Genomic DNA, 91,768 nt, shown 5'->3' with positions numbered 1-91,768 from the left:
CCGAGGACTTGACTACCAAGCTGCTACGCGTCCACTGTGCAACTCTGAACAAACGATCACCCACAGGTTGGGTTGGTTGACATGTTCATAGAGTTACGGCGGTCATGGCGGAGGGGAAACGCCCGGTCACATTCCGAACCCGGAAGCTAAGCCCTCCAGCGCCGATGGTACTGCACTCGGGAGGGTGTGGGAGAGTAGGACACCGCCGGACAATCTTCCAGTCGAGGGCCGCCCCAGCAGGGGCGGCCCTCGACTGCGTTAGCGTTCTCGGCGGAAACGCCATCAGGAAGGATGTACCTGTGAGCTCAGGACCCCAGGGCGGGGACCGCCCCCGTCGTTACGAGGATCGCGCCGACCGTGGCCAGGGGCGTGGTGACGCCGGCCGCGACGGCCGTCGCGATGACCGTCCCTCGTACCGGGGTGGCCGCGACGACCGCCCGGGCGGCTTCCGCGGTGGTGACCGTGACAGTGGCGCCCGTGGTGGCGACCGTCGCGAGGGTGGCTTCCGTGGTGGTGACCGCCGTGAAGGTGGCTTCCGTGGTGGTGACCGCCGCGAGGGCGGCTTCCGCAGTGGCGATCGCGAGGGCGGCTTCCGCGGTGGCGACCGTCGTGAAGGCGGGTTCGGCGGTGGTGAGCGTCGCGAGGGCGGTTTCCGTGGTGGAGACCGTGAGGGTGGCTTCCGGAGCGGAAGCCGTCCGGGCGGCGACCGTCGCGAAGGCGGGTTCCGGGGCGGCGACCGTGATGGCGGCTTCCGCGGCAGCGACCGTGACAGTGGCGCCCGTGGCGGCGACCGCCGTGAGGGTGGCTTCCGTGGTGGTGACCGCCGTGAGGGTGGCTTCCGCAGTGGCGATCGCGAGGGCGGCTTCCGCGGTGGCGACCGCCGTGAAGGTGGTGCCCGTGACGGCGGCTACCGGGGCGGTGAGCGTCGCGAGGGCGGCACCCGCGACGGCGGCTACCGCGGCGGTGACCGTCGTGAGGGTGGCTTCGCCGGCGGTGGCCGTCGGGAAGGCGGTTTCCGCGGTGGTGACCGTCGTGAAGGCGGCTTCCGGGGCGGCGACCGTGACGGCGGCTTCCGTGGCGGAGAGCGTCGTGAGGGTGGCTTCGCCGGCGGTGACCGTCGGGAAGGCGGTTTCCGCGGTGGTGAGCGTCGTGAGGGTGGCTTCCGCGGTGGCGACCGCGAGGGCGGCTTCCGCGGCGGTGACCGTCGTGAGGGTGGCTTCCGGAGCGGTGACCGTGAGGGTGGTTTCCGCGGCGGTGAGCGCCGTGAGGGTGGCTTCCGGAGCGGTGACCGTGACGGCGGTTTCCGCGGCGGTGAGCGCCGTGAGGGTGGCTTCCGTGGTGGGGACCGTGAGGGTGGTTTCCGGGGCGGCGAGCGTCGTGAAGGCGGCTTCCGCGGTGGTGAGCGTCGTGAGGGCGGTTTCCGTGGTGGAGACCGTGAGGGTGGCTTCCGTGGTGGTGACCGTCGTGAGGGCGGCGACCGCCGTGAGGGCGGCTTCCGTGGCGGGGACCGTCGCGAAGGCGGCGACCGCCGTGAGGGTGGTTTCCGCGGTGGCGACCGTCGCGAAGGCGGCTATCAGGGTGGCGACCGTCGGGAGAGCTACGCCGGCGGCGAGCGCCGCGAGGGCGGCTTCCGCGGCGGCGAGCGCCGTGAGGGTGGCTTCCGCCGCGACGACCGTCGTGACGACCGTCGGCCGGGCGGCTTCCGGGGCGAGCGGGACGGTGAGCGCCGTGGCTACGGTGACCGGCCGGGCGGCGACGACCGCCGTGGCAACTTCGGTCCGCAGCGGGAGCGCCGGGACGAGCGCGGCGAAGGGCGTACCGGTGAGGCGCCGGAGTTGCCGGACGAGGTCGTCGCGAGCGACCTCGACTCGGCTGTCCGGGCGGAACTGCTCTCCCTCGCCAAGCCGGTTGCGGAGACGGTTGCCCGGCACCTGGTCGCGACCGGGCTGCTGATCGACGAGGACCCGACGCTGGCGCTGGCGCACGCCATGGCGGCCCGCCGGCTCGCGTCGCGGATCGCCGCCGTGCGGGAGGCCGTCGGACTGGCCGCGTACCACGCCGGTGAGTGGCAGACGGCCATTGCCGAGCTGCGGACGTACCACCGGATGAGCGGTCTGCAGAGCCACCTGGCCGTGCTGGCCGACTGCGAGCGGGCGCTGGGCCGGCCGGAGCGGGCGATCGACCTGTTCCGCGGCGCCGACCGGGACAAGCTCGACCAGGCCGTCGCGATCGAACTGCTCATCGTGGCCGCCGGCGCGCGCGGCGACCTCGGGCAGAAGGACGCGGCCGTGGCGATGCTTCAGGTCCGCGAACTGACCGGCGACTCGACCGAGCCGTGGGCGGCGCGACTGCGTTACGCGTACGCGGACGCGCTGCTGGCGGTGGACCGGCGCGAGGAGGCGCGGGAGTGGTTCTCCCGGGCCGCCGACGTGGACTCCGAGGGGGAGACCGACGCCGCCGAGCGGCTGCTGGAGCTGGACGGCGTGGTCATCGAGGGCGACGACGAGCCCGAGGACGACGCGGACACGTCCGAGGCGTCGGCCGACGACGACGATGACGACGACGACGATGACGACGACGATGACGACGACGACGACGACGATGACGATGACGATGACGACGATGATGACGATGATGACGATGACGACGACCGTGAGGACGACGCGCGGCTTAGCGACGACGTCGTGTCGGGCACCGGCGGCGACGCGGCACGGGCCGGCTACCGGGACCGTGACGCGGGCGACCTGACCGACGACGAGCTGACCGACGCCGAGGCCGGCTCGCTCGCCACCGGCGCCCCGACCGCCGTCACGACGTCCGCGGACACCGCCACGCCGGGCAGCACCGTCGCGGCTGCGGACGCCACCGACGTCACCCCGGCCGACAAGGCCGACGCCGACCGGCCCGCACCGGGCGACGCCGCGTCCGGCGAGGGCGAGGCGGCGGAGCGCCGGTGACCGGGTACGGCGGGGACACCGCTACCGGCGCGGACCAGGGGCGACCCGTCCGCGCCGGAGCGGCCGGCCGGCTGGTCGACGCGTACTCGCTTGTCGTCTTCGACCTGGACGGCGTCATCTACCTGATCGACCGGCCCATCCCGGGCGCGGTCGAGGCGGTCGGCCGGCTGCACGCCGAGGGGCGCGCCGTCGCGTACGCGACGAACAACGCCTCCCGGCGCTCCAGCGAGGTCGCCGACCTGCTCACCGGCATGGGCGTTCCGGCGCAGCCGGCGGAGGTGCTCACCTCCGCGGCGGCCACCGCCGAGCTGCTCCGGGACCGGCTGCCCGAGGGGGCGCCGGTGCTCGTGGTCGGCGCGGAGGCGCTGCGGGCCGAGCTGCGCGCGGTCGGCCTGCGGCCGGTGTCCACCGTCGACGAGGAGCCCGCCGCCGTGGCCCAGGGCTACGGTCCGCAGGTCGGCTGGTCGGACCTGGCCGAGGCGTCCCTGGCGGTACGCGCGGGCGCGCCCTGGTACGCCACGAACACCGACCGCACCCTGCCCAGCCCGCGCGGCCCGCTGCCGGGCAACGGCTCGCTGGTCGCGGTGCTGCGTACCGCGCTGGGCCGCGACCCCGACGTGGTGGTGGGCAAGCCGGAGCCGGCGCTGTTCACCACCGCCGCGCGCCGGGCCGGGGCCGGGCGCACGCTCGTGGTGGGGGACCGGCTGGACACCGACATCGAGGGCGCCCGCCGGGCCGGGCTGGACAGCCTGCTGGTGCTCACCGGGGTCAGCGACGCCGCCGAGCTGCTGGCGGCGTCCGAGGAGCGCCGCCCCGCGTACGTCTCGTTCGACCTGGCGGGGCTCTTCGACCCGGACGCGGTGGTGGCGGTGCCGGGCCGGGCGACCGCCGGCGGCTGGTCGGTGGCGGAAGCCGGCGCGGACCTCGTGCTCGACGGCGCGGGACCGCCGCTGGAGGCGCTCGCCGCGCTCTGCGCGGTGGCCTGGTCGGCGTCGGCCGGGCCGCGCGTGCGGGCGCAGTCCCCGGCGGCGGCGGAGGCGCTCGCCGCGTTCGGCCTCGACGGCTGAGCGGCGAAGCACCCCGACGGCGGCGCGGTCGCGGTGGACCGGCTAGAGCAGCTTGCGGAGCTTCATCAGGTCGAACGGGTTCGCCTTGATCGAGACCCGCCGGGACGCGACCGCCGACATCACGTCGAGGCGGCCGTTCACCAGCGCGACCAGGTCGTCACTGCCGGTGCTCAGCGCGATCTTCGCCTTCGGGTCGTCGCCGTCGGCTAGGTCGACCAGCCGCCCGCCCTCCAGCCGCCCGTGGAACGCGGTGCCGAGATCGGTGATCCGGCAGGCCAGCGTGCGGTCCAGGTCGATGCGTCCCTGCGCCTCGGCGTTGCGGTCCAGCCGCGCGGCCAGGTCCTGCAACGCCTGCCGGCACTCGTCCACGCTGGCCACATCGTCTCCTCACCACGAACCACGCCGTTTCCCGGCACCGTACCGCAATGGGGCGTCCGGGGTGCCCGGTAGCGTGGCACCTGCACACCTCGCCCCGCGGAAGGACTCAGGCATGCAGGACGCGTGGCGCGCCTACCTCGAGCTGGCCATGGGCCTGACGGAGGCGCCCCGGAAGAAGGCACAGGACGCGGTCATGCGCGTCGTCGGTCAGGGTGGCGCGACCGCCGCCCAGATCCAGACGCTCGCCGAGGAGCTGGTGGCCACCGGCCTGGCGAACCGGGAGTCGCTGACCAAGCTGGTCCGCTTCGAGGTGGACCGGGCGCTGGGCGCGGTCGGGCTGGCCACCGCCGACGAGGTCGCCGAGCTGACCCGCCGGGTGCACGACCTGGAGCGGCAGCTGCGCGAGGCGCGCGGCAACCTCGGGCCCGGCGAGACGCCGCCCGCCGGATCGTCCGAGCCCGCCGCCGCACCGGCCGGGACCGCCACCGCGCCGTCCGGCGCGACCGTGCCGCCGACCGCCGAGTCCGCGGCGACGGCGCCGACGAAGGCGGTGGCGAAGAAGACGGTGGCCAAGAAGGCGATCGCGAAGAAGCCGCCCGCCACCATGGCCCGTACCCCCGCCGACGGCTCGCCCGCCGCGCCCGCCCGGCCGGCGAGGAAGGCCACCGGCCGCCGGGCGGCCGGCTCGTGACCGCGCCGCGGCCCGGTCCGCCGCCGGGCCCGCGGCCCGGACCACCCCCGGGGGTACGCCCCGCGCCGGCCGAGGAGGTCGGCGAGGCGCGGCATCCGGCGGTGGACGCCGCGGTGCTCGGCATGGCCAACGCCGAGGCGCTCGCCCCGGCCGACCAGATCGCCCAGTACGAGGCGGCGTACGAGACGCTGCGCGAGACCCTCGCCACCATCGACCAGGCCTGAGCAGAGGCGGAGACACACCTGATGGCTCGTCGTACCAGGCTGGACGCCGAACTGGTCCGGCGCGGGCTGGCCCGCTCCCGGGAACAGGCCGCCGCGCTAGTGGAGGCCGGTCGCGTCCAGCTGCGCGGAGTGCGGGCACGCAAGCCCGCGGCGATGGTCGACCCGGCCGATCCGCTGCTGGTGACCGGAGAGGACCCGGCCGACGAGTACGTCTCCCGGGGCGGCCACAAGCTGGCCGGCGCGCTCGCCGCGTTCGCCCCCGGCGGGCTGACCGTCACCGGCCGGCGCTGCCTGGACGCGGGCGCGTCGACTGGCGGGTTCACCGACGTGCTGCTGCGCGGCGGCGCGGCCGAGGTGGTCGCCGTGGACGTCGGCTACGGGCAGCTCGCCTGGTCGCTGCGCACCGACGAGCGGGTGCGGGTGTTCGAGCGTACGAACGTGCGTACGCTCACGCCGGAGGCGATCGGCGGCCCGGTCGACCTGACGGTGGCCGACCTGTCGTTCATCTCGCTGCGTCTGGTGCTTCCCGCGCTGGCCGCGTGCACCGGCCCCGGCGGCGACCTGGCGCTGATGGTCAAGCCGCAGTTCGAGGTCGGCAAGGAGCGCGTCGGCGCCGGCGGCGTGGTCCGCGATCCGGCGCTGCGCGCCGAGGCGGTGCTCGACGTGGCCGCGGCGGCCGCCGGGCTCGGCCTGGGCCTGGCCGGAGTGGCGGCCAGCCCGCTGCCCGGGCCGAGCGGCAACGTCGAGTTCTTCGTATGGTTGCGCGGGGACGCGCCCGCCGCGGACCCGGAGCGGGTCCGCGCGGTAGTGGCCGCCGGCCCGCAGGGCGCCGCCACCACGGCGGCCACGACCGAGGAGGTGTCCGGGTGAGCCGCACCGCGCTGCTGGTGACGCACACCGGCCGTCGACGCAGCACCGAGCACGCCCGGGCGGTGGCCGCCGACCTGATCGCCGCCGGTTTCGAGGTGCGGGTGGTGGCCGAGGAGGCCGACGACCTGGACCTGCCCGGTGTGGTGCCGGTGACCGGCCCGGAGGCGGCCGAGGGCGCCGAGATCGTCTTCGCGCTGGGCGGGGACGGCACGTTCCTGCGCGCGGCCGAGCTGGCCCGTCCGACGAAGGTCCCGTTGCTGGGCATCAACCTGGGCAAGGTCGGCTTCCTCGCCGAGGCGGAGATCGACGACCTGGACACCGCGGTACGTGACGTGGTCGAGCGTAACTACAGCGTGGACGAACGGCTCACGCTGGACGTCACCGCCGAGTTCGAGGGCGGGCCGACCATCGAGTCGTGGGCGCTGAACGAGATCAGCGTGGAGAAGGGCGAGCGCGCCCAGATGCTGGAGCTGCTCGTCGACGTGGACGGCCGGCCGCTGTCCCGGTACGGCTGCGACGGCGTGATCTGCGCGACCCCGACCGGCTCCACCGCGTACGCGTTCTCCGGCGGCGGGCCGGTGGTCTGGCCCGAGGTGGAGGCGCTGCTGCTGGTGCCGATCAGCGCGCACGCGCTGTTCAGCCGCCCGCTGGTGACCGCGCCGACGTCGACGTTCGTCATCACCGTCGACCCGTTCACCACCCTCGCGGTGCTCTGCTGCGACGGCCGGCGTGTCTACGACCTGCCGCCGGGCGCCCGGGTCACGGTGCGCCGGGGCACGTTGCCGGTGCGCATCGTGCGGTTGCGGGCGCGTCCGTTCACCGACCGGCTGGTGGCCAAGTTCGACCTGCCCGTCCAGGGCTGGCGGGGCAACCGTCGCTGACCGACGGATCAGCGGAAACCTCCGTTCGGACCACCGGTCCGGGCCGCCGCGCACGTTACGGTGGGCGTACGGGCCGCGATGAGGTGAGTCCGGGTGCGGCGGTGAGGCCCGCCGCTTCCGGATGCGTGGCCCGGATGTCGCGGGCTCGGCCAGGGGGTGGTCGGGGCCGCGACGGTCGGGACGCCGGAGTGTCGTAGCCGGCCGCGGCGGGCGGACCGGCGCGCCGCGCCCGATCGGGTGTCGACCCCGGTCGGGCGGACAGGTCGTGCAGCCGCCGCCGGAGGAAGCGGCGGTGCGCGAGCTGGGCGACGCGATCTCCGGCGTCCCGGCCCTCTACCGCGCTGCGCTCGTGTCCACCTGGCGACATGTCGCCGGTGCGGCGGCATCAGGTCGGCCGGCCGCCGTGCACCAGTGGGCAGGTCGCGGTGCGACCGTCCACCACGGCCGGTCGGCGGCCCAGCCGCTGCGCGAACTCACCGGCCCGGGCCGTGTCCGCCCGTACCGGGCTGCGGTGGAGCTCCTCCTCGTCCGGGGTCGGGTGCCCGCGGCTTGACCTGCCGGCTGGTCAACTGTCACACGGCGGGGCTACTGTCGGGTGCTGTGCTGGAAGAGCTGCGCATCACCGGACTGGGCGTCATCGAGGACACCACGCTGCCGCTGGCCGCGGGGATGAACGTCATCACCGGCGAGACCGGCGCCGGCAAGACCATGGTGGTGACCGGCCTCGGCCTGCTCTTCGGCGGCCGCGCCGACGCCGGCCGGGTGCGCGCCCAGCCGGGCCGCGCCGTGGTGGAGGGCCGGCTGCGCCTCGGTGGGCGGGTGGCCGAGTCGGTGCACGCCCGCATCGTCGACGCCGGTGGCGAGCCCGACGAGGACGGCTCGCTGCTGCTCAGCCGCACCGTGACCATCGAGGGGCGTTCCCGCGCGCACCTGGGCGGGCGGGCCATGCCGGTGTCCACGCTCGGTGAGGTCGGCGAGCAGGTGCTGGCCGTGCACGGCCAGTCCGACCAGCTGCGGCTGCTGCGCCCGGCCGAGCAGCGCGCCTCGCTCGACCGGTTCGCCGGGCCGGAGCACGAGAAGCTGCTCGACGCGCTGCGCGAGACGTACGCCCGGTGGCGCACGGTCGTCGACGACCTGGCCGACCGGCGGCGCAACGCGCGCGAACGCAACCAGGAGGCCGACCTGCTGCGGCTGGGCCTGGACGAGATCACCCGGGTCGATCCGCAGCCGGGGGAGGACGACGAGCTGAAGGCGGAGGCGCAGCGGCTGGAGCACGCCGAGGGGCTGCGTACCGCCGCGCAGGTGGCGCAGCAGTGCGTGGCCGGCGGCGTCGAGGCGGCCGACGACACGCCGGACGCGGCGGCGCTGCTGGGCACCGCGCGGCGCACGCTGGAGGCGCAGGCCGGCACCGACCCGGCGCTGGGCGAGCTGGCGGCCCGGCTGGAGGAGGCCGCCACGCTGGTCACCGACGTGGCCGCGGAGCTGTCCACCTACCTGGCCGCGCTGGACGCCGACCCGGCCCGCCTGCAGACCGTCTACGAGCGGCGGGCCGCGTTGCGCGGGCTCACCCGCAAGTACGCCGACGACGTCGACGGCGTGGTGGCGTGGGCCGAGCGGGCCCGCACGCGGCTGTCCGATCTGGACACCTCCGACGAGCTGCTGGACGAGCTGGACCGCGAGGCCACCCGGCTCGCCGGTGAGGTGGCCGACCTCGCCGGCCGGGTGTCGGCGTCCCGGCGGGAGGCCGCGGTCCGCTTCGCCGAGGAGGTCACCGTCGAGCTGGCCGGGCTGGCCATGCCGCACGCCCGGATCGAGGTGGCGGTGCTGCCGCGTCCGGCGGGCCGGTCCGAGCCGAGCCTGCCGGTCAACGGCGTCGAGACCGGCGTCGGCGCGGACGGCGCCGACGAGGTGGAGCTGCGGCTGCTGGCCCACCCGGGCGCGCCGGCGCTGCCGTTGCAGAAGGGCGCCTCCGGCGGCGAGCTGTCCCGGGTGATGCTCGCCATCGAGGTGGTCTTCGCCGGTTCCGGCGGCCCGCCCACGCTGGTGTTCGACGAGGTCGACGCGGGTGTCGGCGGTCAGGCCGCGGTGGAGATCGGCCGCCGGCTGGCCCGGCTGGCCCGCAGTCATCAGGTGCTCGTGGTCACCCACCTGCCGCAGGTCGCCGCGTTCGCCGACCGGCACCTGGTGGTGGCCAAGGACACCGGGGGAGCGGTCACCACGAGCGGGGTGCGCGTGGTGGAGGACACCGAGCGCGCCCGGGAACTGGCCCGGATGCTCGCCGGTTTGCCGGACTCGGATCTGGGTATCGCCCATGCCGAGGAGCTCCTGGCCGTGGCGGCCAAGGAAAGGCGTCCGTGATACCCCGATTGTGAGCGCAAGCACACCGGCGCGGGTTCCGGTGTGCTTCCCTGGGTAGGCGGCCCTGCTCAGGCATGTCGCGACAGCAAAACCTGCCTCACATGCCAGGATGGTCACGATGCGTCTACCCATACTGCGCCGGAGCCGGAACCCGGAGCCGGGCTCCATCGTCGGCACCGCGCGCCTCGACCGCCGGACGAAACGGCTGGTCGGGCGGCTGCGCCCCGGCGACATCGCGGTCATCGACCACGTCGACCTGGACCGGGTGGCGGCCGACTCGCTCGTCGCGGTGGGTGTGGCGGCGGTGCTCAACGCCAAGCCGTCGGTCTCCGGCCGCTATCCCAACCTCGGCCCGGAGGTGCTGATCTCGGCCGGCATCCCGCTGCTGGACGATCTCGGCGAGAGCGTCTTCGAGCAGGTCCGCGAGGGTGACCGGGTCCGCATCGAGGGCAACACCGTGTTCGTCGGCGAGGAGCCGGTCGCGCACGGCACGTTGCAGGACGCCGAGACCGTGGCCAAGTCGATGGCCGACGCCCGGGAGGGCCTGTCGGTGCAGTTGGAGGCGTTCGCCGCCAACACGATGGACTACCTGCGGCAGGAACGTGACCTGCTGCTCGACGGCGTCGGCGTGCCGGAGATCCAGACCCAGGTCCAGGGCCGGCACTGCCTGATCGTGGTGCGCGGCTACGACTACAAGGCCGACCTGGACGTGCTGCGCCCGTACATCCGGGAGTTCAAGCCGGTGCTGATCGGCGTCGACGGCGGGGCCGACGCGCTGGTCGAGGCGGGCTACACCCCGGACATGATCATCGGGGACATGGACTCGGTCACCGACGACGTGCTGCGCTGCGGCGCCGAGGTGATCGTGCACGCCTACCCGGACGGGCGGGCGCCCGGCCTGGCCCGGGTCAACGGGCTCGGCGTACCGGCGATCACGTTCCCGGCGGCGGCCACCAGCGAGGATCTCGCCATGCTGCTGGCCGACGAGAAGGGCGCGTCGCTGCTGGTGGCCGTCGGCACCCACGCCACCCTGGTGGAGTTCCTGGACAAGGGGCGCGGCGGCATGGCGTCGACGTTCCTGACCCGGCTGAAGGTGGGCGGCAAGCTGGTCGACGCCAAGGGCGTCAGCCGGCTCTACCGGCAGAGCATCTCCGGTTCGTCGCTGCTGCTGCTGGTCCTGTCGGCGGTGGCCGCGATGGCCTCCGCGGTGGCGGTCTCCACCGTCGGGAAGGCGTATTTGGGCGTGGTCTCCGAATGGTGGGACAATTTCGTGTTCCAGCTCGGCCAGCTCTTCTAGCTCCCCCGACGATCAAGAGGCTGCAAGCGTGATCAACTTTCGCTACCACGTGGTGTCCCTGACCGCGGTGTTCCTGGCGCTGGCGATCGGCCTGGTGGTCGGCACGGCCGCCCTCAACGGGCCGGTCGCCGACTCGCTCCGGGAGAACGTCAACGGCCTGCGCAAGGACAACTCGCTGATGCGCCAGTCGGTCAACAGCATGCAGAAGCAGCTGGAGACCGAGGAGGACTTCGCCGCCGAGGTGGCCCAGCTCGTCCTGCCCGGCAAGCTGACCGGCCGTCGGGTGCTGGTGCTCACCCTGCCCAGCGGCCGCGACCAGGCCGAGGGCGTGGTGAAGATGCTGCAGACCGCCGGCGCGGACGTCACCGGCCGCATCGACGTGCAGGACAAGTTCGTCAACCCGGACAGCAACAACAACCTGCTGGAACTGGCGGTCACCGCCCGGCCGAACACGTCCCCCGCCATCAACCTGCCCGGCAACGGGCACGGCGTGGAGACCTCGAGCGCGCTGCTGGCGAACGTCCTGGTCGACCGTCCCGCGGGCACCCCGGCGGCCAGCGAGACCGACCGGCGCACGGTGCTGGAGCAGTACGCCACCGCCGGCTACCTCACCCCGGCGGACAAGATCTCCACCGCCGCCGAGGCGGTCGTGATGGTCACCGGCCAGCCGTACGTGGACAAGGACTCGGCCAAGAAGGACGAGTCGGTGGTGAAGATCGCCGTGGAGTTCGACCGGGCCGGCGCGCTGGTGGTCGCCGGCATGGGCTCGACCGGCGGGAACCTGGTCTCCGTGGTCCGCGGCGACCCGGTGCTGTCGCAGACCATCTCCACCGTCGACAACGCCAACACCGTGCAGGGCCAGCTGGCCACCAGCCTCGCCCTGGCGCAGCAGCTCACCGAGAAGAAGACCGGCCAGTACGGCGTGGGCGACAACGCCGCCTCCCGGGTGCCTACACTGCCCCGGTGACCGCTCGGGCCGCCCGGTCCGTGCCGCGTCGCGTTCGAAGTCCGGATCGAGGAGGTCCCGTGAGACTGGGTCGGCTGCTCGCCGTGGGCGCGGGGGTGCTGGCCGCCCGCTACACGCTGCGCCAGACGCGCACGTCGCCGGGCGGGCCGGCGCTGGAGCGCACCAACTACCGGGGCCGCACGGTGACCCTGGCCGCCGGTCCGGCCCTCGCCGTGGGCGCGGCGACCGGCGGCGCGCTGGGCGCCGGCAGCGCACCGGCCGGCGCCGCCGCGCTCGTCGCCGGACTCGGTGCGGGCGCGGTCGGCCTCTACGACGACGTGGTCGGCGCACGCCCCGAGCAGAAGGCCGCCAAGGGCTTCGCCGGGCACCTCGCCGCGCTGCGCGAGGGCCAGGTCACCGCCGGGCTGGTGAAGGTCGCCGGGGTCGGCGTGGCCGGGCTCGCCGCCGCGGCGCTGCTCGCCGCCGACCGGCGGGTCGCCGCGCACCCGCGCCGCCGGCGCGCCGGGGCGGTCGGCCGCGGGCTCGACGTGCTGCTCGGCGCCGGCGTGGTGGCCGGCACCGCCAACCTGGTAAACCTGCTCGACCTGCGGCCCGGCCGGGCGCTGAAGTCCGGCATGCTGCTCGGCGCGCCGCTGACCACCGGCCCGCACGGCGGCATCGCGGCGGGCGCGGTGGGCGCGTCGGCCGCGCTGGTCGGGGACGACCTGGGCGAACGGGTGATGGTCGGGGACAGCGGCGCGAACGCGCTCGGTGCGCTGCTGGGCGTGAGCCTGGCCGCGCGTACCGGGCCGCTGGGCCGCGCCGGCGTGCTGGCCGTGCTCGCCGCGCTCACCGCCGCCAGCGAGAAGGTCAGCTTCACCCAGGTCATCGCGTCCACGCCGGGGCTGCGGCACCTCGACGAACTGGGCCGGCTGCCCGACTGACGTGACGAAACCGGCACCTCTCGCCGCCGCCGGCCGCGTCGCCGGGGCGGCCGCCCTCATCGCCGTGCTCACCGTGGTCAGCCGGCTCGCCGGCTTCGGCCGCACCGCCGTGTTCACCTGGACGCTGTCCACCAGCGACCTCGGTGGCGCCTACCTGGTGGCCAACTACGTCCCGAACTTCATCTTCGAGATCGTCGCGGGCGGGGCGCTGGCCAGTCTCGTCGTACCGTTGCTGGCCGGCGCGGTCGAGGCCGGTGACCGGCGTGCGGTGGCCGCCACCACCGGCGCGCTGCTGACCTGGACGCTGACGCTGCTGGTGCCGCTGGCGGTGCTGGTGGCGATCTTCGCCGACCCGCTGCCGGGCCTGATCGGAGACGGTCTCAGCGAGGCGCAGCAGGCGTCCGGGGCCCGGATGCTGCGCGTCTTCGCGCCGCAGCTGCCGCTCTACGGCGTGGGCATCGTGCTCACCGGGGTGCTCCAGGCGCACCGCCGGTTCGCCTGGCCGGTGATCGCGCCGCTGCTGTCGAGCATCAGCGTGATCGGCGTCTACCTCGCCTTCACCGCGACCGAGGGGCGGCTGGCCACGATCGGCGAGGCCGGGCGCGGCGGCGAGCTGCTGCTGTCCGCCGGCACCACACTCGGCGTGGTGGTGCTCTCGCTGTCGCTGCTGATCCCGCTGCGCCGGCTGAAGCTCCGGATCCGGCCGGGCTACCGGTTCCCGGCCGACGCCCGGGCCCGGGTCGGCGGCCTGGCCGTCGCCGGGGTGGTCACCGTCGCCGCCCAGCAGATCGCCCTGGTGGTAGCGCTCAACCAGGTCACCTACGGCCGGACCGCCGACGTCGGCGTCTACAACCTCGCCCAGACCGTCTACTTCCTGCCCTGGGCGGTGCTGGCGGTGCCGCTGGCGGTGGCCGCGTATCCGACGCTCGTCGCGGCCCGGGCCACCGGCGACGAGCGCGCCTACCGGGACACGCTCGCCCCGGCGGTACGCGGCGTGGTGCTGTTCAGCCTGCTCGGCGCCGCCGCGCTCGTCGGCACCGCGATCCCGGTCGGGCACTTCTTCTTCGCCGACCCGCTGGACGCGCGTACCGCCGCGGCCGGGATCGCCGGGTTCGCGCCCGGCCTGCTCGGCTACGGCCTGTTCGCGGTCCTCACCCGCGCCCTGTACGCCCGCGGCGAGACCCGCGCGGCCACCGTCGCGACCGCGCTCGGATGGCTCAGCGTGCCCGCGTTCGCCCTCCTGTTCGCCCAGGCGCTGCCGCTGGCCGACCGGGTCCTCGCGGTGACGCTGGCGACGTCGGCCGGCATGGTGCTGCTCGGCGCGCTGCTGATCGTCGCGGTCCGGCGTGCCGCCGGCGGCGAGGCGCTCGCCGGGATCGGCCGGGCCGGCGCCGCCGGACTGCTCGCCGCAGTGGTCGCCGGAGCGGGCGGGGCGGCCGTCGCGGCGGGACTCGCCGGGCTCGGTGACGGCACCCCGACGACACCGCAGGCCCTCGCGCAGGGCATGCTGTCCGGGGTCGTGGTCGGTGTCCTGTTCCTCGCCGTCGCCTGGCTGACCGACGCCCGCGACCTGCGGCCGCTGCTCGCGACCGTGACCCGCCGGCTGCGCCGGCGACGCCCGGCCGGCGGGGACGACGGCCCGCCGGCGCAGCAGCACCCCGGCGAGCGGGGCGACGGAAAGGAGACCGTTTCCTCATGACGGACGCCTCGCCCGCACCGCGCTGGCCCGGGTCGGTGGCCCTCGTGCTCGCCTCCAGCACCGGCGGGGTCGGGCAGCACGTGCGCTCGATCGCCGGGGGACTCACCGAGGCCGGAGCGTCGGTGCTGGTGTGCGGACCGGCCGCCACCGAGGAGCAGTTCGGCTTCACCGGCGTCGGCGCCCGGTTCACCCCGGTGGAGATCCCGGCCAGCCCCACGCCGGGCGACGCGCGCGCGGTCACCGCGCTGCGCCGGGCGCTCGCGGACACACCCGTCGACGTGGTGCACGCGCACGGGCTGCGCGCCGGCCTGGTCGCGGCGCTCGCCCGCCCCACCGCGCCGCTCGTCGTCACCTGGCACAACGCGGTCCTCGCGAAAGGGCTGCGCGGCGCGGCGTCCCGGCTGGTCGAGCGGATCGTCGCCCGGTCCGTGCGGGTCGCGCTGGGCGCCTCCGCCGACCTGGTCGACCGCGCCGCCGCGCTGGGCGCCGCCGACGCGCGCCTGGCCCCGGTCGCCGCGCCCACGCTGCCGCCGCCGGGCCGCCGCCGCGCCGCCGTCCGCGCCGAGTTCGGCGTCACCGCCGACCGCCCGCTGATCCTCTCGGTGGGCCGGCTGCACCCGCAGAAACGGTACGACGTGCTCATCGACGCCGCCGCCCGCTGGCGCACCCGTATCCCCGCCCCGGTCGTGGTGATCGCCGGCAGCGGACCCGCGTATCTGCCGCTGGCCGCCCGGATCTCGGCCGCCCGCGCGCCGGTGACGCTGCTCGGGCACCGCACCGACGTGGCGGACCTGCTGGCCGGCGCCGACCTCGCCGTGGTGACCAGCGACTGGGAGGCCCGGCAGCTGTTCGCCCAGGAGGCGCTGCGGGCCGGCGTACCGCTCGTCGCGACCGCCGTCGGCGGGCTGCCGGAGCTCGTCGGCGACGGGGCCGTGCTGGTGCCGCCCGGGGACGTGGACGCCGTCGACGCGGCGGTGCGCGACCTGCTCGACGACCCCGTACGCCGGGCCGAGGTGGGCCGGCGCGGCCTGGCCCGGGCCGCGACCTGGCCCACCGAGGCGGACACCGTGGCCGCGCTCGCCGACCTCTACGCCGAGCTGACACCGCAGCACTCCGCCGGGAACCGCTGATGCTGCGCCGACTGACCCCGGTCCTGCTCACCCTGGTCGTGGTGGCGCTGGGCATCACCGCGCTGGCCGCCCGGCCGGACCGCGGCGCGGACCGGCCCGGCGCCGACTTCGTGGTCCTCGTCGGCGCGGCCGGCCTGCGCTGGGACGACGTCGACCCGGAGAACACGCCGACGCTGTGGCGGATGGCCGAGCAGGGCGCGATCGGCTCCCTGTCGGTGCGGTCCGCGCACCGGCCCACCTGCCCCGTCGACGGCTGGCTCACCCTCGGCGCCGGGAACTTCGCCGCCTGGCCGGGCGCCCGTCCGGGCGGTGGCTGCCCGGCGGCCGGCGTGACTGTGGAACGGCCCGACGGCATCGGCGCGAACCTGCCCGACCCGCCCCGCGTCGGGGCGCAGCACCCGGTCCAGCTCGCCTGGGGCGCCAAGCCCGGCGCGCTGGCCGAGTCGGTGCGCTGCTCGGTGGCGGTGGGGCCGGGCGCCGCCGGGGCCGCCGCCCGTCCGTACGGCCGGGTCGACAGGTACGCGCCCACGCTGCCCGAGAACCCGGCGGAACTGCTCGGCTCCTGCGTGCTGAGCATCGTCGACGCCGGCACCGTCGACGACGACGACCCGGCCGTACGGGCCGCCCAGGCGCGGCAGGCCGACGCCCGGCTGGCCCGGGTCCTCGCCGCCCGGCCGCCGCGCTCACTGGTGCTGGTCGCGGGCGTCTCCGACACCGACAACCCGGCGCGGCTGCACGTCGCGATCGCCGACGGCCCCGGCTGGACGGGCGGCTGGCTGACCTCGCCGAGCACCGCCCGATCCGGCTACCTGCAACTGGTCGACCTGGCCCCGACCGTGCTCGCCGTACTCGACCGGCCGGCCCCGGAACGGGCCTTCGTCGGCCGTCCCGCGGTCACCGCCGACGACCGGCCCGACGACCTGCGGGCCGCGATCGAGGCGTCGGCCGACGCGGACCGGGAGGCCGCCGCCCAGCGGCGCGTCGCCGGCTGGTTCTTCACCCTGCTAGCCGCCGCCCAGCTGGCCCTCGCGGTGGCGGTGCTGCCGCTGCTACGCCGGGCCCGCCGCCTCGCCGGCCCGCACGGACCGGAACCGGTGTCCCGGCGCGTCGTCGCCGTGGTGGAGCTGCTGCTCATCGCCGCCGCGCTGGCCGTGCCCGCGGCGCTGCTGGCCGACGCCGTGCCCTGGTGGCGCGGCAGCCACGCCGGCGTCTGGTACGCCTCGGTGACCGCGCTGCTCGTCGTCGGCGGCACCGCCCTGGTCCGGTTCAGCCCCGGGCACGAGCGCACGCTCGGCCCGCTCGGCGCGGTCGCCGGGCTGGCCACGCTCGTGGTCGGCGTGGACGTGCTCACCGGCTCCCGGCTGCAGCTCAACGGCGTGGTCGGGTACTCCGCGCTGGAGGGTGGCCGGTACGCCGGGCTCGGCACCGTCGGGCTGGGCGTGTTCGTCGCCGGATCACTGCTGTGCGGCGGCTGGCTCGCCCAGCGGTTCCGCAAGGGCTGGCGGCCGATGGTGATGGTGGCCGTCGGCGGACTGGCAGTGGTGATCGTGGGCAGCCCGTACCTGGGCGCCGACTCGATCGGCGCGATCGCGCTCACCGCCGGCGTCAGCGTCGCCGCCGCCATCTGCACCGGCGGCTGGCTCACCGTGAGCCGACTGGCCTGGGCCACCATGGCCGCGCTCGCGGTCACCATCGGCTTCGCCCTGGTCGACCTGGGCCGTCCCGCCGACGAGCGGGGAAGCCTGGGCCGGTTCCTGGCCGCGCTCGGCGACGGCACCGGGGGGCTCACCGTGCACCGCTCCGGCGACTCCAACATCCAGACGCTGGTGAACAGCCCGCTCACCGTGCTGGCCCTGGCCGGGGCGGCGCTGGTCTGGCTGGCGCTGCTGCAGCCGTGGGGCGGCCTGATGCGGCTGTTCGGCATCTACCCGGCGATCCGGGCCGCGATGGCCGGCACCGGCGTGGCCGTCGGGCTGGGCGGCGTGCTGGGCGGCTCGGCGCTGGACGTGGCCGGCGCGGCGGCGGCGCTCGTGGTGCCCATGGCGGCGCTGTCGGCGCTGCGGGTGCTCGACCACTCCACCGACCGTACGCTGCCCGACAGCGGCCGCCCTGGCGGCGAGACGGACGCGGTACCACCGGGCGGCCCGGACAGCCCTTCCCGAGGCGGCCCCGCTGCCGGCGGCCCGCCTGACGGTGCTCCGTCGGCCGGTGACGGTGCTGGCGACGGTGCTGGTGATGGTGGGTCGGCGGGCGACGGTCCGGCCGGTGACGGTGTGGGCGATCCGGGGGAGGCCGGGGAGCCGGCCGGACCGGGTCGGCAGGGCCCGGCCGGCACGGAAACGCCGAACGCATCGCCCGGCGCCGGGGCGCGGGTCCCCGCACAGCCGACCCCGGCCTCCTCGGAGGTCCCCGCCGGCTGATCCGGCCCGCGCTGCCCCGCGGGCGTGCCGCCCCCCGCGCGCGCCCTCGCCAGATCGGGGAGGTGGCGGGGTCAAGGCCCTGTGGAAGGCACCACATCGGCGGGGTGGTGTCGATCAAGGGCCCGGACGGGCACGGAAGAGGGCCGGGGGAGGGCCGGCACGGGCCTCACGTGCGCCGACAGCGGGTGCGACGCCGGCTCACGGTCCGGATGGTGTTACCGTGGAATCCCGTGGATCGCGTGATCACTTGTCTGATCGGCACGGCGGTTCGCACGACCGCTACGGACGACACGGGAGCAGGCCTTGGCCCCTACAGCACGGACGACCAGGCACATTTTCGTCACCGGGGGCGTCGCCTCCTCGCTGGGTAAGGGCCTCACCGCCTCCAGCCTCGGCAGTCTGCTGACCGCGCGCGGACTGCGCGTGGTGATGCAGAAGCTCGACCCGTACCTGAACGTCGACCCCGGGACGATGAACCCGTTCCAGCACGGCGAGGTCTTCGTCACCGAGGACGGCGCCGAGACCGACCTCGACGTCGGGCACTACGAGCGGTTCCTCGACCGGGACCTCTCCGGCAAGGCGAACGTCACCACCGGCCAGATCTACTCGGCGGTGATCGCCAAGGAGCGGCGCGGGGAGTACCTCGGCGACACGGTGCAGGTCATCCCGCACATCACCAACGAGATCAAGGCCCGCATCCGCGGCATGGCCGACCCGGACGCCGACGGCCAGGTGCCCGACGTGGTGATCACCGAGGTCGGCGGCACCGTCGGCGACATCGAGTCGCTGCCGTTCCTGGAGTCGATCCGGCAGATCCGCCACGACCTGGGCCGGGACAACTGCTTCTACCTGCACGTGTCGCTGGTGCCGTACCTGGCGCCGTCGGGCGAGCTGAAGACCAAGCCGACCCAGCACTCGGTGGCGCAGCTGCGCAGCATCGGCATCCAGCCCGACGCGCTGGTGCTGCGCTGCGACCGGGAGATCCCGGACAAGGTCAAGGAGAAGCTGTCGCTGTACTGCGACGTCGACCGGGAGGCGGTCACCGCCGCCCCGGACGCGCCGAGCATCTACGACATCCCGAAGGTGCTGCACCGGGAGGGCCTCGACGCGTACGTGGTGCGCCGGCTCGGCCTGTCGTTCCGCGACGTCGACTGGACCCGCTGGGACGACCTGCTGGAGCGGGTGCACCAGCCGCGGCACACGATCACCGTCGCGCTCGTCGGCAAGTACGTCGACCTGCCCGACGCGTACCTGTCGGTGAGCGAGGCGATCCGGGCGGCCGGGTTCGGCCACCGCGCCCGGGTGAAGCTCAAGTGGGTGCCCAGCGACGACTGCGTGACAGCGGCCGGCGCGGCCGCCGCCCTGTCCGGCGTCGACGGCATCGTCATCCCCGGCGGCTTCGGCGTACGCGGCATCGAGGGCAAGGTCGGCACCGCCCGGTACGCGCGGGAGAACGGCATCCCGCTGCTCGGCCTCTGCCTCGGCCTGCAGTGCATGACCATCGAGGTGGCCCGCCACCTGGCCAACCTCGACGGGGCGAACTCCCTGGAGTTCGACGAGGAGGCCGTGCACCCGGTCATCGCCACCATGGCCGACCAGGAGGACATCGTGGCCGGCCGCGGCGACCTGGGCGGCACCATGCGGCTCGGGGCGTACCCGGCGAAGCTCGCCGAGGGGTCGATCGTCGCCGAGGCGTACGGCAGCACCGAGGTCAGCGAGCGGCACCGCCACCGGTACGAGGTGAACAACGCCTACCGGGACCAGCTCACCAAGGCGGGGCTGACGATCTCCGGCACCTCGCCGGACGGGCGGCTCGTGGAGTTCGTCGAGCTGGACCGCAACCTGCACCCGTTCTTCGTGGCCACCCAGGCGCACCCGGAGCTGAAGAGCCGCCCCACCCGCCCGCACCCGCTGTTCGCCGCGTTCGTCGGCGCCGCCGTGGCGTACTCGCAGGCCGACCAGCTGCCGGTGGACCTGGACGGCGCGGCGAAGAAGGCCGGCCGCGGCGGCGGCGCCAAGGCCCAGGCCAAGTGAGCGGCGTCGAGCACCGGTACGAGGTGACCGCGCGCCGCCAGATCTGGTCCGGCCGGATCTTCTCGGTGGTCAGCGACGACGTCACCATGCCCGGTGGCGGCGAGGCGACCCGGGACTACGTGCGGCACGTCGGCGCGGTCGCCGTGGTGGCGCTCGACGACGCCGGTCAGGTGGTGCTGATCCGCCAGTACCGGCACCCGGTCGGCCGGCACCTGTGGGAGCTGCCCGCCGGGCTGATGGACGTCGGCGGCGAGGACCTGGCCGCCGCGGCGCTGCGGGAGCTGGCCGAGGAGGCCGACCTGACCGCGGCGCGCGTGGACGTGCTCGTGGACCTGCACAGCTCGCCCGGCTTCTCCGACGAGGTGGTCCGGGTGTTCCTGGCCCGCGAGCTGGCCGAGGTACCGGCGGAGCAGCGGCACGACCGGCACGACGAGGAGGCCGACCTCCAGGTGGTCCGCGTGGACCTGGACGAGGCGGTGCGGATGGTGCTGGCCGGTGAGATCACCAACGCGTCCTGCGTGGCCGGGCTGCTCGCCGCGGCCCGCGCCCGGGAGACCGGCTTCACCGAGCTGCGCCGGCCGGAGGCGCCGCTGCCGCGCTGATCGGGAACCGACGACGAAGGGGCCGCGCGGCGCTCTGCGCCGGGCGGCCCCTTTCCGTTGCGGTGGTCAGTCGCGCAGCGGGCGGCCCTGCCCGTCGACACCGCCGTTGACGAGGATCAGGATGCCGTCGACGAGGCCCCAGATCGCGCCGATGCCGCACGTCACGAGCGTGACGATGAGCTGGATGACACCGGTCTTGGTGTCGCCCATGTAGAACCGGCCGATGCCGAAGCCGCCGAGGAGGATCTGGAGCACACCCGCGACGACCTTGCTCTTGTCCGAGACGCCCTGCGGGTACTGCTGGTAAGGAGTGGTCATGAGCGGACACAATAGTGATCGACTCGCGTCCTGTCGGCCCCGGCACCCCGGTCGTGGAAGGATATTTGCCGAACTCTGTCCTGTCGGCTGATGACGTCTCCACCGGCCAGCCTGGCCCATGCCTGACACACCGTCAGCACCAGCGGGCACCGGATGTCACAGTGTCGCCGTCCGTGGGCTTCCCACGGCTCTAGACTGCCGCCGGCGGGACCGGTGTACCGCGCCGGCAACGGAGCCGGCGCGGCGCCGCGCAGTCGGGGGTGAGCAGCCCCGGAGGAAGGTGTCTGCATCGTGAAGGTCGGAATCCCCCGCGAGGTCAAGAACCACGAGTACCGGGTGGCGATCACGCCCGCGGGCGTCAACGAGTTCACCCGCCACGGCCACGAGGTCTTCGTCGAGGCCGGCGCCGGCGTCGGCTCCAGCATCACCGACGACGAGTTCGCCGCCGCCGGCGCGAAGATCCTGGCCACCGCCGACGAGGTGTGGGACACCGCCGAGCTGGTCCTCAAGGTGAAGGAGCCGATCGCCGAGGAGTACCACCGGATGCGCGAGGGACAGGTGCTCTTTACGTACCTGCACCTGGCCGCCTCCCGCGAGTGCACCGACGCGCTGGTCGACCGCAAGGTCACCGGCATCGCGTACGAGACGGTCGAGCTGCCCGACCGGTCGCTGCCGCTGCTCGCCCCGATGTCCGAGGTGGCCGGCCGGCTCGCCCCCCAGGTGGGCGCCTTCTACATGATGCGCACCGGCGGCGGGCGGGGCGTGCTGCCCGGCGGCGTCTCCGGCGTGTACGCCGCCAAGACCGTGGTCATCGGCGCGGGCGTGTCCGGCCTCAACGCCGCCGCCATCGCGCTGGGCCTGCAGTCCGAGGTGCTGCTGCTGGACAAGAACGTGGCCCGGCTGCGCTCCGCCGACGCCATCTACCGGGGCCACCTGCAGACCGTCGCCTCAAACGCGTACGAGATCGAGCGGGCAGTGCTCGACGCGGACCTGGTCATCGGCGCGGTGCTGGTGCCCGGCGCGAAGGCCCCGAAGCTCATCTCCAACGAGCTGGTCTCCCGGATGAAGCCGGGCAGCGTGCTCGTCGACATCGCCATCGACCAGGGTGGCTGCTTCGAGGACTCGCGCCCGACCACGCACGCCGACCCGGTCTACAAGGTCCACGACTCGATCTTCTACTGCGTGGCGAACATGCCCGGCGCGGTGCCGAACACCAGCACCTACGCGCTGACCAACGTCACCCTGCCGTACGCCCTGGAACTGGCCAACCAGGGCTGGCAGGCCGCGCTGCGCAACGACCCGGCGCTGGCGCTGGGCCTGAACACCCACGCCGGCAAGGTCGTCTACGGCCCGGTCGCCGAGGCGCACGGCATGGACGTGCTGCCGCTGGACGAGGTGCTGAGCTGACCGACGCCGCCGTGCGCGCGGCCGGCGCGGAACCCGCGCCGGCCCTGCGCCGCGCGGTCCGGACGTACCTGGACCACCTCACCGTCGAGCGCGGGCTGTCCGCGAACACGCTCGCCTCGTACCGCCGGGACCTGGACCGCTACCTCGCCACCCTGGCCGCCGCCGGGGTGGACGACCTGGCCGCCGCCGGGCCCGCGCAGGTCGAGGCCCACCTGGCCCGGCTGCGCGCCGGCGACGACGACCACCCGCCGCTCGCCGTCTCCTCCGCCGCCCGCGCCGCCAGCGCGGTACGCGGCCTGCACCGCTTCGCGCTGCGCGAAGGGCTCACCGGCGCCGACCCCAGCCGCGACGTCCGCCCGCCCGCGCCGCCGCGCCGCCTGCCCCGGGCGCTGCCCGTCGACGCGGTCCTGCGGCTGCTGGAGGCCGCCGGCCCGGCCGACGGCACCGGCGACGCCGCCGCCCGCGCGCTGCGCGACCGGGCGCTGCTGGAATTCCTGTACGGCACCGGCGCGCGCATCTCCGAGGCGGTCGGCGCCGCCGTCGACGACCTCGACCTGGACGCCGGAACCGTGCTGCTGCGCGGCAAGGGCGGCCGGACCCGGCTGGTCCCGGTCGGCGGGTACGCGGCCGACGCGCTGCGCGCCTGGCTGGTCCGGGGCCGCCCGGCGCTGCTCGCGGCCGGACGCGGCACCCACGCGGTGTTCGTCAACGCCCGCGGCGGCCCGCTCACCCGGCAGGGCGCCTGGGCCGTGCTGCGCGCCGCCGCCGCCCGGGCCGGCCTGCCGGTCGACGGCCCCGACGCGGTCTCCCCGCACACGCTGCGCCACTCGTACGCCACGCACCTGCTCGACGGCGGCGCGGACGTGCGCGTGGTGCAGGAACTGCTCGGCCACGCGTCGGTGACCACCACCCAGGTCTACACACTGGTCACCGTGGAACGACTGCGCGAGGTGTACGCGACAGCGCATCCGCGCGCCCGCTGAGCGCCGACGTGGCCGGCCCTGGCCGACGGGCCGCCGACACGCCGACCCGCTACCGAACGCGCTGCTGGCCGGTGGCGTACAGTCGGCATCGGCGCGGGCCTCCAGGTGCGACGGACCGGGGGTGCGCAGCGGCGCCGCGAGGGACGTCGGACGGCTCCGACGCCGGGTGGTCGTCGGGAGGGGGCAACGAGGACATGGCAGGAAACGGTGACCGTGCCGAGACCTGGACGTCGGAGCTCCGTGAGCAGCAGGCGACGCTCGGCGCCGATCTCGGCCCCGCCGACCCGGCCGCGTACACCATGCGCAAGCCGATCCCCGAACCCATGCCGACCGACCGGCACGGCCCGGCGCGGATCATCGCGATGGCCAACCAGAAGGGCGGCGTCGGCAAGACCACGACGACCATCAACCTGGGCGCGGCCCTGGCCGAGTACGGCCGCAAGGTGCTGCTCGTCGACTTCGACCCGCAGGGCGCCCTCTCCGTCGGGCTGGGCGTCAACCCGCACAACCTGGACCTGTCGGTCTACAACCTGCTGATGCAGGACGACGTCACCGCCGAGGACGTCCTGATCAAGACCGACGTGGCCGGGCTGCACCTGCTGCCCGCCAACATCGACCTCTCCGCCGCCGAGATCCAGCTCGTCAACGAGGTCGCCCGGGAGATGGCCCTGGCGCGGGTGCTGCGCACCATCCGCAAAGAGTACGACTTCATCCTGATCGACTGCCAGCCCTCACTGGGCCTGCTGGCGATCAACGCGCTCACCGTCGCGCACGGCGTGCTCATCCCGCTGGAGTGCGAGTTCTTCAGCCTGCGCGGTGTCGCGCTGCTGCTGGACACCATCGACAAGGTGCGCGAGCGGCTCAACTTCGACCTGGAGCTCGAAGGCATCCTCGCCACCATGTACGACAGCCGCACCACCCACTGCCGCCAGGTGCTGCAGCGGGTGGTCGAGGCGTTCGGCGACAAGGTCTACCAGACCGTCATCACCAAGACGGTGAAGTTCCCCGAGTCCACCGTGGCCGGCGCCCCGATCACCACCCTCGACCCGGCCTCCTCCGGCGCGCGCAACTACCGGCAGCTGGCCCGGGAGGTCATCGCCGCCCAGGCGGACCGGTAGGGCGCACGCCGGCCGCCCGCCGCGTCGTCTACGGTTTCCCGGTGACCGCACCGCCCCTCGACCCGCCACACGGCGCCGGCGACCCCGCCGTAGCCGCGGAGCTGGCCGCCGAGGTCGACGGTGTGGTGCCGGCCGACGCGGGCACCGGCGAGCAGACCAGTGGCTTCACCGTCCGGCTGGACAACTTCACCGGCCCGTTCGACCTGCTGCTCCAGCTGATCAGCAAGCACAAGCTGGACGTCACCGAGGTCGCGCTGCACAAGGTCACCGACGAGTTCATCGCGTACCTGCGGGCGATGGGCGACCAGTGGGACCTGGACGAGACCAGCGAGTTCCTGCTCGTCGCCGCCACCCTGCTCGACCTGAAGGCGGCCCGGCTGCTGCCCTCCGCCGAGGTGGAGGACGAGGAGGACCTGGCGCTGCTGGAGGCGCGGGACCTGCTGTTCGCGCGGCTGCTGCAGTACAAGGCGTACAAGGAGGCCGCCGCGCACATCGCCGAGCTGGAGGCGGTCGGCGGACGGCGCTACCCGAGGGCGGTCACGCTCGAACCCCGGTACGCCGAGGCGCTGCCCGACCTGGTGCTCGGCATCGGTCCCGAGCGGCTGCGCAAGCTCGCGGTCAAGGCGATGAGCCCGAAACCGGTGCCCGAGGTGTCCATCGCGCACGTGCACATGGTCCGGGTCAGCGTCCGCGAACACGCCGGCATCATCGCCGACCGGCTGCGCCGCGCCGGGATCGCCACGTTCTCGCTGCTCTGCGCCGACTGTGAGATGACGCTCGAGGTGGTGGCCCGGTTCCTGGCGCTGCTGGAGCTGTACCGGCAGGGTCTCGTGGCGTTCGTGCAGGAGCAGGCGCTGGAGGAGCTGACCGTCCGCTGGACCGGCCCGGTCGACGGCGAGGCCGAGCTGACAGTCGACGAGTACGCCGGCAGCCCCGAACCCACGACCACGTCCGTCCCCGCCGCACCGGCCGACGCCGCGGCTGCTCCGGCCGACGTCGGCGCCGGGGTGAGCGACGCCGCCGTGCCGGGCGACGTCGCCGCAGATGCCGCATCCGACGCCGCAGTGCCCAGCGAGACGGCGGACGAACACGCACCGACGCAGGAGTGAACGGATGAGCGACCAGGAACGCCGCGACTCCCTGGCCGACCAGGCCGCCGCATGGGTGCCCCCGTGGGAGCGTCCCGCCCCGCCCCGGCCAGCCCCGGACGATTCCGACGCACCGGCCGAGCACCCGGACCCCGACATCCCGGACACCACCGATTCCCGGGAAGCAGATCTCGACGCGACACCGGATTCCTCGGCGGATCTTGGAAGCGAAGGGCCCTCAGAGGGGCCCATTCCTTCCAAGATCGCCACGGTTCAGGGGGATCTTGGTACGGGGACGCCCCTCGGAGGGCGGGACCGTACCAAAATCTCGGGAGAGGCCGGGACGGACGACGCCGGGGGAGACGTCGGCCTGCCCGCGCGGGACGCGGCGCCGGGGGCGGGTGGGGGAGCGGGTGCTGAGGGCGTACCCGCCAAGCGGGGACGGCGGCGGGCCGCGCCGGAACCGGTGCCCGCGCCGGTCCTGGACGACGCGGAGCTGCGCGGCGCCCTGGAGGCGATCCTGCTCGTGGTGGACCAGCCGGTCAGCGAGCTGGTCCTGGCCGAGGTCCTGGAGCAGTCCCCGGAACGGGTCGGCGCGATGCTCGACGAGATCGCCGCCGGATACACCGCCGCCGGGCACGGGTTCGACCTGCGCCGGGCGGCGGGTGGCTGGCGTCTCTACACCCGGCCGGAATACGCCACCTACGTCGAGCGGTTCGTACTGGACGGGCAGTCCGTGCGGCTGACCCAGGCCGCGCTGGAGACCCTCGCCGTGGTCGCCTACCGGCAGCCGGTGACCCGTTCGCGCATCTCGGCCATCCGGGGTGTCAACTGCGACGGGGTGCTCCGTACCCTGGTGGGTCGCGGCCTGGTCGAGGAGTGCGGCACCGAAGCGGACAGCGGCGCCTACCTCTACCGGACCACCACCATGTTCCTGGAGAAGCTGGGGCTGAACTCGGTGGACGACCTGCCGCCGCTGGCCCCGTTCCTTCCCGACGACGTAGAAGAGCTTGCCGATGCGACGCGATGACCGTGCCCCGAAGCCCGACGCCCCCGTGTACGAGGGCGCCGAGCGCCTGCAGAAGGTGCTCGCCGCCGCGGGGGTGGGTTCCCGGCGCGCCTGTGAAGACCTGATCTTCCGGCGCCGGGTCACCGTGAACGGGCGGGTGGCGCAGCTCGGCGACAAGGCCGACCCGGCCCGCGACGTGATCGTCGTCGACGGGGAGCGGCTCCAGGCCGACGTCCGCCTGGTCTACGTGGCGATGAACAAGCCGCGCGGCGTGGTCACCACCATGGCTGACGAGAAGGGCCGCACCGAGCTGGCCGACTTCATCGGCGCGCGGCTGGAGCAGCGGGTCTACCACGTCGGGCGACTGGACGCCGACAGCGAGGGCCTGCTCCTGCTCACCAACGACGGCACCCTCGCGCACAAGCTCATGCACCCGTCGTACGAGGTGCTCAAGACCTACCTCGCCGAGGTGGCCGGGCCGATCCCGCGCAACCTGGGCAAGCGCCTCGCCGCCGGCGTCGAGCTGGAGGACGGGCCGGTGAAGGTCGACGGGTTCAAGCTGGTCGACACGCTCGGCAAAACCGCCCAGGTGGAGCTGACCCTGCACGAGGGGCGCAAACACATCGTCCGGCGCCTGATGGCCGAGGTGGGACACCCGGTGTCCCGCCTGATCCGTACCTCGATCGGTCCGATCAAGCTCGGCGACCTGCGCACCGGGCGGCTGCGGCGGCTGACGAACGCGGAGGTCGCCGCCCTGTTCAAGGCCGTGGGTGACTGACCCGCCGATCGGGGTACGGCTGCCGGTAGGCTTCGACGCGGTCCGCGGGCCGGCGCGTGCCGTCCGGCGGGACGCCCGCGCGGCGCGGGCATGATTGACGACAGAACCATCCGCTCAACGGCGCCCGGGAATCCGGGCGACCCGCGAGGTACGGGCTGAGGAGGACAACGGTGGAGGAGAACGTACCGGCCGGGCGATGTGTGGTCGCTGTGGACGGGCCGTCCGGTTCGGGGAAGTCCACCGTGTCGCGGCGACTCGCCGCGGGCCTCGGCGCCCGCTACCTCGACACCGGCGCCATGTACCGGGCGCTGACCTGGGCAGTCCTGCGCTCCGGCGTGGAACTCACCGACACCGAGTCGGTGGCCAAGGTCGCCGCCGAGGCCGACCTGCGCATCGGCACCGACCCCCAGGGGTACGCCGTGACAGTCGACGGCACCGACGTGTCCACCGCCATCCGCGGCGCCGAGGTGACCGCCGCCGTGTCCGCGGTGGCCGCCGTCGCCGCCGTACGCGAGCTGCTGGTGGACCGGCAGCGGCGGGTGATCGCCGACGCGGGCCGGATCGTGGTCGAAGGCCGGGACATCGGCTCGGTGGTCGCGCCGGACGCGGACCTGAAGGTGTACCTGACCGCCTCCGAGGCGGCGCGCGCGAAGCGGCGCAGCGCCGAGGACGCCGCCGACGTCGCGGCGACCGCCGCGGACCTGGCCCGCCGGGACCGCCTCGACTCGACCCGCAAGGTCAACCCGCTGCAGCAGGCCCCCGACGCGGTGGTGCTGGACACCACCGAGCTGGGCATCGACGAGGTAGTGGCCCGCCTGCGCGAGATGCTCACGGAGCGGGGTGCCGCGTGAGCCAGGATTTCGAAGGCTGGGTGGAGCTGCGCGAGCCGGAGGTCGACTCCGGTGAGCCGGCCGGCCCGCAGCCCGTGGTGGCCGTGGTCGGCCGCCCCAACGTGGGCAAGTCCACGCTCGTCAACCGCATCATCGGCCGCCGGCAGGCCGTCGTGGAGGACATCCCCGGCGTGACCCGGGACCGCGTGCCCTACGACGCGCAGTGGAACGGCCGGGCGTTCACGGTGGTGGACACCGGCGGCTGGGAGCCCGACGCCAAGGACCGGGCCGCGGCCATCGCCGCCCAGGCCGAGACCGCGGTGGCGACCGCCGACGTGGTGCTGTTCGTGGTGGACGCCATGGTCGGCGCCACCGACGTGGACGAGGCCGCGGTGAAGATGCTGCGCCGCAGCGCCAAGCCGGTGATCCTCATCGCCAACAAGGCCGACAACACCACCATCGAGATGGAGGCGACCTCGCTGTGGTCGCTCGGCCTCGGTGAGCCGTTCCCGATCTCGGCGCTGCACGGCCGCGGCTCCGGCGACCTGCTCGACGCCATCCTCGACGCGCTGCCCGAGGCGCCCGCGATCGTGGAGAACCGGCCGCGCGGCCCACGCCGGGTGGCGCTGGTCGGCCGCCCCAACGTCGGCAAGTCCAGCCTGCTCAACCGCTTCTCCGGCGAGGAGCGGGCGGTGGTCGACTCGGTCGCCGGCACCACAGTGGACCCGGTCGACAGCCTGGTCGAGATCGGCGGCGAGACCTGGCAGCTGGTCGACACCGCCGGTCTGCGCAAGCGCGTCGGCAAGGCCAGCGGCACCGAGTACTACGCCAGCCTGCGTACCGCCTCGGCGATCGAGGCGGCCGAGGTCGCCGTGGTGCTGATCGACTCCAGCGAGGTGATCAGCGAGCAGGACCAGCGGATCCTCACCATGGTCGTCGAGTCCGGCCGGGCGCTGGTCATCGCGTTCAACAAGTGGGACCTGGTCGACGGCGACCGCCGCTACTACCTGGACAAGGAGATCGACCGCGAGCTGCGGCGCATCCCCTGGGCGATCCGGCTGAACCTGTCCGCCAAGACCGGCCGCGCCGTCGACAAGCTCGCACCCGCGCTGCGCAAGGCCCTCGCGAGCTGGGAGACGCGCATCCCGACCGCGCAGCTCAACCAGTGGCTCACCGCGCTGGTCCAGGCCACCCCGCACCCGGTACGCGGCGGACGCGCCCCGCGCATCCTGTTCGCGACCCAGGCCGGGGCGGCGCCGCCGCGCTTCGTGCTGTTCACCACCGGCCCGCTCGACGCAGGGTATCAGCGCTTCGTCGAGCGCAAGCTCCGCGAGGAGTTCGGCTTCGAGGGCAGCCCGATCGAGATCTCGGTACGCCCGCGCAAGAAGCTCGGCCCCGGCGGCCGGGGCAAGGCCCACGGCTGACGCGCTCTCTACTTGCCGCTCTTGGTGTTGTCGCGCCACACCCTCCTAGGATGCTCTAGGGGGTGTGGCGCGCGGCGCGGGAGGGGCCTCTGCGCACGGTGCGAAGATCCTGCGCTAAGCTGTACCGGCTGCCGCAGGGGAGACCCGGCGGGGGCATCGGGACGTGGCGCAGCTTGGTAGCGCACTTGACTGGGGGTCAAGGGGTCGTCGGTTCGAATCCGGCCGTCCCGACAGCGAGAGGGCTTCCGCAGGTTAACGACTTGCGGAAGCCCTCAGCTTATTGTTTTGGCTCGATGCGGCGGCGGGTCAGGCGCTGCTGGAACCCTTAACTCGGGTGGTTTAGCGAGCCGGTCTTGGTTGCCTCCGCTGTGAATCGCCTGGCAGGCGTACTGCACTGGCCTCGTTATGGCCGTCGCTGGACCGCTTAACGGTGGACGATTTTCGGCCAAACGGGATGCGAGCTTCCCGCTCACAGATTGGCATGCCTGGGGCGTGCGCAGGTAGAGGCAACGACCTTGTCGGGGTCAAGGGCTGAGCAGCGCGTCGGCCGCCGCGTGCGTTCGGTGGCGCAGTGGTTAGCGGTCGCCGCTGGCGTGGACGGACTGCTACGGGCGCGCGTCAAGCTGGAGGAGCGGTGGGGCACCGGCTCGTGGCGTCAGGGACCTATGGACGCGGACGGGCTCGAAGCCGGCTTCGGGTCCTCCCTGGCCGGTCGACGCTGACGAGCAGGAAGATCACCGCGCCCAATGCGACTACGGGCATCGCCGCGATAGTGATCATGCGTGCCCGACGAGGGCCTTGCGGATCTGCCAGACGTGGATGAACTTCAGCAGCCGCCGCTGCGACTGTCGGGAGGGGGCCTCGTTGGCGTGGGCGTCCCACAGGGCTTGCTCAAGCACCGTCCGGTTGGTCGGATCCGTCTCCCGGCTGAAAAGGGTCACGATCTCAGCTGCTGCGGATGCGTGTGTGGTGATGCCCGCCCGCAGCCCGGCGGCGGTGTTTCCAGATGGCCCGAAGAAGGCGTCCGGTCGGTGGCGATCCGGGACCGGAGCTTGTCCAGCTCTGGGTCGCCTAGCATGGCCAGCGTGGTGATTGGCGGAGTGAGCGATCGGCGGTGAACCAGATGCCGATGCCGACGCCTGCCAGTGCCACGACCAGGGCGAGGAATGCCCACCATGCGTCGCTGAGGGTGGTGACCTTCCCGATCGCGGTGAACGGTCCAGCGCCGAGCAGGAGCGAGCCAACCGCTGCTGTGGCGGCAGTCCGCATGTCCGGCACCGCGTTCAACGGCGACGGTCCGGACGCCACGTTCGCCAGTTCGTTCCTGGCGGGGGAGGCGGACACGACGGATCGCCGGCTACATGACGAGGCACTAGCTCCGCCGGCTACGACAGGCGCTGCCGGCACCAAACCATTCGGTGCCGGCACGGACCGTACGGCCGCAGGCGGCGCAGCCGCTTGTCTCACGAGGGCAGCGGTGCGCCCGCCGGCGATGGCGATACCTCCTCGGGGCCCTGATAGTGCAGCACGATCCCAGTACCGACGGGCATGCGCCGGGCGCGCAGCACCCCGTGCCGCTGCGGCACGAGGCGAACCGACGCCTCGCCCAGCAGGTCGAAACCCGTCGACCAGATGTCGATCTTTCCTGGGTCCGCGTCGGTCACCCGTAGCCACGTTTCGGGATCCGGTGCCGCCGCGTGCCAGACGACGTCGGGGACGACCACAGTCTGCCGGCGCCACCGGTGTGCGCGGCGGGTCCGTGTGGGGTTCGCAAACGCCTCCCACGCCGACCGCGACTCGGGTGTCGGCCACTGCGGGCTCAGCGCGTGGGCGAGGTCGAGGTTGTCGATCCAGTGATGCATGCCGGCCACCGTGTCGAAGGAGGCGCCAGTGCTGGTCACCGCCGATATGGCGGCGAGGCGATAGTCGAATCCGGAGCGGATGAGGACCGAGGCCGGCAAATGAAAGGTGCCCGTCTCGATCGCGGTGACCGCAGTGCCCAGCAGGGCGGTGGCGTCGGCGTTGTCCTGGGCGGTCTCATAGACGCGGGCTGCCTCCATCCCCCAGACCAGCCGGTAGATGACGTCGGCTTCGATGAACTGCGCGATCTGGACCCGGTCACCCGGCACCTCGCTGAGGGCCAGTCCGTGAACCCAGTGCCGGAGCACCGTGTCGCGGTTGTCGACCGGGTTCTCCGGTCCGAACGCCGGCACTGCGAACACGACGTCGGCGATCTGGGTGATCAGGTCGCCGGCTTGCTCGTGGTCGTCGCCGAGGAGTGCCGTTTCAGCCTGGCCGGCCAACGCGACGATATGCCCCGAGACCTGCGCGAGCTCGGATCCTGCTTGCGCGCCCAGTCCGGCCAGATACCAGCCTCGGCGCTGCGAGGCCGTCGACGTGCGCCACAGGTGCCGGGTCCGGCTGAAGACGACTTCGCGCAGGACGGCCTGGGCGGTGTCGTCATAGCGGCGCAGCTGACGCTCGAACAATGAGTCACGCAGCGCATCGGTGAGGAACTGCGTCGCCGCGTCCGTGACGAGGTCCTGGTCGCCGTCACCGACGATGCTCAGGATGCCGATGTCGAGCAGCGCCAGGTTCGACCGCCAGCCCGCCGCCGCGGCGGCCTGCTCGTCAGCGGTGCCGGCGGACAGCACGGGCAGCGACCAGTCCAGGCCGCCGGTGAGGTAGGCGAGCACCGGTTCGACGGAGGCCAGCCCGTAGGCGGTGACCAGCTGCCGGACCAAGGCGACACCGACGCCGATGAGCCCGGACTGCAGCGGCCGGCCACCGTCGCCCTGGGTCAGCCCGAGCCATTCCTGGCGCCGCCAGGCACCGGTCTTGAAAATCGGGTAGAGGACGAGACCTTCGGTGTCGACGAATGCCCGGCCGGCCCGTCCGATCACGTTGGCGAACTCGGATCCTTTGAGCAGCTCCCCGCTGCGGTGCAGACTGTGAAAGAGCACGGCCGAGGCGGACAGGTTCAGCCCTTGGGCCAGTGTCGGCGAGGCGATGGTGACCTTCAAACTGCCGCGTTGCAGGAGCCGTTCCACCTCGCGCCGGAACGGCCCCGGCAGCGCTCCGTGATGGATGGCCACGCCGAGCTCAAGACAGCGCAGGATGGGATGGTCGGGGCCGAACCACTCGGCGCCGACGGTTAGCGCGTCGCTGAGATCGACGCCGTCCGGCAGCACGGACGGGATCAGACCACGACCGTACAGATCGATGATCTTTGGGGCGTAAGGTTCGACCCAGTTGCGCTGCGGGCAGAAGACCAGGACGGTCTGGCCTTCCTCGACCAGCCGCCATCCCGTGGCGATGATGTGCTCACCCTGGTCGGCAGGGAACAGCTTGCGGCGCGGTGGGCGCGGTTTCTTGGCCTCGAAGTAGCGAGGGATGAACGACTGTTCCGGGCCGAGAGTGATCGTCAACCTGGCGTGGTCGCCGCGCCACTCGACGAGCCCGAACCGCTGCCCGGTCGGGCGCCAGCCTTCGCGATGCAGGCCGTCCGGCTCATCGTCGGTGATCCAGGCGACGAAGTCGTCGAGGTCGTTGCCGGAGGGAAACACCGCCGAGAGGCACAGGATGCGCCGGGTCGCGGCGTCGGCGCGGCGCAGCAGGCGCTGGATCTGGGCCTCGTAGCGGACCTCGCGCTCGGAGGCGCCGATCATGTGTCCCTCATCCAGCACGATCAGGCCGACGTCGTCGAGCACGGACGGGTCGGATCGCAGCGCGAAGTCCAGCTTCTCCGGGGTGGCGACGACGACCTCACCGGAGCGCAGGGTGTCCTCATCGACGTCGCTGGTGCCCATGCTGCCGTACAGCGATGAGACCCGGATGCCCAGCGGGGCGAAGGTCCGGGTCAGAACGTGCTCGGTCTGCGCGGACAGGGCACGTAACGGGGTGACGTACACCGTCCGGCGGCCTTGGGCGAGGCACGCCAGGATCGCCAGTTCGGCGATGCGGGTCTTGCCGGCGCTGGTCGGTAGCGCGACGACGAGATCCCGCGAGTCCTGGAAGATCCGGTGGACGACATGCAACTGCGACGGCCACAGGTCAATCTCGGCGCGTTCGCGGGCCAGCAGCGACGCGACGAAGGTCTCCCGAAGCTCGCGCCACCGGCCGGCACGGTCAGCGGCGGCTCCGAGCGGCGGGGGCTGCGGAATCGTCGTCTGCAGGCTGGTGTCGAACAGCTCGCCGAGCAGGTGCCGGGTCAGGCGGTACACCCACCACGGCCCGGGCGCGCTGACGTCCGAAGACGCCTGTTCCCCGAGCTGCAGGTCTTGCAGCGCGGCGTCGAGCAGGGCGCGGCTGCCAATCTCGATGGCGAACAGGGCGGCCGAAACCGCGGAGAGGTAGTTCTCGCTGAGCAGCAGCACGACGGGCCCGACCTGATCAGCTGCGTTTTCCAGGTCGTTCAGGACATCCGGGTCGTCCGGGTCGACGTCGGGTGCGGTGAAGGCGGACAGCATGGCCTCGTCGGAGACCTCAGGTGACGACCGCAGCCGGCGGGTCCGCTGGTCGATAGCGGACAAGTCGCGCATGAGCAAGTCCGCGAGGGTGTGCTCCATCGGCGTGAGCCGGCCCGACGCGCGGCTCGCGTGAATCAGCGAGTACGCGCGGGCGGCGTAGCCGGCGAGGTGGCTGGCCGCCCCGGCGACGAGGTTATGAAACACCAGCTCGGGTCCTGGGGCTGCGTTGCGGGTGGCAGCCTCGATGGCGTACGAGCTCTGGATGAACCCTTCCCGGGTGAGGGTCAGCTGTCCCGTCGTGTCGTCCTCGGCCGCCTCCAGCAAGCCAAGGCTGGTCGACAGCAAAGCGTATCCGTAGTTGAGCAGGTCGGCGTCGAGGAAGGCGCTGAACGTAGGTGCGCCCGCAGGCAGGACCCCTTCGCGGCGGATCATTGATTGGGCCTGCCCGCGGGCCAGGAGCCGGCCGCGGAAGCCGGCGTCAGTGGCCATCGTCAGCAGCTGTGCCAGGCGCTGCGCCTCACGCGCCATCGGTGACCACCAGCTCGTAGGCGTCGGTGATGAACTTCTTGTGGCCGTGTACCCGCAGCGTGATGGTTAGCTGCGCGACAGCGCCGGTGTACGCCTGCAAGTCAGCGGTCACGTGCTTGCCGGGGTCGTTGCTAGTGAACAGGAACATCAGGTGGCTGACCCGGTTGGCACGGACCTCGTCGAGCAGCTGCAGCATCAGCACGGCTTCGCCGACCTCGGCATCGGCTGTCGACAGCAGCCGCTCGGCGAACTGGGTGAGCGAATGTGCCGAGGGCATCTCCATTTCCCGCGCCAGACCGTTGCGGGCCTCCGTGACGGTGTCTTTGGCGAGGGTGACGCGGCTCTTGGCCTCCGCCTTGATGATCACCGCCTTGCCCGCCGTGTCGAGCTTCGCGCCCAGCACGTCGTCGCCGCGCATCGCCCACTGCTGATGGTCGCGTTGGATGAGCCGGCTCGGTCCGACCACCCATCCGTGCTCTTCGTGCAGGTACGCCGTCGCAAGGATCTCACCCATGTCCCCGGACCGTGCAGATGCCTTGGTCGGCAGCTTGTTGCTGAGGAACTTGGCCACCCCGTCCTTGCCAAGCCGGTGGGCGATGAGGGCGAGGGACCCGGAGTCGGCGTACGCGCCGGGCAGCGCGGCGGCAAGGGTAGCGATGCCAGTGGCGTCGTCGAATGACTCGATGACGCCAGCGTGGTGGCTGCCGATGGACACGAGTGCACCGAGGGTGCACCAGTTCCGGAAGTCAACGGTGTCCAACCGCGCACGTGTCCTTCCGTGGGCAAGATTTTCGGTGGAGGAACTGTACCGAGTCAGGAACCAGGATGCCGGACAGCGCGGCGAGCACCGCCGCGAGCTGGGTCCCTGTCCACGGTGCTTCCCACCGATGAGCCCGGCTGTGGGTACCTCCTCCCGCACCGATTCGGTCGAGACAGGCGGAGGGCCATCGCGGGATGACTCCACCGGCTCTGTCGGTCGAAAACGTGCCGACGGCGCGGATTGCGCTGCGCAGCGGGATTACCGGACGACCGTTACGGTCGGGAGCCGGACCGGCGTGAGCGGGACTGACGGGTGGGGACCGGCACGTGGCTCGGCCGGGACACGATGACGACGTCGGTGATGTTAGGCCGTTCCAATAGGGCACGGCGGGTGGTGCCGTACTCCTGGACGGAACCGGACTCGTCGTAGATGAACACGGCCAGCTTGCGGTAGGGGCCGTTGCCGGTCAGGTAGGCGACGTAGTCAATGAAGATCTGCTGCTCGAACTCCTTGAAGTCGCTGGCCTTCCGGGCGTACTTGACCTCGATCAGCAGGCCGAGCGACGGGATGCCGAAGTCGGCCCGGTACGTGCTGTGCCCGATCTTACGGAGGGTCTCCTCGTCGACGAGGTCGGGGAAGACCGGCCGCAGCATCATCCAGAGGATGTCCTGTACCTCGCGTTCGGAGGTGATCTGCCATCGGATGGGCCGCTCGCCGGCGGTGTCGTAGCGCCAGTGGCGCATCGCGTCCTCGAACCGGCTCAGCAGCACGCCCACGTGGTTGAGGCTGAGCAGCTGATCGTCGATGCTACTGGTGACGATGCGAGTGGCGGCCTCGATCAACAGCGCCGACCGCCACGCGGCGACCGGGCGCGGCCCGCCGAGCAGGATCGCGTTGATCAGACGGGAATGCAGCAGGCGCAGCTGGTCGGGGCCACCGGCAGCGGGGCGGGGCGGCAGGGTCAGGACCCAGTGCAGCGCGGCCAGCTCTACCGGGTCGTCGATGCCGTCCAGGGCCGGCCGGGCCGCCGGGTCCAGGTCGAGCAGATGGCGAGCGTACTCCTGAAACAGCTGGAGCAGCAGGGTCGGCGGGCGTAGCCGGGCGTCCTGCAGCACTGTTCTCAGCCAGGTGCGGACCTGGGATGCCTCGGCCGCCACGGCGTTGGCCGCCAGGGCTAGGCCGACGAGCTGGCCGGGGTCGTTGATGAAGGTCACCCCATCGCTCTGGAAGGGGCTGCGGCGCATCACTTCGGCCATGCCGTCGATCAGCAGCTCCTGGGCCGCCGGGCTCTGCTCGCCCGGGAACGCAGTCAGGCCGTAGCCGAGCACGGCCAGACCCGCGGCTTGGATGAATCGGTGCGTGTTATCGCGCAGCCACGCCGGCGTCAGCGGATCGACGTTCCAGCGGAATCCGAGGTGACGCCCGCCCAGCAGGTGATGGGCGAGCAGTCCGTCGAGGTTGCCGGGCAGGTTGGCCCGCAGCAGCGGCTCCTGCAGGGCCCGGAGCTGATCGCCGAGCAGGGAGCCCACCGGCACAAGCGCGCCGGGGTCCGGGGCGGTCACAGGAACCACCGGCTGCCGCGCAGGCGGGTGACGATCGCGTCAGCGTTCCAGTTCTTCACGTGCCGCAACTGGCCGAGCAGCTCGGCGATCAGATCGGAGTATTGGATGGTCACCGGCAGCCGCGAGGGGTACATCGTGCGCCATGACATGCTGGTGAACCGGTAGGCCTGCCGGGCGAGGTACTCGATGTCGGTGAACGTCGACTCGGCGTGCAGCTTGAGCAGCAGCGGCTTGGGGATCGCGTGGGTGGCGCTCTTGAGATCGTAGGGGCCACCGACGGCCAGCAGCATCTCGCGCCGTCCGATCGCGACGGCGTGCCCGCGCTCCGGGACGAACCGGCCCTTAACCGCGCCGCCATGGGTGGCGATGCCGGCGCTCGCCCGGTCGAACATCACCAGCTCGTGGTCGTTGCTGACGTGGACGAACGCGAACTCGACCGACGCGTAGTCGCGGGTGAGCCGTTCCACCAACTGCTTGACCGCGATCGCCTCGACATCCTTGAGCGGCTTGAACACGTGGAAGATCAGGCGCAGGCCGTCGCCGCGCTGCCAGGCGTTGCGGTTCTTGATGTCCTCGATGCACTCGGTGAGCGAGCGCAGCAGCTCTCGCGGGTAGTCGGCGTAGTCGGCCTCTCGGGAGGCGTTCGACAGCAGGTAGGTGCCGTCGGCGGAGAAAACGGTGGTGATACCCACGACCCGTTCCGGCTCGGTGAGCCGGCTGGCCTTGACGTGGGCGCTGCCGATTCCGATAACCAGCTCCTGCGCCAGGGCGCGGGGCGCGGCGATCACGAACGGGATCCCGCCCAGCTTGGCGTAGCAGGCCAGCGCGATGCTGTTGAGCGGGACGGCGAGCTTCGGCAGCCGCACCGTCTCGATCTTGACCTCCTGGACCGGCACGCCGTGCCCCATGAACGTGGACTTCGCCACCAGGTACGGACTGTCGTCGCCGGCCAGGTGGGTCTGCGCCTCGCTGGTGATCACGATGGCCAGGTCGACGGCGCCGGCCTGCAGCGCCGCCCGGCAGGCGTGCCGGTAGGCGTCGGCGTCTAGCGGACCGCCATCGAAAGGGTGCACCGAGACGTCGCAGCTGGCCAGGTGGTACTTGCGGATGAACCCCTGGCTGAACGGGTTCTGCCCCGGTACGCCGTGCAGCAGCTGGTTGATGAAGTTCTCGACGACGCCCTTGTGCTCGCGCGGTGTGATCACCGCGATCCGGGGTCGTTTGTTCGCGAAGAACTCGACGTCGAACGGTCCATTCGTGGTCAGGCCACGCTCGAGCTTGTAGTCGGTTTTGTCGCCGGCCTGGTCGAACCGGAACGTCGGCGACTGGTACCGCGCACTTTGTACCGAGCGTCCGTTGCTCGAACCGACCGGCTGCTCGATGGTGGCGGCCAGCCCGTTGGCCAGCAGCAGCGGCCCGTGCTTACCGAGCCGGGTGGCGATGTCGATCGTCTTCTCGTAGCGGCCAAAGGCGCCTAGCAACTCGAAGGCCGCCTGGTCGAGTTCCCGCTGGATGCGGGCGCCGTCGGTGCCGGCCAGCGTGCGCAGGACGTCCTGGAAGGTCTCCAGCCTGCCCTCCAGCCACGCCTGGCTCGCGTCCACGGTGTCTGCACCGGGAGCGTCGCGCAGGATCAGGTCGCTGCCGTGCACCCGCTCCACTGCCCCGGCCGCGCGCCGGTACGCCCACGGATCCATGTCCGGCTCCGTGACCATCGTGCCGGGATTGGCGAGCACGTACTGACCGAGTACACCGACCCCCAGCTCGAGCAGCTCCGCGACGGTCAGGTCGATCTCGCGGCGGGTCTTGACGCCGACGATCACACCCGGCCGGTCGGATGGGCCCATCGTCCGGGCATCCAAGATGAACTGGGGGTAGACGTGCAACCGGCCGAGCGCCTGCGGGCGGTGCTCACCCACGAGCGGCTCGAGCAGATCCTTACCGGCGAACCGGGACACGAAGGTGACCGGCTGCCGTTTGCGCAGCTGGTACCCCCAGCCGCGGACCGCACGCAGCAGCGCCTGCTCCGCCAGCCGCATCGTCAGCGGCTTGTGCTCCCGCAGGTGATAGGTCGTCGGGGTGCCGTACGGGTCAGCGCCGTCAACGATCGGAATGCACTTGATCGAGTCCCGGATCCTGGTGACGACGTGACTGTCGACAAGCTTGACGCGCAGTGCGGACAACTGCTCGGGGGAGGTATAGGGCACCTCGCCGCCGTCGAACGTGGCCGCGGTGAAAGTGACGGGTAGGAAGTTGAATGCCAGCTGTGGCGGGCCGGGCCGCGGATTCAAGAGCAACACCTCGTCGAAGGACAGGGCCGTGGGGTGTGCCGTCGACCGCCGCGCCGACGACTACCCATCGTCGCATCGAGGTACGACAAAAACGCCGCGGTGCCGGCGGCAGGAACCGGCCGCCAGCGTCCCGGGCGACGATTCGAGTCGCCCGTGCCTTGGGCGCTGCCGACTCGGATCAGATCAGCACGCTGCTGCGCGCCCAGTGTGTGACTTCCGCGGACGACTCGGCCGGTGGCACGCCCGCGGCTCCGAGCTGCCAGCTGGCCCACAACGCAAACCGGCCGGCGACCTCACTGTCCGCCGAGGAAACCATCAGACCGTCACCGCCCGGGGCGTCGAAGACCACAGAGCCGGAGAAGTGACCGGAGAACGCACCGTCGAAGGTGATCGTCAGCTCGTCGTTCGCACGGCGGAAGTCGACCTCGTCGATGGTCAGGTCGAGGTCGTCGCACTGCGGTTCTTCGGCGTTCACCGGACCGTTCGGCAGATCCACGCTCTCGATGGAACCACGGGCCTGCTCGGCGACCGCGCCAACCAAAGTGTGCACCCCGCTGCGCAGGGCGTCGGCCAGTGGGCACCCGATGATCTCGGCCAGCACCGTCATGGCACTGCGACCCCGCTGGTTGAGGGTCAGCGCGACCGGGACCGCAAAGGACTCCAGCTCGACGTGCAGGTGGTCAGCGGTGAAGAAGTCGACGCCGGCCGGGTCGGTGAGGGCCAGTTTCTGCACGATCGCTGGCGCATGGCGCAGGAACGCGGTCCGGGCCGAGCTGTCGTGCAGGCTGTCGGCGTTGACGCGGCGCAGGTAGCTGCCAATCCGGTTGCCGGCAGCGAAGCCGCGGACTGCGTCGTCCACCCGGGGCTCGAGCTTGCGGGCCTTGTCCAGGTGCATGCCGAGGATCAGCGTGATCGTCGGGGCGTGGTGTTGCTCTTCTTACGGTTGCAGTCGCCGCAGATCGGGGCGAGGTTCGCCGGCCGGTCGAGGTCGAACCTGGGCGGCAGTCCGTAGCGGTGCAGCACGGTGGCGCGGTTGGCGGGGGTCAGGTTCCGTGCGATTAGGTGGTCGATCTGGACGTCGGTGAAATCTTTGGGTGTTCCGCAGGCGTAGCACCGGTAGTCCCACAGCCGGTGCAGCACGTCGCGCAGCACCGTGTTGTCGGCGTTCGGCTGATACCGCACCGGGGCGGTGCCCAGGGTCACCGGGAGCTGCCGGACAGGTAATGCGCTAAGGCGAGTAGCAGCGCGACGGTGTCGGTAAGGATGGCGGTGGGCACGTTGGGGCTGCCGGCGACGGCGAGCGGCCCGGCCACCGCGCCGACCGCCGCGGCGGCGAGGACGAAGACGGCCAGCCACAGCGGCCGGAACGACGATGTGGGTGCCGTCGAGGTCATTCGGCGGGGCCTTTCAATGCGGCGCTGCGTTGCGCCGGTCGGACAGGACGGTGAGTAGCTGGGTGTAACGCCTCGACGCTGTCGGCGCGGGCGTCGGCCGCCGCGGCGCCGATCCGGGCTTCGCCGAGCAGGGTGCTAAGGTCGGTGTTCTTCGTACAAAGGGCCGCGATTACCGTCTCCAGACCGCGTTCGCGGGCGGAGGCTTCCTGCTGATACGCGGTCAGATCGGCCAGCCTACCCCAGCTCAGCGTCTTTGCCTCACCGTCGGCGTCGTGCAGCCGCAACGGCCAGGACGTCCGCTGATGCGGTGCTCGGCGCCCCAGGCATGAGGCGGGGGAGTGGTGCGATGACTCCTTTACTCGGCTGGTTTACACTTCACGCGACCTGGGAGAACGTGCCTGAGCACGCCGCTGGACCACCGGACTACTGGGGGTCAAGGGGTCGTCGGTTCGAATCCGGCCGTCCCGACAGCACGAAAAGAGGCCGTCAACCGGGGTGAGAACCCTGGTCTACGGCCTCTAATTCGTATCGGGGCAGTGGGGATTTCCTGATTTAGACGGCGCGTAGCAGGGGACCACCTGGGGACCGGCGGGCCTTCAAATGAGCGCTGAGCGCCGTTCCCGCGTCGGTGATCGACTGCCGGTCGGGGTGTAGGTACCGCTGGGTGGTGGTCAGCGACCCGTGTCCGGCGATCTTCCGTAGGACGTGCACCGGTACGCCTGCATCGGCCATCCAGGTAAGGCCGGTGTGCCGTAGGTCGTGCCGGCGTAGGTGCTCGTATCCGAGCGTGGTGACCACCTCATCCCAATGCGTCGCGTCGCGCAGCACGGCGGTACTGATCCGGCCACCGCGCGGCCCGGTGAACAGCCGGGAATCGGGCTTGGTCGCGGCGTCCAGGCGGTGGGCCACGATCGGTCGTACCTCTTCGATCAGCGGCACCGTGCGTGCGCGTTTCCCCTTGGTGCCCTTGTCGATCAGACCACCGGGACCGGGCGTGGTTTGGCGGCGTACCGTCCACATCCACGTTTCTCGGTCGATGTCCTCGGCCCGGACGCCGGAAACCTCGCCGATCCGGGCGGCGGTACAGGCGGCGAATATCACCACGTCGGCCCATCCGGTGAAGTGATTCGCGGAGCGGTCGACCAGTGCAGCGGCAAGAGTGGTCAGCGTTTCCCAATCGGGCAGTGCCAGTGAGCGAGGATCGTCCAGCTCGTCGGCGGCCCGCTGGTACTCGCGCTGCCAACCGGTCACCTGGGCGGGATTCCGCTGGATGATGCCGTCCCGTACCGCCTGTTCCATCACCCGGACCAGCACGGCGAGACTGTTCTTCACCGTCGATCGGCTGTACTCGTCGGCGATCCACGAGTGCACCGCCCGATCCACCGCGCCATTGGTAATCATCCGAACGGGAATGTGACCGAGCGTCGGTACCACCCGCTTGCGCCAACCCGCCAAGTACGGATCAAGGGTCTTGCGCCCCAAGCCGGGCTGGTACGCCGTCGCTCGTCACCTCTGGAATGAACCCGACAGGAGCCGGTGCCCGGAGAGCAGGCTAGCCCAGTGTTGCTCATCACCCTGAAGGGAACGCAACGCGATATTGACGTTCAGCCCGCCGTCCATGGGCACGGCGGTCGCCATCATCCCTGGAGGGGTCGCATGGAATCCGCTTCGTTGATCGCAGGCGCTCGATTCGAGGCGCTCACCAGGCCTCAGCGATCGCAGCGCGACAAGCGTCGAGGACGCCGTCGATGCGTTCCCGCAACCAGACCGGAAGTGAGATCAAGATCAACCCGCTAGTCGATACGGTGTTCCTGAGTTGGGTGGTGCGCCGGCCGTCAACGGCCGCCATGAGACCTTCGTGGAGGAGAACTTCGCGGGCAGCGTAGGCGTCACCGGAGCCGACCGTTCTGGCAACCACTTCCGAAGCAAGCTGCGGCAAGATTCGCTGATCCGCTCCGGTCGATGCGTCAATGAGCGTCAATCCCAGCCGAGTTTCGAAGACAGCTAGGCCCTGCGCCGGCCGTAGGCCGAGGTAGCCCTCCAACGCGAGGTCTAGGTGCGTACGCGAGGGCCTGTCGCACAGGTGGGCCAAGCATGCGGTGATCACCTCCTCCCACGGCTCACCCCGAGCGGTTCCGGCCACCAGTGCCCGGGCCGACTCCAGATCACCCGCCCTGACATGAGCAATGACCGCCACCTGACGTCCGTCGAGCATCCGCTGGCCGATGCCACGATGCCGCTCAAGATGCGCGTACGCCTCTCTCCACCGGCCCGCGCCAGCCAGCGCACGGGCGCCCTCCGCCACGAGCACGCTCCACAGCCACTGCCTTACTTCGTGGTGGTCGTCCTCGCCGCGAGTCAGCCGGCTCGCCGGCAGGGCCTGGCCGTCGATCACCGCATCCCTCCGTGATGACACCGCCTCGAAGAGGCCAGTGAGGAGGTGAAGAGCAGCGTCGCCGTCGCGGTCGCGAATGTGCAGCCGGGCGAGATTGACCAAGGGCTCCAGCGCACACCGCGCCGCCCGCGCGTCTAGAGGAACAGCCTGCAGGTACGCGGCGGCGTGCTCGTGGCACCACCGGCGGGCCAGCTCCGGCTGGCCGCAGTCCGACGCGAGCAGAGCAGCCTGGTTGTAGACGGCCGACGCCGCGACTCGGTCGTGCTCTCGCGCGGCGCGTTCGGCCAGGGTGCACAAATTGTCGACGCGCTCAACCAGCGGCCCAGCGATGGGCCGTGGCCGCGCGACCAGCGGGAAGCGCCGCAGCACCGCGCTGTCCGGCTGCACGGTCACTGCCAGATGACGGTGAGCGGGTGGTGCGGCCGCGGAAGAACGAAGCGTCCGGCCGAGGGGTCCGCCTCGGCGGGAGCGTCGGGGATCTCGAAGCGCACGGTGCGGGAGCGGTAGGTGGCGTCCCAGATGCGGATTTCTTCGCTGACCTGCTGTGCGAGGTCCGCTCCGTGGGGTCCGTGGCCGATGACGCCGACCTCGTACAACTTGGTGCCGTCGGGTCTGGTCGGGGTGGGCCTGATGGTGAGGTAGACGAGGTCGGCGCCGCGGGTGGTGGCCATCGCGCCCCAGGGGAACATCGGGGTGACGGCGCCGCGTTCGATGGCTGCGGGTTGGACGTTCATGCGCATGATGGCGTTGTCGAGCCGGCAGGCCAGCCAGAGGTCCATCCACTCGTACGGCACCATCGGTGGGAAGAACACGTCTGTCCAGATCTTGCGCCGCTCGGTGTCCAGCACGCCGGCCAGTGCCGCGGTGTCGACGTCCTGTTCCTTGTGCACCTGCAGGATCACGTCCTGCTCCGGTGTGATCGGCACGAGTCGGCGGGCGTCATCGCCGATGCCGCGCAGCGGCATGAAGACGGCCAGTTCGCTGCCCTGGTCGCGCCATCCGCCGTCGTGCCGCTCGAAGATGATCGAGCGGGAGGCGGCGCCACGCAGGCGCAGCGGTACGACGAGTCGCCCGTGCGGGGCGAGCTGCTCCAGCCAGGCAGTAGGGGTTTCGTAGGCGCCGACTGTGGCGATGATCCGGTCGTAGGGTGCGCCGTCGGGGCAGCCGAGCGCTCCGTCGCCGAGGATGACGTCCACGTTCGTGACGCCCGCGGTGGCAAGGTGTTTGCGGGCCCCGTCGACGAGGTCCTCGTCGACATCGAGGGTGACGACGCGTCCGTTGTCGCCGGTGAGGGCGGCGAGCAGGGCGGCGTTGTAGCCGGTGCCGGCGCCGGCTTCCATGACCCGGTGGCCGGGTCGTACGTCGAGTTGTTCGAGCATCATCGCCACGATCCGTGGCTGTGAGGCGGCGCTGATGGAGGCGCCTCGGCCGTCGGTCTTGGTGTAGACGGGAGCGTCGGCGTAGGCCTGTTCCAGTGGTACGCCGGGTAGGAACAGGTGCCGCGGGGTGGTGCGGATGGCGGCCTCGACGCCGGGCGTGCGGATGATGTTCTCGGCGCGCAGTGCGTCGGTGAGCGCGGCGCGCAGGTCGGCGGGGTCGCTGGTCACTCGATCGACGCTAGTGCTCGTGGGCGTGGGTTCTGCGATCGACACGGTGCTCCTCGTGGTGTGGTGGAAGACGTTGCGGACCGCGAGCGCGGCGAGGGTGGACTGGTCCTGAACGGACAGGCCAGATCGGTTGGCGTGGAAGATGACGTGGTGTGCGATGACGGCGCGTAGCCCCCGTCGGAGGCGGCCGTGCCGGGCGAGGTCGGCGAGCGCCTGGCCGGCGGTTGCGAAGGCGTCGAGCCATGGGCCGAGGCCCACGAGTGGTCCGCCTGTCTTCGCGAGGCTGTGGGCGTCGACGGTCATGAGCCGATTGATCGCTCGGGCCAGTTCGGCGGCCCGCTCTGGCACTGCGAGGCCGGGGGAGGGCCGGAGGTCGGCGACCTTCGCCCAGGTGTCGCCCTGCTCGTACCAGTCCAGACCGGCGGCGCGCATCAGGACGCTGCACAGCAGCACGGCGAGCTCGCGCCGTCCCAGCGTGGTGGCGGGAGGCAGGTCGAGTAGCAGGTGCCGGCTGTCCTGATGAAACAGCTCGTGGGCTACCTGCATGCCGGCCGACCCGCCGAAGGCCAGGGTCTCCGGTTCGTAGACGCCTCGGGTCCAGTTGGTGATTCGGTCCTGGCCCGCGAGTGTCTCCAGCAGGTCCTCGACGCGGTGGGAGGTCGGGTCGTCGGCAAGGTAGCGCCACCGCCAGGTGGGGTACTTCCGGACGTACCACCACCCGTGCAGCACGCTCTCGTCCTGCGCGGCGGCCAGCGCCGGGGCCAGGACGGAGGCGGCGACGTCCTCGGCTGCGGTGGGGTCGGGGAACTCGACGGTGTACTGCCGCCAGGCGGGCGTTGGCATTCGACGTCCTCACGTCAGGGGATGAGCGATGGGGGCGGTGAGCAGGCAGGCGTCCCAGGAGCTGGTGTGCGCGCCCGCGCTGCTGCAGCTGAGGGCCGCCAGCGCGACGCCGGCGGCGCCTTCGAGCAGGCCAGGGCTCGCGGCGACCAGGGCAGCTGCGGCACGTCGAGGCCCGGCACCGTCCGGGTCGAGCGCGCCGAGAAGCCGAGGGACCAGCACGCCGAGGGTCCCGGCGGTGTCGGGCAGGGCGTCGGCGGCCATCCGGTGCGCGATGTGGGCCAGGCCGGCGTGGCCGTGGCAGAGCGACGGGTCGGTGGTCGCCGCGAGCTGGCACGGGTCAGCGAGAGCGCGTACGAGTGTGCCTTCGGCCGTGGCGCGGCGGACGTGATCGTTCAGGGCCAGGGCGGCGAGTTGCTGGGCGCGCGCCAGGCCGGCGGTGCCGTAGCACCAGGACGGCCGCTGCACGCGGTGGACCTCGGCGCGGTCCGCCCGGAGTTGCGGTCTGGTGATCCAGTACGGCCAGAGCGGACCGGCCGTGGAATCGTGGCACCATCGGCCGAGCCAGGTGCAGATCGTTGCGATGGCAGCGGTCTGACCGTCGACGACAATGCCGTGCAGGGCCGCGAGCGCCAGTAGCGCCAAGGGTCCGGCGATGCCGTGGGCCGTGCCGTTGTTGCCGTGTCCGCCGGGGAAGCGGGAGTCGGCGCGGCCGGAGGGCCCGCTGCCGGTCCACCAGCCTGGTAACACCTCGCTGCCGGCGCGGAGTGGCTGCGTCAGCCGGACCAGATATCCGAGCACCATGGCCAGCGCCTCACTGTCGGGTGCTCGGCGGAGCAGGTAGGCGCCGATCCCGGCGAGCCCTCGGATGGCGTCGAACTCCGCGAGCGCCGGTAGTTCCCCATCGTCGATGCGGGCGTGCGCGGCGGCCACGCGGCGCCGGGCGTCCGCGGCTATCGCCCGGTCGAGGTCGTCGAGCGCGCGGGCGTAGGCGCCGGGCCGGTGGGTGGCGGCGCAGGCGAGGACGTGGGCGAGCGCGGGTGCGCCGTGGAAGGGGTGGCTGTCGGGGCCCGCCGTTACCGGTCGGCTGGTAGCGGCGGTGAGCCAGCGGTGGGCGCGTTGCCAGGGTCTTAGCCCTGCCGCTGCCAGCTCGACGTGCAGCAGGGCGATGCCGGGTACGCCGAGGGCGAGTGACTGCTGCCACCAGGGTTGCCGGATCGGCAGCCGTGGGTCGTCGGGATGGGCGAGCAGATCGGCGACTGCGACAGCGAGGTCGTGGCTCTCGTACGTAAGGGTCATGGCCGGCTCCGGGCGAAGTAGGCCAGGGCGGCGGCGCGGGCGAGGTAGCGGCACCGGTCCTCGTCGTCGAAGTCGATGCCGACCGCGCGGATGTAGTGGGCGTGCATGAGGGAGCCGAGGACGTCGTCGCTGTTGATGCCGTCGGTGTGCGGTCCGGGTAGGTGGGTCCGGTAGACGGCGAGGGCGATGTCGCGGTTCTTCCAGGCGTCGACGACGGCGGTGCCGCCGGGGACAGCGCGCAGTGCGGCCCAGTCGTCGCCGGGGTGGGCGAGTCGTACGGCTTCGTGGAACAGCGGCCGCTCGACCGGCTGCGGCGCGGTCGGGGGTACGTGGTCGATGAGCCAGCGCATGCCGGCGTCGACGTTGCCGGTGTAGGCGACGGCGATAGCGGCGATCTGCGCGGCGACGAGTGCCTGTCGGCGCGGGCGGACGGGCTGGCGTAGCTGCGTGAGGACGGCGTGGGAGTCGGCGATGAAGACCGCCTCCGCGGCCTGCATGGCCGCACCGGATCCCCACCGCCCGGTCTCGGGGTAGGAGGTGGCGTACTGGATCTCCCGCAGCAGGCCACGTCGGCGTAGATCGTCGGCCCATGCGCTGACACGTCCGGCGGCCGGTCCGAATTCCGACGGGTCGGGCAGGGCGATGCGGAGGCGGAGATGCTGGTCCGGGTCGCGGAACCGGAGGAACCACCAGTCCGGCGGCACCTCCCACTCGGTGAGCAGTCGGGGCAGGTGCTCGGCGAGGAGGAGGTCTTGTCGGCGGATGTCTCCGTAGAGTTTCGCGAGCAGCAGCGGGGAGGTGGCGGGGCTCAGGCACTGGTCTCGTCCAATGACGCGGGCCTGGGTCGGTGTGGGCAAGGGCGGCCAGGGTGGTCGCTCGGTGGCGTGAAGCGTCAGGATGACCTCGTGCGGGCGGCCGCCGGACCAGCCGAGGTCCTGTGGGGTGGGTGCTTCCACGAGGACCGCTCGCGGTGCGGTGAGCAGGTGGGTGCGCAGCAGGACGCGGTGCGCGGACTCGTCAAGGTCCAGCGGCAGGCGCCGGTCGGCTTCGACCAGCTGCACCAGGCGGGGCAGGCTCCGGCGGGCCCGCCACTGGTCGAGGGCGTCGTCCCAGGCGTACCAGGGCTGCCGCCGGTCGGGCAGCTCGGTAGCTTCCAGCCGCCAGGTGGCGGGGGCGAGGATCGCGCGCCCGTAGCGGATGCGGGGAAGGAACGGCAGCTTGGCCCGGGCGGCGGCGCCCCAGTCGAAAGCGGTGACCTGGGCGCACTGGGCGCGGCCGAGTTCGATGAGGAACCGTGCCAGTGGTGGGGTGTGGGTGCGCAGGTTGAGCGCGTGCATGCCGACGGCTTCGAAGCGGTGGCCCTGGTCGGGTGCGGCGAGATACATGCGTCGGCCGTCGCAGCCCACCGCCAGGTCGTCGACGGTGAGTACCGACCGGTTCGGGCGCCGGTGCTCGGCCAGGCTGATGACAGTGGGCAGGATCTGCATGGCGCGGGTGACGTGGGTGGTCGCGGGATCCAGCGGCGGGAACGACATCTGGGCGGGCACCGTGCCGTGATCGGCGGTGGGCAGGTCGGTCAAGCCGGCGGCCAGCTTCGCCGCGTCGACCGCCCGCAACACGCTGAGGAACCGGCCGGTGAGTCCCCCGGCGCCCCGCGACACGGAGGTGACCTCAACGGTGAACCTGCCGCGCGCCAGGGCGGCTTCGCCGGCGGCGTGCACGCGGACGCTCGTCTCCAGGTGTGCCGGCAGCCGCAGCCGTGGCGGCCCCAGCTCCAGTTCTGCGATCAGCTCCTCGTCGAGCAGCACCTCGTCCGCGCCGTCCAGGGCGGCGCGCTGGGCGAGGGCGAGGAGCAGCTCGTCGCGGCGGGACAGGGGTGATCGAGGCTCGTCTGCTGGGGTGCCGGGGTATCCGTCGGGGAAGCCGATGCCGCTGTCCGGGTCGACGACGTCGCGTACCGGCACCAGCGAGCCGATCCCGTACCGTTCGTAGAAGCGCTGGTGGTAGGCGCGCCACGCCGCGGTGCCGTAGGGGTGGGCGCTGAGCCGGGTCAACGCCAGGGCGGCGCGTTCCACCTCCCGCGCCACCTGGTCCGGCAGCGTGACCGACGCGTCCAGCCGGAGATCCACCGCGAGAGGCTCGTGGACGGAGATGCCGAGGTCGCGCATCCGGGAGGTCACCTGGGCGCGGGCCTCGCGGCCGTCTGCGCCGTGGGCGGTGCGGTGGCGTCGTAGCGCGGTGTGGATGTCGCGCAGGGCGCGGACCAGGTCGGCGACCGCCGCGATGCTGCCGGCATCGACGTCGTCGAGCTGGAGCAGCAGGTACGCCAGGGCGTCGGGTTCCGTGCCGGGCGCGTGCAGGCTGGTGATCAGTGCGCCGCGGGTGATGAGCTCGGCGAGCATCCCCTCAACGGTCGTCGTTGCGGCGTGCGGGAACGCGGTACGCAGCTGCGCGGACAGTGCTTCCACCCGGATCGGGGCGTGGGCGGCGGTGATCGCGGCGCGGACCGGCGCGGTGTACCGCAGCGACACCTCCACGGCCGTCGTGCCCTGCGGTCGGGCGTGCGGCTGGTAGGGCAGGACGAGCCGGTCGTCGCGTACCGTCATGGTGTTGTTCGCGACCACCGGGAGCCGGGCGACCAGGTCCGGGCATCGTTCCAGGTGGCTGATCACGTCGGCGAGCCACGCGGCGCCCGCCCGGGCGACGGCCTGGTGTGCGGTGCCCCATCGGGTGGGCGAGCGTGATCCGAACACGGCGGGTGCCACCCCGGCGAGGAGACCGAACGGGGTCGGCCGGCCGCGTAGGCGCTGCGTGTATCGGGCGACGGCCTGGATCACCCGCCGGGTCTCCCGGACGGTGAGGGCCTCGCCGGCGCACAGCCTGGCGACCTGCGCGGCGAGTACCGGGCTGGCGTGACTAATCGCGTCCACGATGGTCTCGTTCGTCCACACCTGCCGCAGCCATGCCACCCAGCCGGGGACGAGGGCGTCGCGTGGTTCGGTCAGGTCCGGCCACGGCGGCAGGTCGATGTCGGGGTGGGCGGCCGCGCGGACGAGCGCGGCCCCGGTCGACCGGTATGCCGGAGAGCCTGTGGGAGAGCGCACGCTGCACCTCGGGCGGATGTCGGTCGGGGTGCCGGCCGGCGCGGAGAATGGGGGCGTGTTGCCGCGCCGGCCGGCCTTTCGGGGGAGGGTTCGTCGGTCAGGCGACGTTTGTGGTGCAGGCGGTGCAGGTGCTGCCGCAGCCGTCGTCGGTCAGGTTGACCAGGCCGGCGACGTCCGCCACCTCCAGCAGGCTGACGTCCAGGTCGAAGTCCCCGCCGTCGGTGGCCGTGGTCTGCTCCGCGGTGCTGGTGGACATGTCTTCCTCCCATCTCGAGATCTCCCCGGGCCGCGGTGACCCGAGGTGGTGCCGGGTGGCCGCGTCCCGGTGACGCGTCACCCCTACCGCCCGATGCGGACGGAGCTTGAAGCGGCAGTCGGCTGGGTTCGCCGACGTGGTCGTTGCTCGGTGTCGGGAAACGCCGCCGTGCCGGCGGCTCCGGCCGGCCCGCGCCACATCCGCCAGATCGTGGGTCCGCTGATGGGCAGGATCAGCGGCGGTCCAGCCCGGTAGCCGAGCCGCAGGTACAGCCTGCGGTTGCGCATGTTGCTGGCCTCCAGGTAGGCGGGCAGCCCCAGCGCGTCGAGCCGGCGGTGGTAGCTGTCGAGCAGGGCGGTTCCGACGCCGGAGCTCTGTTGGTCGGGGCTGACCGCCACGTACGCGAGGTAGTGGTGCGGTTCGCGGGGGTGGAACACGTCGAACATGGCCTCGAGGAGGGTGAACTTCGGCGCGTACGGTCCGGTGGCGGCTTCCACCGCCGCCTGGTGCTCCGGCGGCGCCGCGGGTGGAGGTACGGGCCGGGCGTACCAGATCGCGACGGCGGACCGGTCGGTGGTGGTGTCGACGTGGCCGTGGGCGAGACCGTGACGCAGGACGAGGGTGAAGTACCGGCGGTAGACGGCGCGACGGTCGTCATGGTCGGGGACCAGCCAGTCGGCGACCGGCCCGTCGAAGAACGCGTCGACGAGTACGGAGACCAAGGGGTCGATGTCGGCGGGAGTGGCGCGACGGATGCTCACGCCGGTGCTGGGGACGGTCATGGTGAGCTCCTTGTTCAGACCGGCAGGCGGAAGCTGTCGGTGCGGCGCAGGGGCGCGGTGGCGCTGTCGGCGCCGAGTCCGATGGCGTCATAGACCTGCGGTCGCGTTGCGCGCAGGACCAACGCCCAGGCGGTGCCGGCGAGGGCGGCGATGGCGTAGGTGGCCGGGAAGAGCCAGCGCAGCGGTGAGTGCGCGTCGACGCCGAGGAGGATGTCGAACTCCCGTAGCGTGGCGGCGAGGAACCCGGTCAGCGTGAGCGTGGCGAGCAGCGGCGCGACGACCGCCGGCCACCAGCCTTCGCCGTGGGCGATGCGGGCGAAGAAGCCGATCACGGCGGCGGAGGTGACGGTCATCAGGATCAGGACGCCGAGGCCACCGGTCACCGTGACCCAGAAGAACAGGTGCACGATCGGGTCCGCGCCGGCAGTGGCGTAGGCGATGAGGACGATCACCGCGAGGACGCTCTGCAGGATCGAGCCGACCTTCGGGGCGCCGGTGCGGCGGCTGGTCCGGCCCAGTACGCCGGGCAGGACCCGCTCCCGGCCGAGAGCGAACAGGTACCGGGCCACGGTGTGGTGGAAGCTCAGCAGCGCGGCGAACAAACTGGTGATGAACAGGACGCGCCCGACGGTCACGATGCTGGACCCGAGGTGCGGTGAGACGAGGTTGAAGATGAGGTCGGTGCCGTCGGTGCGGGCCGCATCGACGATCCTGTCCGGGCCGGTGGCGACGGACATCGCCCAGGCGGACAGGCCGTAGAGCAGGCCGGTGGCGGCCACCGCGATGTAGGTGGCCCGCGCGACCGTCCGGCGCGGGTCACGGGTCTCCTCGGAGAACACCACAGTGCCCTCGAAGCCGACGAAACCCGTGATGGCCGTGACCAGTGCGGCGCCGATACCCGCGGTGAGGATGTGCGACGGGGCGAGGGTGTCGAAGGTGACCGTCCCGCCGGTGGGGTGCCTGACCATCACCGCGTCGAAGACCAGCGCGACCGCGCACTCGGCGACGAGCATGACCGCCAGGACCTTGCCGTTGAGGTCGATGCGCAGCACGCCGAGCACGGCGACTACGGCCCACCCGATCAGCGCCGGCATCCACCAGGTGACGTGCATGCCGTACTGGTCGCGCAGGAACGTCGCGAGGACCGCGCCGAACCCGCCGTACAGGCCGATCTGCATCGCGTTGTACGCCACCAGCGCGACCATCGCCGCGCCGACACCGGCCGGACGGCCGAGCCCTCGGGTGACGTAGGTGTAGAACGCGCCGGCGTTGACGATCCGCCGGGACATGGCCACGAACCCGACCGAGAACAGCGCCAGCACGGCGGCGACGACAAGGTACGCCACCGGAATACCCGCCACGCCGGTGACCGCGTAGCCGGTGGTCGCACCGCCGGCGACCACCGTCAGCGGCGCGGCGGCGGCGATCACGAAGAACACCACCGAGGGGATCCCGAGCCGGCCGCGCGCCAGAACCTCGGAAACAGTGTCAGTAGTCGAATGCGACATCAGGTCTCTTTCACGAAGAGTGGATGGGGTGTTGCCGTCAGGAGGTGCGGTGGCTCAGGACCGCGCCGCCGACGACGCTGCCGAGATCAGCGAGTAGATCCCGCAACGGCGGCCACGACTGCTCGACCAACCGCCGCAGATGCGAGCGCACCGCCAGCGAGGCGCCGTCGAGCAGCGTCGTGTCCAGCTGGGTGTGCAGCGCCAGGCCGGCCAGGGCGAGGTCCACGCCGTTCAGGCTCCGGCCGTTGCGCAGATGCTGCGACAGCCGCGCCCACGACCAGGCCGCGGTGTTGATGTCGGTCGGCACGTACAGGGTGCGTTGCCGCCAGAACGGGCCCGCCTGCTGCGGTCGCACCAGACCCGACTGCCACATCCGCTGAGCGACCTGCTCGTAGGCGGACGAGCCGAGGAAGGCCAGCCACACCCGGGTCGCGGTGTGCTGCTGCTCGGCCGCGATCCGGTCCAGGACCAGGTGCTGGAGCCAATCCTGCGGCGGCCGGATGTCCTTGACGCGCACGTGCCCGCGCTCGAACGTGATCCGCCCGCCGTAGTAGAGCTCGACGAGCAGCCCAGCGGCCAGGCCGTGCGCCAGCGCCGAGTCGAACAGCCGAGGGCGACCCGTCCGGTCGTCGTGGCACATGAAGAAGAACTCATCCGCGATCCGGTTGGTCCGCTCGGAGGCGGCGCCGGCGGGCACCGGACGGGGGACCGGGACAGGCTCGGAACGGACATACGAGGCGGCGTGCTCGTCAGCTGCGCCGAGGGCTGGATTCACCGCGGCCGGCCTTCCTGAATCGTGTCGTCTACGGGGTCGAGAAGCTGGAGCTGTACGAGGAGGCGACGGCCACCGGGATGACGGGACAGCTCCTCCAGCGCCCACTCGTTCTGGCGACATACGCCGTCGTGGCACTGAAAGCAGGCTCCGCCCTCCTTGTGGGCGAGCACGGTCCGGCGAGCCGCGTCGAAGCGGTCGACGGGACGGTCGCTCTCCTCGGCGCCGGTCACGGGGCGGGGTCGCGGCAGGGCAGCGAGACGGCGGAGGCGCGCAGCGCGGACCGAAGCAGGCGCCTGCTGCTGCATTCGTGGTCCGGCTCGTCGCGAAGCCGGGCGAGCATCGCCGTGCTGGCGATGCCGAAAGGCGCGAAAGACTGATGATCCTGCCCGGAGACGAACCATTTGATACGCGTCATCCCGTCACGTCCTCGTGGGATGCGCGGCCGGGCCTCTCCCGGCTCCGGCCACGCACCCCGGTTGATGGGTGCAGGGACCATTCGCGCGCCGGAGAGGCGCCGGTCCTGCACTTGCTGGTGCCTGACCAGCCAACGAAAGGTGGACCGGTGTCGGGAACGGTCGGGATTGGATCTACGACACTGCGTTGACATGCTCGGTCTACTGATCAGGAGGGTCCTACTCCTGGAAGTCGACCGCGCCTGCGGCGAGACGCTTCAGGGCTGGCTGCCGTGCCGACCGGCACGTTGAGCGACGGAAAGAATGTCGGAGGATTGTCGGAATCCGCCGACCCCCTTACCGACAACCCCAGTGACGGGATCCCCTGAAATCCGTCACGATCCGACCAGCAACGCGCACGCTGCTCGTCGTCATCCGGGACGAGGGCGCGGGAACATCAAGGGCCATTCGCTGGCAGCCGGAGCGCATACGCTACCGGCAGGCTGTTGAGTGCCAGCTCGACTGAGGAGCAGCGTTGCTTGCTGCCGACATTCGCAACCGCCGAGGAGAAGGGTGCCAGGTGCCGATGGGCGACGCCGACGGTTGGCGGACGCTCGGCGTCCGGCTAGCGCAGCTTCGACGCGCGGCCGGCTACAACCAGCACTCCTTCGCACCCCTGACTGGCTACGCCCGCAGCACGATCGCGAACGTCGAGACCGGTCGGCAGAGGGCGCCGCGTGAGTTCTGGCAGCGCTGCGACGAGCTCCTCGGGGCAGCCGGCTCACTGCTCAGCCTTTATGACCAGGCGATGCGCCAACAGCAGGCTCCGCCCCCCATGCCTGAGGAAGCGGAGCTCGAAGCCGTCGACACGCATGCTGCGCCCACCGCGGTGGCAAGAACGTCGACGAGTCCTGTTGACCCCGCCATCGTGCCGCACTGGATGAGCATGCTCCGCATCCTCGCCGCTTCCCACGACGCGTTCGGCCCACGTCGGCTCCACGACGTCGTTCGGGGTGAGCTGAACATCATCCGAAGGCATCGCGCCGGCGCAGCCGGGCAAACCCTGCGGGAGCTGCTGCGGGTCGAGTCGCGGTGGGCGGAGTTCGCCAGCTGGACCGCCGACAACCTCGGCGACAGCCAGGATGCAGCGTACTGGTTGCGGCAGTCACTATCGATGGCCCGAGAAGCGGCTGACGGCAGGATGGCGACCTACGTCCTCATGCGGCAGGCGCAGCGCGCTGTCGAGAGAGGGGACAGCGCCCAAGCTATCGCCCTCGCCGAGTTCGCCGATGCCAGGAAGGAGTCGACAGCCCGTGATCGGGCGCTGTGCGCTGTCCGAACAGCCCAGGCCGCCGCGCTCGCTGGACAACGAGCGCGCTGCCAAACCGCGCTGCAGAAGGCGCATTCACTGGTAGGAGCTGCCGACGGTCTCGACGACCCAGACACCATCGGCCTGCACTGCACCCGCACCTACGTGCTGGCGTACGAAGGGCAATGTCATCTGATACTGGGCCAGGCGAAGCAGTCCATCGCTGTTCTTGAAGCTGTGCTGGGGGCCTGGCCATCCGCGTACCGGCAGGACGAAGCGCTCGCCCGCGCCTGGCTCGCAACCGGCTACGCGAACCTCGGTCGAGTGGATGAAGCTGCTGACCAGGGCGAGCAGGCGCTCACTATCGCACTCGATGCCGGATCTATCCGTCTGATTAAGGCGCTGAGTCGTGTGGAGCACGAGCTCAGGTCTCGACGAGTGACGGATGAGTCGCAGCGTTTCCGCGACCGACTTGCCCTTGCGGATCAAGTAGTCGGCAGAATGGGCCAGTGAACCTATGGACCACAGCAACGACCACGGAGGCCGGCCGCCACGCCGCATCAGTAGCCGTTCTGCCAGTCGGCAGCTTTGAGCAGCATGGTTCCCACCTCCCGCTGGCCACGGATACGATCGTCGCCAGCGCGATCGCCGCAGCCGTGGCTGATCGCTACGATCTGCTGCTGCTCCCACCGATCACGATCTCCTGCTCACACGAGCACGCCGCCTGGCCCGGAACGGTGAGCATCTCCGCACGCACCCTAGACGCGATCATCACCGATGTGAGGGAGTCGCTTCAGCGCTCGGGCGTGGACCGCCTCGTGATCGTGAACGGGCACGGCGGGAACTACGTGCTCTCGAACATCGTGCAGCAGGCCAACGTCACCGGACCTCAGCTCGCGCTATTTCCGAATCGGACAGCCTGGGAGACTGCATGCCAGGATGCTGGCATCGTGAGCACCCTGCATGACGACATGCACGCCGGGGAGATTGAGACCTCGATTCTGCTTCACGTGGCGCCGGAGACCGTGCGCGACGGCTACGAGCTAAGCGATCACGTCGCCGAGCATCCGCACCTGCTCACGCTTGGAATGGGCGCTTACACCGAGTCCGGGGTGATCGGACGTCCCTCACTCGCAGCGAGTGGCAAGGGGCAGCGGATCGTAGAAAGCCTGAGCGCTAGCTTCCGGAACACATTGGACTTGTTGGTGTCGTAATACCTGCGTGTGGAGGAACAGAACTCGACGAGGTGACCGATTCAGCCCCGCGTGCGCGGGGACCGTCACTCCGGGCGCTGCCACCGGTCGCTGCTGTTCGGACCACCCCCGCGTGCGCGGGAAGCAGGCCAGGGCGTTGCCCTGCCACATGAGAATGTCGGGATCACCCCCGCGTGCGCGGGGAGCAGGGACCGAAAGACCGGTCGGACACGGTAGTTGACGGATCACCCCCGCGTGCGCGGGAAGCAGGCGGCCCGGTCGTCCGCGCGCATCCGCGCGATGGGATCACCCCCGCGTGCGCGGGGAGCAGGTAAGACCGCCGGGCCGGCTCTGGTGGGCATGTGGATCACCCCCGCGTGCGCGGGGAGCAGGGGCCGGGCAGAGCCGGTACGGCCGAACGTCGAAGGATCACCCCCGCGTGCGCGGGGAGCAGAACTTCTTGGCCCGGCCGGCTTTGCTCAGCAGGGGATCACCCCCGCCTGCGCGGGGAGCAGCGAGCGGGATGCGCTGCTGCAGTGTCGCTCACAGGATCACCCCCGCGTGTGCGGGGAGCAGCTCGGCAACCTCGGCCCGTCCCGCCGCCAACAGGGAACACCCCCGCGTGCGCGGGGAGCAGAGCACCGCGTACCCGGAGCGGGTGGTCTCCTTCGGATCACCCCCGCGTGCGCGGGGAGCAGGCGCCGCTGCACTTCATCCGCGGCGGCAAGCGGGGATCACCCCCGCGTGCGCGGGGAGCAGACGGTGCTCGGGCTCGTCAAGTGGGAGTCGGAGGGATCACCCCTCGCGTGCGCAGGGAGCAGCCGCACCGTGGGCTGGGCGACGGGCCCGGACTGGGATCACCCCCGCGTGCGCGGGGAGCAGGCGATCGATCTGCCCTGGACGTCGGCGCGCCACGGATCACCCCCGCGTGCGCGGGGAGCAGGCCTTGCCCTCCCGAAGGGCGCGCTCTGCCAAGGGATCACCCCCGCGTGCGCGGGGAGCAGGGCGCGCTGTCCACGGTGTACGTGCCGGACACGGGATCACCCCCGCGTGCGCGGGGAGCAGCCGTCCGCGCCCGCCCCGTTCACCTGGTCAGGGGATCACCCCCGCGTGCGCGGGGAGCAGGGGCCGACAACGTGGGCTGCTCCGACGGGGTGCGGATCACCCCCGCGTGCGCGGGGAGCAGGAGCCCGGTGGGCGCGGCCGGTTGCGCCGGCGCGGATCACCCCCGCGTGCGCGGGGAGCAGGTTGCCGTCTTCGGGTTGGGGCGGTGCCAAGAGGGATCACTCCCGCGTGCGCGGGGAGCAGCCGCCCAGCAGGGTCAGCACCTTCGCCACGGCCGGATCACCCCCGCGTGCGCGGGGAGCAGGCCACCGAGCCGATGCACAAGAAGATCCACGCCGGATCACCCCCGCGTGCGCGGGGAGCAGAGCGGCGAGCCCGGCTGCGGCGCGCCCGGGCCCGGATCACCCCCGCGTGCGCGGGGAGCAGGTCGCGCAGCATCTCGGCCCACGGCCGCAGGAGGGATCACCCCCGCGTGCGCGGGGAGCAGCTCTTCGCCGGAGCGGCGCAGCGTCGCGCCGAGGGATCACCCCCGCGTGCGCGGGGAGCAGTCCACGACGGCTACCTCCCGCTCGCCGATGAGCGGATCACCCCCGCGTGCGCGGGGAGCAGCGATCTGTTCGGCCTCGACGTTGTGCGGCGGGGGGATCACCCCCGCGTGCGCGGGGAGCAGGCTCTTGTCCTGATCCAGCTTGAGTTTGCCGATGGATCACCCCCGCGTGCGCGGGGAGCAGTTCCTCGACACGCTCACCGAGTACAGCGTCCAGGGATCACCCCCGCGTGCGCGGGGAGCAGGTGGTGGACGTGAACGTAAACGGCGCCACGATCGGATCACCCCCGCGTGCGCGGGGAGCAGGACTCCCGAGCTAGGAGGAGGTGGCTTTGTTGGGGATCACCCCCGCGTGCGCGGGGAGCAGGCATCCATGAGCGCACGATCGCCCATGCTGCCCGGATCACCCCCGCGTGCGCGGGGAGCAGGTCGCGGTCGGGTTGAACCAGTCCGTCGACCGGGGATCACCCCCGCGTGCGCGGGGAGCAGTACGCCTCCGTGACGGCTGCCTCCGTGCCCGGCGGATCACCCCCGCGTGCGCGGGGAGCAGCCTGCCCTCAGCGTATGCCCTGCCGGGGCGTGTGGATCACCCCCGCGTGCGCGGGGAGCAGGACTGCGGCGGCGAGGTTACCGGCCCGGAAAGCGGATCACCCCCGCGTGCGCGGGGAGCAGCCCATGTCCCAGACCTCACGCGGGATCGACGCCGGATCACCCCCGCGTGCGCGGGGAGCAGAGGGGTACGCGCGTGCGACCGCTGCCCTAGCGGGGATCACCCCGCGTGCGCGGGGAGCAGGGCCGGCTCGCGTGGGTGCGGCTGCGGCGACGGGGATCACCCCCGCGTGCGCGGGGAGCAGGCGCGCGCGCCGGGGTGCAGGGGCTGATCTCGGGGATCACCCCCGCGTGCGCGGGGAGCAGACTAATTGACCTGCGGCGCTAAAGATCGACTTCGCCGATTTCATTCACTAGGGCCTGCAAGATCATCCTTTCGGTGCCGGCTGACCATAGGAGGTCGGTGCTCCCAATAGCGTAGTTGGTTTAGGTCAACGCAGGACGAGCGGCGGACACGACGGCCGGCGGTAACAGTGGGGCATGCTCAGATGCTGGCGCCCTGGTAGGGGCTGCCGATTAGCCAAGGGGGCGATGTGACGTGTGGAGCCGTCGCGCCAGCGCGCCGGACTCTGGACACGTCCGAATACGGCAGCTGCCGGCGCAGCGGTTCGCCGTGATTCCCTAGAGCGCAGCCCGCTGTCTGTGGGCAGGCCTACTCGATGTCGGGGAGTTCGAGGTTCCCGCCGAAGAGGTTGTCGCCCACTTCTCGCGCGAGTGCCGCTCCGGCCTTCGCAGTCTCTTCGAGGGCCGTACGGAAGTCGACGAGCTTTCGGAATGCCTCGCCGTATGCCTGCTGCTGGGCCAAAGGAAGCACCGGGATGGCCAGGCGCTTCACGTCGATGCGTACCGAGCCGGTGGAGGCTCGGCCGGCGACCCGCACGTTGTCTGTAAGGGACAGAACACCCGCGATGAACCAGGGGTCGAATCGGGTGTTGTCGACGCGTACGAGCTGAACCCCTGGGCCCAGTGCCGCGCCGATCTGCTCTGTCGTGGCGACCCGTGCATGCACCTTCGTGCCGATGGCTGGCATGAGTATGTCGCCGGCGTGAACCAGTGGCGATGCGTCGTCGGCGTCACGGCTTGTTGATCCACTTGCAGGGCTTCCGCTGACGATGTCGGCGGCGGTGAGCACCGAGGAGGTGACGGCGCTGCGACTGGCTTGTCGGCGGCTGGTCGCGCGGAACACGGAGATACTGCCCGAGCGGATCAGATCGGCAATGTCGGCGTGCGGCGCAGCGCGTAATGGTGCGACCTGCGTCCCTCGTACCGGGGGCAGGTGGTCTCGCAGTTCACCCAGCAGCCGTTCGAAGCCTTCGATCCGGCGGATGATCTCGTTTGGATCGGTCGGCAGCGTGCTGGCGCGTGGCAGGTAACGCTGGGGTGTCAGGTCGACTTGATCGTCAAGCGTTTCGATGACGGGTACGGTGCGGCACACCCCCGGTTCGTCAACCTGCTCACCCGACAGGTACGCATGCCAGGCCGGTCCACGATGTTGAGGAGGGTGCGTTCGGGCAGCGCGGCTGTGGTGTCGACGACCAGAAGACCGCCGGTTGGTGGCAGATGCGCATCGGGTTGCATGAGGACCCAGATGTGCAGGCCGATGGCGGTCGGCGGCATGAGGCCGGCTGGTAGGGCGACAACGGCGCGAAGAGCCCCGCGGCGGATGAGCTCGGCACGGACGCGGCGCCCGGCGGGACGCGACGCAGCGGCAGGTGGCATGAGTACGACGGCGGTGCCACCAGGTGAGAGGTGGGCCAATGCGTGCTGGACCCAGGCTAGTTCGGGCTCGGTGCGCGGAGAAAACCCTTGGCCTGGTGACTCCTCTTGCGGCTCGTAGGCCACGCCAGTTGCCCATCACGCACACCGGCACGGAGTGCACCATAGCTCGCCAGGCGTAAGCGTCGTGGTGGTGTATCGCGTGAGCACCCTGCGTATGCGAGGAGAGTTCAGGCTCTAATCGCACGCCCACGTACCGGACCCGAGTAGCCACTGCGCGTGGCATGACGAGCCGTCCTTCTTCCAGAACTGGTGGTCCAGGTCGCCTCCCACATCACTCAGTCAAGCGGCTCGTCCGGGGGCTAAGCTGATCAGCCCGCACCCGTATGCCTTACCGTGGCCGATGCCTTGTTGGACAGCGGCTCGGAAGCTGTCAGCGTCGGTGACCACGAGGTGTCCTTCGAAGCGCACTGGGGCGAGGGTGATCGGGCCTTTCTCACCGGGCCGGCGTTGCCCCGTGGCCGTAAGACACGGCGAGGGGGACACGTCGGGGTGACCACTCTGGGTGGCCGGCACCACAAAGCCATGTTGGCTGCCCTTTCGGATCAGCCACTCGATCTGTTCTTCGGGCTTGTGGCGGGCGATCCTCATGCCACGCTGACGCTTGCCGCCCTCGGGCAGAGGCCGGTCGCGATCTTCAGGGCGTGCGACAGTACGGGTGGGGTTGCCGACGAGGCGGAAAGCGAAGGTGCGCCCGGGTCTGATGGCCTCGAGCAGTGGCTGCAGGCTGCGGACTTCGGCCGCCTGGGTGAGGTAGTCGGCTGGGAGTCGGCTCCAGTCGGGCTTGGAGCTGCTTTGCACGTACTGCACGAAACCGCGGTGGACGCTGTCGAGCCGCCAGAGTACGGACTGTGACCGCCGCGCGGGAATGTCGTTGGGCAGGTCTGGGTACCCGGACATCACCGTTCGGTGCATCTGCCGAAGGTCGGCGTGGTCGCGCCGGAAGTCGCGCGAGTAGACATTGATCGTGAGTTTGCTCAGGTACACGTGGATTCCTTCACGGAGATCATGTCATCCGTCAGTGGGACTGAGCCGGTGCGGACAGTTCGGGCGCCGTACCGCCGGTCCTCTGGTTTGAACGAGAGCGGGACGTCTAGCCGTACGTCGGCCCCCGGCTCGCGTGGGTCGCATTCGACCACCGTGCGTAGCGGAGTCCTGCCGGCGCGCTGGCGCTCCGCTACGCGGACCTCGGAACGATCCTCGAGCCACGGATGGGTGGCCAGCACGGCTTCCATGGGTTGTGGGGTCAGACCGATCCCGCTGCGGAACTGCTGGTCGTTGCCGTTGCGCATCAGTGGTCGGGCGGGCGGAAACGCACGGCGGCCCAGAAAGAGCGGCCAGACCGGCGCCCGTAGCGCCGCCTCGATCCGGTCGAGCGGTGCGTCCCCATCGCCCTCAAGCACCACCAGGAATACCGCGTCAGCAAGGTAATAGCGGTGGCTGAGCGCTGTCCGGTGCCCGCCGCCAGTGGTCGTGGGCACGTTCAGGGTGACGTGGTAGTCGCGCTCAAGGATGCCTTCGCGGTCTACTCTCGTGCCCATCCGTAGCTGGCTGAGTTCGGCAACGGCATCGGTGTCGTCGCGGGAGACCCCGAGGGCGGCCGCGACCAAGCCGATGACCCCAGACTTGCTGGGTTCTCGACCGGTGTCGCGGATGCTGCCCCGAGATTTGGAACCCCAGGATTGCATCGGAGCGTCGAGACATAGCGCGAGGGAGCGGATGGTCATGCCGTCAGGCCTTCGTGGCGGCCAGGACCCGCGACACTAGTTCGTGCCGGCTTGGTGCGATCTCGCCCTCCGTGAGACCGTCCAGCTCGGCGGTGACGGAGGCGGCGACGACTGCGCGGAGCCCGTCCTCGCCGTAGAAGCGGCGTATGCGGTTGAAGTGACCGAGCAGGGCGCGGGTGGAGGCGACCATGAGGTCATTGTCGGCGACGGGCTTGAGGAAGGCGTTCGCCAGGTTCCAGGCGCCGGAGTCACGAACTACGACTAGGAGCGTTTCGGGCGGCGTCAGGGCGGCGGTGGAGTTCTGCTTGCCGCTGGGTACCGCGTCGATGAACGCGTTCAACCACGCTCGGGTGGCGCGCGCCATCAGGTCGGTGTCTCCGCGGAGATTCTGGCTGAGCTGGTCGAGATGCAGGTTGGCGTACCGGTAGTAGCAGGCGGCGTTGAAGTCGACCGTGCCGATCATGTCGGCACCGGACTCGCCGGAGGGCTGGAGGTCGTCTACGGCTGTGAAGTAGTCGTACTCGTTGACCACCGCGTGGGTGGAGATGGCATGCGCGACCTGAGACGCCGCATTGACGTTGAAGTCTTTGTTGTCGGCGATCATGCGGCCGAAGAGCGCCACGTCGACGACACGGCTGGCATCGAGGATGCGTGCTGCCGCATCTAGTGTGGCTTTGTCGGGCTTGACCTTGCTCTTCTTCTCTTCAGTCGCCTCATCCTTTGTGGCGTCCCCCTTCTTCTTCTCTGCCGCTTTGGCTCGGGTGGCCGCATCGATGGCCAGGCGGTCCCAGTCACGCTCGCAGTAGTCGGCGAGAAGATCCACAGCGTCGCTGCCAACGAAGAGCAAGTATTCAGTGAGGCTGGACCGGCGTTTGTCGAGCCCCAGACCGAGGGCCAACAGCGCCGAGGAGGCGACGCCGACGGCATCCTCAAGATCGCGGCCGCGTTCTTCGAGCAGGGCGGCGGTCTTGGTCACAAGCCGCTTTGTGCGGATCCCGGTCTCGCTGGCCTCGAGCCCGTGACGCTGAAAGAGCAGCCGTGCGGAGCGTTTCAGTGACTGGCTCGAAATCCGGCCCCGCAATTGGCCGCCGAAGGTGGCGGTCTTGGGCTGGCCGACATCGTCGCGGTTAAGGTTGCTGACCGGGAAGGACTGCAGCAAGTGCAACTCGATGATCACTGGTTCTCCTGGTTAGGCGTCGACTGGCTCCGCAGCGGCATCTGCGGTCGGGTCTGATTCGATGGGCAGAGTTTGGTCGGGCTTCGGCCTCCGCTTTGGCCGGTGGTAATCCCGCGCCCAGCTCAGCCGGATGCGGTGGGCCTCTTCACGGGATTGCCGCATCTCGGCCAAGTCGGTTAGCAGGCGAAGGTAGTCGATGGCCACTTCGGCCGAGCGGAGGAGCTGGATGGCCTGTCGCAGGTAGTGCGGCATCGCCGCCACATCGACTGACAGCAGCTGAGTGAAGCGACGCGCGGCTGAGGGACGCTCCTCGACGAGTTCCTGCATCGCAGTACCAAGGCTTCGTCCTCGGACGGTGTCGGCGTGCGGATGCAGGGCGAACAGCCCTGCGACCAGGAGCCAGAGATCTTGTTCGCGGATCGGCGGCTCGTGCGGGAAGACCACGTCGTAGGCTTCGGCCTCTTGCTGCTGACCGGCGAAAGAACGACGGAGCCGCGCCAGTTTCTGGCGAGCTTCTCCTGATCGCCGGGGGTTCGCCGAAGTTATGGCGTAGTGCAACCCGTAGAGGTCCCGGACGAAGGCCTGCCGCCGTTGCGCAACGGTCAGGTTGGGGTCCATGTGTTGTCTCCTAGTCAACGAGGCCGGCGAGGTATCCGCGATAGGTCCTGATTTCGGCATCGAGCTGGTCGGCGAATCGCCCGTAGCATTCGCCGGCGACCTCGAGGTTGCGGCCCTGCCGCGGTGAGCCTTCGGCCCATCGGACTGCAGCCTGACTTGCGATCCGGCGCACGGCGCTGGCCCAGGATTGAGTGGCTCGGGCCAGACTGGTGCCCGTCTCAAGTGCGAGAGCGATCGCTTCGAGGAAGGTGTCGAAGGGCCGGGACAGCCCCGGCCAGTATGCGAGGTCCAGGCTGGATGAGGCTGCGGCGCGGAACTGAGCCCGATGGTCGCGCTCCATCTGGGTCAACGCGCTTCCCACGAGATTGGCCAGCTCGATGCTCCGACCGATCACCGGCCCGGCGACCTCGAACTCTGCACGTAGCAGGGCGACCGGTGCCGACACGGTCTCCTCCAGCGCCTGCTGGATGACCGAGCCCTTGCTGTCGAGTTGCTGACCGAAGACTCGAAGGGTATAGACGGCATCTGGCGCGAGGTATCCCCGCGTCGCCATGCCCGCGACATGGTCGAGAGTTTGCGGTCGCTGCCAGTGCCGCTCCTCGCCACCGATCGGAGCCAGCAGAAGCTCCTGGCTGAACCGCCACACACCCCGGTGCTCCTGAAGTCGCACCGGGTACCAGGGGCCATACGTCGGCGTGCTTGCTCTGCCCTTCGCGCCGCGTCCCTGACTCGTTCGAACCCGTCTGTGAGCAGCCATCCATTCGTTGTCTTGCGGGTCGCCGACGAGCCGGGTACCCGGCGTGATGACGACCCTGTCCACCAACGCTCTCCCGCTAATTTGGCGAGGCACCAGCCAGACTCGCCGACTGGGCCAGGTCAGCAGGTCGGTCCACCCCTGAGGGGGGCGCTTGTCTGGCTCGGGTCGGGCCGGATCGGCTTCCCATACGGGTCGGTCGCCGGCGCCGGTGTTGCGCGGCATCTCCTCGTCCGGCAGGTAGGGCAGAAGGTTGAGCAGTAAGGTCTCCTTGAGGTTGCTGCCCTCCACCAGGACCATGCCCACGCCGTTGGCCGGTGCAGCCTGCGATGATTTGTCTTTGGCGTACGGCGTCTTCATCCCGCCCGGGTCGTACGCCTGAAGGGTGACCAGCCAACGTGCCGCCTCGGCGGGCGAAAGACGTACCTCGTCGGCAGCGGTCGTGTGATCGAACAACGTGGTGTTGTTTCCGACGGCCAGATGTGGCACCAGCTTCGCCGCGCTGGAGGACGTCACCTGGGCAACAGCAGGACACTGGAAGAACGGGCGCTCACTGTCGAACAACTCGAACCAACGAGCCTGGAAGCGGGGTTCCTCATCTCCTCGTGCTTCGGTGGGATCAGGCAGTTGCTCGGCTTGCCACAGGTCGCCCCAGTCATCCTCGCTGGCCGGCCCGTATATGCGGTGCATCAGGGCCAAGACCAGCCGGTGCAGCGCGGCCGTCATCGGTGGCGTGTGTCCGAGGATCCGCCGGATCAGATGGGCCTTCGTCAACAGGGTGACCAGGTCCACCTCGTCGGGACGTCTGTCGGCCGCACCCGTGCTGTCCAGCCAGACGACCGGAAGCCACGGCTCCTCGGCCAGGTTGAAACGCATGCTTCATCCGTCCTGATCTTGATCGATGTCGCCACCGGCCGCCGGGTCGACAACTCGAAGGCCGGTAGCGGTGGAGTAACGCACCGACAGGCCAGCAGCGACCCCGTGTCCGTCCCGAACTACCACTGGTCGCGAACCGGCCAACCAGGCCGATGCCGCAAAAAGCGGGGGCGTCGGGATCGCGCGGAGGCGATCCCGGATGAACTGGGAGCATCCTTCTCCCGGGGCCAGTCGCACCGTCGCATCCATGAGCTCGGCTAGGAGCTCGGCTCCCGGTGGCCCCTCGGCGTTCAGATTTACAGGAATGGTCCCCGTTGCCGGGAGTGTGTGACCGTCGACGGCACGCAGCACCACGATGTCGACCCAATCGTCAATGGGGTGGCTGCCCGCGAACTCATCCATCACGTCGACCGCGCCCGTCCGGTTTCCGGGTCTGACCCGTGTACCGCGGATGTCTTGTCAGGTCCAAGAGAGCACCAGGCTTGGTTGGTGGTGGTAGGTAGAGCGCCGTCGCAAGCTTTCGCTCGGCTTCTCTGGCCGCATCGAGCTTGCCCTGTGCCACATGCCATCGCGCTTTCCAGGTCGGTGGGAAGGAGATGCTGTCGGGATCTGAGTACACGGCGTTGACGAGGCTGGGCACATCATCGGGCATACGTAGGCGCCGCTGCTCGCGGAGCAGCGCCCAGGTACGTAGGAGGATCATGTCCTGGTAGATGGAGCGCGTATAGCTGGGCCAGTCCGGCCCGGAAGCCTTTTCGGTCACCCCGGTCACAACAAGTACGGGTCGGGCTAGCGGGTCGGTCGGCCTGAAGCGATGTAGTCGCCCAGCCCGCTGGATCAGGCTGTCGACCGGGGCGAGGTCGGTAGCCATCGAATCAAAGTCGAGGTCCAAGCTTTGCTCGAGGACTTGGGTGCCAACGACGATGTATCCCGAGCGAGAGGCTCGCTGTCCGCCCCTGCCGGCGATCTGACGCAGCTCCAGCTCGACATCGGCGCGTGCTGCTGCCGCGAGCTGGCCCGTCAACGAGACGACTCGCGGGCGGTCCCGCTTGGGCAATGTAGCCACTGCCGCCTCTAGCAAGGCCACGGTCTGATCGACGCGGCGAACGAGGTTGTGGATCACTGCGACTGCCCGCCCCTTGCTTGCCTCCTTCAGCGCCCAGCCGGCGATCTGGTCGTCGGCTAGGTGCATCAGCTCGACTTCACGGGCGGTGTTGGCGCTCGATGCCTCGGCCTGGATGACATCGGGAGTCCCAGTCGCATCGAGCCAGATGGCATGCGGGTAGGCCAGCGGTGGCAGGCTGAGCTCAAGCTGGTTGGGGCGGCTATGCCGTGCACCGGAATACCAGGCACGAAGCAACTCTTCGCGACGAAGCCGCGGGAGCGTCGCTGACAGCAGAATCACCGGTACACCCAGCCAGCCCAACCACTGCAGTAGTCGATCCAAGATCGTCGACATGTAGACCTGGTAGCCGTGCACCTCGTCTAGAACAAGCACTCGGTTCGAAAGCCCGACCAGAGGCACTGGCGCCCAGGGGGAGCGGATCCCACCTTGCAGAACCCGATCAATGGTGCCCACGGCGAGCGGGGCGAGGAGGGCCCGCAGCCGGGTGAACCACTCTCGAACTGCCTGGTCCTGGCTACCGGTTGGATCGTCAGTGCCGATGTTCTCCGGGCTGACCGCCTCGGCGCGGGCGGCTCGCGCCCGGCGGTCAGCCAGGTACTCTCCAGCCGTGCCATGCAGGAGTTTGACTGGCAAAGCGTGGTCCAGCCGCTTCACCAGGTCTTCTACCTCATCGAACATCTGATTGCTCGTCGCTCGCGTCGGCATCGCGACGAAGAAGCCGGCCAGTCGGAGTTTGTGGATCAGGCTTATGGCCGACTGCAGCGCGGTCTTCGTCTTGCCGTCGCCGGTAGGAGCCTCAATGACGAGGATGCCCGGTCGAGATTTGGCGAGGATCCGGTCCTCGACTGCCCTCTGCAGCGGCCGAGGCTGCTGGCCGAACAGGTGCTGGAAGCTGAGATCCTCCACGATCGCCCATTCCGACCATCCGAGCCGGTTCACGACCTGCTCGACCGCGCGGTCTCGGGACAACTGCATGTAGGCACGCAAATCGACACCGCTGCCCGCGTGCGTCGCCTTGCTGATCGAGCCAGACGCGATCCAGTCGCTCACCGTCGTCAGTCCGGCAAGCGCGACAGCGCCGCCCGTTCCGAGCGTCACCGCCGACCATGGAACAGTACGGGGATCAGGTAGCCCGAGCAGCGATGAAGCTTGGCAGAACAACTCGTCAATCCACCCCGCCCACCGCTGCCCACCGTGATCGAAGACGGCTGCCTCTACGTCACGGAGAACCTGGTCGGAGAAGAAGGCGCCGTGGTGGCCGCCGAGAACCTGGGCCAGCGTGTGGGCAGTGCGGGGTTGCGCGCCCCATCCAAGGAGCAAACGGCGGATGTGAAGTGCGGTCAGGACGCCGTGGAAGGTATCGGTCCGCCTGGCGCAGCTCCGTAGACGGCTCAACCTTTCCGTCTCCTGCACGGCCTCTGGCGGCAGGAGTCGTGCTGCCACATCCGCGCGAAGCGCCTGGAATGCGGGTGACAGCTTCCCCAGGTCATGCAGGCCGCACAGCAGGGCTGTCCATTGAACCGTGGTGCCCCCGAGCGGCCTGAAGGCGGCATCAAGTTCGCTCCTACACGCCGAGCTCAGTAGTCGCTCGTAGAGCAACTCGGCGACGACGGCGGTGTCGATGGTGTGACAGATCAGTGGATGCGGGATGGTCTCTTCACCCTGCTTCGGGGCACCAGCCTTCCCCCAGAAGATCCGGAGATCGATCTCTTCAGGATCCGACACCACACCTGCCACTCCGTCTTGGCTCGCTCTCCGCGTTAGTCGAGTACGTGGGACTAGCAAGCTGTCCTTGCGCTCCGTGATTGTCAGCAGACGGTCGAGAATCTCCGCTTCCGTGGGCCCGCCCAAGATACTTGTCGGAAAGGTGACATACTGGCGCTAGTCCCCGGCGAGAAAGCTGGGGGTGGCCCATGTCTCGTCGGCGCCTGCGAGCCAATGGATCATTTCCCCGCGTCGGCGGGGGTGTGTTGGCCGAAGGGGGATACCCTTCGGCCAACACTTTTTGCTAGTCGACCTTCTGTGCGCTGGTCAGGCTCGAACGATGAGGTAGACGACCAAGATCACCACGCACAGGACTTCGACCTGCGGAAGACTTACGGAGATGCTGACACCGAAGCGGTTCATACTCTTCCCTCAACTGTCTAGTCGGAGCCTGTCCACGTTGGACGTCGGCTAGCGTAGCAGGCGCATGGATGTAGGTCGCTCTCCACCGTCAGCGAGCTTCGGCGCATTCCAGAGTTCGTTCTCAGCCCTTCAGCCCTCAGCCTTCCTGAGGCACCGGCCTCCGTCGCTGGGCTGGCCAGTAGTCAGATCCGCGCCCATGGCGTCGTTCTACCGCCCCGCGCCAGCGCCGATCTCGGCTCGTTTAGTCAGCCCTCGTCATCCTCGCCTTAACACAAGGCAGGCCAAGATCAGGATTCCCGTGACATTCGACGTCGTAGCCAGCGACTCGACCGACATCGGATCAGACACTCGCAGCGCCGGACGCGACCGCGTGCATGACGGGGCCAGCCGTCAGCGCCCGCTCAACCTTGACCCCTCTGTTCCTGGAACCCGCCCGGAACCACGGGGCCAGTTTCAGGCGGAGACGACACCATCTTCGCGCGATGCGTACGCGACATCCGCATGCTGCTCCTTCAACAGCAGAGTGGCGGCGAGGTCGAAGAGGAGGCGGAGGATCTCCGATTGTGGGACGGGAGCGGGATCGAGCTGGCGCTGGGCGCAACTACGCCAACACGGGTGAGGTCGACTTCTGATGACGGTCATCATCCTCACGTCATGTCCACCCGGACTTCGAGGCCACCTGACGCAGTGGCTCTTCGAACTCTCAGCCGGCGTGTACGTCGGACACGTCAGCGCCCGCGTATGGAACAGGTTGTGGAATCGGGTGACCGAAATGGCGGGTGCCGGACGCGCCCTCATGGTGTTTCAAGTGCGAGGCGAGCAGCGACTGTCGATCGTCGCGCACGACCATCAATGGACGCCGGTAGATGTGGAGGGTGTGACACTTATGCGCCGACCCGCGGTGCCAGTGATCAATCCAGCAGCCGCGGGAGGTCGGAGCAAGGCGGCCAAGCGCCGTCGCTTTGGCCGGCGCGGCCGCGCAGCTACGGCAACCAACGAAACCGGATCGTCGTGATCTTGATCTAGTCGCGGCAAGCGATCACTCCTGTATGCGCTGGGAGCACAAGCGCGTACGGCCGACCGAGGCCGAGCGGCTGGGATCACCCCCGCGTGCGCGGCGAGCAGGGCCTGGCGGTGCTGTGGTCCGTCGTCGGCGTGGGATCACCCCGCGTGCGCGGGGAGCAGTTCCAGGGATGGCGGGTCATGGTGGCCTGCCTGGGATCACCCCCGCGTGCGCGGGGAGCAGCGGAGTCGCTTCACCCGGTACGGTCGCCGCTGCGGATCACCCCCGCATGCGCGGGGAGCAGGGGTCATCGAAGCCCTCCGTGAGCACCATGCAGGGATCACCCCCGCGTGCGCGGGGAGCAGGCCCGGCACAGGGCGTTCAGGATCGCGTTCGCGGGATCACCCCGCGTGCTCGGGGAGCAGAGAAGATCGGGTCCGCGGTCGCGCTCCAGGTCAGGATTACCCCCGCATGCGCGGGGAGCAGGCGGAGATCACCGGACCCAGCACGGCGAGCAGGGGATCACCCCTGCATGCGCGGGAGCAGGCCTGCTCCAGCTGTCCAACCCGAAGGCCGCCGGGATCACCCCCGCATGTGCGGGGAGCAGGGGTCGTCGAACCCTTCAGTCAAGACCATGCAGGGATCACCCCCGCATACGCGGGGAGCAGCCCTCGGTCGAGCCGGCGTGCCCTGTCCGGTACGGATCACCCTCGCATGCGCGGGGAGCAGCCCGTGGGCGACCTGGCGAGCGGCCTGTTCAACGGATCACCCCCGCATGTGCGGGGAGCAGGTGGAACGGATCGACCGCGGCGGACGGTGGGTGGAATCACCCCCGCGTGCGCGGGGAGCAGCCGTCGGCCCGGATCGAGACGGTCATCTGGCGCGGATCACCCCCGCGTGCGCGGGGAGCAGAAGATCAACGGGGACGCGACCAACGGTCTCCGGGGATCACCCCCGCGTGCGCGGGGAGCAGGTCGCGGCACGCCGGCTAACACTCCGTTCCTGAGGATCACCCCCGCGTGCGCGGGAAGCAGACGCGGGGCGCGCGGGCGGGGGCGGGCTCGGGGGGATCACCCCGCGTGCGCGGGGAGCAGGGAAACGGCCAGCCACACCTATCTGCCCCCTCAGGATCACCCCCACGTGCGCGGGGAGCAGGCAACCTGGAAGGTGTCACCGACCTGCATCGCGGGATCACCCCCGCGTGCGCGGGGAGCAGACCGCGTCCAGCGTCGCGCGGGTGCGCTCCGGGGGATCACCCCGCGTGCGCGGGGAGCAGACTATTTGACCTGGGCCGCTAGAAATCGACTTCGCGGCTTTCATTCACTATGGCTCGCAAGATCGTTTCCCTTGCCCTCGGTCTCACGCCTAGCTGACGCTCCGACAACCTCCACCTGAGCGTAGTGAATCAGTGCGACTTGGGCGAACGGGTCCGGGCGTTCACTGCACCTCCTCCGGCTCGAGTCGAGCGTCCGTCTCACAACCGGGAAGCGGTCGGCCGTTGAGGCCGCAGATCCAAAACATCAGGCACGTCGTTCTCGCCTATCGCCTGCCGCTGCAGAAGGAGCAGCAGGTCTTCCTGCCGCGGCTGGCCGAACGCGAGCCGATACCTCACCAGGTCCGCCTTGAGCCGGTCGAACCGCGCCTGATCGCGGCTGAGCGGATAGGGCAGGACGTGTCGTTCGATCTTCGCTGGTCCGGAAAACACCCAGTATGGCGCGAAGTCACCCAGCTTTCTGGACTCTGCTCGAGCGGCGTCGTACAGGGCTCTCCAGACGTCCGGATGCGCCGAGCGCAGGGCGTCGGCCCGGTGCGTGGCGGCGACGTTGCGCCGTACGGCATGCCCGCCGAAGCGGTGTACGCGTCCTTCGCGCTGCTCGAAGTCGACGGGGTTGGCCGGGGTGTTCCAGTGCACGACCGCTGAGCACCACTGGTGGAAGTCGATGCCTTCTTGGCCGGCGCTGGTGGTGGCGACGACGAATGGCCAAAACGGGCTGTTGAAGGCGCCACGTACGACCATCTTGCGGTTGACCTGGGACTGCTCCTCGCCGCGGCCGCCGTAGCGTAGGGCGAACCGTCCGGGCAGCTTGATGGGCTGCTCCGGGTTGTGTGGGTCGAAGGCTTCGTACGTCGACTGTCGGCTGGCCATCGCCTGCCGTGCTTCGTCGGCGATCTTCCACAGCTCGCAGTCGTCGAGTGGGGTGTCCGAGGCTGTGCTGCGCAACGTGTGCAGGTGCTCGTCGAGGACGGCCTGCAGCCCGCCGGCCGCGCAGTACCGCAGCACTGCCTGCCAGTAGACCTTGCCCATCGCCAGGTGGTCGAGTAGCTGTGCGGACTCCGGCCGGTTGAACAGGGAACGCAGACCATTGGCGAGGAGCGCGGCTGCACGCCAATGCCCCGCCGGTGTGACCTGGCTGCCGGGTTCGATCAGCCGCGACAAAGCTCGCCAGGCGATGTTGCCAGGGCCGTGCAGGCCGATTGCCGCGATGCTGTCGATCAGCCCGTCCAGCTGGTCCTGCGTCGGGTAGCCAGCCTCTTTCGTCAGATCCCGCGCCCGGGCGACGTGTCGGTCCAGACCTGTTGCCGAATGCTCCTCGTCTGCCGACGAGCCAAGGGCGGCAGCAGCGTCGTCGACGGCGGGATCGGCGCCCGGCCATCGGAAGAGCAGCTCCCACGGCTCAGCAGGCGCTGGCAGGCCGGACCCTTCTTCGGCTGTGGCGTGAGCACGGAGCCGGTCCCGTACCTCAGATTCGAAGTCGTCCAGCAGCGCGAGGTCGTCCGGTCGCTGCCGAGCCAACGCCAGCGGATCGCACAGTGCCGCCAGAGCGGGATGGGGCCAGAAGAGCGCGAGGACGCTCATCGCCGCGGGGCGCTCGTGTTCGATGCGGTAGTCGAGGTGGCGGTGCCCCTCTCCGGCCGTGCCCAGCCGGCGCTCGGCTTCGTAGCTGAGGAGGCCCGCTACCGCGGTCGGAGTGGCGCTCCAGGATGAGAACAGCAGCCGCTTGGTAATGCCTCTACGCGCCGCGGTAGCGAACGGCTCATCGAGAGCGTGGTAGGGCAGCGACGGTGGCAGCCATAGGAGCTTCCACCACCCCCGGTCAACGGTGTCGGCGGCGAGCTGCCGTAGCCGGCCGTTGCCGAGATCGACGGGCTCACGTCGACGGATCGTCTCGGCATCAAGCAATTGAGCCGTGCCCAGCAGCGTTGGCACTTCGGGAACTGTCTGGCCCTTCAGCGCCGCGCGGACCTTGGCGCCGAGCTGGTAACCGTCGAGAAAGTTCAGGAAGTACGGTGCGGACTTCCAGTACTCGACCGTCATGGGAGCCCCGACAGCCTTGGCAATCTTGCGCATCGCGGCGTAGCTACGTACGTCGTGCGGGTTGACGTCGTCGGCCAGGGTGACGTGTTCGCGCAGCATGTCGTGCTCGCCGAGGAGGGGTCGCTCGGTGCGGCACATGACCGTCAGCAGCAGGCGGCGCAGCCACTCGCGCAGGTCAGCGCAAGGTTCGCCGCGGACCAGAGCTTCCCGGTACGCCTCGAATGCCTTCGTCACGTCGGCGTGCCAGGATTCGTCGTCGCTGAGGAAGCGCAGGATCTGCCGGAAGTCGCCGTAGTGGTCCTCGCCGGTAACGGCTTCTTCGGCGAAGGTGAACGGCTTGTACGGGGTGGCGGACAGTAGCAGCACCCGGGCGTCCCGGTAGTCGAACAGGTGCTGGGCGAGTTCGGCGCCCTCGCCGCCGTTGTCGTCGAGCAGCTCCCGGAAGCGCTGGAACTCGTCGAGGATGATCAGGTCGGGTTCGAGGACCTCGACGCCGGCGGTGGCGAGCGCCGTACGGAGGTCACCGGTGAGCTTGCGGGCAGTCTCTCGTAGCGCGGTTGGTAGCGCGAGACGTCGGCCGATGCCGTCCAGCAGTGCGTCGAACCTGTCGAGCAGGCCCCGTTGCCGGGCGCGGCGCAGGAACTCGTCAGCGATCGTGCGATTGACCTTTCCGCCCAGCTCCTCCCGCAGCCGGACGCACTCCCGCTCGAAGCGTCCAGGTGTCGCGACGCCGGCCTGCAACGCCCGCAGCGCCGCCCGGGTTCGCCAGCCGTCCCACGAGCCTGCTTGCTCAAGCAGCAGGAACAGTAGGGCACGTTCCTCGGCCGTGCCGGTGCGCCAGCCCTGGTCGAAGGAGGTGCCAGGGGTGAAGGCGACCAGGTTGATCGGCTTGCCGACGGTAGCGGTCGCGGCATTGAGCTTGTCCGCGTGCTTGGCGAGCAGGGTGAGCCGGCTGGACAGCGTTACCGTCTCGTCCGGGGTGACCCGAAGCCGGTCGATGTTCTGGCGTGCTACATCCTGATTGGAACAGACGTAGATGACGTCGACCCGCTCGACGCTGTCGTCGTCCTGTAGATGCTGCAGGGTCTGAGCAATCACACCTCGGGCGACCACGCTCTTGCCGAGACCGGTCTCGTCGGCGACCAGGAACCGGCGGGTCGGGTCGGCGCCGAAGTAGCGGTCGACGACATGCGCGACAGTGATGCGCTGGAAGTCCTTCAAGCCGGCCATGACCGGGCCGGCGTCGTACCGCTTCACGCGCACGCCTCCTCTGCCATCGCGTTTCGCGCCTCAGTGATGACCTTCCAGAGTTCGGCGAAGCCAGGTGGAAGCAGTCGCTTGCTGCTGCCGCTGACCTCAATGCGACTGACGAGCCGGGCAAGGTCATCGAGTTGCTCCGGCCGGTCGACGAGAGCGTTCAGAAGCAGCTCGAAGATCCCGGTCCCGCCCGTACGCCATGCGCCGGCTCCGCCGCCGCCACCGCCCACCGCGGCAGCGGCTTCCGTCCCGAGGCCGAGCATGAGCAGCAGGAACCGCAGGAACTTCTCCAGCGTGTCGATCTGCTCGGCGATGACGTGATCGAGCCGGTGCTCGGGATCGCCGACCAGGGTGGCGAGGACGACGGCTTGTTCGCGGCCGGTGCTGTCCTCCGCGGTGACGATGACGAACGGGGTGATGTCGACCAGTGTGAGCCCGGTGAACGCCGTGTCGACCGGCTGCCCTGCGGCGAGTGTGGTCGCCTCGCCCCGGCGGGTGTGTAGCTGCGCGGTGATCCGTATCCCTGGCGCATCTGGCACGGCGTCTTCAGAAGTCAGCCGGATGCTGTAGCTGTCCGCCTCCGACATGACGGTAGCCAACAGCGGTACGGCCGCCAGGTCGCGGATCAGGTTTCGCAGCCGGTCTGCCTCGGGATCCGCATCGGCGCTGGTCTGACGCTCGTAGGGTTCGAGAATCTCGCGGAACGCTGCCTTGGGGCCGAGGAGGGCATCGATGCCCCACTGAGTGCGGCCACCAACCAGCTCCACCAGCAGCTCGACGTTACCGTCGAACGCCGCAGCGGTCGCGTTGGCGGAGCCGAGGAGAACCCGGGCCTGGTGGCCTTTCTCCACGACGTACACCTTGGCGTGCAGCCCAGTGAGCACATCCTGGCTCGACGGCGATTCCTCGACCGGCAAACCGGCGAGCTCGTTGACCACCAAGGCCTCGGCGCCGGTCAGGCTCTCCTCGGGTAGGCAGTCGAGCGTCTCCTGGCGGCTCACGACCGCCAGCTTGCCGCTCGGCGCGCACCGATCGAGGCCGTCCGGCGTGCAGAACGGCGAGATGACCAGATGTCGTGTGCCCGCGAAGTCCACTCGGTGAGCACCAGGCACCCCCAGCGCGTGGAAGAACATCGCCGAGGCGCCGTCGGGGTACTCCCACTCGGCTCGACGCAGATCCTCGCCCAGCGCTTCGATCGCCACCTGCCGATCAGTAGGCAGCGGTGCGACTGCCAGCAGCATCGCGCGTTGCAGCAGGTCGAAGAGGGGCTTGTTGCCGGCCACCCGGCGAGTGCCCGGATAGCCCTCCAAGCGCAGGCACACATCCCAGCTGCGGTCCTTGGTCAGGTTGCGGCTCAGCACCAGCAGGCGCAGTGACGTCTCACCGGTGGCCTCGTCCTCGAAGCGCAGAGCCCACAGCTTCGGGTGGAACAGACGACCCGGTCTGGGACGGCGGACCTGGTGCACCATGGGCTCGACGAATGCCAGCAGCGCCGACTTCGTCGGCGGAACTGCGATCTGCCCGGTCTGACAGAACACATCGATTCGGTCGGCACAGCGTCGTACGCCCTCCATCACCGCGATCGGGTCCGTCGACTCGCGTAAGCCCTGCGCGGCGAAGGCCAGCGGGGCGATCAGCAGACTCTCCAGATCCAGGGTGAACGTCAGAGCCACGGCGCGGGACATCCGCATACCCGGCGGCGGGCGCAATGCGTCGAGCAGCAGGGAGCGAGTATCAGGCGCGAGCACCGGCAGCCTCCGGCAGGTCGGCGGCGCAGCCGTCGTGGATGTCGATGAGGATCCGGCGTACCTGCGGCCAGCGGTAGACCAAGGGCCTGCTGCCGGAGGCGCCACTCCACGTACGCAACAGCTTGTCGTTGACCAACCGCGACTGACCCTTCTTGACCGATCGTTCCCGCTCGGCCACCAAATTGCGCAAGCTCTCGTCCGTGACGGCGTCGTGCGCGGCTCCGCTCGTGACCGCGTCGAGCCAACGGTCGATGAATCGTCGGGCAGATGCGTTCGATGCGATTCGCGGGTTCTTGTCGATCAGCCGGTCCCACATGCCCGATCGGTCCCAGCCCTTGAGGCCGTGCTCGGTCGACACACGCTGATTCCAGTCCAGCAGCAGGTCGCGGTATCGGGCCACCGGCTCCTCACGTTCGGTCAAGCCGGCAGCCTCGTACCGTTGGGCCACGAGGAGGTTGTACAGCAACGCCGCTCCGTGGATCGCCAGCGAGAACAGCGCGGCGTCTCGTACCACCGGACCGATCGGACCCGGCGCGGCCGCCACTGCCGGCTCCTCCCACGGCGCCTCACTGTCCCAACCGGGGCGATGCGCGGGCTCGAGAAGGTATGCCAGCAGCGTGTCCGGCACCGCGGCCAGGAGCCGCTCGCGCAGCCATCGCCCCTCTTCCGGCCGAAGCTTCAATCCACCCTCGACCTCGTCCGGAAAGCCCTTCGGCGCGGCCGGCAACGTCGCGTGCCAGGCGCCGTGTACTCGCTCGGTCAGCTCATCCGCCTCGTCCGAGCCAACGCTGAACCGGCGATCCGATGAGCCCACATCGCCGTCATCGATACGGATGCCGTAGCGCTGCAACGCGGCCGCGTAGATGGTCGACGGCAGCGTTCGTACCGCGACACCAGCGCGACGGCCGATTACGCCCTCTGTGTCGTCGCCCTTCATCAGGGCGGAGATCACCTTCCGCTCGCTGCGGTCCACGTGCTTAGTGAGGCGGTCGCCGCGCCATCCCCGCCGCTCGGACTCCTGGTAGCACCAGGGCACGATCAGCAGGTACCGCGCCCGGGTCTGCAGGACGGAGGTGCCGGGGAAGAGCAGGTCGCTGAACGCGTCGCGGACCTGGCCGATACCCAGCTCGTCCCGGCTCTCTGTGTCGCTGAAGAGTTTGAGCAGCTCGCGCATCCGCTGCTGATCGTTGCGGGAGCTGTCCAGCCAGCTCAATCCTGAAGCCACGATTACCCTCCGCCTACGCTTCTGCCGCATCCATAAGGCCACTCAGAGGGGACGTCGGTAACGCGATCCACCCCTCGGACCGTGCGGCGACCCGCTGCTCGTCATCCGGCGTCGTGGCCTTACCGATCACAGCTGCGCGGGCAGCCAACGACGCGATCACTGCGTCGAACGCGTCGTGGCTGCGCCGAGCCAACGCCTCGAAAGAACCCAGCTCCAGCCAGGGCGCGGCAGCCTGCAGCGCAGTCACGAGGTCGGCATGTTGTGCCTGCTGACGCCGCCCCTTGTAACCGCGGTGGGTCAAGCCCCAGCAGTTCAGGGTCGCCGCCGGATACACCTCGACGATCCTGCCGTCTCCGCAGCGATCCACATCCTGACCGTCAGCGGCGAGCAGCGACAGCAGACCGGCACAGCGGAAGGCGGCGTGCCCGATGCGGTCCGCAGCGACGCTGAGCGGGATGATTCCGGTCTGCTCGCGTACCACCTCGTCGGTCTGGCGATAGGCGAAGCGGCGCCGCCATAGGCCGCCCTCGCCTTCGCTCGCGGCGATATGGCCAGCCTGGTGGGTCGTGACGAGTGCGACGAAGGGTGCCGGCCATCCGAATGGACAGTCGAGCCCGGTCTTGTCCGCGCGGCGGCTTGCCTGAACGATCTGGGCGTCGCTGACCCCGAGGGCCAGGTCGCGCACTACTGCTCGGCCTGGCAGCCATTCAACTGCGGCCATCGCCGTGCGCTTGTCTGCGGCTGCGAGGTCAACGCCGACGGTTAGCACCGCACCACTCTAGGTACCACCAAGCATGGCGACCATGATCCGATCGACGGTCGTTGTGGAACGTTTAGCCGTCCACGAACGTCGACCATCCACAATTCACTGCACACGAACTGAGACGTCGGACCTCTATGTGCAGCTCGATCGGGCAACGCCGAGCAGCTGTGCCCGCAGTGGCGAGGGGGACTTCGGGTCGGCCTGGAAGAAGTAGCCACCGCACGGATTCCAGCGCGGATGGGAACAGGCAACGAACGCAGCGAATCGTCGATACAGGGCATATCGCCGTCGCGTACGTGCGAGCAGGGGCGCGATGGCTGCTCATCCACGTCGCGCAGGATCACCCCGTGGGCGCGGAGAACAGGCCGCTCGACATCCCGGTCGGTGTACAGCTCGGGATCACCCCCACTGCGCGGGGAGCAGGACTGGTACGCGGCGTCGATCTTCCGCACCAGGGGGTCACCCCCGCGTGCGCGGGAAGCAGGCGATCGTGCCGGTCGGGGCGACCGTCGTGACCGGATCACCCCCGCATGCGCGGTGAGCAGGGGGCACGAGTGGCGCTCAAGGTCGGCGAACTGGGATCACCCCCGCGTGCGCGGGGAGCAGCAGTTCCGGCCGGGAGGTGCGGGCCCGGCCGACGGATCACCCCCCGCGTGCGCGGGGAGCAGTTACCGAGCGTGAGCTACCCCTCGGGGTCCGCCGGACCACCCCCGCGTGCGCGGGGAGCAGGACGGGCTTGCGGGTGTCGGGCTCCTCGTCCAGGGACCACCCCCGCGTGCGCGGGGAGCAGATCTTGCCCATGACCGGGCGCTTGGTCCGGGACCACCCCCGCGTGCGCGGGGAGCAGTCGGGCGGCCAGGGCGGCGCTTCGGATCGGTCAGGACCACCCCCGCGTGCGCGGGGAGCAGTCTCGGTGGTGAGGAAGCGGAGCCGTCCCACGAGGACCACCCCCGCGTGCGCGGGGAGCAGGGCGGCGGGGTTCTTCCGCCACCGGTCCACTTCGGACCACCCCCGCGTGCGCGGGGAGCAGCGCGACCGGCTGAGCGCCGGACCACCAGTGGCCGGACCACCCCCGCGTGCGCGGGGAGCAGACACTGCATTGGGATCTCAGCCGCGCTGAGCGAGGACCACCCCCGCGTGCGCGGGGAGCAGTCTCCGGAGGGCAGGCGGCGGAAGCGCCGGAACGGACCACCCCCGCGTGCGCGGGGAGCAGCGCTCAGGCGTCCATCGCGGCGCCGCGCCGTACGGACCACCCCCGCGTGCGCGGGGAGCAGTCTCCCTTCACGATGTGGAGGTGCCGGGTGTTCGGACCACCCCCGCGTGCGCGGGGAGCAGCAGCACCGCTCCCATCACTTGTGGATCAGGCACGGACCACCCCCGCGTGCGCGGGGAGCAGGGTGCTCGTGTCCTCAGCCATCGCGGCTGCTCCGGACCACCCCCGCGTGCGCGGGGAGCAGTCAGGGGCTGCGATCGTCGAGTCCAACGCGCAGGGACCACCCCCGCGTGCGCGGGGAGCAGACTCCTTTACCTGCGATGGTAGAGATCAACTTCCCAGATTTCATTCACTACGGCTCTCAAGATCGTCCCGCCCTGGCAGTAGCTGACGCAGCGAGCTAACGTTCTCGGCTCCAGCCTAGTTGGCGGGCTCAAAGTCGAGTCCTGGCGGAGTTGAGAAGGCCTGCGAGGACTGGCCGCGGTAGAGGCAATGCCGCGTCTTCCTCGATCGCACAAGCATCCTTTCCTAGGATGCTTGCAAAAGGTGCGGTCGGCTACACGCGCCGCCGCGGACACGTTGTCAGAGCCGGTCCTTGACCGGATGGCGTAACGGACGCAGTAACGAATCGAGGCTCGCCGCAGCGGAGTGGGTGACATGAGCCGGCAGCGAATGTCGGAAGAGGGGAGCGTTCTGTATGCATTCGCGGATGTATCAGCCGACGCCTGGCTGACCTGCGCCGCGATCGCGCACAACCTCGCCTGCGCCACCGGCCACCTCGCCGCGGGCGCCTACGGCCACCGCCCGGCCCGCGACAATCCGGACCAGGATCATCAACGTCGCCGTCCGGATCGCGCACCGAGCCCGCACCATCCACCTGCACCTACCCGGCCACTGGCGGCGGGCCGCCGGGTTCGACAACCTGTTCACCGCCGTCCACAGCACACCCGGCTGAAACCCCTATACCAACCGGAATCAGACGGCACAGTCACAGGCCACAACCCCCACTACCGCCCCCGAACAATCACCCGGAGCAAACCGATCACGTGATCGACAACTCCCGCACGCCCCCGAACGACTCAACACCGCAATGATCAACTAGCGATTGCCGTCAACTGCGTCGGTGGATTGAGGCTGAGCAGCAAGATCAGCTTGAAAAAGGCAGTACTTTTGGCGCTGGATGCCGCCCCATCGATCGTTGTTCACCCACAATCAAGGTAGTACCCTCCGATCATGGGTGACGTGGCCAGCATTGCCGAGATCAATGACGTGCGGGCGGGATATGTCGGCGCCGGCGATCTTGTCGCGGCCGTTGATCGAGGTAGCGCTGTCATCTTGCGAGGCCGAAAGCGGAACGTCGCGGTCGGCCGCGTGGTTCCCATCAAGATAAACACGAACATCGGCATTTCGCATTGGACGCCCCGCGCGGGTGAACAAGGAAAGATTGAATTCCTCAGCGAGAGCGCCTTCGGCCCCGATCTCGTCATGGATCACACCATCGATCCCAAGGAAAAAAACTTCTGGCGAGATATGGTCGAGACCTTCGCCGGCCCGGTCGGTACTCTTCCGCAATATACAGCATATTCACCACGACACGGCCTTCTCAAGGAGCCGCTACTCGAGCGCATCGAGGAAATGCTCGAGGGTGGCGTTGCTTTCATGACCCTCCACTTCACGTCCGATATGGACATTTACGAGATCGCTGCGAAGTCACGAGCGGTACCGGTGACATCCCGGGGTGGCGGGCTGGCGATCCGGACGCAACTGAAGAAGGGTCAGCGCATCAACGCCTTCCGCGAAGGCTTCGACGACATCGCGAAGTTGTTCCTCCGCCATGAGGCGACCGTCTCGGTCGGCACGACGTTCCGGCCGGCAGATATAGCCGCCGGACTCGACGAGGCTCATCGGCTGGAGACCGCGAGGCAGATCGAAATCGTCAGGGAGCTGCGGTCTCGCGGTGTTTCCTGCCTCATGGAAGGCGTCGGCCATCTGGCCATGGACCAGATCGCCGAATATTGCGACCTCATCGCCGAGGCCGACTGCCCCTTCATGCCCCTCGGCCCCATGGTGACCGACAGCTCTATCGGTTTCGACCACGTGACGAACGCGATCGGCGGAGCGATCATGGCGTTTCTCGGCGGCGCTTCCGTTCTCAACTCCGTAACGCGGGAGGAACATACAGGTGGAGTGCCCACGACGGCATCGGTCATCGAGGGCCTGAAGGCCGCTCGCGTCGCCGCACATGCCGTGAACCTGACCCGTTTTCCGCAGATACGCAAGCTCGACGAGCTCACCCTAAAGCAGCGCGGAGCCCAAGTGAGCTGCGTCGTGTCCGGCGGGCTTTTCGGCGAAGGGGTCGCGGGTGGGAAGAAGGGTTGTACGAGATGTGACTTCGAATGTCCAATTATTCTGGCTCCCGCGGCGTTGTGAGCGTTCCATTGCGAGGTGTCCGGTCCGTTGAGAAATTGCGTTCGGAGATACCTTGATTCCTGCAGACACCAGCCTTTCCATGGAGCGCGTTCGGGTCGGCGTCCGCTTCGCCAGTGAGTTCGCCGTCTCCCGCCGGACAGTCGTCAAGGTCGGCGGCGAGGTCGGGTCGCTGTGGCCGCTGTTCAACGACGAACGGCCGGTGCCGATCGCTCCCTTCGAGATCGACACGTGCGCCACCTCTTTGGGGCTGCTGAGCTCGCTGATGGGGCCCGCCCTAGGCAACGCTGAACGCGCCGAGATGATTGAGCAGGCGTTGGTAACCCTGATCTCGCTGAGGCGGGTGGATGGTTCATGGCCGTCGATCAGGCTCACCCCGTCGATCTCCGCGAAGGACCACATGGAGGGGATTGTCAACGACACCATCTTTGCGGTTCAAGCGCTCCTCAGTGCGGGTTTCCTGGCACCTGACGGAGATCCCGGCGTTCCGCCGACCCCCGCCTCGGCCGCCGAACTCTCCAGCGCCGCCGCGCGGGCCGCTTGGCTGCAGGAATCGGTGGACTGGATAGAGCGCAACCGAGTCGGCATGGGTTGGTATTACACCGATACCACCCACATGGCGAGTCCCGACCAGTACGGCCCTGCGGTGGGGCCAACCGCGAGCATGGTGGTCCTGCTGGACGAATGGATGTCGCTGATCAGGCCGGAGCACGGCGTAAGCTACCACCTGCGGCTGCGGGCAATGCGTGACGACGCGATCTCCTGGCTCAAGTCGGCCCAGGCGGGCTCCGGTGGTTTCGGCCGCTCATATGGCGGCCCGCCATTGCTCGGGCACACTGCCTTGGCCGTTCTCGCGTTGCTGCGGGGGGCCGACAGCAGCAGGGACGAGCTGGGGCTGGCGGCCCGATGGCTGGTGCGGAGGACGTCGAAGAGAAAAGTCCGGAAGCTGGTCGTGGCTGATTGCTTCGACGAATACGAGCAGCTTCTCTCTCGTGGCCGCAGCCGTTACGTTAAGCGCATCATCTCCCACGAATACCCTATCGAGGCGTTGTTGGTCAGGGCGATGGGGGCGCTCCTGCTCGACTTCCGGTTCCGGTCCGCCGCCCTCACGCAGGGGTTGCAGCAGAGAGTGGCCGGTATGGGGGAGATGCTGCTGGACCGCCAGGCGGAGGATGGCACCCTTAAGGGGGCCTTTCGCAGTCGTCGGGTTACGGCAGGCGAGCACGCGCCGGTATACTGGGTTTACCAAGGCGTCCTTGCCCTGAGGGTCCTGCAGGAATTGTGCGCAGAAGGCTTCTTGCGAGAGGGCCAGGCCGTCAGATCGGCGGTAATTGTGGCCATTATGAGCGTGGCTCTCTTCGTGATCTATCTCTGGGCCAACGAATGGTCGGTTTCGGTCATGCCGACGCTCGCTCTCATCGCGTCCGGCATCCTCGTGAACCTGCTGACATACTTCCTGACTCGCAATCGTTGACCGCAACATCACACCGGGGTCAGGCAGACCGGCGTCCCGGCTGACAGCGCGGGCAATTCGTTGACCGGGAACACGGTGACGCCGTACTCGCGCAGTAGGGCGGCGAAATGGGAGAGCACGGAGCCCTTCAAGGCCACCGGTAGCCCGGTGTCGCGCAGTTTGGCGGCGAGCTCGGCCCCGAGCCGCGGATCGCGCAGCTTGAAACGCTCGAAATTGATCGCAACAATCTGCGGATTGTCTGCTGTGGGCAGTCTTTCGACGTCGTCAGGGCGGTAGAGCGGTGCGAAGTGCCCTTCGGCGACCGCGCGCTGATCTCCGCCCTCCACCACGGCGTAATAGTTCATGTCGGCGTCAGGCGCCAGCAACGTGATCTGCCAGGTCACAATCGGCCGGCCGGTGGGCGCTTCCCGCGCACCAAAAAGGAGTTCCACCCGTGCCGGGCCGACCGCAGCGGCGACCGCTGCGGCAACGCCGGCCGCCATGTGTATCTCGTACGAGGCAAGCACCGGCCGGTTTCGCAGCTCGGCGGGCAGCGCCTGCGGCCGGGAATGGCCGGCCAGCACGGCGAATGGCTTGACCGGGGTGCGCGCGTCACGTACCTCGAAGCTGTCCGCATCCACCACGAAGACGTCGTGACTGCAGGTCTCCAGGCCATCCATGAGGCCGTAGATCGCCGCGAGGACAATCGGCTGGCCACACCCGGGAGCGGTGGCGATCACCGAAGCCCGCGGTAGCATCCAGTTGGAGACCAGCAGAGCGACCTCGGTGGAGTAGTCGACGCGGCCGCCGGCCAGAACCGACCGCCAGTATGACTCAAGGTATGCCAGGCAGTCCTCGACGGATCGCAGCTGCGGTGATTGCGAGAGCATGTCGCCGGACTCCCGTGCTGACCAGTAAGCGGACCGGATCGAGACCGCGCCGGTGGCGACGTAGTGGCGGAACACCTCAGCGCAGGCCTCGCGGACCGCGGTAGTGCCGGCGGCCTGGAAGGCGCTCGGCAGAATGAGGTGGGCCTCGATCGTGGGTACATCGGCGTTCGCGAGCCGGAACGGGACGAGTTTCTCGCTGTGAAGGCTCGTGCCCGCCGCGAGTGCCGTGTATGGCGGCGTCGGTCCCGTCGCCGGGTACAGCAAGCGGCGCGCCTGGAGCATCCACAGCTGACCATCCCGGTCGAGCAGCCACTCAAGATTCAGCGGCGCGTCGACGCTCCGTTCGGCAGCGAGGGCCCACGACACCAGGGTTCGTGCTTGGTCAGGAGCGAGGACGGCGGAGTCGAGCCGGACGGCCTCGGGCCGGCGTTTGCTCACCACACACCTGTGCGGCATAACGACGTTGTCGGTGACGTTGCTCGGCGGGCCTGCCGAGTACTCGATGAGGACCGCGCTCGGATCATTGTCATGCGGCAGCATTGTGTAAATGACGCCGCCGGCCACCGCCTCCGGCGCGTGCTGCACCAGCACCGCGATGGGCCTTCCGTCGCCGTGGATGCCCCGTCGGCGGCGGTACTCGGCGGCCGTCGGGTCGGCCGCCGAGTACCAGACGCGGCGGACGGCAGCCAGCACCTCGCTGTCGGTCGAGGCCCCGACTTCGCTGTGATAGATGCCGGGGGCACCGGCATCCGCGGTGTCCTCACCCGGATGGGAGGACCGGACGGCAAAGCGCGCGACGCCCGCCTTCCTCTGCCGTGCCAGGGCGGCAAGGATCTCATCCTCCACGGCGCCGGCGGCCGTCAGTGCCGCCGTCGTTATGCAGAAGCCGCTGGGCACTGGTATCGACGCGGCGAACAGGATCCCCAGGCCAGCCGCCTTGCCGCCGACCAATGCGACGGGCGCGTCTGGCAACTCCTCCGCCGGAACGATCCACCGACCGGTCATGCCTACATCAGTGACCGGTAGATCCTGCGGACGGCCTCGGGCGGTAGGGCCTGAGGATTCGTCGCCATGTCTGGGTTCTGCGCTTCCACCGCCATGGCATCCAAGTCGTCGGGTCGCGCCCCATGGTCGGACAGCCGCCCGCCTAGGCCGAGGCCGACCAGCCAATCTCCAAGCGACCGAGCGGGTTCGCCGGCATCCGCCTCGTCGAGCAGTCGTGCGACAGTCGCGAACCGATCGGGCGAGCTGGCCAGGTTGTATTCCACGACCGCCACGGCAACCAGGCTCAGAGCACGGCCGTGGTGAAGGTTGTACCGCCCGCTGAGCGGATTGCTCAACGCGTGGATCCCGCCGACGCCGGCCTGGTTGACCGCGTAGAGACTGAGAAGTGCGGCCAGCGCCACGAACTCGCGGGCCTCCGGATCAGCCGGATCCCGCACCGCAGCGGGAAGCCACCGCGCGGCCAGGCGGATCGCCTCCAGGGCGAACATATCGGAGAACGGCTGGGCTCTCCGCGACACGTACGCCTCCAGTCCCTGAATCAAGGCATCTACGCCGGCCTCGGCGGTGAGCTTGGCGGAGGCCGTCAGCGCCAGCGAGGGCTCCACGAAGGCCGCCCGGGGAAAGAGGTGTGGGCTGAAGAACACCTCCTTGGCCGTTCCCCGGCGCACCAGAGCGGCCGGAGAGATCTCGGCGCCCGTGCCGTGCAGGGTCGGAACGGTGAACGTGGGAGTCAGGCCCGCTGGGATGCCGGGAACGCTGAGCGAACCGCTGACGCGGCACTCCCAGAATCGCTGCGGATCGGCCATGGCGAGGGCGGTCAGTCGCCCGGCATCCATGGCGCTGCCGCCCCCGATGGCGACGATCGCCTCCGCGCCAGCGGCGCGTCCGCTTTCGGCGGCGGCCAGAATGGACTCGTACGTCGGGTTGCTGTCGATGCCGTCGTACACGGTGCTCTGCACGCCGGTCTCGCGGAGCGCATGCGTGCAGCGGTCGAGCAGCCCGCTTCCTCGGCTGCTTGCATGGCCCGTGATCACCAGTGCGCGCGAGCCGGCCTCGGCGACCGCCGCCGCGAGCCCGTCGACGCTTCCCGGCCCGAACGCCAACCGGGTCGGCACGCCGAAGGCGAATTCAATCGTCATGTTAGCTTCCCTGCTCACGTGACAGTGGTGTGCGACGAAGGGAGCGTGGTAGTCGTCCCGTACGTTATCAGCTACACCCGGTCGACCACGGACAGCACGTAGCCGCTACCGCAGCGGTCAGGTAGGCGGTGCTGCACGCGCATCAGGCGGCAATTCGGGAGTTTGCGTCCGGTGTCGCTTCCGGCCGGTGTTCCCAGTTGGCTCGTGACGCCGGGCAGATAGCCCGGCCCGGGGCTCGCACGCTACTTCCCGGCCGAGTGTGTGTGGCGAGTAATGGCTGGGTTCAGCGGCGGTAGGCAGCCGCTGCGCAACATCGAGGCGGCGTCGACGTCGAGACCAAGCCGGTTCCGCCCGTCCTCCTGGGCCTCGGCGACCGATTCGGCGGCGACTTGCAGTCGAGGGTCGCCCGCGTACGGGTGCAGTTTCCGCTCGCCTGTGGTGCCCGGGGTGCGGCCGGTGGACTGGCGGCCGGTGCGGGCGGCGGCGATGGCCCATATGGTGCGCCGGTACCAGTGCCGCCGCAATCAGCCGCTGTAACCTCTCGACCGACCGATACTCGACGCTGAATCCCGTTCTCCGCGGTGTCGGGGAATCTGCCATCCGCGTTGACCTAGCACACCCCTGACTACAGGACCGACGACGAGGAGACGGACACGTAGCGGAACCTATGCTGGGCAGCACAACGCCAGCACCACCATCACCGCAAGCGCGCCGCTAGCAACCCCCGCATCAGTCCTGGCGGTCGTTCTCGGCCGGGGTGAAGTCGAAGTCACGGGCCGAAAGCGCGCCGCCGTCCGGGTTCCATGTGAAGACCCGGAATTTTCCGCTCGCCGGGTCGACTTCACCGTCCGGCGCGAAGACGACATCGGACAGGATGCCGAGCACGCAGTCGCCGACGTGCTCCCGGGCCCACTGCACCTCGCGGCGTGAGACGATCACCGCTGCACCCTTGGTCTCGGTGCCCTTGGCCTCCAGCCACAGCGTCCGGCCGTTTTTGGTGGCGATGGCGTCATAGGGATTGCCGAACCGGACGTCCCGCACGATCCAGCCACGGTCGCGGAAGTACGCCATCAGCCGGTCCTGCGCGGCGTCTTCGACCTTCCGGCGCCGCGCGGGATCCATCTGCCAACCCTGCCGAGGCGAACCGCGTGCCGGCAGGGAACCGGATGACCGAGGTGATCTGCCCAGAGCTTTTCGAGCTTCGCGGCGGCGCGCGGCGGTAGTACCCACCCGCTGCTCTGCGGCCGCCACCCGCCACCCTCCGGGATCTGGCCGACCAAGAACGCGTGCGGCAGCCCGTCCTCCGGCAACAGGAGCGTGTCCCAGTCGATCAGTACGTAGTTGGCGTCCTCGTCGGCGCACTTGTCGTCCCACTGCTCGGCCGGGAAGATTCGACTGGTGGCGGTGCCGCTGCCGATGATGCCGCGCGGTTCGGGCCCCTGCCGCAAGAAGAAGACGCGGTCGCCAGGTTCGATGCCGGTCTTGCGGTTCCCGGTGGCCCACTGCCCACGCAGGATCCGCCCCGACTCGACCGCCTCGACGTCACGCGGGTAGACGGTCTCGGCCCAGCCGTCCGGGTTCCACCGCTCGGGGTTCCACGTCACAACCATTGTGACCCGCTCACGCCGGTCTAGGCCGGCCCGTTCGGCCGCTGGGAGTGAATCCAGCGCCGCAGTGTCGAAGTAGCCAACCGGGTTGCGGTGCCGCGGCGTCGGCCTGCCTTTCAGCGCATCATGGACTGGGTCGCCGGGGCGCAGCACTCGGCCCAACAGCGCCCACTTCGTCGCGCCGTCAACATCGTGGCGCGTGCGGCCGTCAATCTCCGCAACGACCTGCACACGGCCGCCGAACGACAGGGTCGCAATTCGCTCGCCTTCGACCCGGCTCCCGAGAGTCCAGACGCCGCGGTTGATTTCCCACAACTCATCGTCGGTCGCGGTCGCCTTCCACCCCACCCAGGTGCGCCCAAGCGGGTCACCGGGCGGCACGTCAAGCGCCTCGGTCAGCACGAAGTTCACGGCCACCCGCGCATCTTGCCGCGCTGGTCGGCTGGACGCCAGAGCCGGATGGGCAGGTGCAATCAGCGTAGGTGCGCTGGCTGCTGTCCGACGGTGCGCTGCTGCTCGTCCCCGCCGTCGGCTCCGCGCTCGGACGAGGCTCTGATTAGCCGGCAGCGGTGAGTAGCCAGGCGCATCACCCACCGCGGCGGCCACCACCCCGATCGCCACCCCCAGGGACTCGGCCAGCCCGTAACCGAGCAGCTCGCCAAGACACAAGCCCAAGCTGCCCCTGGAGATGACGGAGATGGCTCTGACACCGCAGGCCAACGAATGGACGACTGGCTACTGGGGGTGGATCTCAGATCCGTAACGACTGTGGATGCTCTCGGCTCGCCAAAGGTTGAGCAGCTCCGGCCAGGTACTGATGCCGCCGGTGATGCGTTGCCTGCGCGTCGTGGCGTTTCGGAGCATCGCCTCCACCCGGTCGTCTTGCAGGCGAAGATCCTTGATCAGCTTCCGAATGTACGCGGCGGCCTCCTCGGAACCTTCGCGGATGCTGACGTCGATCGCACTGGTGAACACCTGGACGTCCTGCCGCGCGAGGGCTCCCATGGTGCGTTTCCAGGTACCGTACGGCAGCTCCACCATCACGTTGCGGATGGCGTGTCGCAACCGGAAGGCTCTGCGTGACTTCCACGAGTTCGTCGAGTCGGCCACCGTGATGCTCTCGATGGTCGTCGCGGTGTCGACGAGCAGCGCGGCCGCGGCGTCGGCGTCGGTCTTCGCCAGCCGGGACAAGAGGCGCCCGAGGGGTTCGAGCAGTACCGGATCGCCGGGTTTTAGGACGAGTTCGCGGACCCGTTCGAGGGTGGCGCGGCGCTCGGTGATGGTGCCGATCGGGCCGCTGTGGCAGTACAAGATGCGGCGATACTCGTATGCTCGCCTACCGAGGGTGGGATCAGGGGCCGCACCTGTCTTTTCCAGGGCTTCGAGGGCCTTGTCGAGCCGAGCGAACTCGTCGGGTGTGCTCCAACGCTCGGCGTCGTGCTCGAGGCTCGCCTTGACCACGTTTAGTACCGCCGTCAACGCGTCTCTGCCCCGGAGCTCCAGCGCGGCCACGATCGCCTTCGACTCGACGATCCGGCCGTGCTCGACCCGGGCCGCGATGGAGAAGCCGTGTCGCGCAGTGGCCGGGACCTTGCTCGCGAGCAGCGCGTGTACGAGCGGTGTGACGCGCTTTGCGAAGTCCGCCGGGAGCGCCAAGCGCTTGTGCGCCAGCTTGGTGATCGCCCCGTCGACGTAGCGTCCGTCGGTCGTGGCGAGCGCGTCGCCGATGAGATGGTCGAGCGCCTGTGGGAACTCGGCGGCCAGGTGCTCCAGGCGGGGCATGACGATCTTGCGTAGCTGACCGTCGCCGGGCCTTGGAGTGCTGCGGTGCGACCACCTGTCCAGCGCGTTGCGGGCACCAGGTATCCCACCGAGCGCCGCCGGTACGACAAGCGCAGCCAGCCGGTTGGCGTCCAGCCAGCCGGGATCCACGTCGCCCCGGACCGCCTCCGCCACGATGGCCGCCACCTCCGCGGGTGGCAACGAGCCCGCGTACAACGCCTGTCGCCACAGCGCTTTGTCCGATCGGTCTCCGCGGGTCGCCGGTGCAGCTGACCGCAGCACCTCGGCACACCGCTTCCGCGTCGCCTTGATCGCCGGACTTTCGGCAGGCTCCGGTCCCCCCGGCAACCGACATCGGTGCTCACCGTCGAGCAGATGCTTCAGGAAATAGTTTCCGATGTGCGTACGGGCCATCGGGTCCGTTGACGACATCAGAATCGCGATCAGCCTCTCGGCGAGAGCCGACTCTTGTTCACATGCCAGGTCGGCCAGCGCTCGAAGGCGTGCAGGCCCGGAGAGCCACGACGGTGGCGACCACCCGTGGTCTGGCCCGAGCGAGGCGTGCGACGACACGCCGGCCACGAGGTCCTCGGCGATGGCGACTGGGTCGGCGCCCTCTGATGCCCAGATCTGCCGGATGATGCCGGAGACGACCAGGCCAAGCTCGTTGGCACCGCTCGGGTCGGTCTTCACTTCAGGCGGAATCACGGCCAGCAGGCGGCGCAACCGGTCCGCCGGGAGCCGACACTCGGCGGCGACGGTGAGCACGGCGGCCGGGCCGTCCTGGGCACCGTCGTCGCGGGTGGCCATCCGAGCCACGTCCTCAAGACGGTCGGCGCACCAGGCCGGGTCCGCTGCGGCGAGCTCGCCGAGGAGTTCGACGACCGGCCTTCGCCGCTGTTGTGCGGCCTGCGGATCGAGTCCCAGGTACCAGGCGAGGTGCTCGGAGTCCTCGGCGGTCACCACGTCGAGGATCGGGTCGCGCCGGACGACGGCGAGGGACCTCAGCGCGCCGAACAACTCGGCGCGCACGTGGTCGTCGTCGTACTGCCAGACCAGCGCGAGGTCCTCGATCACCGAACCGAGGTCGTCATGGCGGACCCGCGAGACGAAGATCAGGTACCGGCGGCCAAGTCCCTTGCCAGCTGTCGCCAGCAGCCGGCGACCGGCGGTCTCGGTCTGCGGGCCGCGATGACGGGCCTGCGCGTACGCGGCGATCGCGACCTGCTGGACGCCGTTGTCGGCACAGCGGAGCAGGGTGGCGAACGCGCGGTCGGCGACAGCGGCGTCCTGGACCGTACGGCAGGCGTATACGAGCGCCTGCTGCGTCACCGCGCCGAGGAACGCGTCGTCGGGCCGGGCAACGGTTCGCGCGACAAGGGCGTCGAGCGCGGAGGCGCCGAGCGCGACGATGGCCCGGGCGACCGCGTACTCGAAGAAGGTCTGGTGGAAGAACTCACGCAGGCCATCGCCGACCATGTGCACCACGCTTCGGCGCACCAGAGTCTCGAGATCGTCGAGGAGTCCTTCGACCCGCCCCAGCGCCCGCGTGCTGGCATCGTCGATGCGCGGTGTCCCGGCGGCCAGCATCACGACGGCGAGCCTCTCGGCCGCGGCCGAGAGGTCGTCGTGTCGGTCGGCGCCCGCCCGATTGGTCCGCGCGTCGGTGCGCACCCGCAGCTGCCAGTACTTGTCGAAGAGATCGGTGACGTCGATCTCTGTCTCCAGCGGCTCGTCACCGGTGTGCTCGAGTTGGTGCAACTCGAACAGCATCCGCAGGGTCAGCGGCACCTGGCAGATCTGCGCGATGGGCAGGCCGCGGGCCACCGCCGTCAGGACGGCCGTGGCGATCGTTGTCGGGTCGAACCGGCCCTCGATGAAGTGCTTCGCGTGCTTCTTCACGGCCGTAGGCAGTTCCGCGTCGCTGTACGGGCCGAGTTGCAGTGTCTCGATGTCGTAGTGCTTGGCGTAGCGGCGTAGCACCTCGTACTCTCGCGGGCGGCAGGTCATGACGAGTGCGGCACCGGCGCTGGAGCAGGCCCGGATCATCTCGTCCAGAGCGGATGGAAACTCGTCGGAGCGCAGCAGCAGGTCCACGGTGTCGACCAGCAGCACCGGTGGTCCGGCGTCCCGGGACGCCGCGCGGAGGGCCCACGCGATGTCGGCGATCGGCAACGCGGTCTCGATCGCGCCTGCAGCGACGAGCCACGTGGTTCGGCCGGTTCGCCGCAGCCCCTCAGTGAGCCGCCACAGGGCGCTGGTCTTGCCAGTGCCGGGCTCGCCGACGATCACCGTGACCGACTCAGTTCGGCACCGGGCTTCGAGCTCTGCCTCGGTGCGCACCTCGCGGCTACCGGTGAAGCAGCGCTGCACGTACAGGTCTTCCAGAAACAGCTCCACCGACCGGGTGTCAACGAGGCGGTTCGCCTCGCGCATCGCCGCGTGGGTGGCCCGTTCCAGGTTTTCGACGGCTCCGGACCGCTCCGGAACGCCAGTCTGTTCGGCGACTTCTTGGACCCACTTGAGTCCGTCGTCGTCGGGGTACAAGCGGCCGTACGCCGTCAAGTATGCCTTGCAGACCGAGGCTCGTTCGTGCTCCAGGCCGCCCTCCAGCAGGAGCCGGA

General features: G+C 70.3%; 67 protein-coding genes, 1 tRNA gene, 1 rRNA gene, 2 pseudogenes and 2 CRISPR repeat arrays (1 of these 73 running past the window's edge). Of the genes and pseudogenes, 30 read left to right on the top strand and 41 right to left on the bottom strand.

Translation table 11 applies throughout. From position 1 onward, the window contains the following. Positions 1-94 precede the first annotated feature (94 nt). A 5S ribosomal RNA gene (gene rrf, locus KBX43_RS15000) occupies positions 95-211 on the top strand. A 94-nt stretch (positions 212-305) separates the two neighbouring features. Here rrf and KBX43_RS14995 read toward each other — a convergent pair. Then, positions 306-1,931: a hypothetical protein gene (locus KBX43_RS14995; protein WP_210884986.1), complete on the bottom strand. Its 1,626-nt coding sequence runs from the start codon at positions 1,929-1,931 to the stop codon at positions 306-308. Between KBX43_RS14995 and KBX43_RS31570 the strand changes: the two genes are divergently transcribed. Continuing rightward, positions 1,932-2,957, top strand: coding sequence for a Replicase polyprotein 1ab (locus KBX43_RS31570; RefSeq protein WP_247677436.1), 1,026 nt, complete (start codon positions 1,932-1,934; stop codon positions 2,955-2,957). A gap of 71 nt (positions 2,958-3,028) precedes the next feature. After that, positions 3,029-4,024 carry an HAD-IIA family hydrolase gene (locus KBX43_RS14985; RefSeq protein WP_210884997.1) on the top strand — a complete coding sequence of 332 codons (996 nt, stop codon included), beginning with the start codon at positions 3,029-3,031 and terminating at the stop codon, positions 4,022-4,024. Positions 4,025-4,066: 42 nt separating this feature from the next. Here the strand turns inward: KBX43_RS14985 and KBX43_RS14980 are convergent, their stop codons facing one another. Then, the gene (locus KBX43_RS14980; protein WP_043324901.1) at positions 4,067-4,402 is read right to left on the bottom strand and encodes an SCP2 sterol-binding domain-containing protein; all 336 of its coding nucleotides are present in this window, start codon (positions 4,400-4,402) and stop codon (positions 4,067-4,069) included. Between the two features lie 112 nt (positions 4,403-4,514). Here KBX43_RS14980 and KBX43_RS14975 point away from each other — a divergent pair, with 112 nt between their 5' ends. The 13 genes from KBX43_RS14975 (at position 4,515) to KBX43_RS14915 (ending at position 20,498) form a co-directional block, all read left to right on the top strand. Beyond that, positions 4,515-5,093, top strand: a complete 579-nt coding sequence (locus tag KBX43_RS14975; protein WP_113974879.1) for a phasin family protein — start codon at positions 4,515-4,517, stop codon at positions 5,091-5,093. Then, positions 5,090-5,317, top strand: coding sequence for a hypothetical protein (locus KBX43_RS14970; RefSeq protein ID WP_030502668.1), 228 nt, complete (start codon positions 5,090-5,092; stop codon positions 5,315-5,317). The genes KBX43_RS14975 and KBX43_RS14970 overlap by 4 nt, the downstream gene beginning before the upstream one ends. Before the next feature lie 21 nt (positions 5,318-5,338). Continuing rightward, the gene (locus tag KBX43_RS14965) at positions 5,339-6,187 is read left to right on the top strand and encodes a TlyA family RNA methyltransferase (RefSeq protein ID WP_104115246.1); all 849 of its coding nucleotides are present in this window, start codon (positions 5,339-5,341) and stop codon (positions 6,185-6,187) included. Then, positions 6,184-7,068: an NAD kinase gene (locus KBX43_RS14960; RefSeq protein ID WP_073831635.1), complete on the top strand. Its 885-nt coding sequence runs from the start codon at positions 6,184-6,186 to the stop codon at positions 7,066-7,068. Before KBX43_RS14965 ends, KBX43_RS14960 begins: the two co-directional genes overlap by 4 nt. A 600-nt stretch (positions 7,069-7,668) precedes the next feature. Further along, positions 7,669-9,426 carry a DNA repair protein RecN gene (gene recN / locus KBX43_RS14955; protein WP_210884984.1) on the top strand — a complete coding sequence of 586 codons (1,758 nt, stop codon included), beginning with the start codon at positions 7,669-7,671 and terminating at the stop codon, positions 9,424-9,426. Positions 9,427-9,544: 118 nt separating this feature from the next. Further along, positions 9,545-10,723, top strand: coding sequence for a putative cytokinetic ring protein SteA (gene steA / locus KBX43_RS14950; RefSeq protein ID WP_043330324.1), 1,179 nt, complete (start codon positions 9,545-9,547; stop codon positions 10,721-10,723). Between the two features lie 28 nt (positions 10,724-10,751). Next, positions 10,752-11,690 carry a copper transporter gene (locus KBX43_RS14945; protein ID WP_069089175.1) on the top strand — a complete coding sequence of 313 codons (939 nt, stop codon included), beginning with the start codon at positions 10,752-10,754 and terminating at the stop codon, positions 11,688-11,690. Between the two features lie 59 nt (positions 11,691-11,749). Next, on the top strand, positions 11,750-12,613 hold the full coding sequence (locus KBX43_RS14940) for a hypothetical protein (RefSeq protein WP_166457682.1): 864 nt from the start codon (positions 11,750-11,752) through the stop codon (positions 12,611-12,613). Position 12,614: 1 nt separating this feature from the next. Then, complete coding sequence (murJ, locus tag KBX43_RS14935) at positions 12,615-14,312, top strand: murein biosynthesis integral membrane protein MurJ (protein ID WP_043324898.1); 1,698 nt, start codon at positions 12,615-12,617, stop codon at positions 14,310-14,312. Continuing rightward, on the top strand, positions 14,309-15,442 hold the full coding sequence (locus KBX43_RS14930) for a glycosyltransferase family 4 protein (protein ID WP_210884982.1): 1,134 nt from the start codon (positions 14,309-14,311) through the stop codon (positions 15,440-15,442). Before murJ ends, KBX43_RS14930 begins: the two co-directional genes overlap by 4 nt. Next, complete coding sequence (locus KBX43_RS14925; protein WP_210884980.1) at positions 15,442-17,862, top strand: hypothetical protein; 2,421 nt, start codon at positions 15,442-15,444, stop codon at positions 17,860-17,862. Before KBX43_RS14930 ends, KBX43_RS14925 begins: the two co-directional genes overlap by 1 nt. A gap of 303 nt (positions 17,863-18,165) precedes the next feature. Then, a complete protein-coding gene (locus KBX43_RS14920) occupies positions 18,166-19,896 on the top strand; it encodes a CTP synthase (protein WP_043324896.1) in 1,731 nt (576 codons plus the stop codon). Continuing rightward, complete coding sequence (locus KBX43_RS14915; RefSeq protein WP_043324895.1) at positions 19,893-20,498, top strand: NUDIX hydrolase; 606 nt, start codon at positions 19,893-19,895, stop codon at positions 20,496-20,498. The genes KBX43_RS14920 and KBX43_RS14915 overlap by 4 nt, the downstream gene beginning before the upstream one ends. A gap of 66 nt (positions 20,499-20,564) precedes the next feature. Here the strand turns inward: KBX43_RS14915 and KBX43_RS14910 are convergent, their stop codons facing one another. After that, positions 20,565-20,936, bottom strand: coding sequence for a TM2 domain-containing protein (locus tag KBX43_RS14910; protein ID WP_307851531.1), 372 nt, complete (start codon positions 20,934-20,936; stop codon positions 20,565-20,567). A gap of 171 nt (positions 20,937-21,107) precedes the next feature. Between KBX43_RS14910 and ald the strand changes: the two genes are divergently transcribed. The 9 genes from ald to KBX43_RS14865 all read left to right on the top strand — a co-directional run bounded on the left by ald (position 21,108) and on the right by KBX43_RS14865 (position 29,684). After that, on the top strand, positions 21,108-22,223 hold the full coding sequence (ald, locus tag KBX43_RS14905) for an alanine dehydrogenase (RefSeq protein WP_064446395.1): 1,116 nt from the start codon (positions 21,108-21,110) through the stop codon (positions 22,221-22,223). A gap of 11 nt (positions 22,224-22,234) precedes the next feature. After that, complete coding sequence (locus KBX43_RS14900; RefSeq protein ID WP_064446394.1) at positions 22,235-23,206, top strand: tyrosine recombinase; 972 nt, start codon at positions 22,235-22,237, stop codon at positions 23,204-23,206. Positions 23,207-23,400: 194 nt separating this feature from the next. After that, on the top strand, positions 23,401-24,324 hold the full coding sequence (locus tag KBX43_RS14895) for a ParA family protein (protein WP_013285595.1): 924 nt from the start codon (positions 23,401-23,403) through the stop codon (positions 24,322-24,324). A gap of 41 nt (positions 24,325-24,365) precedes the next feature. Beyond that, on the top strand, positions 24,366-25,433 hold the full coding sequence (locus KBX43_RS14890; protein WP_069089181.1) for a ScpA family protein: 1,068 nt from the start codon (positions 24,366-24,368) through the stop codon (positions 25,431-25,433). A gap of 4 nt (positions 25,434-25,437) precedes the next feature. Next, positions 25,438-26,442 (top strand): SMC-Scp complex subunit ScpB, encoded by a 1,005-nt coding sequence (scpB, locus tag KBX43_RS14885; RefSeq protein ID WP_082930961.1) that lies wholly within the window; start codon positions 25,438-25,440, stop codon positions 26,440-26,442. Further along, complete coding sequence (locus KBX43_RS14880) at positions 26,429-27,199, top strand: pseudouridine synthase (protein WP_043324891.1); 771 nt, start codon at positions 26,429-26,431, stop codon at positions 27,197-27,199. Before scpB ends, KBX43_RS14880 begins: the two co-directional genes overlap by 14 nt. 170 nt (positions 27,200-27,369) lie before the next feature. Further along, entirely contained in the window at positions 27,370-28,050 is a 681-nt protein-coding gene (gene cmk, locus KBX43_RS14875) for a (d)CMP kinase (protein ID WP_210884978.1), read from the top strand. Then, a complete protein-coding gene (gene der, locus KBX43_RS14870) occupies positions 28,047-29,453 on the top strand; it encodes a ribosome biogenesis GTPase Der (RefSeq protein WP_064446390.1) in 1,407 nt (468 codons plus the stop codon). The genes cmk and der overlap by 4 nt, the downstream gene beginning before the upstream one ends. 157 nt (positions 29,454-29,610) lie before the next feature. Next, a tRNA-Pro gene (locus KBX43_RS14865) sits at positions 29,611-29,684 on the top strand. A gap of 545 nt (positions 29,685-30,229) precedes the next feature. On the opposite strand, the gene KBX43_RS31905 is transcribed toward KBX43_RS14865, so the two are convergent. From KBX43_RS31905 to KBX43_RS14775, 19 genes and pseudogenes are all read right to left on the bottom strand, one after another. Further along, complete coding sequence (locus tag KBX43_RS31905) at positions 30,230-30,352, bottom strand: hypothetical protein (RefSeq protein WP_282101032.1); 123 nt, start codon at positions 30,350-30,352, stop codon at positions 30,230-30,232. 564 nt (positions 30,353-30,916) lie between these two features. Continuing rightward, entirely contained in the window at positions 30,917-34,450 is a 3,534-nt protein-coding gene (locus tag KBX43_RS14860) for a DEAD/DEAH box helicase (protein ID WP_210884976.1), read from the bottom strand. Next, positions 34,440-35,165: a Hachiman antiphage defense system protein HamA gene (locus KBX43_RS14855; protein ID WP_210884967.1), complete on the bottom strand. Its 726-nt coding sequence runs from the start codon at positions 35,163-35,165 to the stop codon at positions 34,440-34,442. Before KBX43_RS14855 ends, KBX43_RS14860 begins: the two co-directional genes overlap by 11 nt. Positions 35,166-35,482: 317 nt before the next feature. Continuing rightward, positions 35,483-36,772, bottom strand: a complete 1,290-nt coding sequence (locus tag KBX43_RS31900; RefSeq protein WP_210884965.1) for a hypothetical protein — start codon at positions 36,770-36,772, stop codon at positions 35,483-35,485. Continuing rightward, positions 36,769-39,060 (bottom strand): Piwi domain-containing protein, encoded by a 2,292-nt coding sequence (locus tag KBX43_RS14845; RefSeq protein ID WP_210884963.1) that lies wholly within the window; start codon positions 39,058-39,060, stop codon positions 36,769-36,771. Before KBX43_RS14845 ends, KBX43_RS31900 begins: the two co-directional genes overlap by 4 nt. Positions 39,061-39,238: 178 nt before the next feature. After that, on the bottom strand, positions 39,239-39,955 hold the full coding sequence (locus tag KBX43_RS14840) for a hypothetical protein (RefSeq protein ID WP_210884961.1): 717 nt from the start codon (positions 39,953-39,955) through the stop codon (positions 39,239-39,241). Between the two features lie 8 nt (positions 39,956-39,963). Continuing rightward, positions 39,964-40,263: an HNH endonuclease gene (locus tag KBX43_RS14835; protein WP_210884959.1), complete on the bottom strand. Its 300-nt coding sequence runs from the start codon at positions 40,261-40,263 to the stop codon at positions 39,964-39,966. Beyond that, positions 40,260-40,454, bottom strand: coding sequence for a hypothetical protein (locus tag KBX43_RS14830; RefSeq protein WP_210884957.1), 195 nt, complete (start codon positions 40,452-40,454; stop codon positions 40,260-40,262). Before KBX43_RS14830 ends, KBX43_RS14835 begins: the two co-directional genes overlap by 4 nt. Continuing rightward, positions 40,451-40,738: a hypothetical protein gene (locus KBX43_RS14825; protein WP_210884955.1), complete on the bottom strand. Its 288-nt coding sequence runs from the start codon at positions 40,736-40,738 to the stop codon at positions 40,451-40,453. The genes KBX43_RS14830 and KBX43_RS14825 overlap by 4 nt, the downstream gene beginning before the upstream one ends. Before the next feature lie 268 nt (positions 40,739-41,006). Continuing rightward, positions 41,007-41,939 (bottom strand): annotated as a pseudogene (locus KBX43_RS14820) (tyrosine-type recombinase/integrase); the annotation flags it as partial. Between the two features lie 214 nt (positions 41,940-42,153). Further along, on the bottom strand, positions 42,154-43,242 hold the full coding sequence (locus KBX43_RS14815; RefSeq protein ID WP_210884953.1) for a hypothetical protein: 1,089 nt from the start codon (positions 43,240-43,242) through the stop codon (positions 42,154-42,156). Next, a complete protein-coding gene (gene fxlM / locus KBX43_RS14810) occupies positions 43,239-45,299 on the bottom strand; it encodes a methyltransferase, FxLD system (protein ID WP_210884950.1) in 2,061 nt (686 codons plus the stop codon). The genes KBX43_RS14815 and fxlM overlap by 4 nt, the downstream gene beginning before the upstream one ends. Before the next feature lie 9 nt (positions 45,300-45,308). After that, positions 45,309-46,595 carry a lanthionine synthetase C family protein gene (locus KBX43_RS14805; RefSeq protein ID WP_210884948.1) on the bottom strand — a complete coding sequence of 429 codons (1,287 nt, stop codon included), beginning with the start codon at positions 46,593-46,595 and terminating at the stop codon, positions 45,309-45,311. Continuing rightward, positions 46,592-49,699: a lantibiotic dehydratase gene (locus KBX43_RS14800; protein WP_210884941.1), complete on the bottom strand. Its 3,108-nt coding sequence runs from the start codon at positions 49,697-49,699 to the stop codon at positions 46,592-46,594. The genes KBX43_RS14805 and KBX43_RS14800 overlap by 4 nt, the downstream gene beginning before the upstream one ends. A gap of 97 nt (positions 49,700-49,796) precedes the next feature. After that, positions 49,797-49,955 (bottom strand): FxLD family lanthipeptide, encoded by a 159-nt coding sequence (gene fxlA / locus KBX43_RS14795; protein WP_187692502.1) that lies wholly within the window; start codon positions 49,953-49,955, stop codon positions 49,797-49,799. A gap of 83 nt (positions 49,956-50,038) precedes the next feature. Beyond that, positions 50,039-50,737 (bottom strand): GNAT family N-acetyltransferase, encoded by a 699-nt coding sequence (locus tag KBX43_RS14790; RefSeq protein WP_210884939.1) that lies wholly within the window; start codon positions 50,735-50,737, stop codon positions 50,039-50,041. Positions 50,738-50,751: 14 nt separating this feature from the next. Next, positions 50,752-52,245, bottom strand: coding sequence for an APC family permease (locus KBX43_RS14785; RefSeq protein WP_210884937.1), 1,494 nt, complete (start codon positions 52,243-52,245; stop codon positions 50,752-50,754). Positions 52,246-52,282: 37 nt separating this feature from the next. Beyond that, the gene (locus tag KBX43_RS14780; protein ID WP_307851529.1) at positions 52,283-52,942 is read right to left on the bottom strand and encodes a GPP34 family phosphoprotein; all 660 of its coding nucleotides are present in this window, start codon (positions 52,940-52,942) and stop codon (positions 52,283-52,285) included. Between the two features lie 304 nt (positions 52,943-53,246). Continuing rightward, complete coding sequence (locus KBX43_RS14775) at positions 53,247-53,435, bottom strand: hypothetical protein (protein WP_210884927.1); 189 nt, start codon at positions 53,433-53,435, stop codon at positions 53,247-53,249. Positions 53,436-53,998: 563 nt separating this feature from the next. Here KBX43_RS14775 and KBX43_RS14770 point away from each other — a divergent pair. Both KBX43_RS14770 and KBX43_RS14765 read left to right on the top strand, forming a co-directional pair. After that, on the top strand, positions 53,999-55,234 hold the full coding sequence (locus tag KBX43_RS14770) for a helix-turn-helix transcriptional regulator (RefSeq protein ID WP_210884925.1): 1,236 nt from the start codon (positions 53,999-54,001) through the stop codon (positions 55,232-55,234). After that, on the top strand, positions 55,231-55,935 hold the full coding sequence (locus KBX43_RS14765; RefSeq protein WP_210884917.1) for a creatininase family protein: 705 nt from the start codon (positions 55,231-55,233) through the stop codon (positions 55,933-55,935). Before KBX43_RS14770 ends, KBX43_RS14765 begins: the two co-directional genes overlap by 4 nt. A gap of 38 nt (positions 55,936-55,973) precedes the next feature. Further along, positions 55,974-58,441: direct repeats of the CRISPR family, unit length 28 nt; unit sequence GGATCACCCCCGCGTGCGCGGGGAGCAG. Positions 58,442-58,787: 346 nt separating this feature from the next. Here the strand turns inward: KBX43_RS14765 and KBX43_RS14760 are convergent. The 9 genes from KBX43_RS14760 to cas3 all read right to left on the bottom strand — a co-directional run bounded on the left by KBX43_RS14760 (position 58,788) and on the right by cas3 (position 67,926). Then, positions 58,788-59,570: a hypothetical protein gene (locus tag KBX43_RS14760; protein ID WP_247677412.1), complete on the bottom strand. Its 783-nt coding sequence runs from the start codon at positions 59,568-59,570 to the stop codon at positions 58,788-58,790. Further along, positions 59,519-59,977 carry an N-6 DNA methylase gene (locus KBX43_RS31560; protein ID WP_307851527.1) on the bottom strand — a complete coding sequence of 153 codons (459 nt, stop codon included), beginning with the start codon at positions 59,975-59,977 and terminating at the stop codon, positions 59,519-59,521. Before KBX43_RS31560 ends, KBX43_RS14760 begins: the two co-directional genes overlap by 52 nt. Before the next feature lie 216 nt (positions 59,978-60,193). Next, the gene (gene cas6e, locus KBX43_RS14755) at positions 60,194-60,898 is read right to left on the bottom strand and encodes a type I-E CRISPR-associated protein Cas6/Cse3/CasE (RefSeq protein WP_210884915.1); all 705 of its coding nucleotides are present in this window, start codon (positions 60,896-60,898) and stop codon (positions 60,194-60,196) included. Beyond that, the gene (cas5e, locus tag KBX43_RS14750; RefSeq protein WP_210884908.1) at positions 60,889-61,638 is read right to left on the bottom strand and encodes a type I-E CRISPR-associated protein Cas5/CasD; all 750 of its coding nucleotides are present in this window, start codon (positions 61,636-61,638) and stop codon (positions 60,889-60,891) included. Before cas5e ends, cas6e begins: the two co-directional genes overlap by 10 nt. A gap of 4 nt (positions 61,639-61,642) precedes the next feature. Continuing rightward, positions 61,643-62,815 carry a type I-E CRISPR-associated protein Cas7/Cse4/CasC gene (gene cas7e, locus KBX43_RS14745; protein ID WP_210884899.1) on the bottom strand — a complete coding sequence of 391 codons (1,173 nt, stop codon included), beginning with the start codon at positions 62,813-62,815 and terminating at the stop codon, positions 61,643-61,645. A 12-nt stretch (positions 62,816-62,827) separates the two neighbouring features. Further along, positions 62,828-63,433: a type I-E CRISPR-associated protein Cse2/CasB gene (casB, locus tag KBX43_RS14740; RefSeq protein ID WP_210884897.1), complete on the bottom strand. Its 606-nt coding sequence runs from the start codon at positions 63,431-63,433 to the stop codon at positions 62,828-62,830. A gap of 10 nt (positions 63,434-63,443) precedes the next feature. Then, on the bottom strand, positions 63,444-65,063 hold the full coding sequence (gene casA / locus KBX43_RS14735; protein WP_210884891.1) for a type I-E CRISPR-associated protein Cse1/CasA: 1,620 nt from the start codon (positions 65,061-65,063) through the stop codon (positions 63,444-63,446). A gap of 3 nt (positions 65,064-65,066) precedes the next feature. Then, positions 65,067-65,465: a hypothetical protein gene (locus KBX43_RS32230; RefSeq protein ID WP_210884889.1), complete on the bottom strand. Its 399-nt coding sequence runs from the start codon at positions 65,463-65,465 to the stop codon at positions 65,067-65,069. Next, on the bottom strand, positions 65,458-67,926 hold the full coding sequence (gene cas3, locus KBX43_RS14725; protein WP_210884887.1) for a CRISPR-associated helicase Cas3': 2,469 nt from the start codon (positions 67,924-67,926) through the stop codon (positions 65,458-65,460). The genes KBX43_RS32230 and cas3 overlap by 8 nt, the downstream gene beginning before the upstream one ends. Positions 67,927-68,947: 1,021 nt before the next feature. On the opposite strand from cas3, the gene cas2e reads away from it, so the two are divergent. Next, complete coding sequence (gene cas2e / locus KBX43_RS14720; protein WP_210884885.1) at positions 68,948-69,331, top strand: type I-E CRISPR-associated endoribonuclease Cas2e; 384 nt, start codon at positions 68,948-68,950, stop codon at positions 69,329-69,331. A gap of 1,462 nt (positions 69,332-70,793) precedes the next feature. Here the strand turns inward: cas2e and KBX43_RS32080 are convergent. The 4 genes from KBX43_RS32080 to KBX43_RS14700 are packed head-to-tail and all read right to left on the bottom strand — an operon-like array spanning position 70,794 to position 77,634. Then, a complete protein-coding gene (locus KBX43_RS32080) occupies positions 70,794-73,892 on the bottom strand; it encodes a helicase-related protein (protein ID WP_210884878.1) in 3,099 nt (1,032 codons plus the stop codon). Next, positions 73,889-75,640: a phospholipase D family protein gene (locus KBX43_RS14710; protein WP_210884876.1), complete on the bottom strand. Its 1,752-nt coding sequence runs from the start codon at positions 75,638-75,640 to the stop codon at positions 73,889-73,891. The genes KBX43_RS32080 and KBX43_RS14710 overlap by 4 nt, the downstream gene beginning before the upstream one ends. Then, the gene (locus KBX43_RS14705; protein ID WP_282101031.1) at positions 75,627-76,895 is read right to left on the bottom strand and encodes a DUF6361 family protein; all 1,269 of its coding nucleotides are present in this window, start codon (positions 76,893-76,895) and stop codon (positions 75,627-75,629) included. The genes KBX43_RS14710 and KBX43_RS14705 overlap by 14 nt, the downstream gene beginning before the upstream one ends. Beyond that, a complete protein-coding gene (locus KBX43_RS14700; protein WP_210884872.1) occupies positions 76,879-77,634 on the bottom strand; it encodes a DUF429 domain-containing protein in 756 nt (251 codons plus the stop codon). The genes KBX43_RS14705 and KBX43_RS14700 overlap by 17 nt, the downstream gene beginning before the upstream one ends. Positions 77,635-77,964: 330 nt before the next feature. Beyond that, a CRISPR array of direct repeats spans positions 77,965-79,146; the repeat unit is 28 nt; unit sequence GGACCACCCCCGCGTGCGCGGGGAGCAG. Between the two features lie 928 nt (positions 79,147-80,074). Here KBX43_RS14700 and KBX43_RS14695 point away from each other — a divergent pair. Then, the gene (locus tag KBX43_RS14695; RefSeq protein ID WP_210884869.1) at positions 80,075-81,271 is read left to right on the top strand and encodes a phosphomethylpyrimidine synthase ThiC; all 1,197 of its coding nucleotides are present in this window, start codon (positions 80,075-80,077) and stop codon (positions 81,269-81,271) included. Between the two features lie 52 nt (positions 81,272-81,323). Continuing rightward, positions 81,324-82,742, top strand: coding sequence for a hypothetical protein (locus KBX43_RS14690; protein ID WP_210884867.1), 1,419 nt, complete (start codon positions 81,324-81,326; stop codon positions 82,740-82,742). Between the two features lie 8 nt (positions 82,743-82,750). Here the strand turns inward: KBX43_RS14690 and KBX43_RS14685 are convergent, their stop codons facing one another. The 6 genes and pseudogenes from KBX43_RS14685 to KBX43_RS14665 form a co-directional block, all read right to left on the bottom strand. Continuing rightward, a complete protein-coding gene (locus tag KBX43_RS14685; RefSeq protein WP_210884865.1) occupies positions 82,751-84,616 on the bottom strand; it encodes a PEP/pyruvate-binding domain-containing protein in 1,866 nt (621 codons plus the stop codon). Between the two features lie 2 nt (positions 84,617-84,618). Next, positions 84,619-85,755, bottom strand: a complete 1,137-nt coding sequence (locus tag KBX43_RS14680; protein WP_210884863.1) for an iron-containing alcohol dehydrogenase family protein — start codon at positions 85,753-85,755, stop codon at positions 84,619-84,621. Positions 85,756-85,997: 242 nt separating this feature from the next. Next, a pseudogene (locus KBX43_RS31550) lies at positions 85,998-86,279 on the bottom strand (hypothetical protein); the annotation flags it as partial. Between the two features lie 205 nt (positions 86,280-86,484). Continuing rightward, complete coding sequence (locus tag KBX43_RS14675) at positions 86,485-86,877, bottom strand: protein NO VEIN domain-containing protein (protein ID WP_210884861.1); 393 nt, start codon at positions 86,875-86,877, stop codon at positions 86,485-86,487. Next, the gene (locus tag KBX43_RS14670; RefSeq protein WP_210884859.1) at positions 86,826-87,779 is read right to left on the bottom strand and encodes a hypothetical protein; all 954 of its coding nucleotides are present in this window, start codon (positions 87,777-87,779) and stop codon (positions 86,826-86,828) included. The genes KBX43_RS14675 and KBX43_RS14670 overlap by 52 nt, the downstream gene beginning before the upstream one ends. A gap of 318 nt (positions 87,780-88,097) precedes the next feature. Next, a protein-coding gene (locus KBX43_RS14665) for an NACHT domain-containing NTPase (RefSeq protein WP_210884857.1) crosses the window boundary here: on the bottom strand, positions 88,098-91,768 show its 3' portion. Its footprint extends 175 nt past the window's final position; only the last 3,671 of its 3,846 coding nucleotides appear in the window; the start codon falls outside the window, past its right edge — the gene reads right to left on this strand; it ends in the stop codon at positions 88,098-88,100.

This window comes from Micromonospora sp. C41 (genome assembly GCF_018070485.1).
GTDB lineage: Bacteria > Actinomycetota > Actinomycetes > Mycobacteriales > Micromonosporaceae > Micromonospora > Micromonospora chalcea.
This window is presented reverse-complemented; position numbering and strand designations above follow the sequence as displayed.

Excerpts from the sequence above, each read along its gene's own strand:
- KBX43_RS14975 (WP_113974879.1), top strand. The coding sequence starts at position 4,515 with ATGCAGGACGCGTGGCGCGCCTACCTCGAGCTGGCCATGGGCCTGACG.
- KBX43_RS14965 (WP_104115246.1), top strand. The coding sequence starts at position 5,339 with ATGGCTCGTCGTACCAGGCTGGACGCCGAACTGGTCCGGCGCGGGCTG.
- steA (WP_043330324.1), top strand. The coding sequence starts at position 9,545 with ATGCGTCTACCCATACTGCGCCGGAGCCGGAACCCGGAGCCGGGCTCC.
- KBX43_RS14930 (WP_210884982.1), top strand. The coding sequence starts at position 14,309 with ATGACGGACGCCTCGCCCGCACCGCGCTGGCCCGGGTCGGTGGCCCTC.
- KBX43_RS14925 (WP_210884980.1), top strand. The coding sequence starts at position 15,442 with ATGCTGCGCCGACTGACCCCGGTCCTGCTCACCCTGGTCGTGGTGGCG.
- KBX43_RS14910 (WP_307851531.1), bottom strand. The coding sequence starts at position 20,936 with ATGGGCCAGGCTGGCCGGTGGAGACGTCATCAGCCGACAGGACAGAGT.
- KBX43_RS14895 (WP_013285595.1), top strand. The coding sequence starts at position 23,401 with ATGGCAGGAAACGGTGACCGTGCCGAGACCTGGACGTCGGAGCTCCGT.
- scpB (WP_082930961.1), top strand. The coding sequence starts at position 25,438 with ATGAGCGACCAGGAACGCCGCGACTCCCTGGCCGACCAGGCCGCCGCA.
- KBX43_RS14880 (WP_043324891.1), top strand. The coding sequence starts at position 26,429 with ATGCGACGCGATGACCGTGCCCCGAAGCCCGACGCCCCCGTGTACGAG.
- KBX43_RS14860 (WP_210884976.1), bottom strand. The coding sequence starts at position 34,450 with ATGGCGCGTGAGGCGCAGCGCCTGGCACAGCTGCTGACGATGGCCACT.
- KBX43_RS14840 (WP_210884961.1), bottom strand. The coding sequence starts at position 39,955 with ATGCACCTGGACAAGGCCCGCAAGCTCGAGCCCCGGGTGGACGACGCA.
- KBX43_RS14830 (WP_210884957.1), bottom strand. The coding sequence starts at position 40,454 with ATGACCTCGACGGCACCCACATCGTCGTTCCGGCCGCTGTGGCTGGCC.
- fxlM (WP_210884950.1), bottom strand. The coding sequence starts at position 45,299 with ATGCCAACGCCCGCCTGGCGGCAGTACACCGTCGAGTTCCCCGACCCC.
- KBX43_RS14805 (WP_210884948.1), bottom strand. The coding sequence starts at position 46,595 with ATGACCCTTACGTACGAGAGCCACGACCTCGCTGTCGCAGTCGCCGAT.
- fxlA (WP_187692502.1), bottom strand. The coding sequence starts at position 49,955 with ATGTCCACCAGCACCGCGGAGCAGACCACGGCCACCGACGGCGGGGAC.
- KBX43_RS14790 (WP_210884939.1), bottom strand. The coding sequence starts at position 50,737 with ATGACCGTCCCCAGCACCGGCGTGAGCATCCGTCGCGCCACTCCCGCC.
- KBX43_RS14785 (WP_210884937.1), bottom strand. The coding sequence starts at position 52,245 with ATGTCGCATTCGACTACTGACACTGTTTCCGAGGTTCTGGCGCGCGGC.
- KBX43_RS14775 (WP_210884927.1), bottom strand. The coding sequence starts at position 53,435 with ATGACGCGTATCAAATGGTTCGTCTCCGGGCAGGATCATCAGTCTTTC.
- KBX43_RS14770 (WP_210884925.1), top strand. The coding sequence starts at position 53,999 with ATGGGCGACGCCGACGGTTGGCGGACGCTCGGCGTCCGGCTAGCGCAG.
- cas5e (WP_210884908.1), bottom strand. The coding sequence starts at position 61,638 with ATGACCATCCGCTCCCTCGCGCTATGTCTCGACGCTCCGATGCAATCC.
- casB (WP_210884897.1), bottom strand. The coding sequence starts at position 63,433 with ATGGACCCCAACCTGACCGTTGCGCAACGGCGGCAGGCCTTCGTCCGG.
- casA (WP_210884891.1), bottom strand. The coding sequence starts at position 65,063 with ATGCGTTTCAACCTGGCCGAGGAGCCGTGGCTTCCGGTCGTCTGGCTG.
- KBX43_RS32230 (WP_210884889.1), bottom strand. The coding sequence starts at position 65,465 with ATGGATGAGTTCGCGGGCAGCCACCCCATTGACGATTGGGTCGACATC.
- cas2e (WP_210884885.1), top strand. The coding sequence starts at position 68,948 with ATGACGGTCATCATCCTCACGTCATGTCCACCCGGACTTCGAGGCCAC.
- KBX43_RS14705 (WP_282101031.1), bottom strand. The coding sequence starts at position 76,895 with ATGCGGCAGAAGCGTAGGCGGAGGGTAATCGTGGCTTCAGGATTGAGC.
- KBX43_RS14695 (WP_210884869.1), top strand. The coding sequence starts at position 80,075 with ATGGGTGACGTGGCCAGCATTGCCGAGATCAATGACGTGCGGGCGGGA.
- KBX43_RS14685 (WP_210884865.1), bottom strand. The coding sequence starts at position 84,616 with ATGACCGGTCGGTGGATCGTTCCGGCGGAGGAGTTGCCAGACGCGCCC.
- KBX43_RS14680 (WP_210884863.1), bottom strand. The coding sequence starts at position 85,755 with ATGACGATTGAATTCGCCTTCGGCGTGCCGACCCGGTTGGCGTTCGGG.
- KBX43_RS14675 (WP_210884861.1), bottom strand. The coding sequence starts at position 86,877 with ATGGATCCCGCGCGGCGCCGGAAGGTCGAAGACGCCGCGCAGGACCGG.